Genomic DNA, 83,142 nt, shown 5'->3' with positions numbered 1-83,142 from the left:
AGAAGGAAGCAGTTCTCGCCCGCATTCTCGAAACGGAACCCATCGACGCGGTCATTATCTTCGTCAGATCGAAGAGTCTGTCGAGAATCAAGTCGGTGGCAGCGGCCTGAGTCCCGGTTGCATTGAGCCGTCCGACATCGAGCAGTTGTGTAATCAGATGATCCAGTCGCTCGAGCTCGCGTTCCATGGTGGCATAAAACTTTTGCCGCTGATCATCGGAAAGACTGCGCAGAGTCAAGGTTTCCAGATGCAGGCTGAGTGAAGCAATGGGCGATTTCAGTTCATGGGTGACGGCATCGACAAAATTGGCCTGCCTTTGATTGAGCCTGACTTCTTTGATCATGAGCACCATGTAGATCGAAAGGCCGGTGAGAATCAGCGTGAAAACCACCACGCCCAGCACCAGTGCTGCCCACCACGTGTTCTGGGCGAACAGCACAATCCATACAACCATTAAAGTCACGTTCAGCACGATCAAAGTCACGCTGAGTGTAATCGGCAGGTGCAGCGTGCGACGTTTTCGGAAGAGGGCACTCATAAATCTTGATTTCTGAGAGGCAATCGCCGGGCGGACTGATCAAACGGATCCGTTGTTCCCACAGTGCGGAATGGATTTGTCCAACAGTGAATTACGCGACTTGGCGGTCAATCTTTCTATTGTTTCATCAATCAGTGGCATTTTGAACCCATGATCGCACCTTTTGCCATTCGATGAAAATAATGATTTCCTTAATGTCCGGTACGGTCAAAGGTTTCTCACTCCAGCCGCATTTCCGGAGAGAGGTTTGACAATGGCAGGAATGGAACTAGGGTTCCTGCAGTGCTTGAGTTGTTAGCGCGATGAATTCTGGTGGGAATTTCCAAACCTGAATCTCATCGGACGGACGATCACTGATTCCATCTGTTGATACTGGTCGAAACGACGTCCAGACTATCAGGCGGGATCGCTTTTGAGATATTGCGGTACTGTAAATGACGTTAACGTCGGATTCCGCTGTACTGGATCTCGTAACATCCGCTGGAAACGGTGATGTTGTACCGTACACTTCGTATCCACTCGACTCCTCGCGTGTGCTGTTAGGGCTGGTCAATCTTGTCCGTCGCGCGGAACGTGATACGGCTCCCGAACGGGCTGATGCGAATCTTTGTGGCTTGATCAGTCCCCGTGTTTTTCGCAGTCTGCTGAACAGTCTTTTATTCCGAGACCCGGCCACACTGCGGCATAGCCAGCGTGTGGGTCGACTGGCCACTGGCCTGGCCAAGTATCTGGGATGGGAAGACCGCAATCTCAGAGCCATTCAGATTGCCGCATTGCTGCACGATCTCGGCAAGGTCGGTGTGCCGGACAGTATTCTTTTCAAGCCGGCTCGTTTGAACTCTGATGAACTGCGCCTGATGACGAAGAGTTATCTGATTGGCGTTGATCTGCTGGAGATGTGCCGGGTTGATCCGCTGATTATCCGCATCATCACGGATTCCCATCATCGCTATTCGCGTGAACCCGGTGGGAATGCCACATTCAGCGATATTCATCAGGGGGCACGTATTCTCGTTGTGGCTGATGCCTACGAGTCGCTCAGCAATGACCAGGTCTTTCGCCGGGCGAAAGCTCACGATGAAATTCTCAAGCTGCTCAATGAGAATGCGGGGACTCAATTTGATGGAAATATCGTTTCGGCTCTGCAGCGCTGGATTCATACCTATGGGCCGCCAGCGCTTGACGGCACGATGAATGATGATGATTCACTGATTCATTACTATCAGCCTGCCAGTGATGCAGAGCTCGCTGAAGCTGCCAACTTCAGTCATTTATTCAGCTATCTGCAAACTCTTGATGAACTGTATGACGGATTCAGTATTATCGATTGCAGTCGTCGCATGCTGGTCTGGAATCGTGGAGCCGTCAAAACTCATCGTCGGCCAGCAAGAGAGGTGCTCAATACGATCTGGAAGCCGCAGGTGTTTGGATATGCCGACGACAGGGGTGTGCCACTGGCTACATCCCAGTGTCCGCTCGAGGCGATCTTTGCCACGGGGAGCAGCTATGCAGCGACCTTGAATATGACGGATGGAGAAGGAGCGCCAGTGAGTGTCGAGCTCCAGGCTTTTCCACTGATTGATAGAAATCAGCGGCTGCAGGCTGTGGCAGAGATCTACCGCCGCACAGAACGTGATGAAACCAGTCACGTTTCCCCTGAAGTGCATGCCCTGAAAATGATGGCCAGTCGCGATGCTCTGACACGAGTTGCGAATCGTGGTGAGCTGGATAGTCAAATTGAACAGTTGCTGAAGAAGTACAATTCCGAGAGCCAGAGCGAGGTTTTCAGTGTCATTTTTGTCGATGCCGATCATTTCAAGAGCATCAATGATAAACATGGTCATACCGTAGGAGATCAGGTACTGGTCGAACTGGCACGACTGCTCCAGCACGAGTCGTATTCCGGCGAGATCATTGGTCGTTATGGCGGTGAAGAGTTTATTGTGCTCTGCCCTGCGACAGATCTGGAACTGGCTGTTCGTAAAAGCGAACGCTTCCGCATGAGTATTCAATCGATGCGGTTTGCCGACTATCCCTCATTGCGAATTACGGCATCGTTTGGTGTGTCGCAGGTCGTCAATGGAGATACTGTCGCCACACTGGTCGAGCGGGCTGATAAAGCGCTGTATCAGGCAAAGCAGACGGGTCGGAATCGCACCTGTCATTTAATGACCACAGATTCCCGTCGGTCGGCCCATCGCTTTTCGACCGATGAAGAGGAAGATCCACTGCGATTGATTCAGCGTTTTTATATTGGGGTGGGCCAAAGCGTGGTCCCCAAGATGGCGGGGTTCGTCGAAGCTCATCGGGCCAAATTGCTCGTTGTTGAGCCAGGCCGGGTGAAAATGCAGTGCGGGCAGGGGACGATCTTCGGCATGTGGGGTTGGACAAACAGCACTCGCCCGGTGATTCTTGAGATTGTGCTTCCAGAGCTTGTGGAAGAGCAGCGAGGGCATGCTTCAAGGCGTGGCCCGAATTCACCAGAAGCAATCTGTGTCACCATCCAGCCCAAAGGGCGGCCAAACTCGCAAGCGATCTTTCAGAATCGTGCGAAACTATTGATGCAAGATCTGAAAAGCTACCTCGTTCCCTGCGATCGCCAGCCGGGTATTGGCGGGTAACTTCCGAATTCGATGGAATATGGGCGATCATCGTTCGCTAGTATCTAGTCCTTCGATGAGAGCTTGAAATCCATAGGCTCACGATCAGCCGTCGAGACCTCCATTTCAAGTGTCGATTTCTTGTTGTACTTCGCAGGAACTTTCTCGACCTGGCCCAGTTTTCGCTCTTCAATTGATGATTCTGGATCGGGCTCTATAAACGTACTGATTGTGACCCGATGCTTCCCGGTGACAGCTCCTGCCAGGTCGGCTGTATAGAGAAGTTTGTAGCGGCCCTGGGCATCTGTCGTGGCAAACGATGCTCTTCCCTCAGCAGGGGTAAAGACGATCTTCGCATTGGCTAAAGGCTGGTCATCCAGATAGACCGTTCCGGTAACAGGAACCAAAGTCACCGAGGAACCACCACAGCCTGCCAAAAGCATGAGCAACCCGGCAAAGCAGCATAAACGCGGGAGCAGATGGCGGATCAACATGAGAGAAATCTTTAGCTATGCGCTTAATAAGAAAAGCGAATGATCTTTAAAGATCCAGAGCAGGAGCCCAGGACATGGCTCCTGCTCTGGATCACGTGATATCAGGGTTACCCGATAGCGGGTGAATTACTCTTGAGGACGATCTCTCAAGCATCGTCCTCAATTCTAGAACTCACCTAACACCTGGCCATCAGCCATCTGGCCCAGGCGCTGGTATGTGTTGCCATCGGTGTTTTCGCTGAGAAAGCGGACACTTCCATCTGCCATCACGAAATGGACGCCACCGGTGTGGAAGCTGGTCGGGGCATTGTTGTTGGTCCCCTTGATCAGCCAGTCGGGCAGGTTCTCAGCACGCACGAGATTGGAGTATTTATTTCCGGAGTTGGCATTGGTCGCACCAGAAGAACGACCTGCCCAGATCCCTCCGCGACGGGTTTCGGAATCACCACCGTCGTAAAGTCGTTCTGTGACCATCAATGTGTTGCTGGTGCCGTCGGTGATGTCGCGAATACGTGTCGCGCTGTTATAGCCAAAGATTCCTTTGTTCACACCGGAGCGGGTATCAACATAGTTGACCGTGGTGCTTCCCCAGATGGCAGGATACGAAAGCTTGGCATGGCCATCGCTGATGCCATCGCCACCCAAAGCCTGAGCGCGGACAATGTTCGGGCTGGCTTCTGAAGGGCAGATATAAACCGGGAGAATCGTTCTGGTTAATGCCGTCGGGTTGAGAGGGAAGTTATTCCCATTGGGATTGAGCGATGAATAGAGCGGAGCCTGATCAATGAATGGCAGAATAAAGGTGCTCCATCCCCAGCCGCCACCCACGTTCGAGCGGCTTGGCTCGGCATCACCCAGCTTATAAGCCACTCCTGTGGTGACATTCATCGCGAGGGCCCCGGGTGGGAAGACGCTGAAGTTATCGTGATAGTTATGGAGTGCCAGTCCGATCTGCTTGAGGTTATTACGGCACTGTGAGCGGCGGGCTGCTTCCCGTGCCTGTTGCACCGCAGGTAGTAGCAGCGCAATCAGGATCGCAATGATCGCAATGACCACAAGAAGTTCGATCAAAGTAAAACCACGGCGATACATCGTCGATAACGGCTTTGCAGCAGAAGGCATCGGAGATCTTTCTAGTCAGGATGACACAGATACAGAAAATAGTGACCGCATGACAGATTCATTTCCTGTTGTTACTTAACAACAGGGTCGTGTGGGACTACTGATCAGGGCGTACGCAGCCTGATCTCGTAGATTACGGTGGTGTTACTGATTTCGTTGGCAACAACGAGTAGTGGTGTCTTCGTCGGACTGTCTTGAGCAGGGATCACTAACAACCCTTCCGGGCCTAAATCTCCCTCATGGCCCGTTGGAGATACTATATCCGACGGTGTCGATTCACTTCGTGTACTGAGGAACTGTTCAAAGACGGGTTTCGCAGGGTTCGTGACATCATAGACCATCAGGCCCGATTGACGTTCAAGACCGATGATGGCGATTTTCTTTGTACCAATCTCAGTGACGACCACACTCTCGGGTTCTGGGCCTTTCGCTGCACTTCGGCTGTCGAATTCCCGCTTTTCATGATCACTGTTAAAGTCGTGTGGTTGCTGACTGGCCACAATCGACTCGAACTGATCGCCGGAATCGAATACCTGGTGGAATTGCTCATCCCAGATGGAAAAAGATCTTCCGCCAAAGGCATGCAGTTCGTCGATCAGTCCATTGCCATTCAGATCACCCGTGGTTTTGGAGACTCGTAAGCGACCAAGATTCTCTGGTTTTTGAAGTTCAGTCGCCTGAGGAAACCTGCGCGGGTCGAGCTGAAGATCGCTGACCATGGCCCTCTCGCTGAATCCTTCGTAGTCTCGATCTTTACCATCGTTGGCGGTGACGAGATATCGCTTGCCATGGGAGACAAAATTGGCGAGACCATCGGGTTGATAAAGGCCTTTGACTGGCCAGGGCCGAATATTGATGGCTTGATCTCGATCACTGGCATCGAAACCATTTCCCGGTTGGGAATGATCTTTATAGCCCAGGCCTTGCACCGATATTAAAGACTTCTGTTCGAGATCAATGGTGGCAATTGCATTATTTTCCTGCAGGCTCACCCAGGCTCGCTGACTATCGGCAGAGATCGTGATGTATTCGGGCTCCAGATCCTGAGCGACTGTTGCCTGCGGACCAAAGATCCGTACTCCAGGCCCCATTTTCTCCGGATCGTCGTTGTACCGGCGGAAATCAATTGTCGTGATTTCCGCATTTGCTATTTGAGCCAGATCATCGGGAATCTCAATCAGGCTGATGGTTCCTTCAGGATCAAAATCATAGTTCTCATTCGGAGAACCTTCGTTGGCCACGACGAGCAGTTTTCCATCATTTGTCAGTGCCACACAGTCGGGCTCATAACCCACCTCGATCTGGTGAATAATTTTGCGACGGGCGGGGTCAATCAGAACGACATGACCTCTTTGGCGACGATCTTCCGCAGCAACAGAAGCCACGACTCGTCCTGCCCTCGCTGAAACGGATGTGGGTATTCCCAGAGCTGAGACATAGATCTGATCAACCCTTACTGGCAGGGCGGGTTGCGACAGATCGAGGACATCGATGGCCTGATCTTCCACGTTGACGACGAAAAGTTGCCGGGTTGAAGGGTCAAACGCTGTGATTTCAGTGGCTGAAGTTCCTGACTTTTCACTGTGCCGAAAACGGCCGATGAACTGGAGCTGAACCCCACCACGAGGGCGAATCTTCGGATTTCGTGTTGGCGAAGATGGATTCGGTAAGGCCGCTGTGGCTGGCTCGGCGGCGGCTGCACAGTTGCCTGGCACTGTCCAAACCAGCAGGGAAGCGACGAAAATTTCGACCGCAATCACCAGCGAGGCAGTGACTTGCTGATTGTTCAGTAGGCGGCACGGCCCTGTCACTTTCCCCCAGAACTTCCGCACGGTGCCTGCACTCCCGAGATCCAAAACATCTTCATCTAGCGACATCGCCAAGACTGAATTGTTAAGACGCGGAAGATTAGGAGTGGATTATGAAGAAAATGTTAGCATCACGTGAGGAAACGATGATTTGTTAAGATTTTGGAGTTGCTCTTGCAATTTGGCTGACTATGTGTGTGCGCTCATGATGACGCATTCCATTCAACATCTGAAAAAATGACGAGATCCACCCGGCGATTTCTCACTGGATGGATCTTTCTGTGCAAAAAGATTGGCATGTCAAACAGAGACCAACTCTGAAGACCAGGACTTTGTGTTCAGCAGACCGTCGACTCTCTGTCATCGGGATGATGCGACGAGTTCGCTCGAGCCATGAATTGTGTCACGTTCCAGCATAGAACATGACGGCATCAGGCGAGGTGAGCATTAAAACTCGCCGAGAACTTCACCACCCGAGCGTGTCCCCAGTGCTCGCCAGATTCCCAGGTCGATGTTTTCCGAAACAGCGCGGACTGAACCATCCATTAACAGCGACTGCACAATTCCTTCGTGGTAACTGCGAGACGTGATGATGCCGTAGGTTGGTGCGGTGAGGCTGGTTCCTTCGCGATTGCTGGAGACATCAATGTCATAAGTCACACCCGCTTCGACATGCGGGACTGTGGTATTGGGGCCGAATGTGGTCGTGAAGCCGGTGTGAATGGCTCTGCCGCAGACCCATTCGGTATGGCCATTGGCTGCAGACCAGGCACCGCCCGCAGTATAGGTTCCTGAAACCTGGCTGGGAGCGGTCGGCTCTGTGGCCACACCGGTGGTGTCGTGAAAACGAGGTGTAAAAGCCTTCACTTCAGCCATGGCCATAGTATTACTGGTCCCATCTGTGAAGCTGGCGGTCGTGAGTTTTCCATTGGGAGCAAAAGCGGCTCCGCCATTCTGCCCGTTGTTGGGGTCGTAAACGAGATAGCGGCCCATGTTCATGGCGTAACACAGGGGGTAATGTTCGGGAGTGCCACTGCTGTTCAAGCGAGCGCGATCACCAGGATCACTGGGGCAGATGAGGACAGAGACCTTGGTGGCTGCCGGCCCGAAAGGTGGATAAACGCTGGTGTTCACAGCATGGTGATAGCCCAGCGAGAAGTTCATTTTGCTGTAGATAGTGCCTCCATCCAGATACGGGAGGATAAAGGCTTGAGCCGACCAGGGCTGTTGTGAAGTGCTGTTGCGATCAATGCAGCCGGAAGGTGGAAAGACACTGAAGGCATCGTGGTAGTTGTGGAGTGCCAGGCCCAGTTGCTTGAGGTTGTTTTTGCACTGAGTTCTGCGGGCTGCTTCTCGGGCCTGCTGCACAGCCGGCAAGAGGAGTGCAATCAGAATGGCAATAATGGCAATCACGACGAGCAGTTCGATGAGCGTAAATGCCGAGCGAGCATTTCTCATAGGGAGATCTCCAGTCGATGTCGGGCAGGGCAAAGAGGTCAGTCGGCGGGCCGAACATGGCTGGCTGGGAAAGTTAGCCCGCTGCGTGCGGTTCAACTTTCTGGCTGGCGTCATTAAGACTGAGATTCAGTCTCAATGGTTAAAGAATTGTAAGCTTCGAGGTTCTTTTTGGCAAACCTTGATGTGAAAAAGAGTTCCAGGAGCAATCAAGTTTTCCCGTAACAGATTTTTGCATAAGAAGTTGCAACGCAGGAGGCACGCCTGATCAAAAGGGGAGCTTGCTCGACGCCACTAGAAAAGTGGTCGAGTGGCCAGGTCGAGGATGATCAGAGGAACAGCGCGAATCGTGAACAGGGCCACCAGAAGGCCGCAGGCAGTCCAGGAGGTGAAGATTACTCGGAATAGGCCTCGGAACTCCTCCAGCATGGGTGAATAGAGGCCCAGATCAAATTGCAGACCCCAGTGGTAACGGCGGTTCATCACCCACAAAAAATGCCGCAACACGACAGCCCAGCCCAGCAATTCCACCACTTCAAGACTGCGAGGAAACGGCCACCCGTTCCGTACATAAAACAGAACTACGACCACCTGGATCACTCCCATGAGCACCGCCGGGAGAAGAGAGAGCCCCAGCCAGCCATCGGGCGAAAAGAGACTCCGGAGTTGGAATGGTTTCATCACGAGCACTTTTCGGTGGGAGTGGGCTTGAGGTTGTCCATAGACATTGGGGGTATGAAGACGCAGAGGATGAGTACGGCAAAGGCCGCTATATCGCAGAAGACGGTTCTATGCAACCGGGCCCGAGAGCTGGTGCATTCCGAAGACTTCATGCACCCGACTTATAGAGTGAGGATTGTGTATAGGTCGTGCGATAACGAGTCGATCGATTTGTCGCTTCAAGGGTTCACATTTTCGTCGGTGGAATTGTTTTCTCGATGAGTTGACGATGACTTCAGAACTTGAATTCTTCGCGGTGTGCTCTTTACCTCGATAAGCACGATCTCCGGATTCTCGACACCGTTGATGTCGATGGACTCCAGATGCGGGGACCGCAGGATCACGCGTATTTCTTCGGCAGTCACTGTGCCTTTGACGATCACCTGCTTGATACTGGCTTCCTGGCAAAGTTTTTCCAAACTGACTAACCAATTCAGATATGCGGGTTCGTATCGCTTTTCTCGAGGGGAAGTATCACCTGCTGCCGTCGAGACTGTCAAAGTCTGGCCGTCGATGGATAGCCGAGCGCGCTGATCAGGGTTATTCTTACCATACAAACTACTCCCAAGATGCTTTACATATGGCTTACTTAAAGGTGGCGGAATTCCAGGTTCGCGAGCCGTCAATTCTGGTGCCGGCCTGAGTGATTCCGGCCCTTGCATGGCGTGCCAGATGGATTCATCAGCTTCAAGAGTGACCGTTTTGACAGAACCATCACCCATGAGGCCATGAGTGACCTCTCGACCGTGGGAGCTGAAGCCGAATGGAGAGGTGTTTCGAGGTATGTTGACTTCGCGCCAGGCAGTCGTTGAAGCAAAAATATCAAACGGCTCGGAAGCATCGGCTGCGAGAAGCGTGTGAGCCGAAGTGCCAAGATCGTCAAGCGTCACGTGACTATTGCGATGCATGACCCAGGAGTTGGCCGCGACATGAATCAGCGGATAGCCATTGGCGGAGGATGGTGTCTCAAGACTGGGGTCCAGCCACGAAATATTCTCACGGCAATGACGATCTGTAAACCATTCGACCTGCCGGGGATCATCCCAGGGGATATTCTGATCAAGTCGATAGTAGAATGGAGTACACGCCAGGTCAGGAATCAAGGGGACAGGCCAGCCAATGTAACCCTGTCCTTCCGAGTTATAGACACCTCCCGGTGGGAATGTGTTAAATACATCATGATAGTTATGAAGTGCCAGACCAATCTGTTTGAGATTATTCCGCCACTGCGTGCGACGAGCCGCTTCTCGGGATTGGTGAATTGCCGGTAGAATCAACATCACAACAAGCAGTGGAGAAAGGATTCCTGCGGCAATCTTCAGGTATCTCATGATGTGGCCTCAGATTCTTGATGATGACCTGATATAAGATGTCATTTTAAGTAGCAGCAGCCCGTTATTCCGAGGTGTCAGGCGTCTCAATAATTTGGATTCGGTGTGACTCTTGTTCGAACAGTGGACGAATCACCGGTGCATTTCGAACCGCACGAATATCCACGGTTTTAAGGTTCTTGCAGGCCAATAGAACCTTCACCTCTTCGGGCGATGGATAACGATACAACTTTGCCGATTGAACATCCCCTTTTGCACATAATGCGGCCAGTTCAATCAGCCAGGATTGGAAGACTTCCTCTCGCCGTTCTCTCTGCAGCGACGGATCGGCACACTCGGTATTGAGAATCAAATGTTGACCATCAGCAGTCAGTGTCGCTCGCTGGATGTCTTTGTGAAACATGTCAGTCCAGATGCGGCGGTCAAAGCGAGTTGGAACTGGGGGGATGCCTGGGATACGGTCAATAAGTTTATCAATTGGCCTGAGTGACTCTGGCCCTTGCATCTGTTTCCAGATCGATGCGTCGACGTTCACATCGACAGACCGGACGGTCGCATCGGCCATGAGACAATGAGTCATAAGACGGCCATGTGAGCTGAAACCTGATGGAGAACTGTTGACAGGAATGCTGGCGTCTCTCCAGGCCGTTGTGGAACCATAAACATCAAATGGTTCGGAAGCATCGGCTGCCAGAATTGTCGAGGCGAGGTCTCCCACATCTTGCAAGGTCACATGACTATTGCGATGCATGACCCAGGAGTTGGCCGCGACATGGATGAGCGGGAACGTATTTTTCTCTTTAAGGGTGAGGCCAGGGTCTTGCCACCAACGTCCTTCCCGGCAATGGGCCATAGTAAACCATTCGATTTGCCTGGGATCATCCCAGGGGATTCCATCATCAACCCAAGTCGAAAAGGGGGTCTGGGATTGAAATGGAGCGAGACGGCTAGGCCATCCCTGATAACCTTGCCCTGCTTCACTAAAGATTCCACCAGGTGGCAGGCAGCGGTAATTATCATGGTAGGTATGGAGAGCGTAACCAATCTGTTTGAGCGTATACATCCATTGAGATCGCCGAGCCTGTTCTCGTGCATTGAGAAGTGCACCACTGAGAATCGCCAGCACGACACTTGTGAGAATCAGCCCGATAGCAATTTTCAGGATGTTCATGATGTCATCTCACGTTCGGGCTGCAGATCACGTACACCAGTAGCCTCAATGGAGGCCGGGTGTTCATGGTCGGTGTGCAGCTACAATTGAGACTACACCTTGAGTTCTTCTGCCGCCAGACCGAGTATGCTTTGATAGCGCTGGCGGATGGGGGTGATGATCTCGGAAACAAATTGCTCGACTTGTTCCGGCGCTCGGCCTACAAATCGCCGGGCATCGAGAGCAGCACCCAGATCGACCTTCGCAAAGGCGGCATCACCCTTGAGTCGCTCAATCAGATCGTTGGGTAAACCGTGCACTTTGACCTGTCGAGCAGCTTCCTGACTGTGAATGCGGACTCGCTCGTGGAGATCCTGCCGGTCGCCACCGGCACGCACACCCTCCATGAGAATCTCTTCGGTGGCCATGAATGGCAACTCGGCAGCGAGCCTTTGGGTAATCACCTTTGGGTAAACGACCAGTCCATCCACGACGTTGCGATAGAGAATCAGAATGGCATCGGTCGCGAGAAATGACTGCGGAATGGAGAGCCGCCGGACGGCACTGTCGTCGAGAGTTCGTTCCATCCACTGGGTGGCAACTGTCTGACCGATCGAGGCCGTCACACTGGAGACAAACCGCGCGAGGCTGCACATCCGCTCAGACCGCATGGGGTTGCGTTTGTAGGCCATGGCCGATGAGCCAATCTGCTCCTTCTCGAACGGCTCTTCGATCTCTTTGTTGCTTTGCAGAATGCGCAGATCGGTCCCTGTCTTGTGGGCACTCTGGGCGATGCCATCGAGAACATCGAGAATCTGCACATCGAGCTTGCGGGTATAGGTCTGGCCAGTCACGGCACAGCGCTGGGCAAAACCCATCTTTTCGGCCACCCGGCGATCGAGTTCTTCCACCTTGGCGTGATCGCCATTGAACAACGTGAGGAATGTCGCCTGAGTCCCAGTGGTGCCTTTCGCGCCGCGGAACCTCAGGTTTTCGATGCGATGTTCCAGATCTTCCAGATCGAGCACCAGATCGTAACACCAGAGTGTGGCTCTCTTTCCCACCGTTGTCGGCTGGGCAGGCTGCAAATGGGTGTACCCGAGGCAGGGGAGGTCTTTGTATTCGACAGCAAACTTCGACAGCCGGTCGATGGTGGCGACGAGTTTATCCCGCAGCAGTTCCATCCCTTGCCGCATGAGAATCAGGTCGGCGTTATCGGTGACATAGCAACTGGTGGCCCCCAGGTGAATGATGGGCCGGGCTGAGGGACATTGATCACCCCAGGCGTGGACGTGAGCCATGACATCGTGCCGCAATATTTTTTCGTGGCGGGCGGCGACGGCAAAGTCGATGTCGTCGATATGTGCCTTGAGTTCATCGATCTGGCTTTGCGAAACCGGCAGGCCCAGTTCGTGTTCGGCTTCCGCCAGTGCCACCCACAGTTTGCGCCAGGTGGCATGCCGCACCTGCGGCGACCAGAGGGCACTCATGGCTTTGGAGGCGTAGCGGGAAACGAGTGGGTTGTCGTAATGTTCGTGAGACACGGAAAACTCCGGTTGAAAGGCCTGTTGCGGGCTGCTGGAACCCGAACAAACCGAATGTCAGAAACCATGAAGTCAGGAAAATTCTTGCCCGAATATGGCACGGGCGTGTGCATGCGTTACGATGGAACTACTTTAACAGGTCGGCGAGACGTTGCCGACTCATCCCGTCGTCTTACGCTCTCTTTCGGAAACAGGCCCTGCTCATGCCGACACCTCTTGAAACCCTCGTTGCCTGCGGCACCAAAGTCTGGCTCGACAGTATCGATCCGGCACTGGTCGTCGAAAACCGCAAATTTGGAGCCACGGGTGCCACATCCAATCCAATTATCATTGCTGACCTGCTGAAGACAGGTCGCTTTGATGATCAGATTCGCGCATTGGTGGCCGAAGGGCATTCCGATGAAGCGATTGCCTGGGCGATGACCGATCGCCTTGTCCGCCAGGCGCAGGAAGTTTTCGCCAGCGTTTACACAGAATCCGCAGGCAATAACGGCTATGTGAGCTTCGAACTTGATCCTCTTCTGGAAGATACTGCGAACACTTTGAGTGTGGCCGAAAAGGCCAGGAAGTATGTCGAACTGGGTCAGCACTGGGCGGCAGGACATTCCAACCGGATGATCAAGGTGCCTGCGACACCGGGTGGGTTGGCTGCTCTCGAAGAACTGGCCGCTTCCGGGATTACGCTCAATGTGACGCTGATCTTCTCGGAACGGCAGTACGAAGCGGCTCGGGAAGCGGTTTGGAAGGGTGCTCAGCGGCACGGCAAGCTCGAACGCTTCAAATCGGTCTACAGCATTTTTGTGAGCCGTATTGATGTCTATACCAAGAAGCACGTTCCCACATTGATCCCTGCGGCTCAAGGTCAGGTCGGGATTGTGAATGCCCAAAGGCTCTGGGCAGAGAACCAGAAGTTCTGGGCCGACAAGAAGCTGCCACTTCAGCAGGAAATCATCTTCGCAAGCACGGGAACAAAAGATCCGGCTGAAGCTCCTGATCGCTATGTGAGTGCTCTGGCTGGTTCCGATATTCAGACCAACCCACCGGCGACGAACGCAGCGGTGCAGAGCCTGACAGGTAAGGTTTACACCCGCAAAGTGGATCAATTGCCACCAGCCGACGTTCTGGCCGATATCGATGCGAAGGTCGATTTTGCCAAGATGGAACAAGTTCTGATGGAAGAGGGCCTGGCCAAGTTCGCCGACCCATTCAAGTCACTTCTTCAGGTGATCGCTTCCAAGCGTTAGAGCCGAAGTGTCTCTCGGCATGAGCCTTGGCAGCGATTTGCCAGACTGATGCAGGAGAAGAATATGCAACGAACAACATTTCTTATGAGACACAAACTGGTCGCGCTTCGGCCCGGTTTGTGTCTCAGTCTATTCACCGGGCTGTCGATTTCCTGTTTTAACCTGGCATTTGCTGAACCACCCGCTGCTTTAACCAGTGGCCAAGTGGCGCAGCAGGCACCTGCCGGGGAGGTTCCTGCGGATGCCGAGCGGATTCTGGGTGAGTGGGTACCGGTGGAGTTTATCTTTCTGGGTCTGCCGATCCCCATGGAGAATATTGCCGGGCTGAAGGTGGTGTTTGACAAAGAAGAGCTGAAGCTTTATCCCCCCGCACCTGTTCGCAAACTGAAGGAAGGGGAACTACCACCACCTGCCCCGACTCCGATTAAGTTCCGTTACCAGCTCTTAACAGATCGTGAGCCGCACCAGATCGAACTGACGGCGGAAGAAGGCCCGCAACAGGGACAAACAACAGGTTCTATTTACCAGTTTGATGAAAAAGGCCGCCTGGTCATTTGCGGCCATCTCGACCCTGCTGCCCCTCGGCCGGATGTCTTTGAATCGACCGATACATCGCGCACGATTCTTTTCAAGTTCGAGCGCGTGGTCAATAAAAAATAAGGTTCACTCCGAGTTGACCCGCGAGATTTATCCTCTGGCAGAGTATTCCTACATGGCGATGACTCGCAGCCTGATGATCATACTTGGGGTTCCACTACTTCTGCCTTTGGTCTGGGCTGGCGCTGTGTCTCAGCAGTGGGTTTTTCCTGATGATGCGACACTCTTCATGATCTTGTCGCTGCTCGAAGTTGCTGCGTTGGTGTGGGGAGTGTGGGTCATAGGGCAGTTGCACGCCCCGAAAGACCTTAAATTCTACTGCGCAGGCTGTTATGTGCTGTTTATGCCTATCGCGGTGCTGATATGGATTGGAGTATTAGGCATGAACCTGAGTCAAAGCCCGCTCTAGATTCATTTTATTGAGACAATTTCAATCGTGATTCTTCAGTAAGTTCCCACAAGCACATCGATCAGTGATTGCAAGCCGACCGCGTCTTGTTGATTGAAGCGATCGAATTGTGGGCTGTCGATGTCGAGGACTCCGAGGAGCTTCTGGCCAGAACAGATTGGCAGCACAATCTCGGAGTTCGAGGCGGAATCGCAGGCGATGTGCCCCGGGAATTGGTGAACATTGGGGACGATCTGCACAGCGAGGGTTTGTGCTGCAGTGCCGCAGACGCTCTTACCGACGGGAATGCGGACACAGGCCGGGCGACCTTGGAATGGCCCGAGCACCAGTTCATTTCCCTGCAGAAAGTAAAAGCCCGCCCAGTTGATTTGGGGCAGGTTGTGATAAAGCAGGGCGGCACAGTTGGCGGTGTTGGCAATCCAGTCGGGTTCATCTTGGGTGATGGCGCGCAGTTGATGCGCTAGTATAGCGTAAAGCTCGGTGGGGGCTAAAGTGTGTGCATCGGTAATGGACGTTTCGTGCATTCGAGGTGATTGCCTGCAGATTATCGGTCGTGAATTGGAACAGTGTCCCCTTGAAGACATGCTGGCACAGGGCTGCTGAGATTGATACTCAGTTTTACCAGTGTGCCTCTCTGTGGGAGGTTTTGACAAGCTCATCGAACACGCATGGCGCGGCTTCTTGTCGTCGTACTCCGTACGACGACCCGGCCACGAGTTGGCCGGGCCACCCGGCGATGAGTTGGCCGGGCCACCCGGCGATGAGTTGGCCGGGCCACCCGGCGATGAGTTGGCCGGGCCACCCGGCGATGAGTTGGCCGGGCCACCCGGCGATGAGTTGGCCGGGCCACCCGGCGATGAATTAGAAAAGTGGCCATGTGAAGACATGCTCGCTCAGAGCAGCGAGGCATGGCACGAAACCCTTGGGGAGTATGGCACATCAGGTTTTGTTGTGTGCTGGTCAACTTTACTTGACGGTGACGACGTACTTTTCGACTGTCGGTTTCAGAGTGCGATCAAAGGTTTGTTTGGATACGAGAATGGTGAGTTCGCCGGGATCGGTGGCTTCGATCTCGAATTCCATCATGAGAGCACCAATCAGGGGATGTCCGTCCCGATAGGTGCTGAGTCTGGTTTGTCGATGGAGTTTTCCTTTGCCGGAGATGGAGGTTTGAATCACTCCGCCGGAGGGTGTGGAACCTGTCACCCGGAGAATACTCCCTTTCTCGACAGTCACGCTTTGCGGGCCATCGAGGACCACCACGTTGACCCAGTCGTCAGGCTTATCGGCCTGGGCAATTTCTACAGCGAATCCAGCCGAGAGAACGCAAACCAGTGCCAGTAGAGTGCCCCACAGGAATTGTTTCATCACGAAGGCTTTCCGATTTCGAGTGATTGTTCTGGTGTCCAATATGTTTCACGTCTCCGTGAGCATACGGATTGGAGGCCAGAACTCCAGACTTCAGTTCTAGGAAAATCAAATTCCTGACGGGTGCGATGAGCTCGCGGGATGGTAAAGAGAATTACAGAGTGGGGAGTACAAAGGTGGCGACGTAGAAGATGACTCCGGTGACCGATGTGAGGACAAGATCGATCATTGAGAGCCAGCCGAGCCTTTTGTGAGTGGTGCTGTAGGCTGAAGGTAGAGCCGGCTTCGCATAGTTCCGCAGGGCACCAATCAGCGTGACCACCCAGAGGATGGGTGTCGAGATGGCAAAAACGAGATGGATACGGAGCAGCCAGGTGGAGCGTCCAATCACTTCGGTGCTGAGTGGTGGTTCGTGGCGATCGACGATGTTCCGCCAGCCCCCCTGAATCCATTGGAGATCGACTTCGAACAGAGTCACGGCCACAAGCAGAATCAGGGCGAGGAGCATCTGCAACTTACGGTGATTCTCGAAGCGGCGGGCTTTGACCTCCACCAGACTCCAGACCATCAGTGGGACGACAATGACGAGTGCCACCACGACAAAGTCGAGCATGAAGGATGTCTGATAGCCGAGAAAACCGCGAGTGAGCATTCAACCTCCGGAGTGTTGGGCTTTTCAGTGACAACCGATCTGGCTGGTCAATCGTCGTTTGAACAAGAATCTTGCTGAACAACAACATTCTGTCGGGGAAACTGGCGATTCGAGCAAGCGGGAAACACCCCAATCAATGCTTTTCGAATAGTCGCAGAGGCGTTTGATGAACCACTCTGTATGTTAGTGCCAATCCCTGGATCCACCAGTTTTCACGACTTGGGATTCGATGGTGGCAGTGGAGGCCCTTCCTGGCGGACAGTCACCTGCAGGGCACTGAGCATTTTGGTGATACGTGCTTCTTTGCCATCAATGAACGGGACGTTGTCGAGCACGAAGGCGCGTGGTTCGGAGCTGGGATGGATAATCAACCGGCCACTCCGCATGAGCAGATATTCGAAGATGTCGTCGATCTCTTTGCTGATCCGCAGGTTGGGAGCGGAGTAGCGTTCGAGATTGCTGAGAAAACCGTGATGATGCAGAAGTTCATTCGAGCGAATTTCCCAGTAATCCATGCGAACGGTGAAGAATACACAGAGATAAATAATTCCCAGGACACCGGCGAAGAGGAAATAGAATGTGGAATTGGCATGTGGCTTGAGTGAATTAAAGAAGCTGGAAACAGCCGGGAGCAGATCCGGGAACTGTCTCATGAGCAGAATGAACCCAAAGACAAAGGCCACAATACAGAAAAAGAGTGTCAGCGATGTCGTGCGTGGGAAGTCGAATGCCAGCACGACGAGGTTGACTCCCAGAATGGCCATGAATGAGAGTGCGAGCGTCGATTGAGTCGGGTTGGCTGCATCTTCCAGAAAGAGGGCAATAAACCCGCAGATGATCGACGCAATAAAGGTGGGGTAGAGCAAAACGATCTTCGGATAGGACATCAGATAGATCGGCTTTGTCGGGTCGAAGTCGCCGTTAGACACGGGAGATCCTTTCCGCAGTGTGTTTGCAGACATGCAGTTTTGCAGGTACCAGCCAGACGTTATTGAGAGAACATTATTCAGCGCACCGTATTGAACGGAAAGGCGGCCCACACCTTGCGAGCTGGCCGGCCGGTCTTCCGTTGAACTCATCCCAATTGCAAAACGCTTCGAGATGAGAATCATTCCTGAAGAACGCGAACAGGCCCCGTGTGGATGACAGTCTTTCTGATGAGGACTTTAGCCGCCCGCGCCCGTCGATTCAATTGCTGATCTGACCTGGGGTTCCCACGATGAATTTCCGCCAGTAATCCGCTGATCTCGAATGGCTTTCGGGGAGGTTGGTGCCCATGAGAGTCGATTTGACAAAACGCTACACGCAAAAAAAATCGTCCAGTGGCTCGCAAGGACACCACTGGACGATCTGTTATGACAGTCAGGCTTGATTGGCTGAGCCGGGCTTAGAAGCCGAATCCACCACCAAATCCACCGAATCCACCACCGCCAAATCCACCGCCGCCGAATCCTCCACCACCAAACCCACCACCGTTACCAAACTGGTCGTTACCGAAGTTTTGGTAAACGTTCTGGTAGAACTCAGGAGCGGCTTCCAGCGAATGCTTGCCTGGGCCGTAGGAAGTTGCCACAAAGGTGCGGTTGTAAGCGTCTGGATTTCCCAGATCTGTCAGAATCTGAGCGACAAGCTGCCGACGATGGTTATCGAGCTCGGGATCAGCGTTGTGCATCGTTCGTTCCACAAGAACCGGGAAGGGTGCACTGCGCATTCTCGAAGCGATTTCGAGAATCTTGTCTTTGCCGTCGGGTGTCAGTTCGGCACTTTCTCCCACAAAGTCACTGTAGTACAGGATGAAATCGGCCGCTTCGGCATTGGTTTCCATCTGGTGGAAGTGGGCTCGATGGACTGTTCCTAAGACATATTGCTCAGGTGTCGTGTTTCGATTGGCTGAATGCCCCCACCAGGATGAAGCACCCGAGCAGAAGCTGCTGCATTTTGTCCCGCAGCCGTTGCAGGAGTTGCAGTCATTGCAAGATTTTTTCCAGCCCCATTTGTTCCCGCCACAGGGCTGGACACCACAGGTGGGATCGTAGGGAGAACTGTTGCAGCCACCTGTTGAACAGGCACCGGTATCGCAGGACCCTGTCTGGCAGCCCGCCGGGCCACAATCAGTCGATTTATGGCCAAACGAGATGCAGCCTGCAGCAATCAGCGGCAATGCAATCAGGCAGCGACTCAGATAAATGTGGAAGGAGCGGAGCATCCCTTCTCCCCTAGCCAGACTGTCACGCGGACAGTCTTTCGGATATTTCTGGCAGATTGTTCAGCAATCAATCGTCGCAGGTGCGATCAATGCCCAACTGCCTTCTTCGTCAACCTTGACTTGATGACTGTCTGTTCTCGCAGGCCGAACAGAGCCAGTATGCGCTACAAAGTATCCAGACAATGCATCGGGTACTTTGATCTCATCTGTACGACTATCGACGACCTGCACCACTTCCTGCGGAACTTGCTGACGGAGCGGAATAACCGCCACGACCGTAAGTATTTCCGGGTTGCCCGGCGTTTTCTGCCTGTTGCATCCCTGTCTGCTGGATTTGCGATGACGGCTGATTTCCTGGATAGCGGCTGCCAGGTGTGTAACCTGACCGGTTTCCTTGAGAGCCATAATTGTTGGAAGAGATTGGTGTCGGCATCAGTGGCGTGCTGGGCCTGGGCTGAGCCGGTCCTGGTGTTGGTGGATAAGCGTGCTGTGGGACAGAATAGCCACCTGGTGCCGGCTGGACTCCCTGATTTGGCCCACTTTGATTCATTCCGCCCGGCTGTGGTCCGACAGGCTGTGGCCCATAGGAGGGGCTGGCTGGCCCGGGATTGAAGTGCTGGTAACCCACGTTTGTCCCATTACTGCCAGAACCATAAGGTGGTACCTGATAATGTCCCGTATCAGGTGTGCCCTCGATGCGGTTGTACCAGAAGAACTCGTGATCGCCGGGATAAGTGACTTCGAAGCCCGGAACAGGAGGAACTTCTTCGGGATCCATGGGCCGCACGATGTCGGGAGTAATCAGGATGAGCAGTTCGTTTTCGTCCTGAGTTTTCTCTTTGCGACTGAAGAGGGCTGGACCAATCTTCGGGATATCTCCCAGGAAGGGAATCTTCGAGATGTTGGTCTTCATCAGGTGAGAATACAAGCCAGCCAGCGCGAGAGTCTGACCCTCACGCATTTCGACAGTGGTATCAATGCGGCGGGCATTGGTACCGGGAATCCCCTGGACCGAGTTCGCCTGGTTCAGATCGCTGTATTCAGCGATCGTCGAAAGGCGGATGAGATCACGATCCAGAACTGTGGGTGTGACGAGCACTGAGGTCCCGAAACCACGGAAGGTCGTGGACTGACCTTGTGCACCGGCAATACCGATAATCGTCGGCACGGCAAATTCACCACCAGCCAGAAAGCGGGCCTGGCGACCACTGAGAACTGTTAAACGTGGTTCCACCAGTATTTTGCCAATGCCGTTCGTCTTGAGCCAATCGAGCAGAATCGAGACGTCGCCGTTATCGAAAATACCACCGAGAGTCGCTGCCCCGCCGGTCAATGAAGATTCAATCAACTGGCTGCCGTTGAAGAGCACCGAAATATCGGCGCCGGCTTTAAACATTTCTGAACGGTTCAGTTCGGCAATACGAACGGTAAGGCTCACCTGGAACTCACCGGGAACTCGCAGCTCATTGATAATGAAACCCGCTGCGAGATCGTTAGATCCTCCAAAGCTATTGCCAATTCCACCGATGGCACCGTTATCAATGGCGCTGGATCCACCACCGAGATCACCGCCCAGACCGCCCAGGAAAGGTTGCGGACCGCCCAGTGAACCTTCCTGATTGATGACTTCACCGCGCACGATACTCAGAATGTGAGCAGCTTCTTCAGCATCGCGGGCCTGTCCGCGGACGACAATCTTGTATGACATGGGGATGAGGTAAACCTTGCTGTTGGGGAACAAGGTCTGCAGTTTCTTTTCGAGCTTGCCATAATCGAGGCGGCGCTGGAAATCGAGAGCTGGATCGCGAATGACTTTCACGAGATAAATGAGTGGCTCTGCGGCACCTTCAAACCAGAGGGTGAGAGTCGTTGTCCCTCGAGAAACCCCGATGATGGAAATTTCTCGTGGTCCGTATTGCACCACGTCGATCACGTTCGGGTCGGCAATGGCAGCACGAATGACGTTGGCACGAGTAACGATCAACTGGCTGCGGCGATGAATGACTTCAAGGTCTTCTTCGGACGAAGGCATTGATTCGATCAGCCGGTGCAGTTGCCGGGCGGTATCTGACTGGTTCGAGTCCTGGACTGTGCGGACTGGTACTGCCCGCTGTGGCAAAGGGAGCGCATTGACTGCAGGGACGGGTTGATACTGCACAGGTTGAATATTGCCACGAGGAATCTGGATTTCACCATTCCGACTGGCAGGCACCTGGTATTGTGTGTTGACGACGGGATATCCATACCCGGCGGGTGACTGTGGATGGGACGGAGAATGCCCCTGATATCGACCTTCGGGCTGGCTCTGAGCTTCGCGAGTATACCCGGCTGGTGCCATTTGCTGCTGCGAATAGGACGCAGAGTGTCCACCAGGGTATTGGGCGAAGCATGTGCCCGTCCCGATAAGACAAAGCAGCAGTGCTCTCAATCCTTGCTGGAGCGATTCTTGCCATGTGGGGCGCAAGAGACCGCTTTCGGTTTGATAACCATCGCGATACAGCTTTGCCCGCGTCGGCCTGTAAACGGTCAACATCCGTGTTGCTCCTGCTCGCTTCAAAAGCATCCTTGCCTTGAAGCAGACATTCACCTTGCCCAGGCAAAAAAAGCTCTCACATTTTCCGCAGTTGAGGATCTGGTCAGAAATGACCAGAAGGAACTCAGCCTGCTGAAGGAAAATGTCTTCGCTTTGTGTCGGGTTTGCCTGAGATATCGTTAGTCAATGTGAGTGCAGACTCTGGGGAGGCGCTCTCACCGTATCATCATGTATCGGCGGTAGAATTCTGACGCCATCAAGCGAAGTGAGTCATGTTCCCCAGTTGCTTTTGTCGTAACGGGCAGAGGCGACACAACTGGGAAAGTCTTCGCAAGCCCCCTTTGTTGCCTGGTTGCCCTGAGCTTGTCCTCCCACCGGCAGTAATGACCGGTGGAAGGAGATTCCAATCTCTGCGGGCTTAAGATTCAGGATGCTGAGGCATCTTTTGCCGCCATGATCCGATTACCACGCGTAATTTGTATCCCGGTTGTAGACGGCCCGGCCGGGGTAGTACCAGGGAGCCCGGTAGGAGTAGTAAGGGAACCGATAGTGACCATGTACCTGATTGCGATGAAACCCGGGGCCGAAGTGGTCAACATAAGGATCGCCGGAAAATGTTGACCGTTCGTTTCCATCGTAATAGTAGGGTGAGCCGATTCGGGCGTCGTAACCACCTGGCTGAAAATACTTGGCTCCCGAAGCATAGCCTGACTGATAATTGGGGCCAGGCAACGCCGGGCTGGGGAGCCTGCCTTGAACCTGACTGTCAGGTGCAAAACCATACGGTGCCGCATAGAGCGATCGATTGGCGTTGGGCCCATAGCCAGCCATGGTTCCCTGACCATTCAGGTAGGGCTGGCCGGCCATTGTCGAGGGATCAACGGGCTGAGCACCGTAGTTGTAAGGAGCAATTCCCGTGGGCGTGGGTTGCGCCACGAACGAACCATTCATCGCAGAACCATAGGCGGCTGGTGGATTAATTGAAATTCCTGCGCCCGCTTGAGGATAGTAATAAGGCGTCGTGCCAGCGGCTCCACCCGAGAAGCCGAAACCATAGTTGGACCAGGAAGCTCCAGGAGCATCCTGAGCCACCAGGGTTGTGAAACTGCCCAGGAGCGTTGCTCCGAGGACGACACCCAGCTTCCTGGTGGTTTTCCAGAACTGGGCCGCCAGCGAAAAGCTTTGCAGCTCTTGGTCTTGTGAGGAATTAGCAGGCAATTCGCTTCCCCTGGCCTGGCAAAACATCGTGATCGGGGCAAGCTTCCAGGGAATCTGCGGCATGTTAAACCTCAATGACCGTGACGAAAAAGACGGCCTGCGGGCGAACCGTCGAAGGATCTCTGATTTCTGACGAGGCAACTATGAATCACAACTGCCACATGTGCCGACGATACGTCATGAGTCGCGATATTTTCCTGCAGTTCAGATGACCTCTGCTCCTGATGGAAAGATCACGAAAGAAAGTGCGCATTGGCAATTTTTGCCGACAAACACTCCCACAGCGAATCTGACTGTAGAATCAGCGAGCAGAGGTGAGGGATCACTGATCGCTGGCTGGCTGCAGTTTCTGACCAGGATGGATCTGGTTGGCCGACAGGTTGAAACAACCTTTCACACAGGCAGGAAGCATTGTTATGTCGGGCATTGTTGTTCAAGTCGCCCTGGCGGCCGTCATGCAGGTGGGTCAACCAGCTCCCCAGGAAACTCCGGGGATTCCTGTCATTCCTCAGGCTTACCAGCAGTACGGCTTTGGCGGACAGGCTGAAACTCGCCATCCTTACGACACGCAGCAAAACTGGGTGCACGGCTATTTTCAGGAAATTCCTGCCTATCGCGGTCATGCACTGTTTCGCCCCTACAACTACAAACATGTGTTGTCCCAGTCGCAGACGGCTGGTGGCTGGGGAATGAATCCGAATCTGGCTTACTCTCAGCAGTTCTGGCATCGCTACCAGGATCAGGCCACGATGCTGAAGATGTCCCAGACGGGACCGCAGGGTCTACCCAGTACCGGGTCGTTCCCTGGATATGTGGCCTCGCCCATGCCACCTGTGGATGGTTCGCTGTATCCAGTCTCGTATGCACCGGAGTATTCGCCACAGGCTGGGTATACCCCAGCAGTTCCCTATCAATATCAGGCTGCACCGGTAATGCAGATGGCACCGGCACCTGGTGGTTATCCAGTCATGGGGTCTCAACCACCTGCTGGTGCTCCGGTGACCTATTATGAGCTTCAGGAGCATCTGGGTTCACCAGTTGTGCCCGCCGGGAGCTATGCTCCTGCTTCATCCATACCATTTAGCAGCGGGCCGATTCCAGTCAACAATGGGCCAATGCTTCCTTTACCACCGTCGAGCCGTTAATCCGCTCGGTTGAACCCCATGATCGATTGCAAGCCATCTGGTGAACGTGAGCCAGGTGGCTTTTTTGTTGATTGAGGTGACCTGGTATGGAGCCAGCCAGTGGCCAAAGATCAAGAGCGTTCCGCGATGAGGCTGGTTGTTGATTGCACACCAATTATGTACGGACTCGCCCTCATCCCGGCCTTCTCCCGTCGGAACGGGAGAAGGGGTAAGAAACCCTCGCCCGCGTCCTCGTGGGAGAGGGTGGCACGGAGTGCCGGGTGAGGGTCTTTCCAATCGATATGCCTCAATCACAAGGGCTGCCGCAGGAGCGCCGATTGACTGCCAGTAGCCAGGAGCATCACCCGATAACGCTGCTCGTACATTGTACGCCAAACCTGTTCGAGCTTGCCCTCATCCCGGCCTTCTCCCGTCGGAACGGGAGAAGGGGTTAGAAACCCTCGCCCGCGTCTTCGTGGGAGAGGGTGGCACGGAGTGCCGGGTGAGGGTCTGGCCGATGGGTATGCAAGAGTCACCAAGGCTACCGCAGAGGCGCCGATTGTTGGCCTGTGGCCAGAGATGACAAGCATTACGCGATGGGGTCGCTCGTTGATAGAACGTCCAATACGTACGGACTCGCCCTCATCCCGGCCTTCTCCCGTCGGAACGGGAGAAGGAGTAGACAACCCTCGCCCGCGTCTTCGTGGGAGAGGGTGGCACGAAAGTGCCGCGTGAGGGTCTTTCCAATCGATATGCCTCAATCACAAGGGCTGCCGCAGGGGCGCCAATCGACTGCCATTTGCCAGAGATGAAAAGCATCGCGCGATGAAATCTCTGGTGGATTGTTCGCCCCATACGTTTGAACTCACCCTCATCCCGGCCTTCTCCCGTCAGAACGGGAGAAGGGGTAAGAAACCTCGCCCGAGCCGTCTCAAGCATTTCCAAAATTCTGCAGGCGCCAAAGGAACGTCTCAGGAACTACTTGAGAGGCGCCAGAATTCCGTCCAGTCGTTTCCAGGCATCGATACGGGCCTGCTTATTGGCATCGCTGGCATCGGGGGCTTCACCAGCTCGCATGAATCCATGACCTGCCCCCTTGTAAAGCACGGGGTCATAGACTTTGCCAGCTTCTTTCATACCGGCTGTCGAACCGGCAATCGTCGCATTCACCCGGGCATCGTTCTCGCCATAGAAGCCATACACAGGTCCCTGGATTCGGGCCAGATCTTTAGCTTCCGTCGGCCCTGTCCCATAGAAGGGGCAGAAGGCTTCAATCCCCTCGACGTTGGTGGCGAGACGAAATGTCTGTCCGCCACCCCAGCAGAAGCCAATGACCACGACTTTGCCATTCGCAGCGGGTAGAGCTTTGGCATACTCGATCACCCCTTTCAGATCGGCTGTGATCTGATCGGGCGGCAGGGCCGAAATCGCTTTGCGAACACCATCGCCTCCACCGAGTGAAGCCGTCCCCTTGCCATCGGGCCCACTCCCTGAAAGCAGATCGGGAGCGATGGCAATCACACCGCGTTCTGCCAGTTGATCGGTCACACCCCGCACCCAGTCCGAAAGACCGAAGATCTCATGGATGACAATGACCACCGGGGCTTTCTTGCTCACTTCCGGAAAGGCAATAAACGAATTCACCTTTCGCGAGCCCGCCGGAATTTCCACATATTCCAGATGCCGGGGAGAATCTTCCAATCGTTTGAGTGCCCACTCCTGAGCCTGAGATGTTTCCATCGTGGCCAACCAGCCACAGGCGAGCAGAACTGCAGCCGATAACCGAACGAGTGTCTGAGACATGGTCATTCTCATCTCCTTCCAATTTCTCTGTAGGGATCTGTCAAGAGACGACAAGCCCTGCTGGGCTGTCAGCAAGGCTTGCCGTGGAATCCATCCTTAACTCAATCACGAGATCGCGTTTCACGATTGAGTAGTGTCTTGGCGGCGTAAGACCCTTACTTTTCACAACAACTGACGTACATACGCCGCCACACTCACCTGAAATCAGGACTACGGGCCCACAATCTGCAGCCCGGGAATCGCAGCCTTCAATTCATCCAGGCCTCCACCACTCAGCATGATGCAGTTATTGACAGACAGCTTCTTGAGCTTCTTCAGAGCAGCCAGTTCCTTCAATGTTGCATCGGTCACTTCTGTCTGTGACAAATTCAATTCGGTCAGCTCACCGAACCCGGCAATCGTTTTGGCGGCTGCATCAGTAATGCGGGTCTGCTCCAGATTTAACGCCTTGAGTTTCTTCAGCTCTCGAATCGATTCGATCCCTGCATCAGACGTCGTTGTGGCCCACAGGCTCAAATCTTCCAGTGAGGTCAGCCCCCCTAAGTTTTTCACTCCATCATCACCAAAAATCCCCTCGGTGAGATCGAGCTCCACCAGATTCTTCAGCCCACTCACAGCCTCCAGCCCCGGGTCTGTACACAACGTATCCCGCAGCAACAACCGGCGCATTTTGGGCATGTTCTTCACCACCGCCAGGCCATCGTTCTTGATGCGCGTGCGGCGTACATGCAGCTCTTCCAGATTGGTCAATCCGCCCAGCTTGATCAGCCCTTCGCTGGTCAGTCTCGTATCGTCCAGTTCCAGAATGCGGAGCGTCTTCGTATCCGCCAACTGGCTCAGACCGGCATCGGTAAAGTTCTCGCCCCACACATTGAGCTTTTGCAGGTTCGGGAGTTTAGCAATCAGCGGGAGCGATGCATCTGTGACTCGAGTCGCCTGCAGACGCAGATCGCGCAGTTGAGACAGTCCGGCCAGCGACTTCATTCCTTCATCAGTCACATTCGTAAATCGCAAGTCGAGTGCTCGCAATTTCGCCAGCTTCGAGAGATGGACCAGAGCCGGGTCGAGAATGTTTGTCCGCCGGAGATACAGCACTTCCAGGTTCGGAAAGCTCGCCAGCACCTCAGCTCCGGTATCTGTCAGTTGTGTGTTCTCCAAACCCAGCACAACCAGACTGGTCAGTGGCTTCAACAGCAGCACACCTTTGTCCGTAATCTTGGGGCCTTCGAGCCGCAATTCGGTGAGATGAGTTAATTTGGCCACGAGTGCCAGATCATCATCTCCAATCGAAGTTTCTGCAGCCGTCTCTCCTTCACCGGCGACCTTCGTCCCCTTGACGGTAAAATCCGCCTTGATGACATGCCCATTGGCATCCACTGTCAGCAGACCACTTCTGGCACGCAACTGTTCAATCAACTTCGGATCATCGGGTGGTGAGGCTTGTTCGCTGGTTGCCGATGTCGGTGCCGAAGGCGGTGCACTGGGACAGCCCGACAATGTCACCATCGTCAGCAGCAGCGAAGCCCCGGCCAGTAATTTCGTATGTGCCAGCCTGGTGGGGCTGACCCGGGAAGCGAGTGAGGATCTACAGCAGGCAGTGCGGTTCAAGTCGTCGAGGCGGCAAATCATTTCGATAACAATCCCTGCGAAAGCGGTCAGTTGAATCAATTACCCATCAAGGAAAGTTTACCCGAACGTCCAGCCTCTCGCGCCTCTCCTCAACAAGGAATTCACCGCTGGGAAATCATTTTCCGTGGGCCGGAAAGTCCATACACCCTGTGATCAAGGGGTTACAGGCATCTTCAGGAAGGCTTTTCGTGTGGGAATGAGAACTGGCTCTGGCTTCACTCTGCGAATTCCTGATGAACATCTGGCTGGCCACTTCGACAGATGGTTATGATTTGCAAAGCTGCCTTATCCTGATCGCTCGCCCATAACTCACTGAATTCTTCCCGAAACCTCACTGAGCAAAGGTTGTTTCATGTCGATTCTCGACCGCTCCACATTTTTCATCAAAGAGCATGTGGGCATGATGAAACTGGTCGATCGCTACGATATCCACGACCCGGACACTGACGAAAAAATTGGCTTCGTCGAAGAACAGCCGGGGCAGCTTGTGACTTACCTTAGGCTGTTAGTGAATAAGCAGCTCATGCCGACCACCATTGTCGTGAGCGATCTCACCGACAACGGTGTTCTCTTCATCATTCACCGTGGGGTGTCGTTTTTCCGACCCAAAGTGACTGTCAAAAGCCCGCAAGGTGAAATGATTGGTTACTTCCGGGCCAAGCTCTTTTCACTGGGGGGCGGCTTTTTACTTTTCGATGCCAACGATCAGCAGGTCGGCGATGTCAAAGGGGATTGGAAAGGCTGGAATTTCAAACTGCTCAGTACCTCTGGCGAAGAGCTGGGGACTGTCACCAAAAAATGGGCTGGCATGGCCAAGGAAATCTTTACCTCGGCAGATAACTACATCGTCGCACTGAGCCCCACGATTCAATCCAATCGCAGCCTCGCCACGTTACTGCTGGCTGCCGGCCTGGCGATCGATACGGTCTTTAAAGAAAGCAAAAATTAGCCGCTCAACCATCGCTGAATGTCAATTGCAAAGTGCCATGCATCGCGGCCTTAAGCGAGCATGCCTGATGCATTCTTGGCTATGTTTGACATCAAAGCCTACTTTGTCCTCCCGCTTGAGCTGGCACCGCTTTCCTGGAAAATCAGTGCGCGGTGTTGATTGCGAGATCATGCTTGCCCAGAGCTGCAAGCATAGCACAAATAGTGATCTTGTTTCACGGGAAGGTTATGGCACCGCGCTTGTGAAAAGGATCCGCAACCGGTTCGTATCCCATCAATGAAACAAGGCCACCGGGAATTCCTCCCGATGGCCTTGTATTCGATTCAGACTGCCAGTTGATTATGGCGAGAAGGGATTGCCCGGCGATACGTTGTATCCCCGTGGGAAGGTTGGGTTCGGGAAAGCCGAACTGAATTCGAAGTTGGCGGCAGAGAAGTCCAGGAAGATGCCCTGAGGAATCCCGCCCGTGATGAAACTGTTCGATGTATCGAGGTTGCCGTTGTCCTGAACCTGGAAGAGTTGCACAAAACGTGTCTCTTGAGGGCCAGTTCCAGAGCCATAATCAAGCAGGAATTCGTAGTTTTCGATGGCGAATGCGGTGCCGTTATTAATGCTGTTCCCCGTGTTGTTGAAGAATCGCAGATCCATTTGAGCGGTGTCGTCGAGCACTACGGTATCGAGTGCAGGGCCCCCAACCGCCGTCGATGGAGGCTTCGCGACTGCGGGACCTCCGACCGAAACAGTCTTGATAAATGACTCAGTGCGGAAGTCCGATAGGAGGTTGCCCGTGAACACGTTTCCATTGCCCGAACCATCAGCACCACCGACATCCGCCGTGAGCCTTGAATCAGTGCTGATGCGGATGAACAGTCCATCCCCCTCAAGACCATTCTGACCATTGAACCGGACATTATTGTTGGTGAAGGTGAGTTCAGACTGGTTGGTGGCCGTCAGATTCATGAACTGGCTGTAAGCATTGTTCCCAATTGTTGTTCCAACGGGGCTACCGCCAGGTCCGAACACACCGTTGGCAGTCCCTTGCCCAACCAAGACTTGATTGGGATCGAACGGCGTGGCGACGGGTGCGGTGGGCTGCGGGAAGTTACCTTGGATCTGGTTGAAGCCAGTGTTTCCAGCATTGGCGTTGAATAGCACACCGTTACCACCGTTGTTCTCGATGGTCGTGCTATCGATCGTGAACCCGCCGCCGAACGCGGCTGTGTTGAAGTTGCGGCCACGCAGGTCGAATTCGATCCCTTCGTCTCCGTTGCCACCGATCACTGTTCCGTTACCGATATTGGCACCCATGAATCCAATGAGAGCCGCGTTCTTGGCCTCTTGACTTCGAGTGACAAGACTAACACCGTCCAATCCGTTGTTGAGGATGTCGGCATTATTCAAGGTAAGGAACCCGCTGCCAGAGGTTCCCGTGATGGATCCAGTCAAGTTTTGGCCCAGCACCATCTGGACGCCATCGCCGCCGTTGTTTTGAACCACGGTGTCGAGACCGCCCGTTCCCACATTGATTTCGCTACTTCCGAAGTTGAATACGTTTGCCCGGATACCGTCACGGCCGTTGCCCAAGGCTGGCGTCGCCCCACCGATCGTCGCGTCCACAACGGTTAGAACGACATCCCCAGTGGAAGCGTCAATGCCAATACCATCGAGCGTGTTGCTTTGGATGAGTGTCTCGTCGCCACCAACGGCCCCGTTGCCAACCACTAGCAGGTCGAAGATACCTTGGGCGTCGACTGCTATGCCCGAACCTGTGTTGTTCGAGATTGTCGTCGGGCCATTGAAGGCGGAGATCTGGGCGAAGATGTCAGATTCGACGCCGATATTATCGTCTGCCAGGAAGCTGAAGCCATTGTTTCCGTTCTGCGTGACCGTGACGTTGTCGAAGACCGACCTGGTCGCAGTGGCCGAATCGCCGAAGAACGAACCATTCAATGTTGTGACGTTGATACCACTCTGAACGTTCTGGCTGAACGTTGAAGTGATCACTGTCGCGACCAGCACCGCATCCGCGTTACCAACGGTTTCTAAGCCATTGCCGGTGTTGAGGTTAGCCAGAGTGTTGCTGATGTTGAGCGCGTTCGGTGTACCCGAAAGCGGCTGGTTGGGATCGGTGTTGTCGCTACCGGTGTAGTTGAACGCGATCCCGTCGTCACCGTTCTGCGAATAAGTCGACAATCGGGTGTTAGTCAGGTTGGTATCGGTAACACTGACCGTCATCAGCGAGGCGTCAGACCGGTTGATCTGGAGACCGTCTCCAGCATTCTGAACCGCCGAGACTTCATCGAAGATCCCTGTGACCTGTGCGGTAAGTGATGAGTTGACCACCGCACCGATGGCGTTGTTACTCAAGCTCGACTGGTTGCCGACGGGCAGTGGCGCCACATTGAACAGAGGATCGTTGGGGCTGGAGATCTGGAACGCCAGATCCGACGTGTCTGTCGCACTGGCCGTGAATCCGTTGCCGCCGTTTTGATTGCTAGTGAGGTTTTCGAAGAACGCGACGATCGAGGAGTTATCGACCAGATCGATGTCCACACCATCGCCCGTGTTGCCACCCAATATGCCGTTACCGGTGATGTCCCGCTGGCTTTGGAAGTTCATCAGGCCTTCGTCGCTACCCGTGATGGCGATGCCCGCCACAGCGTTCTGGATTGCAATGTTGTCGAACGAGGCGACCTGCATGATCGGCGCGCCCAAGTCGCCGTCGGTCGCATACAGGAAGCCGTTCTGGTTGGCGGAAGCGGTGTTCCCCGTAACAACGATTGGATTGGCGGGCGTCCCCACTGTAGCAGTGCCGTCCTGAGTGATGGCGAAGCCATTCCTGTTGCCCGAGGCATTATTGTTGATAACGGTGGCGGCTAGGACGGTTGTCCCAGAGGCTTCGAGCAGCATGCCGGAGTCCTGGTTCCCTGTGAACTGGTTGCGTGCCACAGTTGGATCAGCAGATCCGATAAACAGGTTGGCTGTTCCTGCGATCCCCTCGAAGTGCAGCCCATTCGAATCCGTTGCCGGTATGCCATCACCATTGTTGGCGAAGGTATTAGCGAAAATGTTCGCGTCAATATTCCCACCGGCACCAGTGATTTCTAGGGCTAGGCCATCGCCATTGTTCTGCGAGAAGACGTTATCGGAAATCGCGAACCCGTTGGCCGGATTATTGAAGTTGATATCGCCACCATTGGCAGTCAGTACAAAGCCGTCATCGCCGTTACGAGAGGCTCCGATGGTACTGTTTCCAGAGATCACCCCCTGGAGCTGTCCACCACCATTGGACTGCATCTGGAAGCCATCGTCGCCGTTGCCAAAGGCGAAGTTATCCGTCACAGCCACTTCGAGTGGCCCAGACGTATCGATGAAGGCACCATCGGCTGAGTTGTTGCGGAATGTGTTCTCAGAGAAGGTGCTGCTGGCTGTTCCCGTTCCTGTCAGATTGTTGAGCAGGACACCATTCAGACCACCACTGAGAACGTTACGGTCAACGCGGACATCCTGATTATTGATACCGGCAATGCCATTGGATCCTGGCTGTGCCTGAATATCAAAACCGGAGATGTCAAACCGTACGTCACCGGTTGTGAGAGTGACCACATCACCAGGTGTGGTGTTCGTCAGGACTGGCAGTGCCCCGCCTGTGAAGCCGGGCATCTGGAACGTCCCGCCGCCCTGCGAAGGAGCAATCGCGACCGTGTGGGTCACACTGGTGCTCCACAGCCGCTGGGTATCACCACCAGCCGCCGGGTTGATCAGCGTAATTCCTGTGTTCAGATTGGTGCTCGTCCCATCAGCCCGTGGACGGACGTAGATGAAGTCGACATCACCTTTGTTTGCCTGCAAAGCGGTATAGTTCGCCAGACTGCTGAACTGGTCTTCGAACGTACCATTCCCCGGCCCGACCAGATTGGGGTCGATGTGCGAAACGAAGTAAGGGTTACCATCTTCCGGATCGATGGCAAATTCCTGCGAAACCAGCAGACGTTCCTGCACAGTCACGCGATAGTTACGCATGACGGGATCACGCAGCCTGTCGCGAACGCGTTTCTCCCGGGCCCATCGGCTGGGGAAACCATTCGGAATATCAGCAATCACCTGGATTTGAGCGTTCGTGCCAAAGGTATGGTCGTCTGTGAGCGTGACGTTGATCGTGAGATCTTCGTTCACTCGCTGCTGGAACCGACCACTCACACCCGTAAAGCTGCCGACATCGGTGTTCGCGTAATAGTACATTCCCACATAGCCGCTCATACCGTAGCGACCAAGGATCGGGAATGGTCCACCGACTTCTGTATCAAAGCCGTTATAGGCACTGTCTACCGAGCGACCACGATTCAACAGAATAAAGTTATCCTGGAATCCGGCTGCCCCGAGAATCTCATTGGAGATTTCCTCATTCTGTTCAACGGGCAAATAACCGTTTACGCGCCAGTCAAAGTATCGGCCAATCGACTCGAAGCTCACGCCGAACTGATTGAATGCCTTACGGTGACCGTTATCAAAGTCGTACCAGCCCGAGATACCAAAAATGCGATCCAGCTCTGGAACAAACTGCCGATAGCCCACACCGACGTTCGCACCACCTTTACCGCCATTGGTCATCAGACCACGGATGTCAGTAAAGATCAGTGAGTTCTCATCACGGAAGAAGGGCAGGAACCCGCCAACGCTGGTGTAGCCTTCGTCGTACCCGTAAAGCTGACCGCCACGGGCATCGACGCGGAAGATGGGATTAAAAATCTCATCCACACTCCGGAAACCAGGTGGCACCTGATTGCCGGGTGTCCGGGCGACACCATAAGGAGCAGGTTCTGGCAGAGGAGCCGAGAATGTGGCCACCCCCGGAGCTTCTGTGCTGCTAGTCTCGGGTGAGAAATCATCCGAGAGTCGAACCGTTCCGCTCTCCTGCGCCTGGGCTTGTCCGGCAACAGCGCCGCACACTGCCAAACCACACAGGAATCGTTTCGTTAAAACGTTCATCGGCTGCTCCAGCATCCTGCCAGATCGAGTCGTCGTTCATGGCTGCAACACGTGCGATCGACCGGGGGGCCCCCGGTATCGGGCGTAGCGGTTTTAACGCTATTCGCACTTGTCCTGTTTATTCGGCGTATGCCAGTTGCAAGGTTGAGGGATTGTGCCGTCACTACCGGGCATTTCGTTACATCCCGCAAACTCAACAGGCCTTGAACCTGTGAGAAATGCGCGAAATCAGCAGGAAGCTCTCCCAATGCACCTTCTCAGCATGCCGATGCGAATTTAGCTGCAGATTCTGCGTCTTGTGGCCACAGGCAGAAAGTGCCAGTCATACCATCCCGGACGGCGCTTTTCGTACGCGTGGCTGCCAGAAGCCAAACTACGAATTCAGTTTCTTCAGCCGCTGAAAAATCTCTTTGGGCTGAGACTGTGCATCCCACAGACCGCTATGCGGCAAAGAGTGCGGGGTCGCATCGTTCAGGTGCTTCCATGTCACACCGACGACGGCCGGCTTCGCGATCAATAACTGCATGATCTGAGTTGCCCAGTCGGCCTGCTCGCTCTCGCTCGGGCCGTTCTTCCACAATCGTGGATCGACACCGGTCTCGGTCGTTGTTTCGAGATCTGCAATTCCTGCCGATGGGCAGGAAAGTGTCACATGTAAAGGGATCCCCAGCCCGCCCCACAGATCGATCAGCCTGGAAAAGTCGAGCAGATCTCGATGCTGCGTCGAAGCCGGTTGATATCCAACCGCGATCTCCAGGTTGGCACCACTCAGGCCCACTCCGGATCGAACGAGGGCATCGACGGTCTGGATTGGCGAGAGTCGATGCTGACCCTTGGCCATGTAATCTCCCCATGGCTGATCGACGCGCAGAATCAGTTGAGACTCTTCATCAACCTGCCGGGCAATATCCAGCACTCTGGCAAGAAGTGCCAGTCGCTGATCTTCGGGTAACTTCAGCGCTCCACCCGTATTAAATCGTGTGGCGATCTCCCACAGTCTGACCCGGCCCTGGTACCGCAGCATGGCTGTTTCGATAAAATCGCAGATGAAGCTCTGCAGATTGAACGGATCATGTTCCCATGGTGCCAGCCAGCCAGGTAATCCGCCCGGGCCAAAATCGAGCAGTGGCCCGGCACGAACCACCATCTTGCGCGATTCACACCACTCCAACTGCTGATCGGTCAACTCCCACGAATAGTCCCCTTCCTGGGGCTCGACTTCTTTCCAGTCCAGTCGCAAGCAGGCCGAATTGAAAGGACTCGTAATCAACGACCAGTTCTCATGGGGAGCTGCATGCTCCAGCTCGATTCCCAGAATCGCCGGCAAGTGAGGGTACCGCTGCTGGCGACTGGCCAGTGCCTGTCGCGAATATGCCTGACCCAACTCTTTCGCAGCATCACAGGCGCTGACAATGGCCTGAGAAGCCAGCTCACACATGCGGCTCAGGTCATCTTCCAAGACCGCTTGCCGAAAATGAGCCTGAGCCTGTTTCAGAAGATCATAATAATTGACAGGAATTCGCAGTCCCGATAGCTCCCACTGCGATGCCTGATCGCGCAACTGCACGATCTTGCCGCGAGCCAGTTCCAAGGCCAGAACATAAGGCTCCTGCCGTTCTGGTAGCGATCCTGTACAAAGCAGCAGCCGACCGTGCCCCGCCACAGGCCAGGCAATATGGAACTTACCACTCTCAGAAGTATTCCTGCGGCACCCGAGCACATTTCCTTCCACCTCCATTCGGGAAGGAAAAATGCGACCATCCGGGCCAGCCAGATATCCGTGGTAGACTTCTGGCCAGTCTTTGAGGATCTCTTCGGAATCAACCACAAACCTCAGGAGCCCCATCAATCATCCTCGCTGGCTGAGTCTCGAATGAGCATTCTCTTTTCGTGAGGCAGAAGCCGGTCAACGGGCCGCTCGCTGTGTTTTCTGCAGTCGATCTCGAAAGTGGCAAAACTCTTCGGTTTGAATGAATCCAACACCATGAAATTGTGTGTCAGTGCTGTTTGAGACAGATCACTGGCAATTGAAATCCTCGCAACATATTGCGAAAGTCTAGTCCTCACTGGCAGTTGGTTCAAGCAGTGACCATGCTGAAGAGAGAACTCTCACTGGCAGTTCGCACATATTTTCGCCAGGTACTGCCCCCATGTCGTTCATGATCTGTTCATCATTCATCGATTAAGCCGGTTGTATGACCAACAATTCCCAGCCTTTGAATTCTCTCTCTCATCCGGCGGTTACGCAAAGCCATCTCCCTGGCATGACACCCCGCCAGGGCAAGGTTCGCGATGTTTACGACTTTGGCAACCAGCTCCTTTTCGTCGCCACGGATCGCATCAGTGCCTTTGACTGGATCCTCCCCACAGGCATTCCTGATAAAGGAAAACTCCTCACGCAGATGAGTTGCTTCTGGTTCGATCTGCTGAAGGTTCGCCATCATCTGGTCTCCACCAATCCGGCCACATTGCCCTTACCCCCCGGAACGGACCTTTCCCAACTCGAAGGCCGCAGCCTCGTCGTACAGAAAACCAGAGTCATTCCTATCGAATGCGTGGTGCGTGGCTATCTGGCCGGAAGTGGCTGGAAGGAGTATCGCGCTTCACAAACCATCTGTGGGATTTCACTCCCTCTTGGCCTCGTCGAATGCGACAAACTCCCCGAGCCAATCTTCACCCCTGCCACAAAAGCCGAAAGTGGCCATGATGAGAACATCTCTTTTGAACAGATGCAGCGGGATATTGATCCACAGCTCGCCGAAAAGCTTCGCGACCTCAGCCTCTCGATCTATCGCCAGGCAGCCGATTACGCTTTGAAAAAGGGGATTGTCCTGGCCGATACCAAATTCGAATTCGGATTATTGGGCGAGGACATTATTCTCATTGACGAAGTCCTTACCCCCGACAGTTCCCGCTTTTGGCCTCTCGATCAATATCAGCCCGGCCAAGGCCAGCCTTCGTTCGATAAACAGTTCGTTCGCGACTGGCTCGAAACCCAGCCGTGGGACAAAAACTCCCCGCCTCCTCCACTCCCGGAAGATGTCGTGCTGCAAACCCGGGCCAAGTATGTCGAAGCCTACGAACGACTCACAGGAAGCACTTTTTCGTGAAGTCAGACACACTTATGAAACATGCCTTTGTTTTCTTTTGAGTCTTTGTGAAGGCCTTAACCTGCTCATGCACGGAGTCGGTGGAAAGATCTGCCCATGTCGGCTCAAGATGTCTCATCACCCAGCATACCCACTCCTGGAACCCGCCCGGATTCCACCCAGGCGATGTTCAAGTCTTTAACTCCGCAGAATCTGGCTCTTCGCGATCAGGAATTCAACTGGGATCTCGCTGCCGAGAGTATCACTGTTCGCATTCGCTGGTTCGGTGTTCTGGTCGGGTTCGTGCTGGTGAACTTCGTGGGAAGTGGCGAGAACCAGTTCATTCTCAATGCCATTCTCACACTCGGTGCGATCTACGCGATTATCGATACCTGGTACAGCTTGCGAGGACTTGTTTTTCTCGATGCGGCACCACTGCTCATCTCGATGATGGAAGCCGTCTTTATTGGATTGCTCTGTTATTTTGATGAGGGCCTGCTCAGTCCATTTCGATTCTATTATTTTCTATCACTATTGGTCTGTGCGCTCCGTCATCCCGCCTGGATGACCTACATCTCACTTCTGTTTCACACAGCCAGCTATACCGCTTTAACTTTCAGTGTCACCCTCACCAACGAGCGGATGCTGGCGCTGGTCTTTATGCTCGTGCTGATGCTCTGGGTGACCTGGGCGACGGTCTCACTTTCTGACCTGTTAATGCGGGCCGGCCGCAGACTGGCCATGCTCAACGATGTACTCAGGCAGAACCAGGGCGAACTCGAACAAAGGATTAACGAGCGCACCAGGCAACTGCAGGAATCGCAGGCCATGCTGGTGCAGCATGAAAAACAGGCAGCATTCGGATTGCTGGCTGCCGGCATCGCCCATGAGGTGGGCAATCCTCTGGCTGCGATCAGTTCACTCGTGCAACTCCTCAATCGTCGGGACATCGATGCGCATACGCGGGAAAAGCTGCATCTCGTGGACGATCAATTGCGGCGTATCCAACGAACATTGCGAGAACTGGTCGATTTCAGCCGCCCTGCCACGAATGTCGAGACCAATTGCGACATTCACGAAGTCCTGGGGGCCGCCCTCAGTATTGCCAAGTATTATAAACGGAAAAAGGGGAAGCGAATTGTCACGGCGTTTGCCGAGAACATTCCCCGAGTGCGCGCTGTCCGTGATCAACTGGTGCAGGTCTTCCTGAACCTGATTCTCAACGCTCTGGATGCCACAGAAGAAGGGGGCCAGATCCATATTTCGACCTCGATTGCCGACGGCTGGTTGAGGATCGATATCCGCGATGACGGGCATGGTATTGAACCTGCCGCCCGCGCGCGAATTTTTCAGCCTTACTTCACCACCAAATCAACAGGGACTGGCCTGGGATTGTTCGTTTGTCGGAACATTATCGAACAGCAGTTGTATGGCCGTATTGAACTGACGGCATCCAGTTCATCAGGCTCCACCTTCACAGTCTTTCTCACGAGTGATGCCATTCAATCGATTGGCCAGCGACCAGCCGGGGTCGAAGTGGGCGAGTTACCTGCAGAAGAGCTTGCATGAAAACACCCCGCAAGCTCTGATACCCAGTTCGATGATCGTTCATGCGGGATGACCAAATGCGTGGCTGGGGTCAAACGTCCTCGTTTGCGTCCAGTTCATTTGACTTTGATTGTTTATGACAAACAGGCATGTGTGCCATGCTTGCAGCTCTGGGCAAGCATGTTCAGGTGACAATCAACGTACACTCCGCTGAAAGATTTCCAGCTCAGGTTTTCCAGATAGACCCTAAAAAAATTGGCCCTTCTCGTCAGGAAATACTTCGTGTCGGATACGACTGCTCCAGCATCACTCCCCGCTCAAGAGACGCCATCGGCCAGGCCGTTATGGCAAAAGATCCTCAAGTGGGTGCTTTTTGCAGTCGTGCTGGTTTATGTCAGTCGGCATCTCTGGCAAATGTGGCGCGATGGCCAGGCACATACCATCACGGTGCACTGGGGTTATGTCCTCATTGCTATCGGGCTGTTCACTTTCAGTTGGACACCTTCAATTTTTGTCTGGCGCCGGCTGCTGCGCTCGTGTCATCAGGAAACTGGCTTAACGGTCATTGCCAAAGCCTTCTATATCGGTCACTTCGGGAAGTATGTTCCCGGCAAAGCCATGGCATTGGCCATTCGCGGCTGGCTCGCGCGAGATGAAGCCGGTGTTCCTATGCGTATTGGTGTCTTGACCGCGGGTTACGAGGCCATTGCCTTTATGGCGGCTGGTTCCTTCTGGGCGATGATCTTTCTTCCCGTCGGTATGAAACGTCTCCTGAATGAATGGCAGATCCCCGACTGGTTCTGGTGGCTGTGGCCACTCTTAATGGTGATCTTGCTGCTGATTTCGTTGCCGGTTGTCGCACAGCTCATGAACCAGCTTTCTCGAAAGATGGCCTCACAGGTCACCGATGCCCCGCCATTAGCCATTGGGCCCTGGCAGCTTCTTGCACTTCTCGCACAGTTGAGTATTGCCTGGTTCATCAAAGCCATCGCCCTGGCCTGTTTATGGATGGGTGTCAGCTCTGCAGGGGCAGATCTCCCCAACATGCCCACCTGTCTGGCGGCGGCCACCATTGCAAATGTCGGTGGTTTTCTCGTCTTCTTCGCACCGGCTGGCCTGGGCCCGCGTGAATGGCTCATGATTGAAGTCTTCTCTCAGCCAGGCAGCTTGAGTTCTTCACAGATTGCCGTCATCACGATTCTGGCCAGACTCGTCAGCTTTCTGGGAGAAGCCGTCGGGGCTGTCATCTTCACGCTTGTCAGCCCTCGTCGGGCAGTCGTACCAGAAGCACATGATTCAACCCCCGCACCATAACTCGCTGCTCTTCGCGCGAGCGGATGTTTCGCGTTCCGTAGAGCGTTGAGCCTCCGACATTCACGAGCGCCATCGGAAAAAGTTCCCATTCAAGTTCTGGTTCAGTTCGCGCAGGATCAGCCACTTTTCTGGCCAGTTGAACTTTCAATTCCCAGACGGGATGCAGCAGTAAGGCATCAATCAGTTCATCAGGGACAGGCTCAGGCCATGTGTCCACAAGTTGCTGAGAAGTGATCCAGCGGGGACTGAACTCCTTCTTGAACGCACTTCCCGAAACAAACTCAGGCAATCGCTCGGGATCAAACACTCGGACTGACACCACAGGCTTTGTCCCCTCCTGCCCGTCACTCCAGAAGCGAGGCCAGATCAACGAACTGGCAGAGATGAAAATCACGAACCCGCTTGAAACCAGCCAGGGCCCTGTGAACTGCGGGTGGCGATGTTCGCTCATCTGAGCGACCACAGGTCCCTCGCCCTTATCCGCATGAATCGCTTTCAGCGCCAGACGGCTCGGCAGCAGCCCCTGGAACGCCATCAGCAGGCAAAGAGGCCATGTTGCTGCCAGACCGCGGATCCCCGTATCGGGCAGAAAGAATGGCAGCGAAGCGATCGTGGCAGCGGTTTGCAGCAGCAGGTAGATCGAGAGTTTGTCGAGAGGCCGGATTCTTGCTTTCCACAACAACCACAGGCCAACGCCCAGCACGATTATTAAACCCAGCCATCGCGAAGGGAGCTTCATCCAGTCAATTATGGAAAAGACGATCCACTTGCCAGAAATCTGCCATCCTCTCAGATAGCCAATCAATAACCCCCAGGGCTGCTCGCGAAAAGCGTCATCTGCCAGTTGATAGATTCTCGTCACCTGCGCACGATCATCCGGCAGTTCCCGAACTTCAGGATGCTCGATCAACACTCGATTCCATCCCGGCTGACCAGTCACCAGTCCATACCATGTATGGGCAAAACTTCCTTGACCAACCGAATAACCCGGCCCATACCAGCCGTTGAGCAGGGGTTGAATCGACAAGGCCAGCAGCATGGCCAGCAAGGCTCCCGCACTGGTGCCAATCATCACCCACGCTTTGGGTTTCGAACTCTCATGAGTCACCATGGCAGCAGGATGCGCCCCATGCGGCACAGTGAGCCCTGCTTCGTGACGATGCAAGGTCTGCTTCCCCGCGCCGACTTTCAGTCGGCTTCTCACCCACGACCATCCCGGAAATAGCAGAACCAGCGGCCACAAGGCCTGGCCGACCAGCACAAACATTGCTCCGGGCCGGGCCGATAATCCCAGTGCCAGTATGCCACTTCCTATGGCATAACAGACACCCATCGAACCGGGTTTCAATCCCGCTTGCACAGCCGGCACAATCCACGGGATTGCCAGCATGCCCAGCACTAAACCCAGTGGCTCCGACAGCATGGTGGGTGTCGATTCAAATGCAAAACGTTCGACCATCACAAAACTGGCGTACCGCACACCGAAATGAAATCCTGCGATCTGAAATGTTCGATCCATGACACACCAGCTCATCGCCAGAAGCATGGTCTGCAGCAGGATCGCACTTTCCCACGAACCTCCCATTGAGTGACGCACCGCCAGCCAGGCCGAATTCACAGGCCTCCGGCTCGGCCACGAGCTGATTTTTTCTCCTTCGAGAAGTTCGACGGCCCCCTGGTAATAGCCCGAGGCATCACTCCATGGCAGGATGCCACCAATCAGGCTGCCATGCGGCGACGGTCTCACCCAGGCTTCGGCCAGTGGTATTAAAAGGATTGTCATCACGATGGCAGGGACCAGCATGGGTAAGGCCCCCATGGCGACAGCTTTCAGCCATGCTCCCAGAAACCTCTGCATGCCATGCTGCGTGCCCTGCTTGCAGCCGTGGGCAAGCATGTCTTCAGAATGCCCAGGACGCGATTTCGCGCTGCGAATTGCATTCCACGGGTCAATTCGCCGAATCGACCACCAGACGACAATTGTCAGCCCCAACCACAACATCGGAGCCACCCACACCTGCACATAGGCGAGGCTTTCTCTCCAGGTGGCACTCATCGCAAACAACAAGCCAGCCAGTACAATTCCCGCCAGAGGGCCCAGAGGTTGAAGCAGCCGCTTTGCCACACTTTTCACCCGGAGGAGGTTCTCATTCTTCACAGGAGCAGAATCAATGGCATGCCTCCGTTCTCAGGAACTTTTGCGCCTGGCCATGCGAAACAACGCTTGTGTGCCGAACAGCTTGTTGTCACGGGGTGCTTGGCGTCGGATGTCTTCATCCGCCCCCAGTCCAGCAACGCTTTATTCGTTCATTGCAACTGTAATGATTCCCAAATTTCACCACGAACTTCGCTATGAATAACCCAGGTCACTTGTCCTGGGGGCAAACGAGGACGTTTGACCCCAGCCACGCGATCCATATTCACCGCAGTACAATTCAGCCCTTGGTCAATGGATCTGGTCAATGACTTTCAAATGACGTTCAACGCATGATGTCAACTCGTCATTCGTACGAGAGGCCCGGGCAGGATACCACAATCTTGTGAGGATGGAATCCTTACGCCATCGGAAGTCGCCATAGCCAGCCGCTGGTCACTTTGTGCCGGGAGGCAGGATCCGCGTCGAATAGAACTCGCGACGAAGAATCAGCTCCTCTCCTTCGCCAGCCTCGATCGTCACATAGCCATTGAGAAACAGCGCATCATCAGCCGCTGCCATCTCGCCTGTCGTCGCCCAGTGAATTCGCTGGTGTCCCACCGCCCCGCGGCTCCCCGCGGTTTCGGGAGTTGTCCAGCAGCGGACAATCACCGGGTAAGCCCGCGAAACATCCAGTGGCCAGGGCTCCTGATCGACTTCAACCCGCCACATGACTTGGCCAGAATTTCGATGAATCGCCGTCATCTCACCCGCCAGATAAGGTTGTCGATAACCATTGCGAAGCTGCAGCGAAGGAGCTTCCAGCCGCATCTGGCTGCCATTCGAAGCCCCGACATAAAATCGATCCCTGTCGAAAGTGGCCACAATCCGGCTCACCTTTTCCGGCAAGCTGATGGCTATTGCAGGTGCCATCGCCACCCCTGTCTGCTGATCCAGCAATAACAGTTGACCTCCTCCTGATCGTTTTGTGCGGTGGATCAAACCCATCGTCCACGCATCGAGTGGAAACGCGTAGCAGATCTGCGGGGCGGTATGCACCCAGACATTCTCTCCTGTCACCAGATCGTGGCAGACCAACTGATAGCGTACGGCGGGTAAAGCCTCACCCATGGCTTCTTCGGGTATGGGTTGTTCAGGTATTCGTTGTGGAGGCATTCGTGGTTCAGAGGCCTCCACCTGTTCTTCAAAGAGATAGCGGCCTTCGATCCACCAGCCTCGGGGAACTTCTCCGACAATCGTTGGGCTGCTCAATTGACGCCTCTTCGACGTCGCCTGTGCAGGAAAACGGCCTGGCATCGCCTGTTTCTCCAGCACTGTGCCATCCAGTGCATCGAGTCGATAAATCCATTCGCGCGCGACATCAATCAGCACAATGGTGTCAGAATCCCCTGCCAGTAATGACAGAGCAGGAATGTCGGCACGCGACCAGCGCGGTAATCCAGTCGCGGTATCGATCACTTCCAGAACTGCACCGCGAATCCAGGCTGTCAATTCCGGGGTGATCAGTTTTGCCTGACCAATCAGATTCCCATAAGGATCGGCCACACCAAACGAAACCGGATCTGCCAGATGACGACGCGCCTGTGCTGCCGGTACCCACTGATCGAGTGGATGCCGACTCTCGCTCGCCAGTTCGTATGACCATATCCTGCGAGGCTGAGGCTCACCGGCGGCATTCAGCGGTTGAATGGCCATCACTTCGGCACCCACCTGCAAAATCAACAGACGACCCACTCCCGTCGCCTGATGGAGTGTCCATGCCTGTCTTAAAAGGGGAATTTCATCCTCTTCCTGTTGCTTCAGACCATAAATCCAGGGCGACTCCACACGCTCTCCAGCAAAGCGAATGGCTGTCCCCGGGCGGGCTAACGAAATATCGAGACGGTCAGCGATCAGCCCAGGCCATGAGGTGGCCGGTATAGAAAACTGATAGACCTCTTCATTCCGCTCTCGAATCGAAGGGAGCACAAAACCTTCACGAGTCACTTGAGGAACACCCAGGACAGGCTCAGCTTTCCGGGGCAAGGTCAAATCATGCTCTCGAGAACTCTTCGTCGCCAGACGTGCCAATGATCGGTGCTTCAACATCTCTGCAGCATGGGCATCCTCCAGCAGACCTCGCTTTCTCCAGTCTTCGACAAGCTGGTTCCAGACCGAAGTCAGTCCTGCTTCCGCCAACCTGGCCGAGTTTGCGGGAGTCACCTGCCATCGCTCAATCATGGCCAGAGCAGCCAGTTCTCGCTGCAGGTGATCAACGTCCGCCAAAGTTTGTGCTGCAGCGAGAGAGCGATCTGAAGTCAGCCGGTGGGTTTGCAGATAGCTTCCCAGTGCGGTCCCCACCCAGAAGTCCACTGCATCGAACGAATCGCACTGGCACCAGCCGGCAAACATGTGAGTCCATCCGGGCCAATCGATCGATTGTTCAGCAATCGCAGGGGCTTCTTGGCCTCTGGTGGTCTGGTGATAAGCTCGCATGGCCACTGCCAAAGCTCTGCGGGAAGGCCGTACCTGCAGACCTGACGAAAGAAAGCTCTTCTGCCCGCGATTATCGATGAACCCGCGTCGCCCATCACCATCGATGATGCCCTGCACTGGTTCACTACCGGAAATCACTGGCGCGCTACCGGAAATCGCAGGCTCCCATGAATTTTTCACAGCGGGTGGTTGGCCCGGGAAAGATTTTTCCGTCATCGCTCCGGGAGATTCCAGAGCATCAGCCTCACGAAGTTGCACAAGTGAGATCGACTGTAAAGTCGCGAGAGCCTCTTGAGGAAGATCACATGCCAGCCAGTACCCGGCAAGCTCGATCCGCAGAGCAAGATGCTGATCAGGTGCCTTCGCGAGCAGTTCGCTGAACCTGCGGTTGACCTGTCTGAATTCTTGTGGATTGGTGGCAAAATCTCCCCAGCACAATTTCTGTTGCAAAAGTTCAATGGCCTCTTTCGGAGCCAATGGCCCCAGTTGGGAAGGCAAGTCCTGATCGGCCAGTTCCTGAAGCATCTCCCAGCCCGATTGAAAGTCACCCCGGGCCACTGCTCGCGACCATTGAGTGGCTCTGCTTTCTTTGGCAGCGAATGCCAAGGCAGGTCGAGGTTCGACAGTCAATCCCTGCGGGCTGATCGACCACAGTTCCTGATCTTTAACGAATAGCGCTGTGGCTGATTCCTCGTGACTTTCTGCAGGAAAAACAGCACGAACTTCTCCCGTAGTGGCCGATATCAGCAGTTTCTGACCATTCGTCAGCGGTGCCAGAAGCCATGCCTGTTGATCAGTCTCCTGCAGCAGGACAGGGCGACCGGAAAGGGACCAGCTCTTCGTTCCCGGATTTGTGGCCAGCAACGAGGAGCGATTCCACATCAGCTCTCCGTTATGGAGCCGATAAGCCCGGATTCCCTGCGATGTCACCACGATCACACACTGTTGATCCGGCCGCCCGGTTTCAGTCACACCAGCCACGAGAACTCCATCGGCAACCGTCTTCGACCAGAGCTGTCGTCCATTCAGAGACCAGGCCGACAATTGATTGGATTCCGGGGAAGTACCAATCAATACATTGTTCGAGAGGAGCAGCCTGGCTTCACGCCAACTGCGCCACCATTCATCCGGTAAATATCCCGGCGGCAGATCGGCCCGTTGAAATGGACTGGTCGGTGTATGAATCGGCAGCGAAGCTCGCCAGTCGATCGATCGCGAAGCCAGATGAATCGAGATCACTTCGCCCACGCCCGTGGTCACGATGCAGTTCGTGCCATCCCAGACCATTGCCACGGCGCTTCTCTGCAAAACGGGATGGACAGCCGGTGGTTGAGACAGTTGACCTAAACCGAGCGACCATTCGAATCGGCCATGCTCCCGATCCACCACGTACAGCCCCAGATTCTGGTCTTTTTCAGTCAGAAACAGGAGTTGATCATCAATCAGCAGTGGAGGGCCCAGAAACATGGTCTCGCTGAAGGGATAGGTCGAACCACTGCTCTGGCTTCCCAGACGCCAGAGGACTTTCCCAGTCGCGCTTTCCACGGCATTGAGCAGTCGATGAGCTGGGCGGCCATCTGTGCGCGAAGGAATGCGGTCAATCAGATAGAGTCGATCGTCATCCGGAGTCATCTGGGCATAGATCGTCTGCGAGTTCTCCAGCCCCACGATCGCTTGCCAGTCCTGGAGTGATAACGCTCCACGCTCCCAGGTTTCATTTCGGATCAATGGTGCCGGTACAGTCCAGACGATTTTTTCTGTCTGTCGATCCCTCGCCACAAACTTGAGTGGATCGCGTGTGATCACCAGATCTTCGGTGATCAGGGGCTGCAAAATCGAAACTGTAGCGATCCCGCGGGATCGCAGATAATGCCGGACCTGAGCCGTTCGATGTTCCCATAAATGAGGCTGCTGAGAACTGTCGTCAATCATTCTCCTGCTGATGACCACAGTCTGATCGGGAACTGTCTCGATGCGCGAGGGGGCTTTCTGCTCAGACTTCTGTGCCGGCCAGACTTCGTCGCCAAGGCGCTCTTTCAAGAGTCGCAGCGCATGACCTCGACGTTCGCGCTCCCCTGATCGAGTTGCAAAACCCGGCTGTTCGTTCAGTACTCCACTGGCTCGCGCGAGTTGGGTTCGCCGGGCCGCATTGTCGAACTTCAATAGTGGATGTTGAGACAACTCAAAGTAGATCGAAGCTGCCAGCTCAGCCTGACCGCGGTCACGAGCCCTGGCAGCCAGTTCTTCCCAGGCCTTGATCCCAGCGGCTGACAGGTCAAACTGCAAACTGAATTGAAGCAGTCGTTCTCCCCGCGATTCATCCACGGGTAACTCGCGGTAAGCCAGATCGGCCGCAAGTTGAATATCTTTCAACAACTTCTGCTGTTGATACGGCAACAACTGATTGTACCACTCTCGCCGAAGCCGCCAGACAGCGTGAAACGTCGAGCTGTTTTCGGAAGTTGTCATGACCGCTTGAGGATCGATGGCCAGCACCCGGTCGGCAATCACAATCGACAACTCTCGATTTCCCGTGCGAAGAGCATTGGTCAGTTCTCGTAACTGACGTGTAGTGGCTGGTGAGATCTCCGGGCGAAGCTGCCGGGCCAGTGTCGCCTGTAAGGAACTTTCGGGTGCCGAGTGAACCGGCACATCACCATTCGAGAGCTCTCGCTCCGGTTCAGCGGGTTGGTTTTCTTGAGCAAATGCCGCTGCGGGTAAGCAGCTCATTCCGAATATCAGCACCAGGCCCACGATCACAGACGTGAAAAACGCCGACAGAACGAACGCAGATTCCAGGCGTTTGATGCCTGATTGCCGGGCAGTGATTGTCGAGAACATGCTCATTTCGGTACCTGAGCCTCACGTTTCTGACAGTCTTCTCTCTCCACGACACAGCGATTGCTCGGCAATTACCAATAAAAAAATGACCTCAGAACAACTTCGTGCAGGTTATGTACCATGAAGTGGGAGAATACGATATGCGAGACCTATTTCGACCAACTCGTGTCCCCTCTGAAACCCGCGTCTGCGCGGGAGAGGGCAGGGTGAGGGCCTTTTTCATTCTTCCAACCGTAGGGTGCCATGCAGCGCCAGCGAAATGCACCACCTCTTCTCTGCTTCGCGCAAAAACATCCAATTTCAAATCGTCCTCACGCGAAGCCGCGAAGTTTTCCAAGAAGATCTGCATGATTCAAGTAGGGCATGCTCCCGCATGCCACTCACTGAATCTTGCCAGCAACCTCTGGAACCCTCGCCCGCGTCTTCGTGGGAGAGGGTGGCACGGAGTGCCGGGTGAGGGTCTAACCAATCGATATGCCTCATTCACAAGGGCTGCCGCAGGGACGCCGAGTGTTGGCCAGTGACCAGAAATGAAAAGCATTCCGCGTTGAGGTCGCTGGTTGATAGAACGCCAACAACGTTCGAGCTCGGCCTCATCCCGGCCTTCTCCCGTCGGAACGGGAGAAGGAGATAGGAACCCTCGCCCACGTCTTCATGCGATCACTCGGCGCGCCGCGACTTCTCGAGGACTTCGAGAGCCCGTGCATTTTTGGCATCGAGTGCCAGTGCCGTTTCTGCCTTCTGGCGGGCTTCCTTTGACTGGCCGAGGGTTTGCAGCAGTACAGCCCAGCCGGCCCACGCTTCGGCCAGTTCATCATCGAGTTGGCAGGCGATCGAAAACTCTTCGAGAGCCTCCTCCGGCTTGACGCCAGATAACCCTTCGGCCAGCAGCCAATGGGCTTTCGGCTGCGTCACATCGATTTCCAGCACCTTGGCGGCATACCGGGCCGTGTTCGGCAAATCGTTCTCGTTCCAGGCAATTTCTGCTCGCTGCAGCCGGTACTCAGATTCATCATTCTCATAGAGCGACAGCTTTTCGAGAACCGCTTTATACCTGGGCAGATCCATACGATGGGGCAGAATCTCAGCGAGTGCGATCGTTGATGAAATGTCACTCGGAAATGTCGTTTCAGCCAATGACGCGTACTTTAGGGCGTCATCCCAGCGCTTGGTTTGAATCAACAAGGGGAGAAGTCGCTGCAGGAGCTGATGATCTGGCTGGGAATCATCCAGAGCCGAAGCCAGCTTCTGAATGGCTTTCTCTGGGGCTTCTCCGCGAAGATCCAGTTCTGCCAGGGCGATGGCGGCTGTCGCACAGTGAGGATCGATCTCCAGAGCTTCGCGAGCCAGCTTGCGGGCTTCATCCCGGCGGCGATCCTTGACTTTCAACATCGCTGCCCGGCCCAGCCACTCGGCATTGCGAGGTTCCTTTTCTAAAGCCGTCTCCACGTCACTTTTTGAATATTCGGTACTGGCCTCAGCTCGACCCGGAAGCTGTGCCACGATCTTGTCGAGGTAATCCAGGTATCCCGCTTCGAAGTCTTTGATGTCGGTCTGAAAGAGTTCCTTCAGAGCCACCTCGGTCGTTTTGCCGGCTCGATAGGCCAACAAAAGTTTCTCCAGTGCAGGCTCACCAAACCGCTCGACCAGATAGTTCGCGTAGAGATCGCTCTGGCAATACGCAAAATTCCAGTCATCGCCATTCTTTGCACTGATGAACCCGAGGTTCAGGTTCGAAAGATTCCGCAGATCCCGCCGCGGAACCCGCTTGCGAAGCATGTCATTCCACTCCGCAGGACGAGGATAACCTTCGTTCCTCACTGCCAGAGCCTCGGTATACCAGTGGGGAATATTGAACTGTGTCTGCTGCAACGTCAGCACATGCACATATTCATGCCGAATGACCCGTGACCAGTTATAGGGCTCATTCAGCCCGTTCGGCGAAGCCAGGGCAATCATCATTCCCGTGGAGGCACCAATCGTCTGTACCCACGGCAAACCGACCATCCGGGCACTGAACCATTCGTGAGCCGTCTGACCATTCCCCTTGCTGTAAATCTCGATGGTGGTTCGTGTGGATGGTTCGTATCCGAACTGCTTCACCAGTTGTGGATAGACTTCATTTTCCAGAAACTTCGACATGTAGCGGGCGAGCAATTTGTCCTGCTCGTTGTCATAGCGAATTACAAAGTGATCGGTCGAAAGTGTCGCGTAGCCATCCAACTGACGGATGACTTTACGCATGTTGCTGACACGCATGTGGTATGGATCGCTCTTGAATGCCTGATCGAGCATCGTGCGGGCTTCATCCACGCGCGACATCTGCAGCGTCAGCATCCCGAGGTTATTTCTGGCAGCAGTGAGTTGAGGCATGACAGCGAGTGCCGCCCGATAAAACTTTTCGGCCAGTTCAAACTTGCGATGCATTTCGAGAGCTTCGCCCGTTGTCGATAAAACTTCACCACAGGCACTGTTGATCTTTGCTGCGGCAATCAACGTGGATTCGTAGGCCTCGGGAGCATCTGCCGCGGCTGGAAGATCAGCCACATGATCAATCGATTCGAGAAGTACCTGCAGGCGGGGCAATGAACGAATTCCGTCACGTTGAATCTGGGCCGCGACAATCAGACCTGTCGTTGTGGGATCAGTCGGACAGATTGCTTTTGCCAGTTGCAACTGTTCGAGAGCCGCTTCCGGCTGATTCGAGAACAGCAAAGATCTTGCCAGAAGCGTATATGCCAGGGGTTCGCCAGGTGCATGTTTCAGCACCTCTCTGGCCAGTCGATTCGATGCATCCCAGTCGTAATCCTGTGCCGCCGCTTGAGCTCTGCCCAGCAACACAGTCACAGCCCGCGGGTTAATCGCGAGAGCTGCCTGGAACTCCTGTTGAGCCTGCGGCTTGTTGTATTTCTCCAGCAGGAGCCGGCCACTCAATTCATGAGCCTGCCAGAAAAGTGGATCGGCTTTGAGAGCATCAACGCAGAGCGTATTCAGCACGAAGTCAAAAATCTGTTTCCCGGTATGCCAGCGGGCATATGCCAGCGAACCTTCGGCAGCGAGTAACAGCTCTTCCGCTTTTTCTGGCTGAACGCGATTGTAGTACCTGACGAAATACCGCCAGCCTTCGTCCGCCTGCTTTAATCGACCAGTGGCCTGATAAACCTCTGCCAGAGTCCGGCGTGCCCAGAGTTCATCCGCTTCCCTCTGAATGGCTTCTTGTGCGATTGTTTCTGCGACATCCAGTTTGCCATTCAGAAAGGCATACCACGCCAGCAGCCCGAGAATCCGCGGATGTTCGGAATGCAGCTTCTTGAGTGCTTCCAGCCGCTCGCAGGCCCGGGCTCGATGTCCGGTTTCGAGATCAATGCGCGCGAGCGCGATCTCGGCATACTGTGGTCCTGTGAGAGGATGCGGGCTGTTGGCGAATTCGCCGGGGAGATCATCCTTTGTGGCCGACTGCTTTTTCAGGAACTCATACGCTTCCTGGGCCTCTTCGTAGCGACCTTTCTGAAGATGCTCGTAGGCCTCACGCCATGTGACAGGCGGAGATGGTTCATCGGCTGTGCACAGATTTCGACTGGCGACTCCTCCCACACAGAAAAGAGCCAGTAGAAAGCAGAAGCAAAACTTCGCGGAGATCAACCGAACATCCAGGACAGCACGCATCACTCAGCACCTGACCAGCAGAACCAGGAATACGCCAGCGAGCAGCATGATTTCTCATGAAGTCATCACTGCTCGCTGCGCAAAGACGCTGATTCCAGTCTGTCTGTTACGATGGGCGAATGCTACGGGAAAGCGTACCGAAAAACGGTTGCTCAACGGATCGAAGCTGAGTCTGGCTGCGGATGTGCGATGAACACGGCCTTCGTGGAGAATCTGTTAGAGCAGACTTTCCAGCAGCATGCGCATCTTTCGGAGCTCAAGTGCGCGATCGGTATCGGTAATAAGTTCCGGATACATCTCGACCGAAAGTGCCCGCGTGTAGTTGCAGCGCTGCAACTGACTGATGATCCGGTTGTAATCGACTTCCCCCAGACCAACGGGAATCTGCAATTGTGTGGGAGAAGTATCCCTCAAGTGCGTGTGATAAGTGTAAGGAAAGACGGGGTCAATCGATTGATTCGAAAACGGACCACAGATGACCGCACTCGGATCGAGAGTAATCCCTAATCCTTGAACCGACTGACAGAGTTCGACAGCAGTGCGTGGATCTTCCGTCAGTGTTGAAGTCTTCATCTTCAAGGAAAGACGAATTCCCGAGGTGCTGGCAATTGCCTGGCGACTGCGCAGGCGATCAATCTCTTCATTAAAAGGTGTTCCCAAAGCACCCGCCGGAATCGTGATCTGGGTGATCTTGAGGATCTTGGCCAGTTTGCAAATGGATTCAAATGGGCCGGGGGGAAGATCTTGCTCGAGGCTGATCGCCACGGGAGTCAGCCGGGTTGCTTCCCGATAGTGTTTGACGAATCGCTCGGGATTATCGGCCACATAAGACGACTTTAAATGTTCCGAGGCGTCGTCCATCCATAATTCGAGCTTGTCATAATGCAGATCGGCGATCTGCGAGCAGGCTTCAGCGAACGAAATATCCGAAAAACATCGAGAAGAAATTGCTACGAACATGAGCCCCTCCCTGACAATCCCAACCTGATCAAACCCGTCTTCGAATGACCGGATCAACCGGTACCGATCAGGGGCAAGGTGTATCCATCGAAAGCTAAATCAATATCTGAAATAGACTTCTGTCGATAATGAGTCCTGGATCCCTCCAGTTGACACTCTGTGAATTTATCCGGATCAGGCTGACCCTGCAAGGCGTTCCGTCCGCGCGGATCATGCCGAAAAGACTTGGCGCATCAATTGTTCGTGTTTTGCTGCGAAATGGTCGATAACCCTTCTGAGAGCCTGGAGAAGTCTTCTCTGGCATGGGGCATCGTATTGACGGTGGGGGAATGGCGAGAATGAACTCGACATCAACGCTGGGAATCCTGGCACTTGGAATTGCAGCCTTGTTTTCGGGCTGTTCCGTGACTGATCAGACAGTTCGTGGACAGTCTCCTTACGTTCTGGCCGATGGTTCACCTGTTGATCAGGCCGCCATTCTAAATCAGGAACGCACGCAGGCTCCACTGATTGGTTCAGCACCCGGATATGGCCAGCATGCGAAAGCGCACGCCAAACACCACGATTACACATTGGTGCCCGGGGCACGTAATCACAATTACGGCTTTGAGGGTGGTTACTACGCCGGGAATGAAGGTTACTTCACTGGCAATCAGGGCCAGGTTTACACCAACCATCCCACCTACGGTCAGGGTTTAGGCCACGGTCGTGGAGATGGCTGCCCACATTGTCAGTATGGCAATGCCTGCCCACCAGATGGCTGCAAACGCTGCGGCAAAGGTTGCGGCTACCCACACAGTCACCACACCTACCGGCATGTTTGGCCGCAAAACCTCAGCTATCCCACCGGGCCAGTCCCCGCTGGCATGGTGCAATACCCCTATTACACACACCGCGGCCCAACAGATTTCTTCATGAAGTAGTTGATAGCCGGCTCGACTTCGCTCAAAGCGTAATCAACCCCATAGCAATATGGGGTTTTTTCGTTTTTCCAGTTCTCCCCATGGCTCAGTTCGAGTTAGCCCGGATAATTGCCGGTGTGAACCTTCTTCACTGGAAATTCCTCTATTCCCGAGACGGACAATTTTCCCCGGTTCTTGTAAGCTGTCGCTGGATGTCATGAGGTCTTCGACCTGCCCAGAAAGCGACTCGCCCGGCAGGAAGAAGGTCTCGCAATAACCAGACTCGATCGTGAGTCGTATTTTTCAAGTCAGACTGGTGTTGAGCGACAGCAACCTTCCGGCGGAGTCGGCCGGGGAGAGCGTCTGTCGTCAGACTGGTCAGGATGCATTTCAACATGATTGCTTCAGGTTCTGCTCCCTCGTCTATCAAAGTTCAACTGCCCGATGGATCGGTGAAAGAGTTTCCGGCGGATGTCACACCGCTGGCGATTGCGGAATCGATCAGCCCTCGATTGGCGCAAGCCGCCATTGCCGCCCGTGTGGGCGAGAAGGTTACTGACCTCAAGCGGCCCGTGAGTGAAACCACAGACGTTCAACCTGTTCCCGTGCAGATCCTCACCGAGAAGGACGCCGCCTCACTGGGCGTGCTGCGCCACTCATGTGCCCATCTCATGGCGCGGGCCATCATGCGGGTCTTCCCCGGCGTGCAGCTCGCCTTCGGCCCCACCACCGGGAATGGTTACTACTACGACCTCGACCTGCCTCATAAACTGAGTGAAGACGACTTCGCGCGCATTGAAGCGGAAATGCAGAAGCTTGTCGAAATGGCCGAGCCGTTCGAGCGATTTATTACCAATCGCGACGAAGCTCTGGCGATGCTCGAAGGGATGGGCCAGAAGCTCAAGTGCGAACACATACAGACTGGTCTCGCCAGCGAAGCGACTGTCAGTTTCTACCGACAGGGGGAGTTCGTCGATCTCTGCCGAGGGCCGCATATTCCCGACGCAGGGCGGATCAAGGCTTTCCGGCTGCTGAGTGTGGCGGGGGCTTACTGGAAAGGCGATGCCAGCGGTCAACAGCTCCAGCGTGTCTATGGAACTGCCTGGTTCTCGCAGAAGGATCTCGATGCACACCTTGAACAGGTGAACGAAGCCAAACGGCGTGATCACCGCGTGCTGGGGAAGCAGCTCAACCTGTTTTCAATCAGCCCCGAAGTGGGAGCCGGACTCTGTTTGTGGCTCCCTAAGGGGGCCACTGTGCGGGCACTCCTCGAAGAATTCATCAAAGGGGAACTGCTTAAGCGCGGCTACCAGCCGGTCTACACTCCGCATATCGGCCGGGTCGAGCTTTATGAGACCAGCGGCCACTTCCCCTACTACCGCGATTCGCAGTTCACCCCGCTCTATGGCCATGACGGCGGGCAACTCGTGGATTTCTGGATCCGCAAACTTCAGGAAGGTGCGATCAGCGAAGCCGACGAAAAATCGCTCCTCGCTTCGGCGAAGATTCTGGGAGTCGAGATTCCCGAATACGCAGTTGCCGGTTCAAGCGAGGCGAAGATCGAAGTCCTCCGCACCTGGGAGAAGCAGCAGGAGCGGTATCTCCTTAAGCCGATGAACTGCCCGCACCACGCCCAGATCTACAAGTCGATGCAGCGCAGCTACCGCGATCTGCCTGTCCGTCTGGCTGAGTTCGGCACTGTCTATCGCCACGAGCAATCGGGCGAGCTCAACGGCATGCTCCGCGTCCGGGGTTTGACTCAGGACGATGCGCACCTCTTCTGTACTCCCGAACAAGTCGAGGAAGAGTTCCGCGCGACCTTGCAACTGGTGCAGTTTGTGCTGGCAAGTGTCGGGCTGGAGGATTACCGCGTCCAGTTATCGCTGCGTGATCCCAAGAGCGACAAGTATGTCGGGAGCGAGGAGAACTGGCAGCGGGCCGAAGCCAGCCTGAGGAGTGTGCTGACTGAACTCAATCTGCCATTCACTGCCCGCGAGGGGGAAGCGGCGTTCTACGGACCCAAGGCCGACTTCATGGTCAAGGATTGCATTGGCCGCGAATGGCAACTGGGAACCGTGCAGCTCGATTACAACCTGCCCGAGCGATTTCAGTTGGAATATGTCGGTGCTGATAATCAGGCCCACCGGCCCGTGATGATTCACCGCGCACCGTTCGGTTCGATGGAGCGGTTCACCGGCATGCTGATCGAACACTTCGCCGGTGCGTTCCCGTTGTGGCTGGCTCCAGAGCAGGTGCGGGTGCTGTCGATCAGTGATAAGTTCGAAGGCTATGCCCGCGAAGTGGAACGCGAGTTCCGGGCCGCGGGCTTCCGCGTGACCACCGATCTGCGGGGGGCGAAAATCAACGGCAAGATCCGCGATGCGCAGATCGAGCTGATCCCGTACATGCTGGTGGTGGGGGGGAAGGATCAGGAGAATCGTACCGTTTCGATTCGTGATCGGATCGAGGGAGATCTCGGTGCAGTCCCTCTGGCCGAAGCGATTGCCCGACTGCAGCAGGAAGTGAGTGAAAAGCGCATCCGCAGTATCGCCAAACCCGCACCTGCTCCCGCAACAAGCAACGAGGGAGAGAACTACGCGGATTGATTGGGGAGGAGATGGTTGTGGATTGTGGGAAGCGAATTGCCGCTTGGCTTTTCCTCGCCATGATGGGGTCAGGGTGCGGTGCGATGATCGATCGCATGCTGGCACCCGCTCCCCCATCGCAGTCCATGACAATCTACTACCAGCCGCGAGACTGGATTTCGCCCTGGTCGAATGACGAAAACTTCCAGACCTTGCCGGTGGATCAGGAAATCTGTTCGATCCTTCATCGTGGTCGGGCGAAAGATGCCCTGCCAATCATTGAAGAGACGCTCGGTGCAGCGGACATCAATGCCGATCAGCGGCAGCGACTGTTGTTTCTCAAGGCGATCGCTTTGGCAGAAACTCATGAGACAAAAGGTGCGATTCAGATTCTTGATCAATTGATTGCAAGTACTCCCGATCAATGGGAGTTCTACTTTCACCGCTGGCAATTGCGCCTGCTGGCGCTAGATGAACAGGGGGCAAAGGCCGATCGTGAGGCGGGTATGAAGCTGAATCCGAAGCAGTTCTCACAGGATTTTTCGCCAACAAGTGGCGTCTTCTGATGGGATTTCCGAGCTGAACTGCTTGTTGAGAGATCTGTAAAGCATGCTTGCTCCGAGCCGCAAGCATGGCACTTAGCACCCACCTCTGGAACCCTCGCCCGCGTCTTCGTGGGAGAGGGCAGGGTGAGGGTCATCCCGAACGATATGCATGTTTCACAAAGGCTTGTGCAGGGGCGCCGATTGACTGTCAGTGTCCAGAGATGAAAAGCATTTCGCGATGGGGTCGCTGGTTGATAGAACGCCAACAAGGTTCGAGTTCGCCCTCATCCCGGCCTTCTCCCGTCGGAACGGGAGAAGGAGATAAGAACCCTCGCCCGCGTCTTCGTGGGAGAGGGTCGCCGCCGGCCGGGTCACCCATTCCCAAGCGGGTGTGCATGTCATCTCGCGATGAACATCAGTTTCCGGGTAACCAGAGTCCGCCGCTGGAACTGGCGGTGGTTTGTGGCTGATCGGGAGTCCAGAGTCCGCCGGGTGTCGTGGTGTCGGTCTGTGTGACAATTCCTGAAGCCGAGATGCCAGGGAGTGGTTTCCGCGAGATGGCTGAGACGGACTCAAGAAACTCGCGGAGTTGCGGCAACTTGGGAAGGTAGTAGCTGACGAATTTTTGAATCAGTTCGTCGTAGCCGGGAACTTCCGGTGCCATGGCCCGCAGATTCAATTCGTACATATCATGCTGGAGTGTGAACGAAAACTCGGTGGTCCCTTGAGGAGCGGGGAGCTTGCGTTCTTCGCCAATCCAGTGAAGTGCACCCTGGAAGTTGTTCCGCAGAAGTTCCATTTCACCGAGGGAGCGATAGAGCTTGACCTTGTCGACCTTATCGAGTGGTTCGGGTCGGCGGGTGATTTCAATTTCGACGTCATAGAGGAACTGCGGATGCTGGATGAGCAGTGCCCGATTGAACGCCAGCTTGAGCTGCTCATCAGAGAGCTGAGAGACGGGCAATCGCTGGAAGTCGATCACTGAAAGATTGGCCAGGGGTGTCTCGGGGGTCACTTCCAGCAGCGGGAGTGGTTCCACTTGAAGCTGTTGGAAAATCTTCCGGAGATCGAGCAATTTGCGAACCTGTGCCGCAAACGAATCGAGAACGAAAATCGCTGCAGTGACGGCAATGTTCATTGCAGGATCTTTGGCAGCTTCTTCTGGTGATTTGCCAGCCAGCCCGGCGGCAGGTGTTTTGGCCCACTTTTCGTTGAGCTTCCAATGGAAGAGCTGGTCTTCCAGATCGCGACTCTGCGAAGGTGTCAATCGGGAGGGGAAGTAGTGCTGCCTTTGCAGTTCGATCCACTGCTCGGGAACTCCGGCAATTGGCTGATTGGCTTCGCTGCTATCGCTCAAAAGGTCACCAGCGGCTTCCTTGAGGAGAGCAATCGCCGTTTCCATTTCCTGACCAGCATAAGCCACCAGCCCAGCCAATGCCTGTGCTGAACCATCCGGCGCTGCATCGAAGATATGGACTTCACCCAACGATGCCGGGAGCTGATCTGGCGCAGGGAGACCTTCACCAAGGACCAGCTCTTTCAAGCTGCGATCATAAATCTGGTACACGGCGACGGGAGCGACTGGCAATCGCGAGAAGTCGCGCTCTTCGCGGTTGAGACGATCGTGCTGATCGAACGCTGTGAGCAGACGCGAGACTGAAGAGACGGCAAACTCGTGACGAACGAGATTGGGCTCATCGGAACTGGCACTGATCTGCAGGAGTTGAGCCAGCGTCTCGCATTCGACAGCCTTCGATCGATCGGTGTAAAGACGCGCGGCCTGATGGAAGCCAGCGGCGGCTTCGGCTTCGTTTCCATCCCAGGCCCGGCACAAAGCGGCCGCATGGGCAACTACGGGAGAATCCGGAAGCTGGCGGGACAGCGCTGCAAAAGTATCGGCAGCCGCTTCGAAGCAGCCGATCTGCACAAACTTCTGGCCCTTTTTGAATTCCTTCTCGTGCTCTTCGCTCCCGGCGAACTCGGGGAGATGATGCGCTCCGCGCAGTGGCCACGGAATCTGCGGATTGTTATCGACCTGCAGCAGCCGGAGGAAGACATCCTGACGTTCGTCTTCTGCGGCAAAGCGAAGTGCGAGTGACATCGCTTCGCGAGTGGCCATCCAGGCATTGCGCGACATCATGACGGTCGCAATCCCAATCGCCAGATGACTGCACATGGCGGGGTACTTGCGGGTGCAGCGGAAGAATGCCTTCTGGATGATTTTGCGAGACGGTTCGTAGCTGTCTGTCGCCAGCGAAGCCATCGCATAGAGGCAGAAGGCGTAGTCGTTGTCGGTATGAGTTTCGAGCAGTTTTTTGAGCAGATCGCGAGCGAGATCTGGCCGTTCCATCTGCAGATGAATAGTGGATGTCGTGGTCACAATCCAGGCATGGCTGGACGTATCGGGAGTGACTTTGCGGTCGAGAGCTTCGAGGGCCGTCAATGCAGGGCGTAACTGGCCATCTGCGATCAACCGGTCGATACGCGACATCTCGTCGGAGATCGGTGCACAGCAGAACTTGAGTTTCTTCCCACTGCCACACGGGCAGGGCTGGTAAAGATCGACGGCCATTCCTGTTTCCTTCCCTGTCGGCCGCGATGACCAGAGGTCGTCACCGGCACTGGAGTCTATCGTTTGTCGAATGTGGATCTGACAGACGGAATGATTGAAGACCTCATTCAGTCCAACAGCTTATCTATCGAAGAAGAACCAATTCTCTGGAGGCAATCTTCATGAGGGATCGTCTCCGAGTGAGTCACGCCTGACGGATCGTTGGCGGCGATCCGATGGATATGCAAACTGTGAAATGACTTTAGTTTAGAGTGAATGCTTTCGAGTCTGGCCAGGGCAGCACCCAGCCTTGAGTCGAAAGCATGACGCCTCACCACAACCTGCAAATTTAACACGATCTGCCCAAAGTTCCTATGCAAAGAAGGCTTGAATCAATCCCTCATCCCGCAGGAAATCGGATCAGTCATCGGATCAGTCATCGAGAGACGATCGATTTCCGTATGCCCGGATGTGCTCTCCTGTTCATGCGGGAATGATGAGGAAAGTCAACATTTAGGAAAATTGGGTAAAATAAACAAAAAGAGATCTATTGCGAGAATAGGAAAATCTGGTATTGTCTGAAGGAACTCAGGTCTCATCACATTGGACGCCCTCAAAACAACACGCGCCACAAGTTGTGTTTGAGTTGCTCGTCTTCGATTCATTGGGCTAATGAAGAGAAGGACGAAGGACATGTTCTATCCGTCGGATAATCAACCTGCCGAAGGTTCGCCTTTCGGCGATGATGAAGTGGCGCGCTCGGGTCACGATTCTGCCAAATACCAGAATCCGAACGACCACCAGCGAGATGACCAGAGTGAGAGTGAGTCGATTGAATCCGAGAGCTGGATTCACGGGATTCTCGACGACATCTCCCAGTCGATTCTGCACGGTCAACTGGATGATGCCGAACTGCTGTTAAATCGTCTGTGCGATGCGGAAGTGGCACCACGCGAATGCCTGGAGTTATTTACGATTCTCTCCCTCAGGCGAGGTCACCTGCGTGATGCCATGGGTTATGCCTGTCAACTTCAGGATTTCGCCAACGAATTGGGTTGTCGCCAGACGCAATCGCGAGCGGCATCGATGATCGCCCGGGTCTACCGCCAGATTGGCGATTTCACGAGTGCCCGCCGCTTTCAGCAACTGGCGATCTATTCCAGTGAATCGTCGGACGCTTTCGATCTCTCCAATCTGGCACTCGATGCCTTGATGGCCTCACGAGTCACTTTAGCCGATCAACTCGCACAGGCGGCATTAAGCCTGGAATGTGACGACGAGAGTGCTGAGCTTTCCGAGTTACCCGATCAATCAGGTGCGGATTGGGGAACACTGGCACTCGTCGCCATGCTCAATGGCGATGCCGACGAAACCTTTTCCCGGCTCAGACTGGCCTGGAGGCATCATCGTCAAGCGGGTGATCAATTGGGGATGGGGCTCGATCAACTGCACGTGGCCCAGCTCTGCGAAGTGCATGGCGAATACATACGGGCTGGCAGACGACTGAAAAAGGCCATTTCGCATTTCGAAAAAGCTCAGGCTCAGCCGCAACTTGAGGAAGCCCAACAGCGGATGTCGAGGCTCCAGCGCATCATTGGCAGGTTGGAACATCCCGTGGAATGGAACTGATCTTTGCCATCTCCCCAATGAACTAGCTGCGCATCGCTTCGGCCATGTTGACCAAACGTGTCTGGGGCATCTGCGGCGGCTGCCAGACCTGTTGTGGGAGCGTTCCCGGATTCACTTCGATTTTGTCGAAGTTCAGGACCATATTCATTTGTGCCAAGGGCCAGTCGAGTGTCATCTGGCGTGGCAAAACAGCCCCGGAGTGCTGGTCACGAAAATGATTTTTGAGCCTTCCTTGAGCCACCACTCGTCCTTTCGGATCGTAGAGGCCATGCTCCAGCACGAGGCCATGACAGGCATCGACCGTGATGACCTTGCGAATGGGGATTCCGGCAGGGGAAAGGTGCGAACTGGTTAATGCTACCGTGCGACCATCACCGGCTCGATTGAGTGTCATCGTACTGGCATCAAAAGGCGCCACCCCCAGCGCTTCCATCAGCCAGCCCGGCTCAAAAGGAATGGGCATATTCTGTTGAACTTCCGCCATTTCTTCATGGCGCACAAACATCAGATCGGGGGGATCATTTCGCTTGGCCCAGAACCAGAAAATCTCTTCGTTCGAGCCCAGATCGACTTCCTGACCCAGAGCGCTGGTTACGGAAATTCTCAGCAACTGCGATTTCTGCACTGCGATCTCTGCAGTGAGTGGAATATGGTTGGCGCGAATATGGACACGACCGGCACGCCAGCCGTCGATCCGATCCACATTCTGGTTGAGATGCGCGACGTAATCATCAGCCGTGGCGGCATTCCCCAACGGGCAGTTGGATCGCTTGGCAAACTCATCCGTCTTTTGCCAGTTTCGAAGCGAGTTACACCCCTGCAAACTGCCGAAAGCCAGCATTCCCAGCGCAACACGTCTGCTGCAAACAGGTTCTCCCCGATCCTTTGTTGAACCATTGGCGGCTGGTAAGGAGTTCGTCATGTCGAGACCTCCGTCGCCAGTCGTTGTTTCAGCTTCTGAATGATCGCATGGATCTCTTCATCTTTCAGACGCAGATTGACCAGTTCAAATGGGCCTTCGCCCCGGCTGCCCAACAGCCGCAAGGTTTCGATACCTTGGCGCGAGACCGCGTCATCGAGTTTGAGTTTTCTTCTTTGAAGCAGGAACAGAGCCGCCACATAACGAATGGCTTCGGCTTCTGAATAACCCGGTTGTTCATGCTGATCGTGCTGTGATTCGTGCAGATCATCGGAGAACTCAGGGATTGGTTCTTCGAGTAACTCCAGCAGTCGATCCGAGTCGAGATGCACAGCATCCGGATTGAGTGGCGGAGGAACAACTGTCTTCCAGACAGCGAGTTGATTCGGGGCAGGCCCGGGCCAGGCATCGTGTCGATAATCGAGACGAAGGGTCTGTCCATTCTGCTCAACAAGCACGCAACGACAGACAGTTCCCGGAGACAGTGGAGATCCTGTCGCCGCACAGATCTTGCCGAGCGGTTTGAGCGAGTATTCCAAGGCGTCCCTGCCCCATCGAACGTATCGCGAGAAAAGTTCATTCATCCACAGGAATGAACCTTTGAATTCACCAGGCGTTAAACCTGAAGAGCGTCTTGTAGTTCAAATGGCCGTTTGTCGGCAAGATCAGCCGAAGTGCACTGACGGGCCACAAACCGACGGCAGTCGTGCAATGTAACTATTTTCAATGAAACGACTTATGATCTGCAAGATGCGTCGAATCAAACACAGCGCGCATTTGCCCGGGTGGCGCAGTATCATGTGGGTATGTCCCGCGACGACCTTTCATTGCTGATGGTCTCTTCGAACTTCCAGTTTCGGGGGAGTTCGGTCTATACCCTCAGGCTGGCCGAACGATTGCCTGAATACGGGTTTGTTCAGAGTATTGTCTGCCCTGGTGCTTCGACGGTTGATCTGGCGCGTCGCAAGGCGTTGGGTATTGAAGTGCTCCCGTACCTCGAGGCCCCCGCCTGGAAGTGGGTTGTGCTGGAGCTTTATTGCCGCAAGCTTCTGGCCCATCCCCCTGATCTGATACATATTCAATCACGCACAGCGATGTGGCATGGTGAATGGATTGCCCGCCGGCTCAATCGACCTTATGTGCTCACAGTGCATGATTACATGCAGAGTCATGAGTTTCTGCAGCCCGATCTGACGTTATGCCGGCGGATTATCACGGTGAGTGAATCGGTCAAAGCCGCCCTCGTCGAGCGATCGGGGCTGCCCGAAGATCTCTTTGTCGTCATTCCCTGTGGTGTGCCTCGTGCCAGTGATGAAGACAAATCGCTGGTCTTGAAATCAGGGAAAGTTCCCGTAGTGGGTACCGCAGGCCCTCTGGAGGCTGTCAAAGGGTTTCCGTTTTTCCTCGCTGCGGCAGCCCATGTTCTGGGGACCCATCGCGATGTCGAATTCTTGATTGCGGGTGCCGGGCCGGAAGAGACCAGTTTACGCAAGTTGGCCCGCACGCTGGGCATTCATGAACACGTGACATTCGTGCCGAATCTGCTCGATTTTTCTGATGCGTTAAGTGCCATGGATATCTTTTGTCTCCCTTCGCTCCAGCAGGGGATTGGCACCATTATGCTCGAAGCGATGGCGATGGGCCGACCGGTGATTGCGACGAGTGTGGGAGGCGTCTTCAACGTCGTTCGCGACAATCAGACAGGGTTGCTGGTCCCGCCATCGGACAGTGTTCGTCTGGCCGAGAGAATCATTGAACTGCTCACCAATCCCGAATTGGCACGCAGGATCGGTGCCGCTGCGATGCTCGAAGCCGAGACCGAGTTTAATGTCGAACATATGGTGGAAGCGACAGTCGAGGTCTACCGTGAAGTTCTCGACGAGCGCATGGCGGGATTGACAACCGTTGCCATGCCCCAGGTCTCAAAGCGGTAGCCAGCATTGCCACCTCGTGAGATTCCGAAATTGGGTCAAGAGTGGTGGCAGGGCATGCGTATAGCGCTGATCGTCTGTCAGAGAACGAAGATGACAAGCATTCCGCGATGGGGTCGCTGGTTGATAGAACGCCAACAACGTTCGAGCTCACCCTCATCCCGGCCTTCTCCCGTCGGAACGGGAGAAGGAGAAAAACCCTTGCCCGCGTCCTCGTGGGAGAGGGTGGCACGGAGTGCCGGGTGAGGGTCTGTCCAATCGATATGCCTCATTCACAAGGGTATCCGCAGGGACGCCGAGTGTTGGCCAGTGACAAGAAATGACAAGCATTCCGCGATGAGGCTGCTGGTTGATAGAACGCCAACTAGGTTCGAACTCACCCTCATCCCGGCCTTCTCCCGTCGGAACGGGAGAAGGAGATAAGAACCCTCGCCCGCGTCTTCGTGGGAGAGGGTGGCACGGAGTGCCGGGTGAGGGTCTGACCAATCGATATGCCTCATTCACAAGGGTTGCCGCAGGGGCGCCGAGTGTTGGCCAGTGACAAGAAATGACAAGCATTCCGCGATGAGGTCGGTTGTTGATTGTTCGACAAACACGTTCGAGCTCACCCTCATCCCGGCCTTCTCCCGTCGGAACGGGAGAAGGAGAAAAAATCCTCGCTCGCGTCTGCGCGGGAGAGGGTGGCACGGAGTGCCGGGTGAGGGTCTTGCCGCTGTTACAACTTCCGGGTTTTAATTTTCAGTCGTTGTCTCGGGGCTGAAGCCACGCCGGGAGGTGTTTTCTGTCACGTTGACTGGCACCATGAATTGCGGGAGGTAATCTGGCCCGCCCGTCTTGCTGCCAATCCCGGAGAGTTTGAATCCCCCGAAAGGTTGCCGGGCAACCAGACCCGTCGTAACCGGAGTATTGAGATACAGATTTCCTGCCAGAAACTGTTGCTTGGCCCGTTTAAGATTCGCCGGGCTGCGGCTATACAAACCACCGGCCAAAGCATAAGGCACGCTGTTGGCCATCCCCAGGGCTTCCGAGAGATCGGCAGCTTTGTACACGAGGAGAATCGGGCCGCAGATTTCCTCCCGATTGAGGCGTGACTCACTCGGAATATTCGCCAGGATATGCGGGCCCACGAAGTAACCTTTTTTGGCCAGTGAGCCCGCTTCCATCGCGAGAATCACTTCGCAGGTCTGCTTTGCGTCTTCGATGATTGCGAGCAGTCTTTTGTAAGACTCTTCATCAATCACGGGCCCCATCTGGCAGGCGGGATCTTCCGCACGGGCCAGTTTCAAATCAGAAGTGGCTGCCACGAGTCGTTTGATGAATTCGTCGTAGATTTCACCAATCACAATGACTCGCGAGCACGATGAGCACTTCTGCCCTGCATAACTGAAGGCACTTTCCATCACACCCGTGACGGCATCATCCAGGTCGGCATCGGCATCCACAATGATGGCGTTGTGACCACTCAAGGTCGTAATGACGCGCTTGATCGACTGTGCAGCCGCATGAACCTGTGCTGCCGACTGATTCACGGTCAATCCGACTTCTGTCGAACCGGTGAAGGCCACCAGATCGACATCAGGGCTCCCGGCGAGAACCGGGCCAATCTCTTCCCCGACACCGGGCAGGAAGGTGACAACACCGTCCGGAATACCGCAGGCCTGGAGGATTTCCATCAGTTTCGCAGCCGTCACTGAAGCCTGTTCAGCGGGCTTGATAATGACGGTATTTCCAGCCACCAGGGCAGCAGCGACCATCCCGGTCAGGACAGCCAGGGGGAAATTCCAGGGGGAGATCACCACCACCACACCACGCGGACGGTAGAAGTAAGCGTTCTCTTCGTCGGCAATGTCGAACCTTTGAGGCTGGGCCAGTTCGCGCATCTGCATCGCGTAGTAATTGCAGAAGTCGATGGCTTCGGCCACATCGGCATCGGCTTCCGCCCAGGGCTTGCCACATTCGAAGATCTGCCAGGCAGCCAGTTCAAATCGGCGCTGCCTGAGTTCACGCGCAATCAGTTCGAGATATTCAGCCCGATAACTGGCTTCAATCACTGACCATCGCACGAAAGCCCGTCGGGCCGAATCGATCGCAGCCAGGGCCTGCTCCGGACTTGCCGATGCGACCAGTCCCAGCACTTTCGATTTGTCGGAAGGGGAACGAACTGTCAGATTCTGTCGCGTATCTTCCCGACGACCATTGATGATCAACGAGTAGGTTTGCCCGAATTGATGTTCGACCTTTTCAATCGCCCCCTGCATCGCTTCCCGATGAGCAGGAATCGAAAAGTCAGTCACTGGTTCATTCACGAAGCCCTGGGGTGGAACAGTCCACATTTTCGAGGTTTTTCGGACCCGGGCCGTCTGGCCGGCGACGGTGGGATTCATAAGCAGATCCTCGATGGAGACTTCGGCGGAATAGCCTTGCCTGAGAAACGAATCATTCGCAGAGTTTTCCAGGAAGTGACGCGCCAGGCGGGCCATTCCTTTCACATGATGACCGACCGGCGTATCAATGCGGACCCGGCAACCCAGTTCGGCAAATGCCTGGGCCTGCTCATCGGCCAAACCGTATCGCAATTGCAGTTCAACTTGAGAGCGTGGCAGATCGCGGGCCTGAGCATAGGCCAGAACATAACAAAGACTTCTCAAGCTCTGCCCTGCAAACACAGGCTTGAATAGCTCCGGCTGATCGATCAAAGCTCGAGAGAGCTTTTCGTAGTTTTCGTCGATCTGCCATTCCTCTTCAAAGACAGCCACAGGCCAGCTTTTTGACTGAGCCAGGGCAATCTCCTGATTCCAATAGTCTCCCTTGGTCAGGCAGATGCGAATCGGTGTGCCACGTTTTTGAATCCAGGCTGCCAGTGCCGTCAAATCGCTTTCGGCTGTTTTCAGATACGCCGGCAAAGTGATGCCGCAATCGGCCCAGCTCTGGAATTCTTTTTCCGAGAGGACCTGCTGAACAATCTCCAGAATCAATCGATTCGTCGTCGAGTGCTCCAGTTCGATCTGCACAATCGACTGCTGCTCGATGGCCAGACGGAGAATGGGCCGCAATCGCTCCAGCACCACACGCGTGGTCCCTTGAGCGTCGAGTGGGCGAAAATCGCTGGTTAACGACGACAGTTTGAGCGAAAGCTGCAGTTGAGGAATCTCCGCAGTCACGGCTGGCTGACCCTCGACTGCAGCAGCATGGGCATAAGCTGTATGGGCTGGCCAGTTGCTGACCTCCGGGCCCAGTGACGACAGCAAGTCGAGATATCGCTGCTGGTACTGGTCTGCCTCGGTCTGACTGACAACTTTCGAGCTCAGGTCATTGAGTGAGAAGAGATAACCTTGCCGATAAAGTTTATGAATTGTCTTCAGAACATCATCGGTCGATTCACCACCCATCAGACGCCGGGCAATCCGCTGCGAGTTGTTCCGCGCATTGAAGGCGAGTGTCCTCGAAAGAATCGAATTCGGAGCGACCTGCTCCACACCAAATCCCACCAGTTGGATTGCCCAGGGAAGATGCTCGCGAATCTCGTCGAAGTATTCCTGAAGATGACGGGTCATCGATTGATGCGTTTTCAGTCGCGGCAACACATCGACAAACCGGAACATCTGCACCTTGAGAGATTCATCATTCATGGCCGCTGCCAGAATGCGATCATCCCACCAGCGCTGTTCAAAGAATGATGGTTGTCTGGCAGCGAGTCGTCGCCAGATCAATTCACCCAGTTGAGTTGTTTCCGCTTCAATTCGAGCATCATCAACCCCAGGGATTGGTTGTGGTTGAGCAAGAGTGGAGGCAGATTTACGTTTGGCCATGCACAGCAGTCCTTTTGGCCTATTGTGACTGAGTGCGACGTTATGAACAAGTTAGCGGGCGAAGCGACGATATTTCCTGTGGCGGCTACAGGAGAGGCCGCACCTGATGCCAGGCTCGTCATGCCAGTTTCGTCGAAAAGTCCCTATTTCGCAGCGGATTTGCTCGATGCCGCCAGATGAATCAGCAGACGGAACTCGGCATCTTCGCGAATCGGATCGAAATCCGTCTCATCGGGAACAAGCTTCAAAAGTTCGCGATTCATCCGCAAAGCCCGGCCCAGCCAGCTCAAAGCCTGTTCGCGCTGCCCGACCAGTGCGTAGTAACACGAAAGATTGTAAAGGACGACTGGTTCTTCCGCATGCGAGGCGTATGCCGAATGCATCGTGTCAATCGCCCGCAGTAACTGACTGGTGCGCTTGAAGCACCAGGCCATTCCCATGAGCACATCGAGATCGCTGGGATGCAGATGGTGGGCTTCTTCAAACTCGCTTAACGCTTCCTCGTGTCGTTTTAAAGCCCGGAAGCATTCGCCTTTCAGCAGATGGAATTCAAACTTCTGCGGGCCGGGATCTTGAATCTGTGCCAGCTCGGCCAGGGCTGGCTGAGGCATTTCCAGCAACAGATACCCTCGGGCTGCATCGAGCCTGCGTTCTCGAATTCGTCGCGGGTTGTAGACCATATCCTCCCCCGAAAAATCGTCTGAGCTTCGATTATTAGCATGAAAAGCTGGCGGGTTCCAGCATCTCACAATTGTCATCGCTCGTCAGCCGTCAACTCCAGAGTCAGCTCACGCAATCGCACGAGCTGATGGATGATCCCTGGCAGATCGGCGAGAGCCACCTGATTCGGGCCATCACTCATCGCACGATCAGGATCGGGATGCGTCTCCAGAAAGACGGCATCGACTCCACAGGCCACGGCAGCGCGCGCCAGGAATGGAACCAGCGCGCGATTACCACCGGTCGTGCTGCCTCCCGGCATTTGCACACTGTGCGTGGCATCGAACATCACCGGGACACCAAAGCCGTGCATGACCGGCACACAGCGAAAGTCATTGACCAGCCGACCGTAGCCGAACATCGTGCCGCGATCTGTCAGAATCACCTGATGGCAACCGACCGATTTGCACTTTTTGACGGCATGCACCATGTCTTCCGGTGCCACGAACTGAGGCTTTTTGACGTTGACCACCCGGCCAAACTTGGCCGCCGCCTGGGCAGAAGCTTCGACCAGATCCGTCTGGCGGGCCAGAAAAGCAGGGATCTGCAGAATGTCGCACACTTTGGCAACAGGTTCGGCCTGAGACGGCTCATGCAGATCGGTCGTGATTGGCAAACCTGTGGCTTCGCGGGCTTTGGCCAGAATTTCAAGACCACGTTCCAGCCCTGGCCCGCGAAAACTGTCGCCACTGGTGCGATTCGCTTTATCGAAGCTTGATTTGAAGACGATCTGCAGATTCTTCTTCGCTGCCAGTTCGGCCAGTTCACCAGAAACTTTCGTAATCAGCTCATGCGATTCAATGACACACGGGCCAATTACAAACAGCAGTGGTTGTCCTTTTCCACAGCGGTAAGAGCCAATTTCGATCGGGTTATCAAGACTTGGCAACATCGCGTGCATCCCTGCGAAAATGATTCAGTAAACAGTCAGTCGATCGTCAGTCAAAAAGCCTTTTCCAACCAGCAACATCACTATAGCGAAGTGTCTGACAGGATTGCAGGGACTGTCAGTTTCCAGACACTGTCAGTTTCCAGACACTGTCAGTTTCCAGACACCGGCAAACTGGCGATCTCCGGAAGTTTTCCCGCTGGTGCAGTCGGCTCTGCAGCACTGCTATCGCTGGGTATTGCAGCCGCACTTTTGGAACTCTGGGCCGAACGGGTATCGATCAGCTTGAGTCCGCGTGGAGAAATCGTCAAATGCATGGGTGTCTCTCCGGATGGGTCTCCATCGACCTCGAAAAGTACGGCTGCATCCTGCGAAGAAGTGATCATCAGCTCGGTGGCCTGCAGCCTGACTCCTGAAGGTTTTCCCAAAAACATCCAGCCCAGTACCCACAACAGTGCCCCGATATGGCTGATCGAGATCAGCTCGACTTCCAGAAGACCATCGGCTTCATCGCCACCGCGACCAACCGGCAGTTGCATGGCGTAACGAGGGACATTGCTCACAAACAATTGCGTGGCGGAATGTTTTTCCACTCCGCGTGAAGAATGCACGACGACATTCATGCCGGGGAAACGATAGGAAACCAGATGCCTGAGAAACGAAAAAAAGTAACTCCAGCGGTTCGCATGACCTGAGCGGCGGGAGTGCACATCATGCACAATCGAGGCATCAAAGCCAGCACTGGCCACAGTGCAGAACAGGCGGCCATTTGCCCGGGCCAGATCCATTTCCCGCACATGGCCCTGAGCAATGATCTTTGCCAGCCATATGCCATCCAGCCGAAACCCCAGGTAGCGAGCCAGCAGATTCTCGGTGCCTAAAGGCAGTATGGCCAATGGTAATTCGGGATGTCTGTTGAGCAGATCATCCACTGTCCCATCACCACCGGCTGCCACCATCGCCACGAGATCTCCCGCTGGTTGATGGCGCAGGACAAACTCATCGAGCCGAGATCGATTGGAAAATAGTCGCGGCTTAAGCCCCGCTTTTTTCAACCCGGCAATCAGATCCAGAAGAACATGCGAGCGGCGATGCGTTCCCGAATGAGGATTTCGCTGAATCACAACGTACCCGCTCACACAAGCCCCTCTTGATCCACTGGCCATGCTTCGGAATTCAGTCACTCATCAATCAGTTTTTACCAATGGCCCGCCTTGCTGATTGTGCCAAGGCGTGGTGGACTTCGCTATTGTCAGCCGGAATTGTCCATCCAGGATTCAGCCCTTCTTCAGGTAAGCTCTGGCAGGAGCCCCCATCGTGCTGAGGAATTTCCTGACTCAGCCAACGATTTGTGTCTGTGAGGTTTCATGTCGTTCGAGATCACCCTGGCGATTCTCGCTCCGGACATTTTCACTCTGGACGATTTCACTGGCAGCATTTTCAATCTGGCGAATGGGGAGTGATCTCAGGCACAATCCGGCGACGACCAGAACGCACTCAACAGAGCGGCTTGAATCTGGCAGTGCGGGTTGTATTTGACAGTGCGGCTTGAACAGAACTTTTGCAGGGAAACGCATGTCCTCCTCTCCACCGAGCCTGGCTGCTGCATCCATACCACCGAATTCACGCAAAGGGGAAATTCGCAGACGCTGGTTTCGCCGGCGGACTGCGGTCGGGCTTCCGCCAGGGACGATTACGCCTCACGAGCAGCGGCCAGCCCGCATGGAACTTATTTCCTATTCTCCTGGCGATTATCGCGAAGCTGCTGATTTCTCGATCGAACAGCTTCCCAGCCTCCTGATTCCTGATCGGGTGCATTGGCTGAATATCGATGGCTATGGTGATGCCGAACTCCTGAAATCGCTCGCTAAAGATTTCAAAATCCACCCGCTGGCCATGGAAGATGTCGTCAATACTCATCAGCGAGCGAAGGTCGATAACTACGACGACCAGTTGTTTATTGTCGCCCGGCGAGTCCTGGGGCCCCCCTTTCGAAGTGAGCAGATCAGCTTTGTCCTGGTGGGGAATATCCTGCTCACATTTCAGGAAGATCTCGAGGGCGATTGTTTCGACAATGTGCGCGAACGTCTGAAATCGGGTCGTGGTCGTACGCGGACACTCGGCGTTGATTATCTCCTTTATGAACTGCTCGATGCGGTCATTGACAGTTACTTTCCGGTGATCGAAGGGATGGGTGAAGATCTCGACCGGATCGAAGAGGCGGTTCAAGGTCAGCCCAATCCTGAATCGCTGCGCCGCATTCACGATCATCGGATCGACCTGCTGCAATTGCGCAGGGCGGCCTGGCCTTTGCGGGAAGCGATTCAACATCTCTTGCGCGGTGAATTCCAGCAGATTGGTCGGGAAACCCTGCTCTACCTGCGCGATGGATATGACCACGTGGTGCAGATTATGGATATTCTCGACATCTACCGCGAAACGTGTGGCGATCTCCGCGACTACTACTACAACATTGTCAGCAGTCGCACGAATGACGTGATGCGAACGCTCACGATTATCTCGACATTGTTTCTGCCGGTGACTTTCGTGGCGGGTATTTATGGGATGAACTTTGAGAACATGCCAGAAGTCAAAGATCCCTGGGGATACCCGCTCTGTCTGCTGGCCATGGCCATGATTGCAGGAGGCTTTCTAGTCTTTTTCTGGCGGAAAGGCTGGCTGAGAAGCTTTGATAAGCAGGCTGGCCGCGGCCTGGATTGAGGCAGTATGGGCAAGTTCGTTTGTCGCATCCGATAACGACGTCTACGCCCGGAACTGTTCATTTGATCACATTTTGAACTGATCGCGCGCGAAGCCATAGTTTCCGAACAGTCGATTCTTTTTCTGAGACGAGAAGAATGGTTTTTTAGGAAACGTTCCATCTTCCAGAGGTAGAAATGATTGTAAAGATTTATTTGGTAATCAGTTACATGATTTTTAGTCTTCTCGGGTGAGGCATCTCGCGGACAGGAGTCGCCGAAATCTCGACGCTACAATCGGAAAAGACGACTTAAGGTTCGCCATCGAACGCAAATCCCCCTCGTTACCTAAGCCGTCGAAAGCTCCATCTGCCGAAAAAATGGAGGGTTTGACCGAAACTTCACTCCCCTGGCGAAGGTTTGAATCAGCATGGGGCGGCAGTCTGAGAGATCCGGCCTTCCCGCGTTTTGACTATTAAATAGTATTTGTTTAGTAATTTTTGAGACCGCTCTGGTGATTCCCTGGCTGCGTTCTTGCAGGAAAAGAACGAGCTTGTTCTGCAGAGGATCCCCGGGCAAAGGATGTGGCATGGACGGGAAGTGCTCCCTGAAATCTTCTGAGCAGTCATCAATCACCTCTTACGGAGTTGATGGGACACTCGGATTTATGGCGGTTTGCCGACTTGTTGCAGGCTCTGTCCTGACGGCGTTCCTCCCGGCACTGCTGACAAGTGCTGATGATGTCGGTCGAGCCGTGGCTATCACTGCCCTGCCATGGTCAGTGGCAGCTTTCGCTCAGGAAGCGGAAACATCCAGTCCCGCTCCCGCAGGAACAGCGGCCACCGAAACCAGCGACGATCAACCGAAAAGTTCCACAGAGTCCGCACAGTCGGCCAAACCCGAACCGAAAGGGACTGCGGCTGCTGCTTCGGCACCCACAACTCCCGCGACCGACGCCACGAAACCAGCGGCTAGTCCCTCTGTACCAGCAGCACAAACGGCACCAGGTCCTTCGACTACGCCCTCAACTAGCACTGCTCCTTCGGCAACTCCGCCTTCACCCACAACTCCGACCACGCCTGCAACTCCGGCACCACCCACAGCCCTGCCCAAACCGGTCGTTGCTCCCAAGATCGAAGCCAGCTTCAATCCTCAGCCCGCGTCGGTCTCACCGGCTGTCGATCCCGAGCGTCCCTTCTCCTTTAGCTTCCGTTATGCTCCCTGGGCCGATGTTTTGCAGTTGTTTGCCACCAAGGCGGGGCTCACTCTTGATCTCACAGAGATTCCGCCGGGCACGTTCAACTATCTCGATGGCCGTCGCTACACGCCGATCGAAGCTCTCGACATTCTCAATGGTTATCTGCTCCCCAAGGGCTTTGTGCTGGTACGTCGCGATCAGTTTCTTGTGGTAGCCAATATCTCCACGGGCATTCCACCCAATCTGGTTCCCGACGTGCTTCCCGAAGAACTCGATAACCGGGGCAAGAACGAACTGATGTCCGTGGTGATTCCCCTCTCCGGGCTCGATGCCGAAGTGGCTGCGAATGAAATTCGCGAACTGGTGGGCCCGCAAGGAAAAGTCTCAGCTCTCAAAAACACCAACTCGGTTGTCGTCACTGATATTGGTTCGAATCTCCGGCGGATCTATCGCTTATTGACCAGCGATGGAGCCACTGGCAACCGCGATCTGACGTTCAAATCGATTGCTCTCAAGCATATTTCTTCGCAGGAAGCCGAACGAACTGTCCGCAGGCTCTTTGGCCTGCCTACGAACTCTGCCAGTACCACGACTTCGTCATCGTCTTCTTCCAGTGATCGCAGCCGGTGGGATGATCGCGGTCGGGATGACCGCAGTCGCGATCCTCGTGAGCAGCAACCTGCACCCCGTACCACATCGACCACGAACAGTCTCGCAGCGAAACTGCAGGTCACTGCCGATCCTCGCACAAACTCGCTTCTGGTGGCGGCTCCGGCCACGTTGCTGCCCACAGTCGAAGATCTCATCAAGTCAATCGATGTGGACCGTGGTGCTGATGGCCGCCCGCTCGCCGAAGATTCTCCTGTGTCGTTGCGGGTTTATCAGGTCACTTCGAGTGATCTGGCACAGGTGGTCAAGACCATCAGCACACTCATGCCCGGGACTGTGGTGGGGGAAGATACCCGCTATGGGAAAATCTTCATCCAGGCCAACGAAAACGAGCATGGCGAGATTGACCGTCTCGTGAAGCAACTGGCGGGGAACGCCTCGTCATCCGTGGCGGTGATTAACCTGGTGAAGCTTGATCCCGTTGCTGCCTCGAACACACTCCGTTCGCTCTTCTCGAACGAAGGCCGTGAAGCCCCCAGTATTGAACCCGATGCTTATGGCAATCGCCTGATGATTCGTGGCACACCCGAGCAATTGTCTCAAGTGAAGTCGCTTCTTTCAGAACTGGGCGAAGATGGGACTGGGCAAGCCAAACGGGCCACTGGCCAGGGTATGGTTCGATCACTCACTTTGGGTGGCCGCGATCCTGAAGAAGTGATGCAGATGATGCAGAAAGTCTGGGCGGCTTCTGAAGAAAGCCCCATTCGCGTTGTAGTGCCTTCGGCTCGAAACCCTGTGCGTGAACTGAAGACACCTGGTGCCCGCCGGATTGAACCGACGTCGGCACCAGAAAATCCACCCGTCGAGCGTTCACCCGTCACACGCGAACTCCCGGTCACACAGCAGAGACAGCCCTCACGCGAGATCGCTTCGACAGTCCCTCAAAATCGATTACTCACTGTTTCCCGCACTTCCACACTGCAGGATGCTCCTCAGCAGGAAGCTGAGGCTGTCGTTCTGGAAGAAGAATCTGCCAGCAATCCGCAGAGCAAAAACTCGCCCGAGTCATCGATTGAAACTCCTCCAGTGAAAGACTCGAAGTCCCAGCCACCCACAAAGGCTTCGCCGGGCGTATCCATGACGGTGAATGGTGATGAGATCATTATGACTTCACCCGATACGAATGCACTCGATCGACTCGAAGAACTCTTCAGTGCGCTTTCAGAAACCATTCCCGCCCGTACCCGTTGGACAATCTTCTATCTGCGCTCAGCCGATGCCACTGAAACCGCTACCATGCTGGAAAGGCTCTTCCCTCAAAGCAGTGTGACCGCTTCCTCGGCGGCTGATTCCGGGGGAATGTTCGGCGGCTTCACCAGCGGCTTTTCGTCGATGAGCCGGGGGATGCTCAGTGCGACGGGTCTGGATTCGCTCGGTTCTGCTTCACAGCCAGTGCGGATCATTACTGATACCCGGGCCAATGCCCTGTTTGTCTCTGGCCCTGCCGATAAAGTGCGTGAGATCGAGCAGATGTTGGAGATTCTCGATGCCGAAGAGCTTCCTCAAAACGCACGCGATCGCCTGCCTCGCTCGATCCCGGTCAACTATGCCGATGTGGAAGAAGTCGCTTCGATCGTCAACGAAGTCTTCAAAGATAAGCTCGAATCACCACAGGCAATGCCAGGTGGCGGACGAAGTGGCCGAGGCGGTGGAGACTTTAATCCGCTGGCCATGCTGATGGGGCAACAAGGTGGTCAGCAGGGACGTGGTGCCCAGCGTGGGCCGGAAATGACGATTGGTGTCGATACCCGCACCAGTCATCTGGTCGTTTCGGCGAATGACACCCTCTTTCAGCAGGTTTCGGAACTGGTTCTCGATCTCGATCAGCGTGCAAAAGACGCCCGGCAAACGATTCGTGTGATCACACTGGATAAAGCCGATCCCGCGATTCTTTCACAGTCGATTTCATCACTCATGCCCAAAGTCAGTGTCAGTGGTTCATCGCGCAGCCGACCTTCACGAAGTGGTTCCAGTTCAACAGGGAATGGCAATAATCAGAATCCACCTCAGCCGGAACAGCAGCAGCCCAATCAGGATGACATCCGTCGCATCATGGAACAGCGCATGCGGGAACGCATGGGGAGTGGTGGCAGCAGTGGTTTTGGAGGCTTCGGCGGGGGGAGCAACAGTAGTGGTGGCCGCCCCAGTGGAGGATTTGGCGGTGGAGGCTTTGGAGGAAGTGGTCGCAGTGATCGATCGGGACGTGGTGGCCGTTGATGAATCTTTCTGCGGGCTTCAAGAAACCCTGTGAATCCTGCAGAGAACTCTTTTCACAGCCCTGTCCCATCGGGAAGATGGTGATAGGTATAAGTTTCCTGACTGATCAGAGCCCAACTCTCTTCGCTTCCAACCTGCGATACGACTGAAATGAGATTATGAACATCGGGGCGACACTGGTTCGTAAAGGAGTCATTACTCCCGATCAGCTCAAAGAACTGGGTGTCGCCAGTGGTGCGCGCGTTGATCGACTGGTGATCGACAAAGGCTGGGCCGACGAAGGTCAGGTTCTGCAGACCATTGCCCAGGAACTGGGGATGCGCTTTGTTGATATCAAGCACGAAGCGATTGATCGCGACCTGCTGATGCAGTTCCCCACAAATGCCGTGTTCCGGCACTCTCTGCTGCCCATTGGTCGAAACAACGGCAGTGTGATTGTCGCCACATCAGACCCGTTCAACCTCGAATCGCTCGAAGAGCTTTCCAGCGTCAGCGGGTTTCATCTCGAACCTGTTCTGGCACGCAAGCTCGATGTGATTGAGATGATCAAGGATCATCTTGGTGTCGGGGGCGATACACTCAATCAGCTTGTGGCCCAGCGGGCAGCCGATGGCGTCGAACTGCTCAGTGAACCACTTGAACAGACGGGTGATCTTGAAGATGCTGCCGAAGCAGCCTCAGTCATCAAGCTGGTCAACGAGCTGCTGGTGGAAGCACTCGAAATGCAGGCCAGTGACGTACACATTGAGCCTCAGGAAAACGGACTGATTATCCGCTTCCGCGTTGATGGCTTGTTACGTGTTCAGCCATTGCCCCCTTCGATCAATCAGTTTCAGCAGGCCATTGTCACCCGGCTCAAGATCATGTCCCGGTTGAACATTGCCGAGAAACGATTGCCTCAGGACGGCCGCATCAAGCTGAAGATCAAAGGACGTGAGATCGACGTGCGCGTATCGATTATCCCCATGCTGTATGGCGAGGGGGTTGTCATGCGTCTGTTGGATAAAGGCCGCATGGTCTTTAACCTCAAGAACGTGGGTATGCCACCCATGGTCGATGTTCCCTTCCGCCAGTTGATCTCTCTTCCTCACGGGATTGTCCTTGTCACCGGCCCGACAGGGAGTGGTAAAACCTCGACGCTCTACAGTGCCCTCCACGAGATCAAAGACCCTTCAGTCAAAATCATCACGGTCGAAGATCCTGTTGAATACCAGATGCCAGGCATCAGCCAGATTCAGGTTCATTCGAAAATTGGCCTGACGTTTGCCGCAGGTTTGCGAAGTATTCTGCGTCACGACCCGGATGTGATTCTCATCGGGGAAATTCGCGATAGCGAAACGGCTGAAGCCGCCATCCAGGCTTCGCTCACGGGCCACCTGGTCTTCAGTACGCTGCACACCAACGATGCCCCGTCGGCTTTTGCACGACTGGTCGATATGGGTGTCGAGCCTTACCTCGTTTCGAGTACCGTGGCGGGTGTGCTGGCCCAGCGACTGGTTCGCCGACTCTGCAAGCATTGCAAGGTGCCTGTCAAAGTGAAGCCTGGGATGCTCCCTGATGATTTTCCCGATCCGGATTGTGAATTCATTTACGAGCCGGGAAGCTGCCGGGAATGTCGCAATACGGGGTACACGGGTCGTCAGGCGATCTTTGAACTGCTGCTGACCGATGCTGAAATTGGCCGGCTCTGTATTCGCCGGGCCGCTGCGACAGAAATCCGCTCTTACGCGCTGACGGCTGGTATGGTCACATTACGACAATCAGGCCTCTTGCGCGTCGCCGACGGCACAACCACTCTCGAAGAAGTTGATCGTCTCGCTAAGCGGGAATAATCGCGGCGGCCCGATCTTCACCACGGTGAAGCCAGGTGACTCGATAGCCGGGTGGCTGGGGTCAAACGTCCTCGTTTGCCCCCAGATCGAATGACGTTGGTTGTTCCAAGTCATGTTCATGCGAGGCCATCAGGAATTTCAGGGATGCAATTGTGCTGTGAGGCACTGTTGACCTGGGGGCGGATGCAGACATCCGACCCCAGCCACCCGCCGCTCCTGGTTGGAGTTCCTGTCCAGGCGAGCGAGTTGTCCTTATTGCCCTGATTTCATGCCGCCGGATGTTGATTTTTGTGTTCTATTTCTGGGCGGATTTCTCAAAGACAATGACATGCTGCCGGGGCAGGTCTTTATGAGTGGCCTTCCATTTGAGGCCAAACTCAGGTTGCTCCGCTTCTTTGCGGACCTGTGCTTCATACATCTTGTGAATCAGCTTGATCGGGACTTCCGGATCTTCCCGGCGGTACTCGACAAAGACGAGTCGACCACCAGGTTTGAGTGAAGCCGCCATCTCCTTCATCATCTCGTAAGGAAACTCCAGTTCATGATAAACGTCCACCATCAATGCCAGGTCGAGTGTACCCGGTGCGATTTTCGGTGATTTCTCTGTCCCCAGCACCAGATCAACATTGAGCAGATTACGGCGGTTCAGTTTATCGGCCAGCAGGTCGAGCATTTCCTGCTGAATATCCACCGCGAGCACCTTCCCCTTGGGCCCGACTTGATCGGCCATCATCATCGTGATCACTCCCGAGCCGGCACCAATATCAGCCGCGACCTGATTGGGCTTCAGATCGAGGAGTTGAACCAGTTTCGAAAGCCGCTCTTCTTCTTCGCGCTCGGGTCGTTCCAGCCACGGTGCTCCGTGAAAACTCATCACCAGCGCAATCTCACGTCCCATGTAGAACTTACCAGTGCCGTTCGGGTCGTGATCTTCGCGAAAGGTGTAACGAGGTGCTTGTTCGATCGCGACTGGCGGCTCATTCGCCATTCCCAGCGAACCAGCGGCAGCGAAAAGTATCACGAATCCCAAAGACCACACGGGCAGCTTGCGCGACGATTTTCTGCTTGCTTCCCCGTGTGTGAATATTGCACTCGCTGCCTCATGACAAGTTTGATTCATGATATGCCGCATGGCCTCACCTGATTTCGATTTGGGTAGACGCCGAGAAGTTGAACACGACCTTGTGCCATCGGTTAGTTTATTCACGATTCAGATATAAAAATCCGGCATTCAGATAGGTCGCATATCCCACCCATGCCAGATAGGGCAGCAATAAGTTTGCCGCCAGTGGGGAGTTTCTGCGAAAGATCAACATCATGGCCAGGATCGAGAGCCATAAGAACCCGATGTTGATCAGTGCCAGACCCATCCAGTGCCAGCCAAAAAAGAACTGGCTCCACAAGGCATTCGCAATCAGTTGTACCACAAAGACCGCAGCACCCAGACGAAAAACCTGTTTGGAAGTGGGCGGCTTGGCATCAGCCTGTTCCCAGAACCACCAGAAGGAAATGGCAAGCAGCGCATACAGCACTGACCACACCGGTGGAAAGACCCAGTTCGGTGGCGTACCGACCGGGGATTGTAACGTGCGATACCACGGGCCGGGTGTGAAGCTCGAGGCATAACCAGCGGCGGCAAAAACCACCACCGCACAGACAGCGAACCGCAGCATGGAAGTGGCAGGACTGGGTTGTGAAACTTCCTGTGAGAGATTCACTTCAGCTCTGGAAAGTCCGGACATTGCGTTCCCCTGACCAGGCTCAAAGTGCCATCGATCAATCATTGGTATTCCACGACCAAGTCATTAGGACATATTGAGCCGAAAAGTACCACTCCTAAACATGCCCCGGATGGAAAACCTCACTTCAGTAATTGTTCCAGCGATTTCCTCGCTTCTTCCGCACAGCCTTCATCTTCATCCTGAGTCGCGGCTTTCAGCGCCTCCACAATTTCTGCCGCTTGTGAGCCAATCAAAGCCAGGCTATGAGCCGCCCGCTCGCGCACAAAAGGATCTTCGTCGTCCAGCAGCTTCAAAAGAAGGCTGGCAAAAGGCCTCCCTTCCGCACCCAATAAGCCAATCGATTCCGCCACCGCTTCTCGAAGATCTTCCTTTTCATGATCTGCCAGCAGCTTGAAAGAGACTTCCAGTTGATCGACAGGCCCGTGGGCCTTGGCAAACGTCTTCAAAACCGGGCCGAGCATCAGTGGCTGTGTTTCCGGATCATTCAACAACTCATGCAGCAGTCGATGGACAACACGCGATTCGAACGGGAAGTGAACCCAGGCCCTGGCCGCTTCAAACTTGACATCCGGATCCTCATGTTTGAGGCAATCTTCCAGTCGCCCCTTCAGTTCTGCGGCCTGCTCCTCAGAAAACACACTGGCCCTGCGCGCGACCTGCTTACAGGCATAAGCCACCAGTGAAGTGTCGGCATCTCCCATGGCCTGGAGCAGATCTGCATGAGCTGCTTCCTGATCCAGGAGCGCACACAGCCCGACCATGGCCCGAAACCTGGTCTCAGGAGTCGTCGCCGTCTTCAGTCGGTCTCGAAGCTCATCAACCGTCATGCCGTCAAATCGATCCAGTTGTGTCATGAGCCTTCCTCCCCGCTGCGAATTGACAAAGCGATCTCTCAGGGATCAACTTTGAAGCAGCATACCGCCGTTCTGCCACCGGAGAAATATGATGTCGCGTTTAGGTTTGATCAATTCTGCCTGGGGACAGGCTGGCCGTGAGACCGTCTGGGGCCTTCAGAAAACGAAAGAGATCGGGTTTGACACGGTCGATCTGCTCGTCGATCCCCTCGACCTGCCCGTGACAGAAAAGCGCGCGATCCAGCGGGAACTCGATCGACTCGAATTGCCGCTGGTCTCCATCTGCTGCGTTTCAGCAGGCTTGATCGATCCCTTCCCGAGTGTCCGCAAGTTTCATCTTGACCGAGCCGTCCAACATCTCGACCTGGTGTACGAACTGGGAGGCGAAAATCTTTTGCTGGTTCTGGGCGAATACATCTGGAACCAGGAAGTCATTCCCCCCGAAGAGCAGTGGCAGAGTGCTGTCGAAGCCTGTCAGGCACTGGGGGCTTACGCCGGTGAACTGGGCCTTAAAATCGCCCTCGAACTGGAACCCTTCCACCTCTCGCTGCTCAATAGCGTCGATGCGATGGATCGCTTCTTGAACGATGTGGGCGAGCCAGCCGTCGGTGCCAACATCGATATCTCGCATCTCTGCTTAGCTCATGTTCCCGCCGAAGAGCTTAAAAAACTCAAAGGCCGGGCCTTCCATGTTCATATCAGCGATTGCGACGGAAAAATTCACGGCGATCTTCCTCCAGGTCGCGGCGTCGTCCAATTCGCCCCGTATCTGGAAGCCATTCGCGACATGGAAATCCCCGGTGCCATTTCGATTGAACTCGAATACAGCCCCGACCCCGATGCGATTGAAGCCTGGGTCAATGAGGCTTATCAATCAACCAGAAAACTCCTGCAACAATCCGGCCTTGCCTGAGCCTCCACGAATCAAGGTGATTGCGTAAGGGCGGGTCTGGATTCAGAACCGGCCTGCCATCTCCAGGAGCCTGCAACTCCGGAGATCGCATCAGCCTGCGATGAGTTTGTGGTTGAAGACGAATACTGGAAGCTCATCGCCAATCAACGTTGCTGAACTTTGCGTCCTGAACAAATCGCAGAGAGAATTTTGCCGGCTAATCTCAGGTCGCTGAGTCGGCCTTACAATGCCGATACCTCCTGTTCAAAATCCTTGTCCGACATCCAGCGACCGAGTTTGTGATGGAAGGTGCTATAGAAGTCTCGCAAAAAGTCGCGGCCGGACTGTTCGCGGTCGTAAATCATCTGGCCGAGTTCGCCAAAAGTACGGCGATGATGCGTCATCTGGCGCAAAGTCTGTTCGCGAATCTGCTCCGGGGGGATGTTCTCCATTGCCAGTTCGAGGGTCGCACGGGCGATGCTGTCTGGATCGGTCGCGACGATCCGGCAGAAGTCGGCGTGTAGCCATTCGTTTCGTCCGCCTTGATTGGCCGTCGAGACAATCGGTCGGCCGCATAGCAGGTATTCGACGGCAGCGTACATCGCTCCTTCGACCTGCGACAGACACAATCCCACCGCTGCACTCGAAACAGCCCGAGCGACCTGTCGCTCGTTCAACCACTGGCCGAAGCGATCTTCAGAGAAGACCGCATGTGACAGTTCCTGCTTGACACGAGCAGCGTAGGCGGCGTCATCCCCCTCCGCCACAATGGTTCCCAGTAAGAGCAAATGCGGGATGTTCCGTGCCAGGGCATGCCGCTTAAACGGTGCGAAGCGGGCGTTATAAACTGCATCGAACTCGATGTTGGCTTCCGGAACAATGGAGAACAGTTCCTCGTCAAGAAAGGCATTGTGGGGCAAGTAGCACGAAGGGATGCCAGCCGACCAGAGTGCCCCGTGCAGCGATTGCTCGTTGCAGCAGTGGATGATCGCGTCGCCAGGCCGCCAGGTTGTCAGTTGCTCGTGTTGCCTTGCGGCGTCTTCAAGTGTCGTCAACCATGCTTGTTTGATAAAATGGGTGATTCGTCCCTTCGGCAAGAACGACGCCTGCCGCTCTGACAAGGGCGTGTGGTACAGAATGTGGGGATGACGGCTGATCCAGCCGCAGAAAACACTCATCGCTGATCCTCCCGGCGTTCTTGAAAGTAGGTCTTCACGGCCCGGGCAAGAGGACTGTCGGGTGTCGTCCATTCCCAGCATTCGTGGATGTTTTTTATGAGTTCGGCGGCGGGATCGAAGTTATGCTCGCGAAGGATCTGTTCCCGCACTGCGTAGGCTCTCTTTCGAAGCGAGCCATGCCAGAGATGTCTTACAATGCCGGAGATATCACCGATGCGTCCCCTCACATCGTCATAGAAAGGTTCGGCCCACTTCAGATAATCGCGGCGCATCCCCACAGGAAAGTGGGCGACGAGGGGATGCCCCCACGAGCCGGTCATCGCCAGCACCATCAGAGTGTCGTTGCTCCCTAAAGGATGCCGGTCGTAGAGCCCGTGCCGAGCGAGGATCTCACGACGGGCACCCCATGCAAAACCCGGGTGCGCCCAGCCGAAGTCCTCGGATCGCGCAGGGTGCGACCTTCGCGCATGCGCGATGCTCACCATCGCCCTGGCTTTATTTGAGGTTGTATCGTCGTCCGACTCACCGGCGTCACAGGCCAAATGTATGGCCTCGCGGAAGGGTTGAACCACCGGGAATTCGTCCAGCGCTGCTGCTCCTCGCATCAGCCAGGTCGCATCGTCGAACAACAAATCCGCATCAACCCAGAACACCTTCTCGATCGAGGGAGGCAACTCTTCGATGAGGCGGTTCAACAGCCGCTCTTTGTGCCAGAGCACACTCTGCGAGCGAACCTGACGCACGCGTTGGCCTGGGGTAGTTTCCGCTTCGCCACTGACGACCAGTTCAATCATCCAGACAGGCAAAGCATCCTGTTCCATCCGCTGCAGGAACCGCTGGAGATTCCGCACCGGCGCCCGGTAAGCACATGGGTTGAAGTGGCACGTCACGACGGCGACATTTGCCAGTGAATTCTGACCAGCCAATACAGGCGGCCAGATATCACCAGGCCGCCAGACATCACCTGGTGACAAAAACAAAGGTTCTATTGGCGGGGGATCAACAATCAGCGGCATGGCATTCCCTGGCGAAAGACGATGGCGGTGTGCGGGCTGCTCCACTTTCGCGCAGCCCTCTATCCGAACGGAATCTGGTGCGCTGTAAGCTTCGGCGTTTTCTAGATGCCATCCGCCAGCCTCCTTTCAGGTTCTTGACATTCGCTGCCTCACCCCCGCGCAACAACTCCTGCTGAGATGAGGGGACGCATTGCGGCCCCATGATGTCCTTCGTCTCAGGAATTGCCCCATGCGTTTCTCGATCTGTATCGCCGCCCACAATGAAGCCCACCTGTTGAGCCGAACACTCCATGCCGTCCGCACTTCGCTGCTCGCTACGAGCCTTTCCAGTCCGGCAATCCCCGGCGACCATCCCCGGTGCGAGATCATTGTCGTCGATGACGCTTCGACCGATGGCTCCATCGCCGCCGCTCTTGCAGACTTCCCGAACTCAGCGGAGTTCCCTCTGCGGGTGGAACGCTTCGAAACCCGCCAGGGGGCTTCACCAGCCAAGCATCGCGCTGCCGAGTTAGCGCGGGGAGCGGTTCTGGTCTTCCTCGATGCCCACGTCCTCCCCGAACCTGGCTCTCTGGAGCGGCTGGTGGCCGGTGTCGAGGCATCTCAGGGCCGCGATCTTCTCACCCCCGCTCTCCCCGCGCTGGATGAATCGACCTTCACTGTCATCCCCGGCCGCACAGGGTTGGGCTATGGCCTCGACCTTGCCGACCTTTCCTGCCGCTGGCTCCCGCTGTCCAATCTGCAGCTCGACGAGGAAACTCGCCTCTACCATCAGCCCGCCCTGATTGGCTGTGTCCTGGCCGTCTCTCGGGAAACCTACTTCGCACTGGGTGGCTT

Annotated in this window: 58 protein-coding genes; 19 read left to right on the top strand and 39 right to left on the bottom strand. The window is 54.9% G+C overall.

The genetic code is table 11. The features are described from left to right. The coding region (locus A6X21_RS23455; protein ID WP_315851686.1) for an ATP-binding protein at positions 1–538 on the bottom strand (538 nt) is incomplete at its 3' end. Between the two features lie 434 nt (positions 539–972). On the opposite strand from A6X21_RS23455, the gene A6X21_RS23450 reads away from it, so the two are divergent. After that, entirely contained in the window at positions 973–3,159 is a 2,187-nt protein-coding gene (locus A6X21_RS23450) for a diguanylate cyclase (RefSeq protein WP_068853521.1), read from the top strand. 44 nt (positions 3,160–3,203) lie between these two features. Here the strand turns inward: A6X21_RS23450 and A6X21_RS23445 are convergent, their stop codons facing one another. The 8 genes from A6X21_RS23445 to purB all read right to left on the bottom strand — a co-directional run bounded on the left by A6X21_RS23445 (position 3,204) and on the right by purB (position 12,762). After that, positions 3,204–3,632, bottom strand: coding sequence for a carboxypeptidase-like regulatory domain-containing protein (locus tag A6X21_RS23445; protein WP_068853519.1), 429 nt, complete (start codon positions 3,630–3,632; stop codon positions 3,204–3,206). A 165-nt stretch (positions 3,633–3,797) separates the two neighbouring features. Next, positions 3,798–4,754 (bottom strand): DUF1559 domain-containing protein, encoded by a 957-nt coding sequence (locus A6X21_RS23440; protein WP_068853517.1) that lies wholly within the window; start codon positions 4,752–4,754, stop codon positions 3,798–3,800. A gap of 104 nt (positions 4,755–4,858) precedes the next feature. Further along, entirely contained in the window at positions 4,859–6,586 is a 1,728-nt protein-coding gene (locus A6X21_RS23435) for a choice-of-anchor I family protein (RefSeq protein ID WP_131818525.1), read from the bottom strand. Between the two features lie 423 nt (positions 6,587–7,009). Continuing rightward, complete coding sequence (locus tag A6X21_RS23430) at positions 7,010–8,020, bottom strand: DUF1559 domain-containing protein (protein WP_068853537.1); 1,011 nt, start codon at positions 8,018–8,020, stop codon at positions 7,010–7,012. Positions 8,021–8,311: 291 nt separating this feature from the next. Next, positions 8,312–8,698 carry a hypothetical protein gene (locus A6X21_RS23425; protein WP_068853513.1) on the bottom strand — a complete coding sequence of 129 codons (387 nt, stop codon included), beginning with the start codon at positions 8,696–8,698 and terminating at the stop codon, positions 8,312–8,314. A 218-nt stretch (positions 8,699–8,916) separates the two neighbouring features. After that, on the bottom strand, positions 8,917–10,068 hold the full coding sequence (locus A6X21_RS23420) for a DUF1559 family PulG-like putative transporter (protein WP_068853511.1): 1,152 nt from the start codon (positions 10,066–10,068) through the stop codon (positions 8,917–8,919). 64 nt (positions 10,069–10,132) lie between these two features. Further along, entirely contained in the window at positions 10,133–11,239 is a 1,107-nt protein-coding gene (locus A6X21_RS23415) for a DUF1559 family PulG-like putative transporter (protein ID WP_068853509.1), read from the bottom strand. Between the two features lie 92 nt (positions 11,240–11,331). Next, positions 11,332–12,762, bottom strand: a complete 1,431-nt coding sequence (gene purB, locus A6X21_RS23410) for an adenylosuccinate lyase (protein WP_068853507.1) — start codon at positions 12,760–12,762, stop codon at positions 11,332–11,334. Positions 12,763–12,965: 203 nt separating this feature from the next. Between purB and A6X21_RS23405 the strand changes: the two genes are divergently transcribed. The 3 genes from A6X21_RS23405 to A6X21_RS23395 all read left to right on the top strand — a co-directional run bounded on the left by A6X21_RS23405 (position 12,966) and on the right by A6X21_RS23395 (position 15,012). After that, entirely contained in the window at positions 12,966–14,006 is a 1,041-nt protein-coding gene (locus A6X21_RS23405; RefSeq protein WP_068853505.1) for a transaldolase family protein, read from the top strand. 63 nt (positions 14,007–14,069) lie between these two features. Continuing rightward, the gene (locus A6X21_RS23400) at positions 14,070–14,666 is read left to right on the top strand and encodes a TIGR03067 domain-containing protein (RefSeq protein WP_068853503.1); all 597 of its coding nucleotides are present in this window, start codon (positions 14,070–14,072) and stop codon (positions 14,664–14,666) included. Positions 14,667–14,679: 13 nt separating this feature from the next. Further along, the gene (locus A6X21_RS23395) at positions 14,680–15,012 is read left to right on the top strand and encodes a hypothetical protein (RefSeq protein WP_131818524.1); all 333 of its coding nucleotides are present in this window, start codon (positions 14,680–14,682) and stop codon (positions 15,010–15,012) included. Between the two features lie 35 nt (positions 15,013–15,047). Here A6X21_RS23395 and A6X21_RS23390 read toward each other — a convergent pair whose 3' ends face one another. From A6X21_RS23390 to A6X21_RS23360, 8 genes are all read right to left on the bottom strand, one after another. Next, positions 15,048–15,536 carry a free L-methionine (R)-S-oxide reductase MsrC gene (locus tag A6X21_RS23390; RefSeq protein ID WP_068853499.1) on the bottom strand — a complete coding sequence of 163 codons (489 nt, stop codon included), beginning with the start codon at positions 15,534–15,536 and terminating at the stop codon, positions 15,048–15,050. A 131-nt stretch (positions 15,537–15,667) separates the two neighbouring features. Beyond that, positions 15,668–15,889 (bottom strand): hypothetical protein, encoded by a 222-nt coding sequence (locus tag A6X21_RS24170; RefSeq protein ID WP_110766523.1) that lies wholly within the window; start codon positions 15,887–15,889, stop codon positions 15,668–15,670. Positions 15,890–15,978: 89 nt separating this feature from the next. Further along, positions 15,979–16,380: a hypothetical protein gene (locus tag A6X21_RS23385; protein ID WP_068853497.1), complete on the bottom strand. Its 402-nt coding sequence runs from the start codon at positions 16,378–16,380 to the stop codon at positions 15,979–15,981. A gap of 154 nt (positions 16,381–16,534) precedes the next feature. Beyond that, complete coding sequence (locus tag A6X21_RS23380; RefSeq protein WP_068853495.1) at positions 16,535–17,032, bottom strand: DUF420 domain-containing protein; 498 nt, start codon at positions 17,030–17,032, stop codon at positions 16,535–16,537. A 212-nt stretch (positions 17,033–17,244) separates the two neighbouring features. Further along, positions 17,245–17,961, bottom strand: a complete 717-nt coding sequence (locus tag A6X21_RS23375; protein WP_083233871.1) for a hypothetical protein — start codon at positions 17,959–17,961, stop codon at positions 17,245–17,247. A gap of 458 nt (positions 17,962–18,419) precedes the next feature. Beyond that, positions 18,420–19,238: a hypothetical protein gene (locus tag A6X21_RS25075; RefSeq protein WP_068853493.1), complete on the bottom strand. Its 819-nt coding sequence runs from the start codon at positions 19,236–19,238 to the stop codon at positions 18,420–18,422. 214 nt (positions 19,239–19,452) lie between these two features. Next, a complete protein-coding gene (locus A6X21_RS23365; RefSeq protein ID WP_068853534.1) occupies positions 19,453–21,771 on the bottom strand; it encodes a secretin GspD/PilQ domain-containing protein in 2,319 nt (772 codons plus the stop codon). 462 nt (positions 21,772–22,233) lie between these two features. Beyond that, entirely contained in the window at positions 22,234–23,052 is an 819-nt protein-coding gene (locus tag A6X21_RS23360; protein WP_068853492.1) for a hypothetical protein, read from the bottom strand. A 353-nt stretch (positions 23,053–23,405) separates the two neighbouring features. Here A6X21_RS23360 and A6X21_RS23355 point away from each other — a divergent pair, with 353 nt between their 5' ends. After that, positions 23,406–24,134, top strand: coding sequence for a hypothetical protein (locus tag A6X21_RS23355; RefSeq protein WP_068853490.1), 729 nt, complete (start codon positions 23,406–23,408; stop codon positions 24,132–24,134). A gap of 621 nt (positions 24,135–24,755) precedes the next feature. Here A6X21_RS23355 and A6X21_RS24480 read toward each other — a convergent pair. The 3 genes from A6X21_RS24480 to A6X21_RS23345 all read right to left on the bottom strand — a co-directional run bounded on the left by A6X21_RS24480 (position 24,756) and on the right by A6X21_RS23345 (position 27,584). After that, complete coding sequence (locus tag A6X21_RS24480; protein WP_131818523.1) at positions 24,756–25,052, bottom strand: hypothetical protein; 297 nt, start codon at positions 25,050–25,052, stop codon at positions 24,756–24,758. 39 nt (positions 25,053–25,091) lie between these two features. Next, complete coding sequence (locus tag A6X21_RS23350) at positions 25,092–25,922, bottom strand: dienelactone hydrolase family protein (protein ID WP_083233869.1); 831 nt, start codon at positions 25,920–25,922, stop codon at positions 25,092–25,094. Positions 25,923–26,126: 204 nt separating this feature from the next. Beyond that, on the bottom strand, positions 26,127–27,584 hold the full coding sequence (locus A6X21_RS23345; RefSeq protein ID WP_068853487.1) for a leucine-rich repeat domain-containing protein: 1,458 nt from the start codon (positions 27,582–27,584) through the stop codon (positions 26,127–26,129). A 313-nt stretch (positions 27,585–27,897) separates the two neighbouring features. On the opposite strand from A6X21_RS23345, the gene A6X21_RS23340 reads away from it, so the two are divergent. Next, positions 27,898–28,494 (top strand): phospholipid scramblase-related protein, encoded by a 597-nt coding sequence (locus tag A6X21_RS23340; protein WP_068853485.1) that lies wholly within the window; start codon positions 27,898–27,900, stop codon positions 28,492–28,494. A gap of 339 nt (positions 28,495–28,833) precedes the next feature. Here A6X21_RS23340 and A6X21_RS23335 read toward each other — a convergent pair whose 3' ends face one another. Beyond that, entirely contained in the window at positions 28,834–33,483 is a 4,650-nt protein-coding gene (locus A6X21_RS23335; RefSeq protein ID WP_131818522.1) for a hypothetical protein, read from the bottom strand. A gap of 373 nt (positions 33,484–33,856) precedes the next feature. Continuing rightward, positions 33,857–35,329, bottom strand: coding sequence for an endo-1,4-beta-xylanase (locus A6X21_RS23330; RefSeq protein ID WP_068853481.1), 1,473 nt, complete (start codon positions 35,327–35,329; stop codon positions 33,857–33,859). 349 nt (positions 35,330–35,678) lie between these two features. On the opposite strand from A6X21_RS23330, the gene A6X21_RS23325 reads away from it, so the two are divergent. The 3 genes from A6X21_RS23325 (at position 35,679) to A6X21_RS23315 (ending at position 39,434) form a co-directional block, all read left to right on the top strand. Next, on the top strand, positions 35,679–36,593 hold the full coding sequence (locus tag A6X21_RS23325; protein WP_068853479.1) for a phosphoribosylaminoimidazolesuccinocarboxamide synthase: 915 nt from the start codon (positions 35,679–35,681) through the stop codon (positions 36,591–36,593). Positions 36,594–36,689: 96 nt separating this feature from the next. Next, positions 36,690–38,141: a sensor histidine kinase gene (locus A6X21_RS23320; protein ID WP_083233868.1), complete on the top strand. Its 1,452-nt coding sequence runs from the start codon at positions 36,690–36,692 to the stop codon at positions 38,139–38,141. A gap of 261 nt (positions 38,142–38,402) precedes the next feature. After that, positions 38,403–39,434, top strand: coding sequence for a lysylphosphatidylglycerol synthase transmembrane domain-containing protein (locus A6X21_RS23315; RefSeq protein ID WP_068853476.1), 1,032 nt, complete (start codon positions 38,403–38,405; stop codon positions 39,432–39,434). Here A6X21_RS23315 and A6X21_RS23310 read toward each other — a convergent pair. The 4 genes from A6X21_RS23310 to A6X21_RS23295 all read right to left on the bottom strand — a co-directional run bounded on the left by A6X21_RS23310 (position 39,379) and on the right by A6X21_RS23295 (position 51,531). Further along, positions 39,379–41,559, bottom strand: a complete 2,181-nt coding sequence (locus A6X21_RS23310) for a hypothetical protein (protein WP_131818521.1) — start codon at positions 41,557–41,559, stop codon at positions 39,379–39,381. The genes A6X21_RS23315 and A6X21_RS23310 overlap by 56 nt on opposite strands. A gap of 465 nt (positions 41,560–42,024) precedes the next feature. After that, positions 42,025–46,911 carry an outer membrane protein assembly factor BamB family protein gene (locus A6X21_RS23305; RefSeq protein ID WP_110766522.1) on the bottom strand — a complete coding sequence of 1,629 codons (4,887 nt, stop codon included), beginning with the start codon at positions 46,909–46,911 and terminating at the stop codon, positions 42,025–42,027. A gap of 654 nt (positions 46,912–47,565) precedes the next feature. Continuing rightward, positions 47,566–50,571, bottom strand: a complete 3,006-nt coding sequence (locus A6X21_RS23300; protein ID WP_068853472.1) for a tetratricopeptide repeat protein — start codon at positions 50,569–50,571, stop codon at positions 47,566–47,568. Positions 50,572–50,787: 216 nt separating this feature from the next. Beyond that, on the bottom strand, positions 50,788–51,531 hold the full coding sequence (locus A6X21_RS23295) for a sugar phosphate isomerase/epimerase family protein (protein ID WP_068853470.1): 744 nt from the start codon (positions 51,529–51,531) through the stop codon (positions 50,788–50,790). Positions 51,532–51,869: 338 nt separating this feature from the next. Between A6X21_RS23295 and A6X21_RS23290 the strand changes: the two genes are divergently transcribed. From A6X21_RS23290 to A6X21_RS23280, 3 genes are all read left to right on the top strand, one after another. Then, entirely contained in the window at positions 51,870–52,454 is a 585-nt protein-coding gene (locus tag A6X21_RS23290) for a hypothetical protein (RefSeq protein WP_131818520.1), read from the top strand. 374 nt (positions 52,455–52,828) lie between these two features. After that, positions 52,829–55,039 carry a threonine--tRNA ligase gene (gene thrS / locus A6X21_RS23285; protein WP_068853528.1) on the top strand — a complete coding sequence of 737 codons (2,211 nt, stop codon included), beginning with the start codon at positions 52,829–52,831 and terminating at the stop codon, positions 55,037–55,039. An 83-nt stretch (positions 55,040–55,122) separates the two neighbouring features. Then, positions 55,123–55,584 (top strand): hypothetical protein, encoded by a 462-nt coding sequence (locus tag A6X21_RS23280; protein WP_131818519.1) that lies wholly within the window; start codon positions 55,123–55,125, stop codon positions 55,582–55,584. 394 nt (positions 55,585–55,978) lie between these two features. Here the strand turns inward: A6X21_RS23280 and A6X21_RS23275 are convergent, their stop codons facing one another. Continuing rightward, complete coding sequence (locus tag A6X21_RS23275; RefSeq protein ID WP_068853464.1) at positions 55,979–58,135, bottom strand: SEC-C domain-containing protein; 2,157 nt, start codon at positions 58,133–58,135, stop codon at positions 55,979–55,981. Between the two features lie 672 nt (positions 58,136–58,807). On the opposite strand from A6X21_RS23275, the gene A6X21_RS23270 reads away from it, so the two are divergent. Then, positions 58,808–59,743: a hypothetical protein gene (locus A6X21_RS23270; RefSeq protein WP_068853462.1), complete on the top strand. Its 936-nt coding sequence runs from the start codon at positions 58,808–58,810 to the stop codon at positions 59,741–59,743. Between the two features lie 22 nt (positions 59,744–59,765). Here A6X21_RS23270 and A6X21_RS23265 read toward each other — a convergent pair whose 3' ends face one another. Beyond that, entirely contained in the window at positions 59,766–60,665 is a 900-nt protein-coding gene (locus A6X21_RS23265) for a hypothetical protein (RefSeq protein ID WP_068853460.1), read from the bottom strand. Further along, positions 60,662–61,246 (bottom strand): hypothetical protein, encoded by a 585-nt coding sequence (locus A6X21_RS23260; protein ID WP_083233866.1) that lies wholly within the window; start codon positions 61,244–61,246, stop codon positions 60,662–60,664. Before A6X21_RS23260 ends, A6X21_RS23265 begins: the two co-directional genes overlap by 4 nt. 201 nt (positions 61,247–61,447) lie before the next feature. On the opposite strand from A6X21_RS23260, the gene A6X21_RS23255 reads away from it, so the two are divergent. Beyond that, complete coding sequence (locus A6X21_RS23255; RefSeq protein WP_240490384.1) at positions 61,448–62,596, top strand: glycosyltransferase family 4 protein; 1,149 nt, start codon at positions 61,448–61,450, stop codon at positions 62,594–62,596. Between the two features lie 728 nt (positions 62,597–63,324). Here the strand turns inward: A6X21_RS23255 and A6X21_RS23250 are convergent. The 5 genes from A6X21_RS23250 to A6X21_RS24930 form a co-directional block, all read right to left on the bottom strand. Beyond that, positions 63,325–66,402, bottom strand: coding sequence for a proline dehydrogenase family protein (locus A6X21_RS23250; protein ID WP_083233865.1), 3,078 nt, complete (start codon positions 66,400–66,402; stop codon positions 63,325–63,327). Between the two features lie 143 nt (positions 66,403–66,545). Then, the gene (locus A6X21_RS23245; RefSeq protein ID WP_068853524.1) at positions 66,546–67,082 is read right to left on the bottom strand and encodes a tetratricopeptide repeat protein; all 537 of its coding nucleotides are present in this window, start codon (positions 67,080–67,082) and stop codon (positions 66,546–66,548) included. A 74-nt stretch (positions 67,083–67,156) separates the two neighbouring features. Continuing rightward, positions 67,157–68,014 carry a 3-deoxy-8-phosphooctulonate synthase gene (gene kdsA / locus A6X21_RS23240; RefSeq protein WP_083233870.1) on the bottom strand — a complete coding sequence of 286 codons (858 nt, stop codon included), beginning with the start codon at positions 68,012–68,014 and terminating at the stop codon, positions 67,157–67,159. Positions 68,015–68,163: 149 nt separating this feature from the next. Beyond that, entirely contained in the window at positions 68,164–69,150 is a 987-nt protein-coding gene (locus A6X21_RS23235; RefSeq protein WP_165603918.1) for a diacylglycerol/lipid kinase family protein, read from the bottom strand. A gap of 198 nt (positions 69,151–69,348) precedes the next feature. Continuing rightward, complete coding sequence (locus tag A6X21_RS24930; RefSeq protein ID WP_068853456.1) at positions 69,349–69,588, bottom strand: hypothetical protein; 240 nt, start codon at positions 69,586–69,588, stop codon at positions 69,349–69,351. Between A6X21_RS24930 and corA the strand changes: the two genes are divergently transcribed. The 3 genes from corA to A6X21_RS23210 all read left to right on the top strand — a co-directional run bounded on the left by corA (position 69,587) and on the right by A6X21_RS23210 (position 76,626). Further along, positions 69,587–70,732 (top strand): magnesium/cobalt transporter CorA, encoded by a 1,146-nt coding sequence (gene corA, locus A6X21_RS23225; protein WP_068853454.1) that lies wholly within the window; start codon positions 69,587–69,589, stop codon positions 70,730–70,732. The genes A6X21_RS24930 and corA overlap by 2 nt on opposite strands. A gap of 567 nt (positions 70,733–71,299) precedes the next feature. Then, positions 71,300–74,794 carry a secretin N-terminal domain-containing protein gene (locus A6X21_RS23215; protein ID WP_068853451.1) on the top strand — a complete coding sequence of 1,165 codons (3,495 nt, stop codon included), beginning with the start codon at positions 71,300–71,302 and terminating at the stop codon, positions 74,792–74,794. Between the two features lie 158 nt (positions 74,795–74,952). Continuing rightward, a complete protein-coding gene (locus A6X21_RS23210; RefSeq protein WP_068853449.1) occupies positions 74,953–76,626 on the top strand; it encodes a GspE/PulE family protein in 1,674 nt (557 codons plus the stop codon). A gap of 295 nt (positions 76,627–76,921) precedes the next feature. Here the strand turns inward: A6X21_RS23210 and A6X21_RS23205 are convergent, their stop codons facing one another. The 3 genes from A6X21_RS23205 to A6X21_RS23195 form a co-directional block, all read right to left on the bottom strand. After that, entirely contained in the window at positions 76,922–77,647 is a 726-nt protein-coding gene (locus A6X21_RS23205) for a class I SAM-dependent methyltransferase (RefSeq protein WP_240490383.1), read from the bottom strand. A 178-nt stretch (positions 77,648–77,825) separates the two neighbouring features. Then, positions 77,826–78,410, bottom strand: coding sequence for a TspO/MBR family protein (locus A6X21_RS23200; RefSeq protein ID WP_083233863.1), 585 nt, complete (start codon positions 78,408–78,410; stop codon positions 77,826–77,828). A 77-nt stretch (positions 78,411–78,487) separates the two neighbouring features. After that, positions 78,488–79,222 (bottom strand): HEAT repeat domain-containing protein, encoded by a 735-nt coding sequence (locus A6X21_RS23195; protein WP_068853445.1) that lies wholly within the window; start codon positions 79,220–79,222, stop codon positions 78,488–78,490. 91 nt (positions 79,223–79,313) lie between these two features. Between A6X21_RS23195 and A6X21_RS23190 the strand changes: the two genes are divergently transcribed. Continuing rightward, positions 79,314–80,135: a sugar phosphate isomerase/epimerase family protein gene (locus A6X21_RS23190; protein WP_068853443.1), complete on the top strand. Its 822-nt coding sequence runs from the start codon at positions 79,314–79,316 to the stop codon at positions 80,133–80,135. Between the two features lie 221 nt (positions 80,136–80,356). Here A6X21_RS23190 and A6X21_RS23185 read toward each other — a convergent pair whose 3' ends face one another. Together A6X21_RS23185 and A6X21_RS23180 are read right to left on the bottom strand one after the other, a co-directional pair. Continuing rightward, the gene (locus tag A6X21_RS23185) at positions 80,357–81,292 is read right to left on the bottom strand and encodes a glycosyltransferase (RefSeq protein ID WP_068853441.1); all 936 of its coding nucleotides are present in this window, start codon (positions 81,290–81,292) and stop codon (positions 80,357–80,359) included. Beyond that, positions 81,289–82,308 carry a hypothetical protein gene (locus A6X21_RS23180; RefSeq protein ID WP_068853439.1) on the bottom strand — a complete coding sequence of 340 codons (1,020 nt, stop codon included), beginning with the start codon at positions 82,306–82,308 and terminating at the stop codon, positions 81,289–81,291. The genes A6X21_RS23185 and A6X21_RS23180 overlap by 4 nt, the downstream gene beginning before the upstream one ends. 229 nt (positions 82,309–82,537) lie before the next feature. Between A6X21_RS23180 and A6X21_RS23175 the strand changes: the two genes are divergently transcribed. Then, a partial coding sequence (locus A6X21_RS23175; RefSeq protein ID WP_131818518.1) for a glycosyltransferase occupies positions 82,538–83,142 on the top strand: 605 nt, incomplete at its 3' end.

The organism is Planctopirus hydrillae (genome assembly GCF_001707835.1).
Classification (GTDB): domain Bacteria; phylum Planctomycetota; class Planctomycetia; order Planctomycetales; family Planctomycetaceae; genus Planctopirus; species Planctopirus hydrillae.
Note: the sequence above shows the minus strand (reverse complement) of the source record. Positions and strands in the feature narration are given on the sequence as shown.

Excerpts from the sequence above, each read along its gene's own strand:
- A6X21_RS23450 (WP_068853521.1), top strand. The coding sequence starts at position 973 with ATGACGTTAACGTCGGATTCCGCTGTACTGGATCTCGTAACATCCGCT.
- A6X21_RS25075 (WP_068853493.1), bottom strand. The coding sequence starts at position 19,238 with ATGCTCCGCTCCTTCCACATTTATCTGAGTCGCTGCCTGATTGCATTG.
- A6X21_RS23210 (WP_068853449.1), top strand. The coding sequence starts at position 74,953 with ATGAACATCGGGGCGACACTGGTTCGTAAAGGAGTCATTACTCCCGAT.
- A6X21_RS23380 (WP_068853495.1), bottom strand. The coding sequence starts at position 17,032 with ATGCTCACTCGCGGTTTTCTCGGCTATCAGACATCCTTCATGCTCGAC.
- A6X21_RS23445 (WP_068853519.1), bottom strand. The coding sequence starts at position 3,632 with ATGTTGATCCGCCATCTGCTCCCGCGTTTATGCTGCTTTGCCGGGTTG.
- A6X21_RS23365 (WP_068853534.1), bottom strand. The coding sequence starts at position 21,771 with ATGTTGACCGTTTACAGGCCGACGCGGGCAAAGCTGTATCGCGATGGT.
- A6X21_RS23430 (WP_068853537.1), bottom strand. The coding sequence starts at position 8,020 with ATGAGAAATGCTCGCTCGGCATTTACGCTCATCGAACTGCTCGTCGTG.
- thrS (WP_068853528.1), top strand. The coding sequence starts at position 52,829 with ATGATTGCTTCAGGTTCTGCTCCCTCGTCTATCAAAGTTCAACTGCCC.
- A6X21_RS24930 (WP_068853456.1), bottom strand. The coding sequence starts at position 69,588 with ATGCGTTTCCCTGCAAAAGTTCTGTTCAAGCCGCACTGTCAAATACAA.
- A6X21_RS23190 (WP_068853443.1), top strand. The coding sequence starts at position 79,314 with ATGTCGCGTTTAGGTTTGATCAATTCTGCCTGGGGACAGGCTGGCCGT.
- A6X21_RS23415 (WP_068853509.1), bottom strand. The coding sequence starts at position 11,239 with ATGAACATCCTGAAAATTGCTATCGGGCTGATTCTCACAAGTGTCGTG.
- A6X21_RS23290 (WP_131818520.1), top strand. The coding sequence starts at position 51,870 with ATGAACTCGACATCAACGCTGGGAATCCTGGCACTTGGAATTGCAGCC.
- A6X21_RS23300 (WP_068853472.1), bottom strand. The coding sequence starts at position 50,571 with ATGCGTGCTGTCCTGGATGTTCGGTTGATCTCCGCGAAGTTTTGCTTC.
- A6X21_RS23385 (WP_068853497.1), bottom strand. The coding sequence starts at position 16,380 with ATGAAACAATTCCTGTGGGGCACTCTACTGGCACTGGTTTGCGTTCTC.
- A6X21_RS24170 (WP_110766523.1), bottom strand. The coding sequence starts at position 15,889 with ATGGCCACTTTTCTAATTCATCGCCGGGTGGCCCGGCCAACTCATCGC.
- A6X21_RS23275 (WP_068853464.1), bottom strand. The coding sequence starts at position 58,135 with ATGGCCGTCGATCTTTACCAGCCCTGCCCGTGTGGCAGTGGGAAGAAA.
- corA (WP_068853454.1), top strand. The coding sequence starts at position 69,587 with ATGTCCTCCTCTCCACCGAGCCTGGCTGCTGCATCCATACCACCGAAT.
- A6X21_RS23425 (WP_068853513.1), bottom strand. The coding sequence starts at position 8,698 with ATGAAACCATTCCAACTCCGGAGTCTCTTTTCGCCCGATGGCTGGCTG.
- A6X21_RS23280 (WP_131818519.1), top strand. The coding sequence starts at position 55,123 with ATGATCGATCGCATGCTGGCACCCGCTCCCCCATCGCAGTCCATGACA.
- A6X21_RS23270 (WP_068853462.1), top strand. The coding sequence starts at position 58,808 with ATGTTCTATCCGTCGGATAATCAACCTGCCGAAGGTTCGCCTTTCGGC.
- A6X21_RS23405 (WP_068853505.1), top strand. The coding sequence starts at position 12,966 with ATGCCGACACCTCTTGAAACCCTCGTTGCCTGCGGCACCAAAGTCTGG.
- A6X21_RS23390 (WP_068853499.1), bottom strand. The coding sequence starts at position 15,536 with ATGCACGAAACGTCCATTACCGATGCACACACTTTAGCCCCCACCGAG.
- A6X21_RS23360 (WP_068853492.1), bottom strand. The coding sequence starts at position 23,052 with ATGCCGCAGATTCCCTGGAAGCTTGCCCCGATCACGATGTTTTGCCAG.
- A6X21_RS23245 (WP_068853524.1), bottom strand. The coding sequence starts at position 67,082 with ATGGTCTACAACCCGCGACGAATTCGAGAACGCAGGCTCGATGCAGCC.
- A6X21_RS23260 (WP_083233866.1), bottom strand. The coding sequence starts at position 61,246 with ATGAATGAACTTTTCTCGCGATACGTTCGATGGGGCAGGGACGCCTTG.
- A6X21_RS23355 (WP_068853490.1), top strand. The coding sequence starts at position 23,406 with ATGTCGGGCATTGTTGTTCAAGTCGCCCTGGCGGCCGTCATGCAGGTG.
- A6X21_RS23305 (WP_110766522.1), bottom strand. The coding sequence starts at position 46,911 with ATGAGCATGTTCTCGACAATCACTGCCCGGCAATCAGGCATCAAACGC.
- A6X21_RS23185 (WP_068853441.1), bottom strand. The coding sequence starts at position 81,292 with ATGAGTGTTTTCTGCGGCTGGATCAGCCGTCATCCCCACATTCTGTAC.
- A6X21_RS23340 (WP_068853485.1), top strand. The coding sequence starts at position 27,898 with ATGTCGATTCTCGACCGCTCCACATTTTTCATCAAAGAGCATGTGGGC.
- A6X21_RS23320 (WP_083233868.1), top strand. The coding sequence starts at position 36,690 with ATGTCGGCTCAAGATGTCTCATCACCCAGCATACCCACTCCTGGAACC.
- A6X21_RS23180 (WP_068853439.1), bottom strand. The coding sequence starts at position 82,308 with ATGCCGCTGATTGTTGATCCCCCGCCAATAGAACCTTTGTTTTTGTCA.
- A6X21_RS23295 (WP_068853470.1), bottom strand. The coding sequence starts at position 51,531 with ATGTTCGTAGCAATTTCTTCTCGATGTTTTTCGGATATTTCGTTCGCT.
- A6X21_RS23215 (WP_068853451.1), top strand. The coding sequence starts at position 71,300 with ATGGACGGGAAGTGCTCCCTGAAATCTTCTGAGCAGTCATCAATCACC.
- A6X21_RS23325 (WP_068853479.1), top strand. The coding sequence starts at position 35,679 with ATGACCAACAATTCCCAGCCTTTGAATTCTCTCTCTCATCCGGCGGTT.
- A6X21_RS23200 (WP_083233863.1), bottom strand. The coding sequence starts at position 78,410 with ATGATTGATCGATGGCACTTTGAGCCTGGTCAGGGGAACGCAATGTCC.
- A6X21_RS23440 (WP_068853517.1), bottom strand. The coding sequence starts at position 4,754 with ATGCCTTCTGCTGCAAAGCCGTTATCGACGATGTATCGCCGTGGTTTT.
- A6X21_RS23265 (WP_068853460.1), bottom strand. The coding sequence starts at position 60,665 with ATGACGAACTCCTTACCAGCCGCCAATGGTTCAACAAAGGATCGGGGA.
- A6X21_RS23250 (WP_083233865.1), bottom strand. The coding sequence starts at position 66,402 with ATGGCCAAACGTAAATCTGCCTCCACTCTTGCTCAACCACAACCAATC.
- A6X21_RS23195 (WP_068853445.1), bottom strand. The coding sequence starts at position 79,222 with ATGACACAACTGGATCGATTTGACGGCATGACGGTTGATGAGCTTCGA.
- A6X21_RS23400 (WP_068853503.1), top strand. The coding sequence starts at position 14,070 with ATGCAACGAACAACATTTCTTATGAGACACAAACTGGTCGCGCTTCGG.
- A6X21_RS23420 (WP_068853511.1), bottom strand. The coding sequence starts at position 10,068 with ATGAGATACCTGAAGATTGCCGCAGGAATCCTTTCTCCACTGCTTGTT.
- A6X21_RS23335 (WP_131818522.1), bottom strand. The coding sequence starts at position 33,483 with ATGAACGTTTTAACGAAACGATTCCTGTGTGGTTTGGCAGTGTGCGGC.
- A6X21_RS23330 (WP_068853481.1), bottom strand. The coding sequence starts at position 35,329 with ATGGGGCTCCTGAGGTTTGTGGTTGATTCCGAAGAGATCCTCAAAGAC.
- A6X21_RS24480 (WP_131818523.1), bottom strand. The coding sequence starts at position 25,052 with ATGCTTGAGACGGCTCGGGCGAGGTTTCTTACCCCTTCTCCCGTTCTG.
- kdsA (WP_083233870.1), bottom strand. The coding sequence starts at position 68,014 with ATGTTGCCAAGTCTTGATAACCCGATCGAAATTGGCTCTTACCGCTGT.
- A6X21_RS23350 (WP_083233869.1), bottom strand. The coding sequence starts at position 25,922 with ATGACCATGTCTCAGACACTCGTTCGGTTATCGGCTGCAGTTCTGCTC.